This is a genomic window from Metallosphaera javensis (ex Hofmann et al. 2022), assembly GCF_022064045.1.
In the GTDB taxonomy this organism is placed as follows: domain Archaea; phylum Thermoproteota; class Thermoprotei_A; order Sulfolobales; family Sulfolobaceae; genus Metallosphaera; species Metallosphaera javensis.
The window spans coordinates 55,860-166,388 of record NZ_JAKNCW010000003.1 but is presented as its reverse complement, the minus strand read 5'-3'; the positions used below and the strand labels follow the sequence as shown (position 1 = coordinate 166,388).

Here is a 110,529-nt window from a genome sequence, read left to right as displayed (position 1 = left end):
AAGAAAATAGTGGAGAGCTACGGCTTCACCATTCTTGAACTTACACCTTCGCCTGGAGGAATAATATACGCCAAGGCAAGAATATCCAGTCAATCCTGAATACAGGAGGAGATCAGCCTGCAAAGAACGTTTTGGGTTTCCAGCACGTGATCGCTGATCGAGAAAATCTGCTTTGATAGTGTCCTGATTTCAGGACTGAAATCTCCATGGGGGAAAGCTCCAATGCCTATATACTCCTTTCGTTCGCAGAGTGAGCTCCTTGAAACCTTCGTCCCTCGCTCATCCAAGAGTATTAAACCCCTTTCTTCAATGAGCTCGCGGAGGGACAGGGAAGTGACCTCCATTAATGGTGCTCCATCTAGGGGGACCCTACCATGAACCAGTAGCTGTTCCATGAGTCCAACGAATCGTGCGTAGTTCTTTGGTGGTCTCATTTCCCGGGATACCTTGATAATCCTAGAGTCGAGAGTGTGAATGTACAGGTTTCCCTCAAATTCCGGGTCTGTCAACACCACAAGTAACGCGGTATGAACTATATCTGGTCTGCCCCTCTTCTCCCTGTTGGGCAGGTTACGCATCGCGTGATAGTGAAGGGAAATGTCCAGGAGGACCTGCGAGGGGTCCTTTCCCTGCCTCTCCGCATTCTTCACAACGCTTGGATGGTTCCTAATCTGCGGGGGCACTAGCTCAAGCGACGATTCCAGGAGAATGATGTCCATTTGTCATGGAGTTGACGCAAAGATAAAAAATAGTTCTCACAGGTTGTACCCATTGAAGAAGGGCGCAATTCTGGAAAGGGCAATGAAACTGGTGGACATGGCAGTGGAAATGGGACAAGAGGGAAAACTGGACCTCTCCAGGGAATATGTGAAACTGGCGGTTCAGTATACGTCCAAGGCAAGAGTTAAACTACCCCTCAAGTACAAGAGAAAGTATTGTAGAAGGTGTCTAACTCCGCTAATACCGGGAATCACGGAGAGAAGGAGAATTAAGTCAAAGATTTTAATTAGAACATGCCTAGTGTGTGGTTGGATAAGGAGATATGACACCAGAGACGAGAAGAAACTTGAAGGACGTAGTGAGAGGAGGGGCAGAAATAAGGATAGGAAAAAGGGGGCTGACCGAAGGGATGAAGGAGGAAATAAGGAGACATCTCAAGGATCACGGTACCATCAAGGTGAGGCTACTGGATAAGTCCATGGACAGGAGGGAGCTAGCCGAGATGGTGGCAAGGGAAACCGAAAGCGAGTTGGTTGAGGTAAGGGGAAGAACCTTCATATTGAGGAAAGATGATAGCCACTGATATCATCACCTGTTATGGACACGAGAACGTGCTGGCAAAGCACAGAACGACCTTGGAAATCACCCGGGAAAACTTCCTGACGAAGAGGGGAGATTGCATCATATGTATCAACTCGGACAAGGGAGCAGTTCACCTGTCCAGTGAAGTAAAGAGCATCCTGAGAAACGAGGGATATGGCCACCTTGTTATTATGAAGGATGGACTCATTGAAATTGTTACAGGCAGGGGATCTAGGGATCTACCCTTCAGTTCTGATGTCAAGATGATAGTTAGGAAGTCCGATTTTATCTCTGACGGAACAATCCTTATCAAGGCCAACAAGTCTGCCAGGGATCTCAGGAGAGATATGATTCCGAAGCTGAGACGTGGAGAGGTGAAGGTATTACTCATTGCATCTCAGGACCCGCTTCATGATAACGAGGTCCTTCGAATAGTCGTTAACCTTTTCCCATCCGTCCTGAATCCTTCCCAACTTGTAGAGGATCACGGAGCGTGATACCCTGCAGAGCTCTTCCACAAACCGGTCTATCATCGTGGGGTTATCACCAATTGCCAAGTCGAAAGCCTTCTCCCTGAAGGGAAGGTACTGAGCGTCAAAATGAACCAGATCCAACACCAGTTTGCTGGAGTTCATCTTTGCTGAAAGAGAGGCCATAAGGAGACCATCCAAGTTCAGGTCTCCCGCCACTACATACCCCAGTTTCCTCGCAAGTTGAAGGGCTAGTGCCCCATATCCAGTGAACGCATCCAACACCCTGCTACTTGAGGGTACGCTCTCCACTACCCTTAACCTCTCGGTGGCCATGGAGGGATTCACGTATACCTTTGCGACGTCCACAAAGTACTTCAATCCTCCCTCATTGAACGTTGTGGTGGTTCTCTTCTCACCTGCCACATGAACAAGTTCATTCACCCGAAGCTCTCCCTTTACCTTCTTTCTCAGGTAAATTGCCCTAACCTTGCTGTAGGTTCGCATTATCCTTCCTAACTCCTCCTGAGTCAGCTCTCTCCTAGGTGAAATTATCATGATATCCCCGACTAGGTAAAAGGAGGAAACCCCTGGAACTATTTCGTTCAACTTAGGCGTTCCCCTCTTGACCGGGGGATTACACTCCACCACCTCTTGGCCTTCCCTAACCTCTGATACCGGAATGAGTGCGTAATCCCCTTCATATAATATCTCGTACCCAGGGACACTCTTAACTCTGATCTCTCCCATGAGCCTCCTGGGTACCTTGAGGCATTTCATCTAGATGGAAAAATCACTTCTTGAACTTATCCATTTCGGAGCTGTGACCTGCGAACACGGAAGCATTGGGGTCCACAAACTTTTTCGCCACACTGGACGCTATGGCTGCCTGCCCGAATCCCACCGCTATTAATGCAAGCTTGGGCATACCCTCAACTGAGGCTATATCTCCCACTGCATAAACGCCAGGCAGATTGGTTTCCATCTTGCCGTTCACCACAATATCCCTCCCCTTCATGTTGAGGCCCCACTTCAGCATGTTACCCAAGTCACCCTTGTGCCCGATGCTGATGATGACGGCGTCAACGTTGAGGGTTTTCTCCTCCTTGGTCCTATTATCAAATATCACTGCCTGTGTAACCTTGTTGCCGTCTCCCTTTACTTCCTTGAGCTCATGCCAGGTATATACCTTAGCCACCTCAAACATCTCCTTCACGCTACGCTCGTGAGCCCTGAACTGATCCCTTCTGTGAATCAGTGTAACTTCCTTTGCTATGGGCGCGAGAGTAAGTGCCCAGTCCACAGCTGAGTCTCCTCCTCCCACTATTAGAACCCTCTTACCCTGAAATTCGTTCTTCCTCCTCACAGTGTAGTAAACTCCCTTGTTTTCATACTCCACTTCTCCCTTGGCACCCAGCCTGCTCGGTGTTATCTTACCTATTCCCGCAGCAATCATGACTGTCTTTGTCTTATACTCTCCTCCCTTATCCGTCTTGACAACCCACATTCCATCCTGGGTCTTTTCAAGGATGTCCGCCCACTCCCTTGTTCTTATATCGGGGCCGAACATCTTTGCCTGCTCAATAAGTCTCTGCGCAAGATCATAGGCCTGTATCCCAGCGAAACCTCCCACGTCATATACCATTTTCTCAGGATACAAGGTGACCAGTTGTCCTCCTAACTCATCTTGCGAGTCTATGAGTAAAACCTTCATATCCCTGAGCCCGCTGTAGAAGGTTCCGAAAAGACCCACAGGCCCTCCTCCTATTACTATGACGTCGTATTCAGCCATGATAACCATGTGACTCAGACATTTATACTATTTAAACTTTCCGACATTAATCATGAATAGTAATGAAAGCATTCATGTCCGTTTAAATATGACTTATTCATCAATTTTTAAAAGATGTGTGGTTTTTGTACAACACAAGTAAATGATATTAGCAAATAATGCACTTTCATCGTGATGTTAGCTGAATTACTCTTACTCCTCACGCTTCCCTTGATTACCTTGAGCAGTTTATGGTTCAGATATTACAGGAAAATAATGCTGGAGGCTCTGAGCTTTCCTGGTACAAGTTTCAAAGAGAACTCCATACACCTCATGCCCTCTCAATCCGTGACGTTCAAGGTGGAAGGGAAATGCGTCCTCGTGGTTAGTGGGGTTTCCAGCTGGGTTACCATGAGAGTTAACGGGGGTCCTCCCCAGAGAGTATTCAAGGTTAGGTTACTGAACGCGAGGGGAACGGTGGAGGTGAAGAACGAGAGCAAGGTCTTTCAGGTTTCCCTTCTGATCAGGTGCGAGTCCTAAGACCCATTAGAAGCAGGAGGGGAACGAGACCTGAGAGGGAGAGAACTGCCCACGCGGAGAAGCCTAAATAACCTGCAAGGAATTCGAGCCAAGTTCCCAGACTAATGTTTAGGGAATTAACCACAGCGAGGGTAATACTGGAATTCCTTATTCCACCTTCAAGGGCAGTCACAGAGTAGAGAAGAGATATGGCTAGCTCGTTAAATATTCCCAAAATCACCAGGGCAAACACGTAGAAGGGAGTGTAAATAAGAAGTGGAGAAAGCGAGGTAATCACAGCACTCACGATCATCAATCTCATCTTACTTGTCCTGTCACCAAGCCAGCCCATAACCCCTCCTAAGGCCGAAAACACGAGGAGGAGGCTCGTCACGGCCGAACTGGTGAGGGCTCTCTGATGTTCGTAAAACACCATAAAAGAGGGTAATAGCTCTCCAACAGCGTAATAAACGCCCCATACCCCTGCAGTCGCCACCCCAAGAATAATGACCCTCCTGTTCCTTATGGCCCTCCATGAGGGTCTGGGATTTGGTAACCTGAAGTTTAGGAGGGCAGAGATGAGGGTGAGAGTCCCCACGAGTATGGCGCCTAGGGTGAACCCTACAATATTATAAATGAGAGCCCAGTTCAGCCCAAGAAATCCTCCAACACAAAACAGGGCGTTATAGAGACCTAAAGAGAAGCCCAGCCTCTCCCTGTTCAGGTCCGAGAGAATTGCTCCGCCCGAAGAGAAGAACATGGACGCACCTATACCTCCTAGAAAATAGGACAATGAAATGGAGACGAATGAACCCGAGAGAGCAACAGAGAATGCTGATACTGACATGATCAGGAGACCTAGAATAAGGGAGTTCCTCTGGCCAATCCTGGTCCCTAGATAGGCTGAGGGTATTTGCATGAGACCTGACCCCAGAAAGAAGGATAGGGGTATTACCCCAGACAGGGAGCTGGACACATGAAATTCTTCAAGTAATCTAGGTATCTCGGGGGCCAAGTAGAACCAGCTTATGGCATAAATTGTCCTTGAAAACAGAATGGTTGTTCCTTTCACATACGGAGTGGACAAAAAAGAGTTATTATGCGTTGCTGGTGACCATAACATGAATGAAACTTAAAATCATTAGCAAGGAGTCTCCGCAGGTCTACCCTCTGGTCAGCAAGGCCAGAAGCCTGGCCGAGTCCATGGGATACACGATAGTTGACTCGAATCCAGACGTTGTGATGGCCATAGGGGGTGATGGAACCCTTCTCAGGGCCATAGATTTTGGGAAACCCATCGTCACGATTAAGGCCGGAAGAAGAAGCTTTCTGATGGACGTTGAGCCACAGGAAATAGAGAATATATTGAGAAGGCTCAAGGATGGCGATTACTACATCCACGAGTATCCTCTTCTGAGGGTTAACTTCGGCGACCTATCCAAGGAAGTGTTCAATGAAGCAGGAGTGCTCTACGACGAACCTGAAAGTATCATTGTGACAGCAATGTTTCAGGAAACCAGCTTCACTTCCGAGGGAGACGGAATCCTCGTTTCCACGCCTCAAGGTTCCACGGGGTGGAGTATGTCCATTACTGGAGTTTACCTTAGTGTTCCAAATGCGCTCGAAATTTCCCTGGTTAGCCCTATACTCTCGGCAGTAAAATCTTTAATAGTCCCCAGAACTACCATTAAATTAGTAATGGAAAGCAAAGGATACGATCAAAAGGCTAGAATTGTAGCCGATGGAAACGTAATTGGGCACGTTAAGCCTGGAGATGTTGTGGAGATTGCTCCCTCCAGGAACGCCATCGTGTATAGGTTCTTTAAAATAGATCCCCTGAGAGGTATCGCGCCTTGGAGAAAGTGATATTTGATACCGCCGGTTTCTTGAGCGGACTGCAGAACTCCTTCGATAAGGTATTCACAACGCCACTCGTTATAGAGGAAGTAAGGGATCTACACTCCATGGGGAGTCTTTCTCTTTCCATGATAACTAACAAGATTATTGCAATGGAACCCTCTCCATCGGCCATGAAAACAGTTGAGAAGGTGCTAAGGGAGATAAACGATCACAGTCTAACCAAGACAGACAAGTCTGTGATAGGCCTTGCCATAGATCTATCACCTGCAGTGGTCTTCACGGATGATTTCGCAGTTCAGAACGTGTTAATGAAGCTTGGGATAAAGTTCAATCCTGTGAGACTTGGAAGGACGGCACAGGAGATTAAGACCTTTAGTTACATCTGCGAGGGATGTGGAAGGACTTTCAGGGAGCCCAAACAGGAGTGCCCTGTTTGTGGTGGTAAGGTAAGAAAAAGTGTAATGAGAACCGAGCAGAGAGGAAAATGACTGGGAGAAGTGAACCTACGTAACTCTAGTTTTATTTATCTCAATCTTGGGATAAATCCATTTTCCATTCCTAAAGATTTCATAGGGTAAAGAGTAGCCCAGGGCGTACAGAGGTGATTTTGGTGAGATAATGATCTCTGACGCCCTATCTCTCACCTTCTTCATCGCCGCCTCTAGCCCTTGCTTATTAACGTGCATCTCAGAGATAAAAATATCCTCTCCCTCGGCCGTCCAAACCACATCGGGTATATACTCCGTCAACTCCTCCTTGGATATAACCTGAACAACGAAATCGGATTTACCGAGCACGTACATGAAACCTGTTACAATTTTGAAAACATGATTTCTATGATTTATTATCCTTATGTCGGCGAAGGGATTTACCTGCAGACTTACCACCCCCTTAATGTCCTGCTCGTGCGGATTCCTCAAAAATTCTCCTTGCCTAATCTCCAGTTTATCAACACAGATCCACCTGTGGGACTCAAAGTCGTAACATGTGGGATCCCTCACGAACTTTCTAGTTTGCTTAATTCTGGTCGCAATGACCAGGGAGCAGGATAACGCGTTCAGGGCCTTTATTATATCTTCAACTATTCCCCCATCAGCGAATAGCGTGATTGAGAACAAGTTTTCCTCCATATCCCCCCTGAACAGATTCATTATGGGGTGAAACAGTCTGGATGCAGTCTCATATTTTATGGGGCAATTACGTACAACGATCAAGTACTTACCCAACCCAAGCCCCTCCGAAAACACGGCGGGAAAGAGAGCCAGCTGATGCTCCCTTTGCATCTCCAGAATTTCCCTTGCAATTATCTTGGAGGATTCACCAACAACGCTGGCCAGACACCTGGGATTCCCCCCATATCTTGTCATGTGTTCAAGGAGCTGGTTTTTTACTGACACGTTAGATTTACATGTACATCTTCATAAGATTTTCTAGTAATACCTCGTTTTATAGTATTCTTTCTCAAAAATGATTTAACAAACTGGATTATAAAGAGAAAAGAGTACTAGTACCTAGGACGACTTTCACACATAACATTTTATGAGCTCACTGGATATGGACTAACATGAAAGAGTTCAGGGAACAGATACCTGTTACCCGGGATTATATTTACCTTAATCACGCTGCAATCTCTCCAACTCCCATTTTCGCCCTCATGGAGAGTTTTGGTTACCTTTACGGGGTTTCATGCAGGGGAAGCCTGCACGTGAACGCTGTTGAGTACAACGACTTTTATTCCATGAGGAGGGTAATATCGGATTTCATCAATTCGTCTCCTGAGGAGATCTCCTTCATTCCCAACACAAGCTACGGGATAAACATGATAGTCCACGGATTACCACTTTCCAAGGGGGATCAGATACTTACTGACAACCTGGAGTTTCCTGCTACCGTGTACCCGCTGTATAAGCTGGCGAAACGTGGGGTTGAGATAAAGATGGTTAAGTCTTCTCCTCAGGAGCTGGAGGGCTCAATTCTGGAACATATCACGGATAATGTCCGCCTCATAGTGATAAGTCACGTGAGCTTTAACACCGGAGTGAGACTGAACGTTAAGAGAATAGCGGACAAAGCTAAGAAAAACGGATCCCTTCTGCTGGTGGATGCAATACAGTCTGCTGGGGCAGTGAAAATCGACGTCAAGGAAATGGGGGTCGACTTCCTTGTGGCTGGAGGCTATAAGTGGATGATGTCCCCTCAGGGCTCAGGTTTCATGTTCGTGAGAAAGGGCCTAATTCCGGATCCTCCCTTTTACGGATGGAAAACCAGTTCCACCTTCATGGAGTTTAACCCTGAGTCTTTCTCCCTAGAGACGGGACCCAGAAGGTTCGAGATAGGGACCATGGATGTTTCAGCCAACTTGGCAATGACCAAGGTGGCAGAGAGGCTTACACCAATACGCGATGAGGTTGAGAGAAGGGTGCTCGATCTTTCTGCCCACGCCATGGATGTAGCTGAGGATAAGGGACTGGAGGTGGTGACTCCCAGGGAAAAACGAGCCGGAATAGTGATAGTGAAGGTCAAGGATCCCAGGAAGGTTGCCGAGAATCTCATGTCCAAGAGGATAATTGTCTCTCCCAGGGGGTCAGGGATAAGGATATCCACCCACTTCTACAACGAGGAGGAAGAAGTGGATAGGGCAATAGACGAGATCAAGAACCAAGTTTAGCCTTTAGAACCAGATAGGCCTCCTCGATATCCTCCATTATTCTGACCAAGGAGGCATAAATTAGCTCGTCAGAACCTGACCTATAAAGGTTGATCACGTCAATTAGCTCCTGGGCCAGGGGAGCCTGAATTAGCCCTGACTTGGCAAGGTTCCATATTATGTCCTCCCCTTTTCCAATAACTAACCGGGAACCCAGGAGATACAATTCCCTCAGCATCTCACCTATAGCTCTTCTGGTCTCATTTCTTAATTTCTCATCCCTCATGAAATCTTCTAAAGTGATTTTAGAAGCCCTCTCCAGGACAGAGTAATGCTCCCTAAAGCTCACATCACATAAATGATATTAAGGATTTCAAAAATTTTAGCACGTGATTGTGGATCACATAGGTAATCTGTCTGAGAAATTGAAAGGAAAAAGAACAAGTTTCGTCTTGGTGATAGGAACAACTGACGTCAGCCTGATACCCGGGATCACCGTGGCTGGAGCCACTCCTGAGCTGACCATGTTCACTCCAGCTGCAGATGCGGAGTACCTCATCACAGGGGCGTGCAGGGTGATCAGGGGTGTACCCGTGACCCCTGACGGGATACCTACTCCTGCCCTTCTATCGAGGGCATCCCTGTCACTTGTAAACGTGAACAGGATCATAGTTAATGCGGGGGCTAGGGTTGCTCCCATGATTCCCTTCATGGAACTTCATGGGGAACCCGGAAGGGATATAAGAAGGGGAGGTATAAGAAGGGAGATAGCGGAGAGGATACTGGAAAATGCAATGATTCTGGGAGAGAGCCAGAGAGATGAAGTTCTTGTAGTGGGCGAATCTATCCCCGCGGGAACGACCACGGCGGCTGCCGTGCTAACCGGACTGGGTTTTGATGGGGTTGAGATCGTGAGTTCCTCTTCCCCAAATAACCCAAAGGACCTTAAACGGAGAGTGATAGAGGAAGCGTTGAGGAACGCCCCCGCAAATGGAAGGGAAAGGATCTACTGGCTCTCCGATCCGGTAATTCTGGCGGTGGCCGGTCTGGCCCTAGGATTTAGGGGTATGACGATTCTGGCTGGAGGAACGCAGATGGCTGCCGTATCTGCGCTAATAAGGGAGCTCGATCCCAAAAAACTGCAGAATGTTGGAATAATCACCACTAAGTGGGTAATTCACGATAGTACGGCCAAGCTGGTGGAGCTGGCTAAGACACTTGGAGTCAAGCTGTCTCACGCCAGCGTGGATCTATCCCAAAGCCAATATGAGGGGTTGAGGGTTTACGAACGTGGATTCGTCAAGGAAGGAGTGGGCGCAGGAGGATCAATGGCGCTAGCTATGGCAAACGGCATCAGCTCTGGAGAACTTGCAAAGAGGATAGATGAATTTTACTCCGATCTTATTAATGCAAGGCATTAATTTAAATGAATGAAGGTCATAGTAACTGATGAAGGGGAGATTGCCAGGGAGATTGCTAGGGAGCTTTCAGGGGAGGTACTGGTTACCGATTCCCCGTACAGGGTCCTTCAAGAGAAACCCAACGTGGTAATACACACCTACGAGGTTCCCTATTTCGAGGCAAATTGGGATAGGGCAAGGGCCTGGAACATTAATACGTGGTTGGCCATAAACATAGGTAAGGCTGCACATAAGGTGGGAGCCCTCAACGTCTACCTTTCTACGTCCATGATATTTAACGGAAGGAAAGGATTTTACGGAGAGACGTCCACCCCTGACCCTCTTAACTATTACGGAATGACCAAACTGGCAGGGGAGACGGGTATTGCGTCCCTCGGTAATTACCTTGTTCTCAGGTTAGGTTTCCCCTTCTCCCTCTCCTACAGGGGTCTCCTGTATAATCAATTGAGAAGTCTCGTGTTAAGGGGTAGGGCAATCTGTAACAGAAACTTCTACCTTTCCTTCATCTCCACAAAGGGGATAGGTAAAGTGGTTTCTACCCTGCTCAGAAAGGGCGCCACAGGGGTGATAAACATGGGTAACAGGGTGAACCAGTGCGAGATCGTGAGGGAAATGTCAAGGTACTTTCCAGGCCAGGTTGTGGAGAAGGAGGGAGGACACTTCGATTTTTCTATGGATGATTGGCTTCTCCGATCGTTTGGTATAAAACTCTCCTTAAGAAATGAGTTTAGGGAGCTCTTTGCCGGAGGAATATCTTACAACGAGGGAGAGAATACTGTTATTACTTAGGTCTTCCCCAGAGCCCTTAACAGCCAGGGATATAATGCAGGTGACGGGGATAAGAAGGGAACAGGAGGTTTACGACCATATATACCATATTGCCCTGTCATCTAAGAGAAAGGATTACGTGGTAATACTTTATCCTCCCAGATGTGAATCCTGTGGTGCTGAGATATCCCTTGAGAAGCCCAAGAGACCCAGCAGATGCCCCAAGTGCAAGTCGGAGAGGATATCTCAGCCTAAGTTTTTAATAAGAGGAAGGGATGAGATGTGATATGACAGCGATTTTCGTTGACATGGGAGATACCCTTGTGAAGTTCGTTCCAAGGATGCACGAGAGCATTGCCAAAGCCATGATGGAGGAGGGGCTGGAAGTAAATGAGAGAGATGTCTATAGGGCCCTCATGAAGCACATGGGTAAGGCTAATTTCCCTCATCCAGATCACGACGGACTGTCCCAGCTCGACTTCTATGACATTCTTTACGAGATGGGGAAGCCCGCAAATCCTGACGTGGTGAAAAGGCTCTCCTCTAGGAATTACCTCTCAGATCATTTCGAACTCTACGAGGATGCCTTGCCCTTCTTGAACGAGATAAAGAAAATGGGCTTTAAGGTAATACTAGTTACCAACACAACCAGGAAAGTTCATACCATACTGAAGACCCTGGATCTCTACAGGTATCTGGACGGAGTTATTGCATCCTGCGACGTGGGAGTAATGAAACCAAATCCTAAGATATTCCATCACGCAATTAAGGAGGCTGGAGAGGAGGGGATTCATATAGGTGATGTTTACGAGATTGATTACATAGGGGCAAGGAGGGCCTATCTGGACGCAATTCTAGTGGACAGGTTTGGATTCTATCCGGAAGTAAGGGAGAACAAGGTGAGTGATTTATATCAGGCTCTAGCGTTAATAAAAGAAAAATTGAAATTTTAATGGAAAGGATACCCGCTCATCCAAAGCCCAAATGGGAGCTTGAGCAGTACCTGACTCCCTCTCCCATTGCATCTGCGCTAGTTTGGACAGCGTTCATTCAGGGGGCGATCGAGGAAAGGAGAGTTGCTGACCTGGGATGCGGAACAGGCAGGCTCTGCGCCGGAGTGGCAATGCTTGGGGGGAACTGTACCTGCGTGGATGTGGATAGGGATTCCCTTGAGGTGGGGAGGGATGCGTTTAGAGAACTGGAACTAGAGGCTGATTTCGTGGAGGCTGACTGCACCGAGTTTCATGGTAAGTTTGACACCGTTGTGCAGAATCCTCCTTTTGGACAGGTCAAGAGGGGAATCGATCTTAAGTTTCTTAGAACAGCAATGAATATGGCGAAGGTCATATACTCCATACACAAGAGTAATCCTGATTCCAGAAACCTCATCACTAGAGAGGCTCAGACCAGAGGGTTCTCGGTTGAGGTTATTCCCCTTTCCTATCCTATGACTCCCTATTACCCCTGGCACAGGGAGAAGGTGCATAAATTCCTAGTTGACATCTATGTTTTCAGGAAAGTGACCGGTTAGAATCATATCCAAGAGTTCAACTACTCCCTCTCCGTCCTCCTTTTGCATAACAATATCCGCAATTCTCTTTATGGACGGTATTGCGTTAGCCACTGCGACCTTGATATGGGCAACCCTAAAGAGGGATTCGTCGTTCTCCGCGTCTCCAACAGCAATAACTTTGCCCGAAAGTTTCATTTCTTGAATTGCCCTCATTAGACCGGTTCCCTTATTCACGTTATCTGGCAAGATCATGGTGTCCTGTCTATTTCTTTCAATTCTAACGCCTGGCCCTAGATCAAGCGAGCCATTCCATGAGTTCACGTATATTATAACTTCTCCAAAGGAATGGGAGATACCGTGACTTGTTAGCTTTTCACCAACGATTTTCCTGGTCTCGAACCAAGTTTCAGGGGCGTTCACTACCTTCCTGTCTCCCAACAGAAGAAGGGCCCCATTCTCCAAGACCCAGCCAGTGGGTCTTAGACCAGGCGCTAAAATCCTCATGTATCTTTCCTCCCTTCCAGTTACCACGAAAAACTTGTAAATAGAACAGAAATTGTTTATTTTCTCTACCACATCATTCCTAATAACGAAGGAATCACTCTCGTGGGAAAGGGTTCTATCGAAATCTGAAGCAACGATCCACAAAATCTCAACCCAACTTGTATCCCAGGGACTCTAATACGCCCTTCATTATTAGGGCATCCTCCTCTAGTCTGGGGCTTTCACATATCAGGGTTATGGAAATGTCCCTTTCAAGCAGGGCTTTGGCCAGTGGCTCGAAGGGAGGAGCATTCTTGGTAATGGGTTCATGTACATCCACGTATTTTCCCTTTCTAACCTGGAGCGATTCAAAGTGGGAGTTAACATGTGTTAACCCCAGTTCCTTGGTTAATCTATCTAGGATCTCCCCATAGTCTATTTTTCCGCCCTGTCTGGCAAATGTATGGGCCCAATCTATATATGGAATTACCCCAGGAACCTCCTTGGAGATGCTTATTACCTCGTCCAATGTACCAAAGGCCGTCTCCTTGGCCATGGTTTCCACGCCCAGCTTGACGGAATCCATGGAGTTCTCTTTCATCCTGTCCCTCACGGTTAGAAGAGAATCCTTCACGAGCGAGTAACACTGTTCAGGCGAGTAGTCCCCATAGAATCCCACATGTATGGCTATGGCATCTGCACCCATTGCGTGGGCCCTCTCTACGGTGTCCAATATCCTCTTCTGGGAGGCCTTTATTTTCTCCTCTTCAGAAGAACATAAATTAATGAAATAGGGGGCATGTACTGACAACCTTACTCCTAGCTCCTGAGCAACCTTTCCAAGTTCCTTAGCAGTTTCCACTGACATCTTGACTCCCTGAACGAACTCCACCTCCATGGCATTAAGTCCCAGTTCCTTCACTCTCTTTACTCCCTCAACGCTGCCCTTTCCCCTTGTGGATAAGGGAATCCCAGCTGGACCTAGAAAGATTTTGACCATCGAGGATTATATCATGTGCTACACTTATAAGTAGCGAAACTCTCGGTAAAGACGAGACGGGCTGGCAATCTCACTCTTCGTCACATAAAGATCTTTAACTGGATCTCGAACTGATTATTGTGAAGCTTCTCTTTGTGAGCGACCTTCACAAGTCACTTAAGCCATTTAAGGGAGTGGATGAGTCAGGGGCAGTTCAGTGGTTACTGGATTTAATAGACGTGGAGAGACCAGACGCCTTGCTATCAGCTGGGGATTGGGATCAGGTCTCCGAGGACGATATGCGATCAATAACCTCTAGGACTGAGCTGGTTACGGTCTACGGTAATCACGAGAATTTCCCCGTGATCGAAGGTTATTCATTGAGACAAGGGCAGATCCTGGACCTTAATGGAATCAGGATCTCTGGAATTAATGGCCTCATTTCTGATGAGGAATCAAAGCCATATCACATCTCCACGTCCAAGGTTAAGAGATGGGTGGAAAAGATAAAGAGGAGACTCGGGAACGACAGGCTAGACATCCTTCTTGCACATCAACCACCCTACCTGCCCGAACTATATCCCCAGATGAGTTATGACACGTATGCAGTCTTCATGATGAAGGTCATAGAGGAACTGAAGCCCATTCTTTTCCTCAACGGCCACATGAGTGGATGCTACAGTTACACCGTCTTGAGTTTAGGTGGAGTCCAAGTAAACTACCTGCGTGTTGAGTCGTCCCAGGTGTACAAGTGCTATGGAATTATAGATATTAACGAAGGGAAAATGGAAGTTTTTCGTGACGGAGAGCCGATTTTCACTACCAAGATAGAAGGAGCTCCCAGGAATAACGCTGGATGAAGAGACCTTTCACATTAAGTTAATGGAAGAGGTTCCCTCCAGGTAATCCATGCTGAGCAGGGCGTTGGCAGTCTCTCCTTTCATCGAGAACTTTACCTTATGCCCAGGGTTGCTCCCAGCGGTAACCAGAAGCCTTTTCACCCGCCCCTCCCTGTTTATAAGGAGCTCCAACTGTGCCTTAACCTCGATGGGTTTGACTACGTTATCCGATGCGATGACGATGTCCTGTGGCATTAGACCTGCATAATCTGCAGGGGATCCATCCTCCACGTAGGTTATCCTATTGCCGTCCATCATCAACCCGAGATAGGGACTTCCCCTGTCCAGAAATTGGAGCTCGGCCACCTCCTGAAGCTTTTCCAGGAGAATATGAGAGGGGGAATACACCATTTCCTCCAGGTCATCTATACCTTTAGACTTGAGATAGCGATCTACGTCGGCGAATGCATACCTGAAGGGTATGTTTCTGAAGATACTGAATATAGTCTCACCCTTCTTCCTCAGCCTGGCGTCGAGTATCAGACCCAGCACCAAACCTCCCTCATAGTATGAAATCAAGGAGTTGAGAGAGTTCTCGTCCTGCCTATAATACTTGATCCATGTTGTTCTAGATGATTCGGCAAGTGACATTCTCCTGGCTCCAGGAAATGTAAGCTTGGAGATGGCGTTGGCCATGTATCTTCCAGCATCCTCTCTCTTTACTGCACCGCTCCTTGTGGAGGATAGCCAGGCCACGTAGTCAGTTATTCCCTCTGCAAACCACAGCAGATCTGTATACGCTTCCTTTTCAAGGTCCATTTCTAGTTCCTTGGGCCTGTATTTCTTCACGTTCCAGCTGTGGAAGTATTCATGGGCCATTAGCATTACCAGATCCGACCTATCCCAGTTAACCACTATGGCAGAGGAGTTGTGGTGCTCAATTCCACCGTAATTTCTGTCAGATCTCCTGAAGAAGAAAACGTACCTGTCAGGAGTTCCCATCTCCCTATCTATTTCCCTGATTGCTGAGGCTATCCCCCTGGTATCTAAGTCATCCACCGTGGAAACTTCATGATGATCGTCTATAACAATGGTTCTAAGATTCGGACTCGCCTGAATCGGCGAATCAATGAAGGTTTCATAGTCATCTGCACACAGGGAATCTCCCTCTCTCCTCAACGTTGTGCCCACCGGCCACCTGAGATCAAGTTTAACGCAGTATTTCTCGTCCCTGTCCTGATAGGGAAAAACTGCTGGAGGGTTTATGAAGAGGTAATCAGAGGTTGAGATGGCCTCCCTTTGATCCTTACTGGAGGCGTAGACCAGGTACCTGAATTTATCCCTAACGTAAAAGCGGTTCTTTGATACCCTGACCCCTTCAATTTCCACGATGTTCCTCTCCAGTTCCCTCACCAGATAGGAACCAGGAAGATAGGTAGGAAAGATTACTACTCCCTCCCTACCGTAGGCCTCTATTTCAAGGTAGCGAGGCCTAGGTTTTACAATGAAAAGCATGCTGAGAAAGAGGATTTAAGGTAATTATAATCTCCGGAAACGCAGAAGGAAAAACTTTATTGATTTACCACGTTCGCCCTTATTCTCTCAAGCTTCTCCCTAAGTAGCTCCAATAATACTAGACCTAGATCTCTCTCCGAGAATTCATCTACGGACTTGGACTTAACCTCAGGTACCACGGCAGAAACTACTGTATCAAGGGTTAATGACATTAGAACACTGTTAAATTCCCTGTAGTATTGGTTTAGAATAAGCGCTTTCTCCGAGGCATCGTTACCCGTGTATTTACTGGATGCCAGGGAAACTATAAGGTTCTTCACGGAGGGCGTTGCCTCATCAATGGCCTCTGTCACTATGGGCTCTATTATTTTCTTGTACTCATCTATACCAGAGGACATGAAGGACACTGTATCTGCTATTAGCGACGCACGTTTCTTTAGGCTGTCTGTCAAAGACTGAACCAACACATTCATGATAGCATTTTTGTCGGAGTCTGGAATCTTCACTATCCTTTGCTCCACCTTAACTCCTGCACCCACTTTCTCAGCAAGGAATTCCACAAGGGTTTTCGCGTTAACCCCCACGCTCCTGAACTTAACTGCAGCCAGGGGACACAATGTGACCAAGGTGCCATACCTCTCGCCCAAGGCCTTAGCCATCATATCCGCTCTCTTCCCTACGTTCTTCTCTAGGGTTGCTCCTGAGCATCCCTCAACTTTCTTAACCTTGAATCCCTTCTCCCTTAATCTCTTCAGTATCTCGTCGGCGTAAGTGTTAGAGAAGCATGCCACATGAAGGTTCAATTCTTCATTCCCCTCGATCTGCATGGACTTCAGTAACCTCAAGTCAAGTGGTACTACCTCGAAGGTCTGATTAACTCCGCTTAACCTCGAATACTCTTGATATCCCTCGGTGAAGGTCTTATAATCCTCGGGAGAGACTGTGATGAGTTCAACTACATTTATGTGTTCAGAGTTTTTCTTTATCTTCTCAATTAATTCGTTACCATTTCCACTTATATAATCATTAAATCCGCTGTCCAGGGAGGTGCCGAACACCTTTACCTTCAGTCCCAGTTTCTTAAACATCTCCAAGGTAGCGAACATGGTTGATGGGTTCTCCGCAAGGTATTTACCTAGCCAGACCCCTATCTCAGCGTCGTCCGAGATGACGTCCTTGTATTTTTCGGGGATAGGTATCTCCGTTGTGGCCTCCTCTGGTACCTTCCTAGCCACCATGGAACTTAGCTTAATTAACATTGAGGAGATGGGAATCCTAGCTGAGCAAACGCCGTCGCATAGACCGCACTTGTGGCATCCAGATATCTCAGCTATGGCGCTATCAGGGACGTCAATTCTCCCATTTAGCTCAAACATGGAAATTAGCCCCTTGGTGAAGTCAAACATGCCCTTAGGGGCGTAGGGCCACTGCGGAATTAACCTGTACTGTGGACAAACGGTAACGCACATGGCACAGTCTATGCACTTTATGGCATAGTCTGTGAATACGTCAAGGTACTTCTTCGTTACCTTATAGCCCTCTATTTCTCCGCCAGGAGATATCCTTTTGGCGAAGCCAATCCCAAACCTGTATCTCATGGCCTCATTCTGTTTTCTCACAATGTCCAGTACTTCCTTGGCTCTCTTGCTGGGCTCAAACACTTTTCCTGGGTTAAATATCTCATTGGGATCCATTTCCTCCTTATACTTCTTCATCACCTCGTATCTGTCTACTCCCATCTCCTGGAATACTTTACCCATTGCAGTGAGCCTGTTCTTGGCGTACTTATGAACGAATATCCCTACCGAGAGCATCGACCCTCCTACCTTGATGTATTGTTCCATCATCAATGTGTTCTTTGCCAGCTCAAAGAGGATCTTCTTATCCGTAGGAGTTAGGGAAACTTGGGTAAACGCGTTCACTAGGAGGGTTTCCCTTCTTTCTAGGTCTATGTCTAGGTCAAATCCACCATCAGGGGTTAGGTCTCCAAGCTTACCCAAGTTGTCCTGAATACCGTCAACTAGCTCCTTTATCTTAGTATAATGAATTAAACCGTGCTGATGAATTAGGAGTCCCTTAGTTCTTAATGCTGCGTTTACACCGTGATTGAAGGACCACCAACCGGTCCACTCACCCTCAAAGGTCTTAGCCCCAGTGTTCTGAGCAACTCTATACAGTTTCGGCTCAACTATGGAAGACACGTTAGAAGGATAAAGGACTACCATGTTCCATTTCTCGGGGGCCAGTGATGCCTTGAAGTTCTCCGCAATGTAAGTAGAGATCGCTGGACCTCTCACCTGAATATGCCAGGCAGGTATTGATTCCCTGTAGAACTCACCTATACCCCTGTATGCCTGTTCGAAATTATCGTAGGAGAGAACTAATGACTCGGTGGGCGAAAATGGCCTTAACCTCAGGCCAACCCTATAAATCAGACCCGTTGTACCCTCGGCACCACACACGATAGCTAGATCCTTCCCCTCGAGCCTAACCACTTCGCCCTTGGGGTTGACCATTTCCACGAACGCAACGTTATCACAGATATAACCATATTGATAGGAACCAATACCTAAAGCGTCCCCTGCAACCCCGCCTCCAACGGTGGAGTCATAGGAGGATGGGAAGGTCCTGAGCTGAAGCCCCCTTGCCTGGGCTGCTATATCTACGAATTTCCACGTTGCGCCGGCCTCAGTTATGGCAATCTTATTTACATCATCTACTTGTATTTTATCCATCTTAGAGAAATCAACTAATATACCGCCGTCTGCAGGTATGGCGTTTCCATACCTATTGGTGCCTCTGCCATAGGGAGTTATGGGGACGTTATACTTGTTGGCTATCTTCACCAAATCAATTAGATCTTCAACGTTCTTAGGATAAACCACATAATCTGGGATGATGTTAATTTTCATTCCAGTCCAAACCAATTGCGGTACAAAACCCATGTCTGCGGTGTGGGAGAGGCGCTCAACCAGCGAATCTGAGAAACTATCACCAAAACGGCCCTCCAGCTCTTCTCTAATACCCAAAGGTTTCACCTTAATTAATTTCCTTCTCGATGCTACTTTTGATATATTGACTTATAACTTTTTGCAATGACTCATAGTATGATTGATCTTGAACTCTCCTCGGCTCGAAGTTGGAAAATACCGAAGGTGTTATCTCCCAACTAGGAATAATGTGTATATGGGTGTGAAATATAACCTGACCTGAACTCCTTCCAATGTTTGTCAATATTCTGACGCCGGAAGCGTTTAGTACCTCCTTTATCGCCCTGGCTATGAGAACCGTCTTTTTTATGATTGGTGTTAAGAGAGCGGGATCGGTCACTAGCAGGTCATTATAGTGCCTATTGGGCATGACCAAGGTATGTCCTGGCGCGGACGGATATTTGTCTAGAATAGCTGAGATCTCATCATCCCTGTAAACAAAGTATCCATGTTCTACCCCAGAAATGATGCTACAGAATAGACACATGCATGAGAAAAGTCTAATTCTTCATTTAAACCTTTTCGACAAAACCTATTAGGTGTTGGCCCCGGATTAAATAACGTGAAGAACTGCGACACTCATGCAAGAAATTAAAAAAATTGTTAGAGAGTGAACTTGTACTTCTTGTACAGTCCCTTTTCAAGTAACAGTTCCAACGTATGTTCACCTTTAGTGTAAAGGCCCCCTATCTCAAGTATCATCTTCCTGTCCTTATCTCCGTACACTTTATGTTGAAAATCCATGATAGGCTTACCATCCACGTTAAGGGCAATAAGCTTGGTATTTAACATGTCCGAATCCATGTTGATGACAAGCTTCATTAACTAATTATTTATTTCCATAAGGTAAATAAGACAACCAGCCCCGTGTTATCCATGGACTATTACTACCTTGCCTTAATCTTTGCCATTTCCTTTGCCTCCAACGCCACTCCCTTCTTTGGGGCTCCCTACACAGTAATATCCTCTACAGTCCTCCTCAGGTTTGGATTCACTCCCCTGAATTTTGCGGAAGTTGTGGTAGCTTCTGGAGTTGGTGCGGGAATTGCCAAAAGTGTAATGTATGGGATAGGGTATGGAGTTGGAAGTAGGCTTAAACATAACAAGAACGTGAATTTCTTTCACAGAATAATTGGGGGAAGATCATTCTATCTGGCAATCTTCATCACTGCGGTTATGCCCTTTTTCCCGTTTGATGACTTTGTCTTCCTCATAGGTGGCGCAGGCAAGGCATCCCTCCTCAAAATGATGGAGGTAACAATCCCATCCAAGGTACTTAAAAGCTCATTGGAAATAGGTATTGAGGCTGAGGGTTTGCTTCAGATCGGGAAAATTACAAGGACCTCTCCTGTGGAACTTGGGATTATCTCCTCAGTTGTTTTTGCAGTGCTGGGGATCCTGCTATTCAAAATTGACTGGGAGAAACTTTACCTTAAGGTAGAAAGATACTTTAAACAAAGATCCTGGACTAACCCATGAGAATTTTCTCAGGCAAGAAATTTGAGGTATACGTCGAGAAGGTACCCCTTCCAAATGGAAGGGAGAGGCAACTGGAATACGTGAATCACAGGGGATCCGTTGTTCTCCTTCCCCTCCTCGAGAACAAGATCGTGATGATTTACCAGTACAGGCCTGTGATAGGGAAGTGGATTTACGAGTTGCCAGCTGGCTCAATAGAGGAGGGAGAGGATCCCCTCTCCACCGCTAAGAGGGAGCTCATAGAAGAGACCGGCTACGAGGCTGGATCCATCACTGAGGTCATGTCCTTTTATCCTTCACCTGGCATCACCACCGAGGTGATGAGGTTGTACCTTGCAAGGGATCTAAAGTACGTGGGAGCTAAGCCAGAGGACTACGAAGTGATAGAGGTAAGGCCCATGGAGTTAAGCCAGGTGGAAAAGCTGATGGATGAGGGGAATATACAGGACGCAAAGACACTAATAGGAATATATTACCTCAAGAGTAAAGGAATTCTAGGTCCATGAGCTCCCCGGTAACTAGGGGCTCCTCCTTTGTTATCCACTTCCTAGCCCTAACCTCTCTGAGCGCCTCAACCACCTCTATCCACTCTGGTAAAGACGGGATTTCGTAAATTACCACAAATTCATAGTCTGCTATTCCGAAGGAGTAAGTGGTGTATGATCTTATCCCCTTATTTCCTGGATGCTCCTTTGCAACCTTGATGTGCTCCCTCATGATATCCTCCCTCTCCTTGAAGGGTATCAGGTACCACTCCACATCTTTTTTCATGGGATAGGCAACGAAGTACTTCAAGGGAGGGGAATTAAGTACTTCCTTGGGATTGAAGTTGCCCCCGGTGTAGGGAGATGGTCTGAACACCGAGAAGAGCAACACATCCTCATCTGCGTATCCCTTAAGTGCTGAGAGGAGGGACGACCTGAACTTCACAAGAGGGGAAGTACTCTCGCTGGAAAGCCAGTAAACGAGGGATGAGGAACGGTTAATTGAGGCATATCTCTTCATGGAAATGAAGTTCTTTCCCTCCTGGTCCTCCACCTCCTTGACCAGTCCGAGAATCTTTGCCCTCTCGCCCTTGCTCAGGGACCACCACTGGGGAAGGAACCTTAAGGATTGAACTTGCATGAAAACCTCATTTGTCACTTCTCATCAGCTCAGATGTAATATCGGTGTAAATTATTAACGCTTCCTCAAGGGTCATGAGGTAACCAATGAAGTATCCGGAGACGGACTTTTTGACCAGTTCGTCGAGTATCTCATAACCGTCTGAGGTAGGGCCGTTTGCTATTCTCTGTATAGCGTGATCGAACTCCTCCTTATTCCTTGCTACAACTATAAAACCCACGGGAATAACCCTTATTCCCAGGTAGACATCCCCCGATGTGTACTCAGGCTTGTAGTTCCTCAGCTCCCTAACCAGTGGTTCCTCTAAAACCTTTTCTGGCTCGTAAACTAGCTTCCTCCTAGTGAGGATTGTCCTGGCTCTTTCGGAAAGTTTTGCCAGCTCTTCTAAGAGTTGATTTAGGGGAACTGCGTGACTACCAATAACAATGTCCACTCCCCCTTCCTCACCCAATTTTTCCAAGTACAGGAGAGCCCTTAAGGTCTTCACAAGTTTCCTCTTACCCCTAACAGGGATCCTCCTATTGGTTACCTCAGCAACGGAGGACGATGGGAGGAAGCCCAGGAAATACTTGAAGACTACCGCCACATAATACTTTGAACCATCCTCTGCTGTGATTTCCTTGGGAGAGGGTATATCTATTGCCGACTCTCTATAAATCACTGTCACGTCCTCTGAGGAGACGAGGGACTTAACATAGGTTTCAAAGTCCTCCACCTTCTCTCTCCTCTCCTCCATAAGCTGCCCCAGTTCATTGTAGATCTTTATTAAGGGAAGTTCCGTTGACGCGTCCATATAGATCTGAAAGAGGGGGAAAGTATCCTCTTTCCTGATGGCAGTGGCTGCATATATGAAGGACGAGAACTTGATTATTCCCAGGATCACCTTCGCGTCTATTTCTTCAGACAGAGCCGCATGCTTGGAAGCTGCTAGGGCAAGGCGCTCAATATCATACCATGCGTCGCTGAGGACCAAGTCATCTACCTCCTCAGCCTGCTCATCTCCGTACCTGAAAACTATGGCGTTGGCGTTAAGTTCCTCGGCAACTTCCTCAATGACCTCCCTGATCAGTGCACCTATCTGCGGAACCGGCGGGATGATGTAATGGTCATTTTCCAATTCCTTGTGAACGTGAATTCCGTTATCCTGAAGGAAGATCGTCATTATGCTCCTTTGCGTTCCGGTGGAGTCTATTAGCGAACACTTAACCTTAGGCACCTTGGGATCTGAAATTACCTGTAAAATACTCAATTTCCCTACCTTGATCAAATATCATATTTGGGACATAGGTACAAAAACCTTTTCCGCAGAATACTCTTAACTGAGAGAAAAATGCAAAATAATTCCTTAGATTCAAAGGAAAGCCTGAGGATACTCATAACAGGTAGACCAGGGGTAGGGAAAACAACTCTGGTAAAGAGTCTAGTGAACGATCTGAGAGAATTGAGGATAGGAGGTTTCTATACGGAGGAAATACGGGAGATGGGTGAAAGAACTGGATTCTCCTTTGTGGTGATTGGAAATGGCTCGTGTACCCTTGCCTCGATTAAACCCATAGGGAAGGAGAGAGTTGGCAGGTATTTCGTGATGGATTCCTTACCACTCCTTTCCCAAGTTAAGGATGGCATTGAGGAGTCCGAGCTAGTGATCATTGACGAGATTGGCCCCATGGAGAAAAGGGTAAGGGGGCTCTGGAATCTCATTCAGGAGATCCTGTCCTCAAGTAAGCCCTTTGTTGCCACCGTACATAGAAGCATGTACATTGAGGGCAAAAAGTATGAATTAACACCGGTTAATAGGGAAAGAGTGAGGGAAGAAATCCTCAATGAAATACGCAGATATTTCGGAATTAAACAGGGTCCTTCTAGCCTGTAATCTTTGTCCAAGACTGAGGAAATTCTCAGAGGACGTTGCACTGAATGGAAGAAAGTTCAACCAGGAATACTGGGGGAAGCCCGTTCCGGGTTTTGGGGATCCCAGGGCCAAGATGATGATTGTGGGGTTGGCCCCAGCAGCTCATGGAGGGAATAGAACCGGGAGGCCTTTCACGGGAGATGAAACGGGGAAGTGGGTTATTGGAGGACTTTACGAACTGGGTCTATCCAACCTAAGAGAGGGAGTGAGTAGAGATGATGGACTCGTCCTGAGGGGAGTATTTCTGACCAACGCTGTAAGCTGTGCTCCTCCTAAGAACGTGGTTAAAACGCAGGAGATACTCAACTGCTCCACTCACCTTAGGGCAACCATTGAACTGCTAAAGGATCTCAAGGTAATCCTAGCTCTGGGCACAGTGGCCTTCAAATCAGCCTCTCTTGTTCTGGGAGTGAAGGAGACGTTCGGTCATCTCAAGGTGAGATTCGTGAATGGAATTTATCTAGTGGGAAGTTATCATCCCAGTCCCCTTAACACCAGAACTGGGAGACTCTCCTGGGAGGAATGGCTACGCGTCCTCAGGTACGCGTGGAAACTGGCCAGCTAGGAAGTCGATAACACGAGTGTCATCTGCGGATCTCCGATCTCGAAGGGTTTCCAGGAGTAGCCTGAAAACACGTCCACCACCTTAAATCCAGCCCTTTTTGCCATCCTGACAACTTCATGCAGACTATAATATCTCTGGCTGTACTCCAGTGATCCTACCTCGTTTCCCTTTTTATCAAGATACTTCCTTATCACCTCAACTCTGGAGGTCGTGGGCTCAAACCTTGAGGTATCAACGACCATGTAGGGCGGAACGTAGGAATATCTGACATCTGGCATGTTAAATATTACGTAGTCCCTGTTGTCCAGATTGAGCACCGCCATCCCCTTGGTCACTGATTTAATGGAAAAGAGAATGTCCATATCGTCCTCCTCGTCGTAATAGCCCAGGCTGTTGAACAAGTTTATCACAATGTCATACTTCTCGTTTCCCAGACTATCGCTGAGCCTTCTCATATCTCCCTTGATGAATTTCGCACCAGATACGTTCTTCTTAGCTATCTCCAACATCCTGTCGGAAATATCCACCCCTGTGACCTCGAATTTTTGCGAGACCAGATAGTAACTCACCCTACCCACTCCGCAGGGAACATCCAGTACCCTCTTGCCCAGACCGTAACGGCCTGCAAGTTCGCTTATCCAGTCAGCCCACTTCTTTCCCTCCTCCCAGACCTTGACCATCTCGTTTATGTAGAAGTCAGATTGGAAGACCTTGAGAACAGTCCCGTTTTGAGCTTCCATCTCCTACACCCCCAAACTCAATGAACTATGTGAGAACTTGAAGGAACCTGAAGAGTTGTTAAACCTTGAAATGCAAGAGTAACTCATGATTAATGAATTATAATCATAGATTAAAATGTTGCTTCAGTGCAGATACTCGCATTAAAGGGATAGAATTAAGGGTAATATTATGGGAATAACCAAGGTGAGTAGGGCACCGCTCATCATTGCGCTAATGGAGTACTCCCCGCTGAATATGGAGGAATATAATCCTAGGGTTGTATCCATCGAGGTGGCCCCTCCTATGGCAATGGCTGAGTATGGATTGGGCTTGGCCTTTACCAGGACCGGGACCACGAGGAAGGCAAGTTGTTCCCTGAAAAAGTTGGTCAAAAAGGCAATTACCCCATAGATGGGCCCGTAATACGTGGAAACTATAGGACCCGTGTAACTGTACCAACCGGCTCCTAGAAACATGACCAGAGCCAGTTTAAGGTTAGGTAGAAGCCCTAGCCCGAAGGAGGCCAAGGCGCAAACTACAGCCCCCAATATCACCACAAGCGTGGTAACTAGGGCCTCCTTAGTCACATGTAAGATAGCCCTGAACTTAATCTCGCTCCCTATATTGAACCCGATGACCAGAGCCAGAACGTAAAGTTCATACACTATGATCTGGGAATAGTCAAGCGAGGGCCTAGCCAAGAATCCGGTTAGTAATCCTAGAACAAGAGGTGCCCCATACTTGAACTGTGTATAAACCAGGCTGATCTTTCCCTTAATGTTAACCCTCTTGTTGAATACAAGCCCCACAGCAAAGGTTACTAGTACAACAAATGCGGAGAGGAGTAGAGAATCCAACACGATCCCAGACAGGGTATTACCAGAAATAACTTGGGAACCTCCCCACAAAGCTATGGAGAAGATTAGAACAAGGACTACAGCATCACTCACCTTAGGAAAGGACTTTCCCAGTACCTTCCCTAACCCCAGCGCAACCACATAAATCAGCATGAATGTTATCGAGAAATCCACAAAAAAGTGTTGGTTTCTTGCCAGCTTAAATTATTTTCAGTACCTCAACATTCTTGGTTGCAACATATACCTGTCTCGATCCTCTCCTTTGATGGTTTACCAGACCACTTCTCTCTAGAAGGTCTAGATGATATCTTACTGTGGAATAATTTAGCTCTAGTTTCTTAGCTAAACTGTATGCAGTTGTTGGTCTCATATATAATTCCTCTAGTATTTTTCTTCTGGTATCCCAACCTTTTCCGTTCATTACCTCATCTAATTTCCTCATCATAAGTACTAGTAGTCTATGTATATCTTAATCCTAAGCTTTAGAAACGATATTAAATCTTTTAGAACAGACTTAAAATACAAGGAAAGCCTGTTAATTAAACTAGAACAGAAGATGAAATTAGAATGGATTTCTTTGAATATATTTTAAAAAGTTAAGTACTAGAAACCCTATTATAAGAATAATTCCTATAAGATAAAAGTCTCCATGTAATGCTAACAGTAACAACATAAAAAGTGTTATGGGAATAAATGTCTTGCTTAGAAATAGTCCGAAACTAGAGAGAAGAATTGCTCCAAAGATGGCCAGGGGAAAAACCAGAGATATAAGCAGTAGAATGATTATCAAAATGAGAACAAGGAAACGGAAAATATCACTTTTCTGTGAAATCACAACATTATTGTGCGGTAATGGAATTTAAAGATTGCAGTGATTAGAGGGAATGGGGACAGCCGATTTAACCTAACCTGAAAATCTCCGGGGGTAGCCTTTTATGCCTGGATTTCTCAACCATCAATCTAATCTTTCTAACCAGCTCAGGAGTAGCTCCAAGTTCTGAGGATATTTCCGAGTCGCTCTTTCCCTTCTCCATGAGGTAGAGGATGGGGTCGGCAACATCATAGGAAACCCCAAGCTCACCCTCGGCCGTTTGACCTTCCCACAAGGCTGGGGAGCTGGGCTTACTCACTATCCTTGAGGGTAACTTGAGGTACTCCCCCAGTTTCCTCACCTGTGTCTTGAACAGATCCCCTATGGGTAGAACATCTACTCCACCATCACCATACTTGGTGAAATATCCTAGGAGAAGCTCGGACTTGTCACCGGTTCCCACAACCAGATAGTCCAACTTTTGCGCGAAAGCGTAGAGAAGGATCATCCTAGTCCTAGCCTTTATGTTTCCCACAATTAACCTGTCTTGGGTGCCCACTGCGTTGGAAAAGTCCTCTACGATGTTATCAATATGAATAATGCTTCTCTTGTACTTTCCATCCAGCATATCTGTTAGATATAATGCGTCCTCAATATCCTGTTTTGGAGTGCTACTGGAGGGCATGACCAGAAAGTAGAAGTTTTGAGTTGCCTTGGAAAGAAGAGTCGCAGTTACTGCAGAATCTATTCCACCGCTTACTCCCACTACTCCTCCCTTCTTTCCGGAATCACGGATATAGTCCCTTAATCTGTTAACAAGGTAATCTGTTACCTTGGCATAATCTAGATCCAAGTAACTCTTGGAAGCTGGACTTGATATCATAATTTATTTTGAGTCCAGTGCATTTATTTATTCTTTCTTTAGACCTTCCTTCTCAAATGTGACAGAACAGTAGCCAAGGATTTCCCTTATTATCTCATCCACGTTGTCTAGTATGTGAAGATGATTTCGCAGGAAATCCCTCCCGTCAGGGGTTACCCTGTAAAAGGTTTTTCCTTCCTTGGTATAGGGAGATAACAGGCCATTTTTAACCATCCTCTTTAGAGTTGTGTACATTACCCCGTGGGGAATCTTCTTCTTGTGAAGCTTCTCAATATGAAGTTTGATTTGGTATCCATACATGTCGCCATATCTACATAGAATGTAGACCACAATTACCTGCATCAAACCTCGTATTATCATCATCTTCGGCGTTTCCTTGTAGGGCATGTTACCAGCCAGTAAGTTTGCCACATTTAAAATTATAAACTTATTATATAGTTAAAAAGCTCTGACTTCTGAATATTCATTTACCAAATCTAACAGAAGCATTTTTAGTATTTAATGCTCTATTTATTTAATATCTAGATTATAATGCTTAAAGGCTCTAATGTCAGAGATAGATGGCACTGCCAACAAAGCATATAAGCGTTGAAAGGCGAATATCTGTAAAAGATGTTAAATAAAAAATATGCGTCCGATCTAATGAACACGCCATCGTGGACCTTGGATCGAAGAGTTGAGGTAATTATGGACACGACTGAGGCGTCTAGGGTCTTTGACAAATTACGTTCATATAAGGAGGTAGTTCTTTACCCCTTACCCTCAACCCTAAAGGAAACGTTGGAGGTAGGCGGTGCCCTGAGAGAGAGCGGAGTACGTACTTCTATTGAGGGTTCCCCTTTCTCCATTGAGCCGAGAATCAGAAGGGAGGAGATGCTCAACTTACCCGGCGTTGCGCTCGTTTGGGATCCCAGGGAACTGACGTGGAACATGGACACGAAGGTTAAGGTTGAGGATGCACTTGAACCCAAGGAAGGACAGTTCGTGATCGGACGCGATTTCCCCATCACTGATCCGAGAACAGGAGTTTTGGCCTATTTTCTGAAAAAGACCACCTTCGTTCAGTTCAAGTATCAGAAAGAGGTCCTGTCGGTTGGAGAGGTAAACGGAACGATAAGGGATGAGGAGTACCTGATTAGACCCAATAGATGGATGACCGATATGGCTGTAGTAAAGATCAAGGAGGCTGAAAAGGATCAAGTGACGGTGAACTCCAGGGAATTGTTCTGTAGGCCCTTGGGTTCAGTATTCGTTCCAGTGAATAGGAAGGAGATGTTTGATGTTCTCATTGGTCTCAGGATGAGGAGCAGTCACTTCTCGCTGGACTGTATAAAACACCTAGGTGAGGTCAGATGAAGGTCTATGTTACAGGTAGAAAAGGGGGAACAGGGAAGACCATGGTGGCTCTCTACCTCCTGATCAGACTGAAGATCATGGGTTACAGGGTGGACTTTAAGGACCTTTCCGATAATGGTATTGCAGGAACCTATCTAAGGAATGTTGGATTCAGAAGGGATCCCAAACCCCACTTCATCATTTACGACATAAAGCCTTCGGCTGTGGACGGATCACAGGACCTGACAATCCTGGTCACGGAGTTACCGTTTATCAAGCTGGAGCAGTGGGATTGGCCCACCAAGAAGATACTGGTGCTTAACAAGGCAACGCCTTTCCCCGATAAGTTCATTCGGCAATTGGAGGAAATAAAGACCCTTGTCCCAGAATTTGATAGCGTCGTAATTGTGCCATTTAACGGTTTCTTGTTCAACGGAGAGCTGATTAACGAACCGGCACTGGACAGGCTGAGTCAAATAGTAGCTGGAAAAGCAAATGACAAGCTTGTACTACCATTCATCGAGGAAGTTTCTAGACAAATTTACTAGACTTACTAACTCTCCCTCAACTTAACCATTGAGGGAAAGCGCTCCATTAGCTTCTTCACCTTGGGGCTGATGACATACCTGCAGTATGGATAATCCCTGTTTCTGTCATAGAACCTAAAGTGGTAATCCTCAGCCCTGTAGAAACCTGTGTAGGGAACCACCTCAGTGACAATCCTTCCGTTGAACTTGGTTCTATTCAATTTCTCTATCACCTCTAGGGCAATCCTTCTTTGCTCCTCATTGTGGTAAAGAATGATAGACCTGTACTGGGAACCAACGTCGTTTCCCTGCCTATTCCTCGTGGTAGGATCATGTATTTCAAAGAAGATCTCGAGGAGCTCCCTGTACGTTATTACGCCAGGGTCAAATTCCACCTGAACCACTTCCGCATGGCCCGTGGTGTCTGAACAGACCTGCTCATAAGTAGGGTCAGGAACCCAACCACCAGCGTATCCCGGTTCGGCCCTCAGGACACCCTTTACCCTTGAAAACACTGCCTCGGTGCACCAGAAGCATCCTCCACCTAGAGTGGCTATTTCGGTCATCAACTTAATGTACGCGTGACTGTTTTAAGGATGTGTTTAAAACTCTTGAGACAATTCCTAATTAAATCGCAAATATAATGCTAGGACCGGACTAGTGAAGATCATCCTGACGTGCACTCCTCACCTATCAGTAAAGACCAATTAAATCACTTGTGAATGATCAACTGTTAAATACCTTTAAAACATTAACCTATTCGGTATGTACGACAAATCGAGATCTAACAAGGTTTATGGTGGTTACGAGAAGGCACCCAACAGGGCCTTCCTCAAGGCAATGGGGTTGACCGACGAGGATATTTCCAAGCCACTCGTGGGAGTGGCAGTGGCATGGAACGAGGCTGGACCCTGCAATATACACCTCTTGGGTCTATCCCAGGTTGTGAAGGAGGGCATCAGGGAACTGGGTGGTACACCCAGAACATTCACGGCCCCCGTACTCATAGATGGAATAGCCATGGGAAGCGAGAGCATGAAGTACTCCCTGGTCAGCAGGGAGGTTATAGCCAACACCGTAGAGCTCACAGTGAATGGACACGGCTACGACGGATTTGTGGCCCTAGGTGGATGCGATAAGACCCAGCCGGGTCTCATGATGTCCATGGCCAGACTCAATATACCCTCAGTTTACATGTATGGTGGAACCACTCTACCGGGCAATTTCAGGGGGAAAGATATAGCCATAGGAGATGTATACGAGGCCGTGGGGGCGTTCTCCGCGGGGAAGATAACTGCTGAAGATCTCAGGATAATGGAGGATAACGCCATACCTGGCCCTGGAGCCTGTGGCGGATTATACACAGCGAACACCATGGCGATGCTGTCCGAAGCCCTTGGACTCTCCCTCCCCGGAAGCTCGGCTCCTCCCGCGGTTAGCTCAGATAGAACCAAGTACGCCAAGGAGACTGGGAGGACATTGATGAAGGTAATGGAAATAGGTCTTAAGCCTAGGGACATACTTACATTTGAGGCATTTGAGAACGGAATTGCCCTACTAATGGCCAGCGGAGGTTCCACGAACGGAGTTCTCCACCTTCTTGCCATAGCCCACGAGGCAGGGGTGTCCCTAACCCTGGACGACTTCGATAGGATAAGCAAGAAGGTTCCTGAGATAGTTAACATGAAGCCAGGCGGAGATTACGTCATGGCCGACCTATACAAGGTCGGGGGAGCCCCCCTGATCCTAAAGAAGCTACTGGACCGTGGACTGATTCACGGTAATGTTATGACCGTCACCGGAAAGACTATGGCACAGAACCTTTCAGAGTACAGAATACCGGACGTTAAGCATGATCATGTGGTCAGGGACCTCTCTAACCCCTTTCTTCCAGCAGGTGGTATAAGGATTCTAAAGGGTAGCCTGGCACCTGAGGGATCGGTGGTGAAGCTCTCCGCTGCCAAAATCAGATATCACAGGGGACCCGCCAGGGTATTTAACTCAGAGGAGGAGGCATTCGAGACGGTGCTGAAGGAGAAGATAAATGAGGGAGATGTAGTGGTAATAAGATATGAGGGACCGAAGGGAGGTCCAGGTATGAGGGAGATGCTTGCAGTAACCAGTGCAATTGTAGGGCAGGGACTTGGTGAGAAGGTTGCCTTGGTAACGGATGGAAGGTTCTCAGGAGCCACAAGGGGTCTAATGGTGGGTCATGTAGCCCCTGAAGCTGCAGTGGGTGGACCCATAGCGCTTATCAGGGATGGTGACATGATAGTGATTGACGGCGAGAAGGGGAAACTTGACGTAGAGCTCTCTGAGCAGGAGCTCAAGAGTAGGGCAAAGGACTGGGTACCCCCAGAACCTAGATACAAGTCTGGACTCCTGGCCCAATATGCAAAACTGGTGACCTCCTCGGCAAGGGGAGCTGTTCTAGTTTAACTATTGAAAAGCCTTTTTTCCCTCTAGGACACAATTACCTGCATGAATATTACCAGGATTAAGATTTACTTCATTCTGCTAATAGCGAATGTCACTGTCCTGTTCGTGGTTGCCTCCCTTCCCAGTTCTCCACAGGTGGGTCAACAGATAATGAATTCCCTGAATTCCACGGTCTCTCCCAGTCAGGGCCTCGTAGGTATGGGAACATCTATTGCTGGACATAATTTCTTTCTATCCCTCTTCATGTCCCTTCCCTTTGTTGGTATTCCCGCGGGCCTGTTCATTATGGCGGACACGGGTTACGCTTTCTCTGCAATAGGTTCTTTTGAAGGAGTGCCCGGCGTAGCGCTTCCCACGTTAGAGGCATTTCTCCCGTTCTTCTGGATGGAATTTGTTTCCTATACAGCCATGATGACGGAGAGCTATTTCATGACCAGGGCGATTCTAAATGGTAATTGGAGGAAAGAACTTCCCACCTATGCACTGGTGATAGGAGTGGTAGCCGTGACCCTAATGGTGAGCGGATTCGTTGAGGCATTTTTTATTTCTATAGGAGTATAAACTGTAGAACTTATACGGTTAAAGTAAGTTTATATTCTACAAGTGCAGAATAGTTAGTGATACTCATGAGGAGAACGTTAAAGGCCGCAATCCTCGGGGCCACAGGCCTGGTTGGAATAGAGTACGTTAGAATGTTAGCGGATCACCCCTATATTAAGCCGGCATATCTTGCAGGAAAAGGTTCTGTAGGAAAGCCCTATGGAGAGATAGTGAGATGGCAAACTGTTGGAAATGTACCCAAGGAAATAGCAAACCAAGAAGTGAAGCCCACTGATCCGAAGCTGATGGATGACGTTGACATAGTTTTCTCCCCATTACCGCAGGGTGCAGCGGGACCCGTAGAGGAGCAATTCGCTAAACTGGGATTCAATGTAGTGAGCAACTCTCCTGATCACAGGTTTGACATGGACGTCCCCATGATAATACCTGAGGTTAATCCGCATACTGTAACCTTGATAGATGAACAAAGAAAGAGGAGAGATTGGAAGGGATTCATAGTTACCACACCCCTATGCACGGCTCAGGGGGCCGCAATTCCGCTTACCCCCATCTATCAGAACTTCAAGATGAGCGGAGTAATGATAACTACAATGCAGTCCCTATCAGGTGCAGGTTACCCCGGAATCGCGTCCTTGGATATAGTGGACAACGCTCTCCCGCTGGGGGATGGATATGACGCTAAGACCGTGAAGGAAATAACAAGGATTCTGTCCGAGGTAAAGAGGAACGTTCCGGAACCAGGTGTTAACGAGATAACCCTAGACGCTACAACACACAGGATTGCCACAATTCACGGACACTACGAGGTTGCATACGTGACCTTCAAGGAGGACACAGACGTAAGAAAGGTAATGGACTCAATGGAGTCCTTCAAGGGAGAACCTCAGGACTTGAAGTTACCTACCGCTCCAGAGAAGCCAATCCTAGTTACTACTCAAGATGCCAGACCACAGGTGTTCTTCGATAGGTGGGCAGGGAATCCGCCTGGAATGAGTGTCGTAGTGGGCAGACTCAAGCAAGTGAATCCGAGGACCATAAGGTTCGTGTCGCTTATCCACAACACTGTTAGAGGGGCCGCAGGAGGGGGCGTGCTCACCGCTGAGCTCCTTATCGAGAAGGGCTACATAGACAAGAGGTAAGCTCTAGTTTTTAATCCCAGACGTTCTTTTTCTCTTCTTGATAATCTTGGATTTTATAGAGCTTGCGGTCAAAGCTGGAATAGATAAGGACAAGGCTGTATCCGTGTACAGAAGATTGAATGGCGGTTACTATATGAAAATTTACTACTCCAAGAGTCCCATACTCTTCAGCTTAGTGAGCTGGCCCAACCTTTACCTGAGGAGCAGGAAGTTTTACCCCAAACTGGCTGAACCGGGATATAGTGAGGCAGTTCAGCTCCTGATAAGTGTGGACGTGATATCCGTTGTAGGGATGTCATCTGTGATTCTGAGTAAACCCCTTCCCCTGGAGCAGGCTAGGAAGGACATAGAGAAGGCCTTCTCCGCAATAAGGGATGATGCAACGGCTAACTCGATCTACCCCTATCCTGAGGAAGGAGAGGTGAAAATAACTCAGGATTTCTTCGCCTTCATTTCGGATCTGGTAAGGAAGAGGAAGGAGGACGATTCCAGGGACATTATGGAAGTTCTGAACGATATGGCCTACGACAGCGAAGCCCTTGAGGAGGTAAAGAAGAAGTACCCCTGGGCGAAGACCGTGAACAGGGCAGACTCGCTCAAGGCCCTAGGGTTGGCAGGTAAGCTGGATGAATTTCTTAAGACCGAGGAAGTGAAACTGGCCGTGCTAATGGGGCAGAGAAACCTTCATATTGACAGGTTACTAGTGGAGAGAGGTATTACAGAAACCGTGAAACTTCTCAGTCATTTTGAGGAGCTAGATCCGAGTTTCGTTCAGAGCGTAGAGGGAGTGAAGAGAATGGTCCTAGAGGTCTCCAATTACGTTTGAAGACAGGCCTTATCTGATCATAAGATTAAAGAATTATAGTGGGGAATTGCTTTAAAGTTCTCACATGAAGACTGTCCAAGTTGCCCTAGTAGTGGACACCAGTGGCTCTCCACTCTCTCCAGAGAAACAGCTGGTGGTAGCGCTCTCTAAGGTACTCTCTAAGAGAACAAGAGTTAATTCCGTTACCTTGTTGGGCTGGCCCATCCTTCTCTTGAGGATGGAGGATTCAGGTGGTTATCTTCTTATTGACGAGACAGGAAAACTAGATACCACATTTAATAGAACTGTCTTGGGGGATTACGAGCACTATCTTGATTCCTTTTCAAAGGTGGCTACACCGGACGAGTTCCTGAACTTGGTTAGGAAAATTCCCTGGGCTGAACCCAGAGGGAAGGAGTCCGTTAGGCTAAAGGGCGTGATAGGAGATGATATCACAACCCTCCTGAAAAACCCATCCATGTCCCTGCCAGTTCAGATCCTAGAAAGGAAGATAACGGAGGAGATGGCGTCTCTAGAGGTAGAGGAATGGAAGAGGCTTCAGGACGTGGTGAACTCCGAGCTGATTAAGGTGGATGAGTACATCAAGAGCTTTATCGCGATTTCAGACACGTTCATTGGAAAGATAGCTGAGGAAAGGCAGAGAATAGAGTCCCTGTACGACCAGGAGATAGACAAAACTAGGGGAGAGCTGGAACAACTCCTGAAACAGAGGAAACCAGTTGCCTATGAAGAGGTGAAGAAGAAGGTACTAGAGTTTGCTCCAAAGCTCTCCGAGATATACGGGGTTATAGCCAAGACGAGATTGGATGCGGAAAGCGGATCGGTCTCTCAAAGACAGGTTTCCTCCCTTGAATCTGCAAAAGACAAGTTAATGAAGGACCTTGAAGCACAGATTAACCAAGCCCTGGAGCCGTACAGGGGAGAGATAAGGGTTTACAAGGAAAAGATTGACTCCCTAGTTGCGAAGAAGAACCAAGAACTAGCCCAGGTAGACAGTAAGCTTGAGGCTTCAAGAAAGATTGTTAATGAGGTAAAATCTGCTCTCGAGAGCGTTAAGGAATTGAAAAGGAGGGAGCTCAACGAACTCGCATCCCTAGCCAGAAGGACCATCTACATTGACGAGAAACTGGAGGTAATACTTCCACTCCTGGTGGCGAAGGATGACTACGGCTTCACACAGGTTGTATCTCCCCTGATGTATAGGGGAAGAAACAGATCTTTACTAGGCTTCGGTAGTAAACTGGAGAACATGTATACCGTTATTGATGAAGAGAAAATCGCGTCATTTTCCGTCCCCAGTGTGGGCCTGCAAGATAACGTGAGGGGGCTAAGGCAGGATATAGAGAAAGGGATAGCGTGGCTGGAGGAGGAGGGTTGGAGGATAAGGAAGCTATTTGAGGACTTTTACTTCTAGAGACGCGATCAGGGATATTTTTATTCTCGGCCGATACAATGAATACCGTGGATGCGAAAACCAGAGAAAAAACAAGAAAGCTCAGGATGACGGAAAGCATTTCTGCGTTCAAGGAGGAGTTAAGGGCCATAACCTTTGAGCCCATCTATGGGGATTCCGTGAAGGATATAATCACGAGGCTAACCACAAAGATCCAGGAGCTCTCTGAAAAGTACGATTACGTGATTGAGTTTCCCAAGAAGGCTGATGTCGAGACGGACGGTAACATATACTACTTTACTTACAATCTAAGAGTGAGGACAAAGGCAGGAGTTAAGAGAATTCAGGTGAAGGTTCAGTACATCATGTATGATCAGGAAGGATGGGTTGGAATGATCACTGAAATATCGTGATATACTAAGTCTTATTTTAAGAAATGTAGAAGGCCTGGTTTGGGTAACAGGTGAACAGACTAAAAACCTCTCATTTTCTTCTCCACACGTACACGACTAGGATTAGACCGAATACGAGGATTATTAATGCCACTGTAGTTGATAGGTTCTGATTAACCGATCTCGAGGTAATATGACTGGTAACGGTGGATGGTAATGGAGTATGATGTCCCACGCTAGTGGTTAGAATTTGAACTGGAGTAATCGCAGTATTGTTTAGGAGGGTTGCGTTGGACAATGTGTAATGGAAAACCTGGCTATTTATCAGGCTTACCGTGGCATTGACTGCGGTCAGGTTATATATGACTGAGTTAACAAGAGTCGCGTTATGGTTAATTATAGTGGCGTTCAGTATGTAGAGGTTGTACCCAGAGGTTCCATTGAAGGTCGGAGTCAAGACATAGGGTAAGAGGACGAAGGTCGCATAGGGTTGAGGTATGACGTTTAGCGTGTTATAGTCTAGGGATGACTTGAGCGCGGTTGGATAGCCATCGAAGGTCACACCGTCTACATATACCTGCCAGGAACCAGCTAGGCCGTAAGGTGAAAGTCCCAGTCCGTTGGAGTTACCTCCCGAGGGCAGGTTGAAGTAGCCGATCCATGAACCGTTCCTATACTCCAGAGGGACAGCATTGGAGATTGCCAGAGAGTCAAAGGATCCCTGTAGGTATGAGGGAATAACAATTGCCGTAAACGTGCCGAACTTCACTGGTGTACCGTTGGGGTATGTTATTGATGCATTTATGACCAGAGTTGAGTTCTGAAGCATGGTCTCTTGGAGTCCACTCAAGGTAATCTGAACAGGCGACGGAGAAACGTAAACCTGAGTTACGCCTACTCCTGATGCCGTGTAATTGCTGAAGTTATAGCTGGCATAAGCTAACACGTCGTAGTATCCTGGAGGAATTCCCTTGGGCAAGGAGAGTTCCTTAACGTAGAACTGACCTAAGGAGGTCTCAATGGAATTGACTGTGGTATTGAAGTAAGGGACTCCATCCTTAATGAAACTCACTGTTATATTAGGCGAACCCAGAGTTTCAGCGAACACTGCCAAGGTGAAGTTCTCTCCCGGAGTAACTACCAGGGGTTCAGTAGCTATGCCAGGGACCACGTAGGGTACCACATATATTCCTGCAACCAGTTCGTCGAAACCGTAAGTGCCCGGAATCTTAACCAGATATATTCCACTTACCATGGAGGAGTTCAGGGAAAAGGTACCGAATACGTAATCGGATGCGTTACTTAGGGTGATGCCGTACTGACTGAAGTTCAGTACAAGGGGATGAGTGAGCTTTACAGTTGAGATCAACTTCTCCTGCCCTGTCTCCGGGTTGTAACTATACAGGCTAGCCGAGAACTGGGACCTGGGATAGGCGGTAGTTCCGTTTGGATAGGTTAAGTGGACCAGAACTGGCAGGTTGCCTGGACTTGGGTAAAGCGCAACCTGAGGAAGGAGATACTGAGCTTGCAGGCCAACTGTGAAGTATGCTCCGGACATCTGATTGCCCTGGGTAACTATCACCTCCTCAACTCCCGATCCGGTAGCCTGGAATTGGCCAACCCAGTATGTTCCATTGTAGGTTAGCGGAACCTGTCCCACCAGTGCCGATCCATTGAAGATCTGGGCGAGCGGTTGAGGTGAGGGTGGAGCCTTGACAACAACGTTAACCTCCTGGCCGTCCATGTAGGTGGTGTTTTGCACTGCTACAGATATACCCTGGGTAGGGGAAATCATGGATACGAAGTAGCCTGCATTTATATAGCCTAGGCCCGTGACTGGGTTTGGAGTTCCGTTCACAATATAGGGTGTATTATACCCGTACTCCACGGGAGATATGGCCTTTGTTCCGTTCAATGAGTAGATGAGAGGGTTCACAAATCCAAGTTTACCGTGAACTTGAACGGCCAGCGCCAGAATACCTGCCACAAGGGGCGAGGCCACAGAGGTACCTCCCACTAGCTCGGAGATATTGTAGTAGTATGTGACTGGAACCCCCGTGTATGGGTTTGCATCGGCTGCCACGTCCGGTACCATCCTGAACCCGTGGGCACCCTGATACCAAGGACTGGGAAATATCACGCTGTATCCACCCGTTGATGCGCCGAACAAACTTTCACCGCTCCACGCAGTTTGGACAACACTTCCGTTGGAGTAGTACAAAGATGTTCCCCCAACAGCAAGCACGTAGGGATCAGAAGCCGGAAGCACTAGGTTTCCCAAGGGAGAGAGATAGAAGTTATACCCGTTTCCTCCTCCATCACCACTGCTGGCCACAAAGGTTATTCCCTCGACTTCACCCAACCAGTACTCGTAATTCATAGACTGTACCATGGATAGGGGTATTAAGCCCAAGGCCACGTATATCTCCGGGATGCCAAAGCTCTGCGAGACCACGGAGACCTGATCCTGCTGGTCTATGTAGGCAATGATCTGGGGAAGGGTTGCGTTGGGATTCGCAACGTAAAGTATTATCCCCGCACCTGGGGCTAGCACATGAGCATATTCCACGTCAAGCGAAATCTCAAGTGCCCACCCGCTGGAGATCCCGTCATTGGGGTTGTATGCACCTATACTCTCCACCTTGAAGAAGGGAGGATTGCTTATGTTATAGTCAGAGTCAAATTCCTGAAGCTGTTGTTGTATGTATGGATCTCCGTAGAAGTCCACAATGCCAATGGTCACATTTGTGCCGTTTATTCCCCTGTGAAGCAGGGGAGTGACGTTATATGCATACCTAAGTTGAGATGGAGTCACCTGGGAGAAGGCAACTGCCTGCGTCACATTAATGAGGGTGCTGGGCCTCTGTAGAAGTGAGGTGGTGACGTTGGTGGAGAAGACCAGTGCGTTGGAAACAAGGGGCGAACTGGCGCCAACATACTGATAAAAGGTCAGGTTATGAAACCTCTCCAAGTAGAAGGTTCCTCCCAGGGCTCTCTCAAACTGGGATACCGTGCCCGTCGCTGTTATCACATTCATGTACACGTTTGTGTTTATGCCGTAACTGTTCAGGTAACGCACAAGTTGATCTATCTTCTCCGTAGGAATGAAAAGCGATTGAACTTGTTCCCTAGTCAGAACCTTATGTTCCTGAACGTAGAGCTGGAGTAACTCCAAGTTCTGCGGTTTCTCCACTATGGAGACCATGACCTGCTGAGAGGGAGGAAGGGTAGACCCCTGTTGTTGCCCAAGATGAAATAGTGGTATTCCCTGGCTTAAGATAAGTGCTATGAGCAGAAGTTCCTTGATCATGAGTTCCCCATGCACCTGTAATATCAAAAACTTTTTCGTGACATTTTTTGATTTTAGGCCACTGATCCGCGAAGGAAGAGGTGTTGCTTTTTAATATTTATCTTTAAATATTAACATTTCCTCTTAACGTAGGATCGTAATATGCCAACTTACTATCCAGTGAGAAGGATGGGCATAACCCTCGATGAGCAGAACTTCATTCTCAAGAGACTTGCACAGCTAAAGGTTGAGGGAGAAGTACTGGATGTGGGATGCGGAAATTCGCTCATTCCCATACAGTTATCCAAATTATGGAAGAGAAAAATCACTGCGCTGGATATATGGGATGAATTTCCTCTGGAGACTGCTGTAAAGAACGCTGAGGAGGAGGGAGCTCAGGTGGAGTTTCTAAAGATTGAGAGGCCTGACCTGAAGCTTCCACTCAAGGACTCCTCCTTCTCCTTCGTTTACTCGGTGATGTTCGTTTACAACCTGAGAAAACACGAGAGGGAGTCCCTCTTCACCGAGATAAGAAGGGTTCTGAGGGATGGAGGAACGTTCCTCCTCGTGGATCCTGTGATAGTGAGGAGGGAGAGAACGGAATTGAAGGGGTTCAAGGAGATCTCTTACAGGGAGGAGAACGCGCTCTTCTATTACCTTGCAAGAAAGGAGTGATTATCGGCACAAAATTTGACTTTAACTCCCCGGTTAACGAGTACCGCGTTATCATCCAAAAAGTTAAAAGTTGTTCGAACTACCTAACTTTCATGTCGCAAGTCCCCGATGACGGTGAAAAAATCTCATTCCAAAACGGGAGATGGATAGTCCCGGACAGACCGGTGATACTTTACATTGAGGGAGATGGTATAGGACCTGAGATTGTTGCCTCAGCAAGGCAGGTTGTGGACAAGGCCGTGGAGAAGGCATACGGCTCCAGGAAGGAGATTAAGTGGGTTGAGGTGCTGGCAGGGGATAAGGCCTTTGCAAAGACAGGGGACAGGTTCCCCAAGGAGACTCAGGAAATGCTCATGAACTACAGGGTCGTGGTCAAAGGCCCGCTGGAGACTCCCATAGGGAAGGGATGGAAGTCCGTGAACGTAGCCATCAGGCTCATGCTGGACCTGTATGCCAACATCAGGCCTGTAAAGTATATAGACGGACTGGAGTCACCACTGAAGGAACCTAACAAGGTGGACATGATAATCTTCAGGGAAAACACTGATGACCTATACAGGGGTATAGAGTACACATATGACAGCGAGGAGGCTAAGAAGATCAGGTCTTTCCTCAAGAACGAACTTCACGTGGATGTGGAGGACGACACAGGGATAGGTATCAAGGTAATAAGCAGGTTCAAGACCGAAAGGATCACCAGGATGGCCATGAACTACGCCATTGAGCATGGAAGGAAGAAGGTAACCATAATGCATAAGGGAAATGTGCTCAAGTACACTGAGGGCGCGTTCAGAGACTGGGCCTATGACCTCATTAAGAGAGAGTACAGGGATAAGATTGTGACCGAGGAGGAGATTACCAAGCAGTATAACGGAGTGGCACCTCAGGGAAAGATAGTGGTCAACGATAGGATAGCTGACAACATGTTCCAGCAAATCATAACTAGGCCAGATGAATACGACGTGATACTGGCTCCAAATCTGAATGGGGATTACATATCAGACGCGGCGGGGGCCCTCATAGGAAATATCGGAATGCTGGGTGGGGCAAACATAGGTGACTCGGGAGGCATGTTTGAGGCAATTCACGGTACTGCCCCCAAGTACGCTGGGAAGAACGTGGCCAACCCTACGGGAATAATTAAGGGATGTGAACTCATGCTGAGGTTCATGGGATGGAATGAGGCAGCTGATCTTGTGGAGAAGTCCATATTGAGGGCAGTGTCCATGAAGAGGGTTACCCAGGACCTCGCCAGGTTCATGGGAGTGAAAGCCTTAAGCACCACTGAGTTCACCAAGGAACTCATCAACATCATGGATACCCTTTAGCCCATACCTAGGGCCAGCGAAATCCTGTCAAGTGTTTTTCGAATCCTCCTCTCCTCTTCCTTTATCATGGAGAGCTCACGTTTCAGCTCTGAGGCCTTCTCCACCTGCTCCTTAATCTTGATTGCATCCCTTCCCAGATACTTGCTCTTGAGCTTTCCCTCCTCCCAGTACCTGAGATAGTAGTACACGTTACCGTTAATCGTCTTGGATTCCAAGTGACCGTTGGGGAGCGAGTTCAGTTCCTCCTCTATCCTCCTCCTCCTCTCCTCCAGTTGCGAAAGTCTATCCTCCAGTTCCTTAACTCGTTTCCACATCGGATCCTTCGTCGTACTCATAGCCCATCTCTTCCGCTAGGTTCTCCTCAAGGGCTTTCATTATCTTCTCCTTGTCATGAACTTCCACGTATTTCCTAATTCCCCCGGCCCTTCCCCTGTTCATTATCTTTATCTTCACTATTCCAAACATGTCCAGCTCCGAGACTATGTCCGAGAATCTTCTGTAGGAGAGTGGCTTCTGCTTCAGCTTATCGCAGTACTTGGAGTAGACCTTATGTGCAGTTACCACGTCCTCCGTGGTTACGATGGCCCTCAATGCCAATTTGTAATGGAAGGGAAGAGATTTAACTGCCTCGAAAAGCCTTTCCTGCTCGTACTCCACTATGGCCTTATCTACGTGCTCCTTCTTGATGAAACCAATTCCCGAGGCCAACTGCGCAGATCTGAAGAGAAGGTTCACCGCCTTCCTCGCGTCTCCGTGCTCCCTCGCAGATATTGCAGCTATGTAAGAGAGTATCTCGTCGTTGAAGGTCCCTTCTATTAGACCGTACTCGGCGTACTTGGCCAGGATCTCCTTGAGCTGAACGGCATCATAGGGCTTGAAAATGACCGATGGACCCAGTGACGACAAAACCCTAGGTTCCATGTAATCCCTCACGTTGATGTCGTTACTGATCATGATGACCGAAACGTCTGCATCGGCTCTTAACAGTTGATAAAGGACTATGTCTCCTCCCCTCCTCTTCACCAGGGTGTCCACCTCATCCAGATAGATGAGGGCCTTCTTGCCCCTGAGCACGCTCTTTATCTTGTCAATATACTCTCCCAGGTTCACCCCATGCCTTGGAACTAGGCTATTGGTAAGCTTTTCCGCAATTACCGAGAGGACAGCCTGAGGGGTTCCCCCAACCTCCCTAGAGTTCAGGTAGACCTGCTTCACCCCGTTGTAGTCCTGGTCCTCCTTCTTCACCTCCTCAATCTCGTTATAGATGTACTTAACCACAAAGGTTTTACCTGTCCCCGTCAGGCCCAGGAACAGGTTGGAGAACTTAACGTCGTTCTTCACGAAATACCTGACTGCTATGGCCGTCTCCCTGATTATGTCCTCCCTGAAGGGGATATCCGTGAAGACTGACAGGGGGTCTATGAAAACCTTTGGGTTTCGAATAACCTCGCCCTTACCCCCCTTTAACGCCTCTCTGATCACGGAGTTTCCTTAGTTTCCTAGGTTAAATTGAGTTTCATTTAGCGTCATAGTATTATCCCGTAATGATATCACGATGTTATTACTCAGGAGCAGATAGCTGAACGTGTTACAGTATATGTGCAGTGTTTCCATTAGTTATTTTCCCTAATCCCCAAACTCACGTGGGAGAGAGACTGTAAACATGCAGAGTTTCCTCCGTTAGGGCCTACTTCCTTCGCATGAAGGCCTATATAAATTAGCCAAACTATAATGAGTTTAGTTGTAACGATCTGAGTCTAGGAAACACTGCATCTGCACACTGACAGTTAAGGTTTCAAATAATACTGAGCCCAAGGTATTATCTACGGTAAAGTTGAAAACATCAGTTCAATTAAAAACTCACTTGTTTACTTTTAGGGTATAGCCAGAAAGGAAACATTGCATTTATACTGTAGTCCAAGTTTCAATATGAAGACATAAGAACTTGCTATGTTATAGAGTGACATGCCCAGACTTTCAACACAGGAAATAGAGAAGGCCCTATCTACTCTCCATAACTGGAAATACGAGAACGGAGAGCTGGTCAAGGAGTTCAAGTTCAAGGATTTCGCCTCTTCCATCAGGTTCTTAACCATGGTTCAGCCAGTGGCCGATTCCCTGGACCATCATCCTGACCTGTGTGTATACTATAATAGAGTGGTCATCCACCTTACTACGCATGACGAGGGTGGAGTTACAGACCTTGATTTGAAGCTGGCCCAAAAGTTGGACGAACTCGAGAAGCTGATGCATTAACCGGGGAGTTAAAACACAAAGATATTCTTCTTGGGGCTAACCTCATATTGTTGTGTATTTAAGAAGCCTTTAACGTGAAATACACAACAAACCAGACTAGGCCCCCCATTTTCGTGGATCCATGTCTTCTACCCGGCGAAGCTTGGCTTTACCGGGGAGTTAAAGATCTCAGCACTTAAAGGACTCGTCACCCATAGGACTGGGAAGTAGTCATCACAGGCCAGTGCTCACGCACCCTGACTTCCATCTCCTGCTTAGGCCTTTCAAAATAATATTTTTATACTCCTCCGAGGGCATACCTTCACCCATATCCTGATCGGATACGTAGGCCACGGCGAAATACTCCCTTCCCTGATCATCCAGAACCTTAAGGGTTCTTCTAACGTATTTTATGAGATGACCCTCCGCCTTATCTAGGGTGTTGAGGTAATCCTCTACAAGGGTGTAAATGTAACCGCAAACTCTCCCTTCAGGATCTTCCTTAAGGTTGGCGCAGAGGCCATACTTACAGGGGACGTTGAATATCATTCTGTAACCCTTGAGAATCCCATTGACCTCCCTGAGAATTTCCTTAACTCCCCTTTCACTCAATACGTCATAATTGGTGTTCTCCGCATAGGCAAAAAGATTGGTTATGACAGGCATTCCAATCCATCGAGAATAATCGCCAGAGGGAATGAGATCCCTGTCCTTGATACTCTGGTTATACCTGTAAATGTAAACCCCATTGAGTCTGTGAAGTCTCTTCTCGTCAAAGAAAACCGTGGTCAGTTCCCTGACGTAAAGGTCATCCTCCTCTCCCTTATAGTCCTCAACCTGATCCAAGAGGTCCAGGGTGGCCTTGTCAATCTCGTAAACTTCGCCCCAAATTCTACCTTCGCCCTTTACTACTCCCGGGTAACCCCCCAGATCATACATGTCGTAATTCTCTGCGTATCCAAGACCGACAAATCTAGCCTTCCTCAGGTAATGATGCAATTCAAATCCATATCTGAGGCTCCCGTAGGCCATGATATACATGCTCATCCCTCTAGAAACTGAAACCAAAGTTCCAACTCGTTTAGAGAAATCTCCCTTAAAACCTCACCATTCTCCTTTACCTCTCCCCCAAGTATTTCGTATCCGTCCTCAACTCTCCTCAACTTGATCTCCATGGTCCTTACAATGTCTGCACTCTCACCCGAGGCCTCTTCCACAGAGGGAGGGTAATACACTAGGCGGACATCACCATCGTGACTTGTTAGCTTGTACTTTCCGGAATCCTCCAACCTCCTCACAGTTTCAAACGACAGTTTCATTGATATTCCTCTTCACTAGAAGCTTTAAATCCCTCATGTCTTCTACGACCACCGTTTCGTCCTTCTTTATGTCCTCTAGTGCTACGGCCTCCCAGTATTCACCCTCAATGAGGACATATCCTATCTTACCCTTGGGAATGTCATCCACTGCCTTCCCCACCTTTCCCCTATAGGTGTAAAGGTTTCTCTTTCTAGTCTTTGCAATGACGTAGATCATTCTGTAGGATAGGAAACCAATTAACGCCAACGAAGGCACCACCACAACGGGATCTGATATGTAACCAGTTAGAATCAGTGCTATAATTAGAACGAGAATAATTATAACCGGAATTACATAAGCGTGAGCCACAAAAATTTTATTGACGGCCGGCATTATAAAACATATTCATGTATTACATTTCCGTAGGTATTTTACTGCTTCTTGTGCTTTCTGCCCTGTTACCTCTAGGTCTTGTGACATCAGCTCAGACAGGAATCTCATTGCCGGTTGGGATTAGCTTCTTCTCCCTTTTCTCCACCTACTACACTCCCTACGTTATGGGGGTCATGAACCTCTCATCCCTTCAGATTGGTAGGTCCTACATCTCTGGCCAGCCTTTTCAGTACGGAAACGCGTCCCTCCAGCTCAATGTCATGCTCAACGGCACCTACTGGGCTCAGGATGTAATGCTGTTTCACGAGATAAATAACAGAACCTTCCAGGTCTTCATGGTTGTTAATTTCTGGAACCTCACAGGTCCATTCGTTTCCCTTGTGGAAAACACCACAACCTTTGACGGCCTCGGGGTTTACTGTTATCAGGGACCCAGTTTCAACGTTACCCTTCCCGTCTCCCTGTCCCTATTCATGAACTCTTCTCAGCACCTTCAGTTCGGGTACTCGGTGAATGGGATCAAGAAGGTATACTTGACTTTACCCTTCCATGGCCTTTTCAAGCTTGGCGGTCTATCGGCCAATGGACTGCCAAACGACCTAGAGATGGTGTGGGGTGGACCAGGCGGTGGAAGTGTAGTGGACATGTTGGCTCAGGGATCCGAGGAGCTCTACTTCCTCCAGGGTAGCAACCTGATCATTGTTCCTTCAGCTTTGTCTGTGGGCTTGGACACAGCGGAGTCAGCCTACGGGGTGACCTCATTTCCCAACTTGGAAAATATACAGAAACCGTTCGCAGAAATTAACCGGGGGGTTAATACACCTTCCGTTCTCTGGCCTGTTCCACCAAAGATAAACGTGACGCAGGTTAACGATACCGTTCACGTGAAGTTATCCTACGGGAACTACACCTTCTCAGGGCAGGAAGTTGAGATAAGGGTCTTGAAGGGTCTAAGCCTAGTCACCCTAGCTCAGGGAATAACAAACTCATCCGGTGAAGTTACATTCACCAACGTTACCCAGTCGTTTTACGAAGTGTATTTTCCGGGGAATTACTCCCTTTCCCAGTCCTACGCCCTCTCCTCTCCCCAGTTAAACCATTTAATAAGCGTGACCACATCTGCCTTTGACTCCCTGGTTCACTTCCTTGAGACGTACAACTTTAAGAAGGCTCTAAGTTCGGACTTCAATCACGTTAAATATCACGGACAAACCTCCGTGAACTACCTCCTACTTGAGGTGATAGGAGGTCTCACGGCTGGAATTCTGGTGTCGGCGCTCCTAGTAAGAAAGTATACCTGAGTTCACTAGAAAAAATGTGAAACCAATGTTTTTAACTTTGTAACTCCCATATATCACATGTCTCTAGTAGCAGATTTAGTTGGAATAGTCTTTCTCCTTATCATTATCCTGATATTCGTAGCTCTCTCCTTCAGGATAGTTAGGGAGTGGGAGAGGGCAGTGGTCCTCAGGTTGGGAAGGATATTAGCGTTGAAGGGACCTGGTATCATTTTCCTAATCCCCTTCGTTGATAAACCGCTGGTGGTGGATCTAAGGGTTAGGACGGTGGACATACCACCCCAAACAACAATTACTCGAGATAACGTCACAGTTTCCATAGATGCCGTCGTCTATTACAAGGTCGTGGACCCCATGAAGGCCGTTTCCATGGTGGCCAACTACAACATGGCAGTCCTAAACATTTCTCAAACATCCTTGAGGGATATAATAGGGCAGATGGAGCTCGACGAGGTCCTTAGCAAGAGGGAAGAGATAAACAAAAAGTTACAGGAGATACTGGATTCCTACACCGAGGCGTGGGGGGTTAAGGTCACGGCAGTGACTGTGAGGGATATAAAACTGTCTCCGGACCTATTAACTGCCATTGCTAAGCAGGCGGAGGCGGAGAGATTGAGGAGGGCCAAGGTAATTCTAAGCGAAGGTGAGAAGCAGGCCTCCACTATCCTGGCTGAGGCCTCCAAGTCCTACCAGACTAATCCTATGGCCCTTCAGTTGAGGTTCCTGGAGACCCTATCGGATATATCACAGAGAGGAGGGCTAATAGTAGTGGTTCCAGCGGAGAAGGAGATATACCCGACGCTCTCAACTTCACTGGCCCTGGTAAACAGCCTTAAAAAAATGGAAAGCGGTAGCTCCAAGGGAGGAAGTTGAAACCCAGTGTCACCATTCTAGGGGTTGGTCCCGGAGATCCAGAGCTAATCACCCTGAAGGCCTTGAGAAGGTTAAGGGAATGTGACGTTGTTTTTTACACCGGTTCTCTGATCAGTGACGACGTGAAAAACTTGTTTAAGGACAAGATTACCCGCGACACGGCTATCATGACCATGGAGGAGATAGTTAGGAGCGTAAAGGAGGAACTTGAGCAGGGCAGGAAGGTATGTATCGCTCACGACGGTGATCCCTCCATCTACGGGGCCATCAGCGAGGAGATTTCCCTTCTGGCAAGGGAGGGAATAGAAGCTGAGATAATTCCAGGGATAAGCTCCTTTCAGCTCTCCGCATCACTCTTGGGCGTGGAGTTAACCTGCCCCGGAGGGCCTCAGTCCATTATCATAACGCGACTACCCTACAGGACCTCGTACGAGAGGAGGATGGTCTTGGACAGGAACTCCAGTGTGGTGATCTTTCTTTCTATTCATCTGGTCAACTTGGTTCAGGAGGAACTGCTCAAGGTGTTTCCCCAGGACTATCCAGTTGCGGTGGTGTATAGGGCTGGTTGGAGCGATCAGCTGATCCTCAGGGGTGAACTCAAGCACCTGGAAAGGATGGTAAGGGAGAACAGGATAACCAAGACTGCCCTGATCCTGGTGAGCGAATGCCTCCGGTTCCAGGGAGAGAAGAGGAGCAATCTGTACTCCCCAGACTTCATACATTCGTATAGGGGGTTGAAATGAACCTTTATGGTGTTGGTGTCGGCCCTGGCGACCCGGAACTTCTCACCCTGAAGGCTCTCAGGCTCATCAGGGATGCAGATCTGGTGGTGATCCCAACATCCTCCAAGAGGATTACCTTTAACGCCGTTTTACCCCATGTCCAGGGAAAGGAGGTCCTGGAGTTTCCCTTACCGGTGAGGAAGGACAGGTCTGCCTACCAGGGCTTAGTGGATCAGATAAGGTCCTACAACAACGTGGTGTACGTAACCTTGGGGGATCCTGCGTTTTATAGCTCCCTATATAGACTTGGTCAGTTCACAGAGATCAGAGAGGTGGTACCGGGTATCACTTCATTTTCATGGTGTTCTGCACTTCATAAAACTCCAATTGCCCTGGGGAAGGAGAAAGTTCTAATATCGCCGGATCCAGTGAACCTGAACGAACACAGGGTGAACACACTGGTATTCATGAAAGGGGAAGTGGAATCTCCTGTAAGATGCGGAAACGGCTATTTCACTGTCTCAATAAAAAGGTTAGCCTAGCGCGGACATGGTGACGTACTCATCTAAGCCCAGTGACGTTCTATAATATCTCACATACATCATTTCATTCTCCTCCAATTGTCTATAGCCCGTGTTCTAATAAAAGGGTTTGCAAGGGGAACCTATAGACAATAATCTATAGAGGATCAGGGCGAGAGCTCAACATCACGGCTCAGACGGTTTTGCTTCTCCTCATTTCCTTATCTTCTCAAGGAGAAGGTTCACAATGTACTTTGCGGGATTCAGGGAGGTTGCGGTCTGGAATCCCTTCCACATGGGGGCTCCATTCACTTCCAGCACCTTGTAGCCTCCCTCTAGGTCCTCCACTATATCCACTCCGGAGTAATCCAGCCCCAGTGCCTTGGTAGCCTTCACGCTGATCTCCTCAATCTCCTTGAGGTCAGCTGAGGATATGGCCTGTACTAGCGCGCCCTGCGCCACGTTGGTTTTCCAGTTTTCCTGCGATATCCTGTAGATGCTTCCCAACAGCCTGTCACCTATCACAAAGGCCCTGATGTCCCTGTTGGGTTTTTTCACGTACTTTTGAACGTAAACTGGTTGGTTCACCGACAGGATGGATTTGGCCACCCTGAAGGCTATGTCAGGATCGGAAACCTTAACGGATCCCAGCCCGAGACTCCCCACTAAGGGTTTTATCACGACCTCGCCCCATTCCTCCACAAGCCTCATTACCTCAAAGGGATCCTCAACGAGGGCAGTGAAGGGAACGGGTATGCCAGCCCTATTCAACTTGGATATGCTGGCGTACTTGTCCCTGGCCAGCAACATTGATTTTATCCTGTTCATGGTCACTACACCACGGTTCTCAATCTCCCTGAGAACGTCAGCTCTCCTTATCATCTGCTCTATGGTGGTGAGGAAGCCAAGATTCCTGATAAGTGCTCCATCCAGTTCCAGTTTCCTTCCAGCGTAGGATATCCCGAGGTCGCTCCCTATGGATGAGTTAATCCTTGAAACCCTTATGTAATAGGCTGTGTGACCCCTTGCCTTTATCTCCAGCAACAGTTGTTTTGAGGCCTCAGTGACTTTCTGTGACTCGTGAACTACTGCTATCTTTGCCAAATTTCTCTCCTGAAGGGGGTAATCCTAAAATATTTTATTCTTTATTCCAGCCTCTCCCATGAGACCGAACGCCAAAAAGTCAGGGAGAGCTACGAGCTGATCTAGATAATCTCCCTGTACTGGAAGGGATCTAAGGAGACTTTCATAGTGCTCCTTGTATTCCCTGTACTTCAACCTGACGAAGGACTCAAACTTGCCCGAAGTTAAGGAGAAGAGTTGCTTTGCGCTTCCCACCAGCTTGTCCTTCTCCTGCGTCACGCAGTCCACATAGTCGTCAATAAGCTGGTAAATGATCCCCAGGTCCTTTCCTGCCTCCATGAGGGTATCAAGGAACTCGCTCCTTCCAGAGGAGAAGGAGGAGAGCATGGTCGGAAGCTTGAAGAGGGAGGCGGTCTTGAGCTCAATGGTCCTCATGTAATCCTCGTCCTTCCCGTACATGTCCTTGAGTGCTCCCACAGCTGTATCCTTCCACAGGTCCACACTTATCCTCAGTGCCTTGTCCCCGTAGCCAGAGATTATGTTCAGGGCTGTGGGAATGAGATAGTTGGACACGAAAATTACCTTCCTGTTCGTGTAAACCGCCCAAGCAGCTTTCATTCCCCTCCTGATCTCGTCATAGTCTACAATGTCGTCAAGGGCCAGTGAGGCAGAGTGGAGAATCTCAGTTGCAAGTGCCCCTGGATAGGCATCCCTCTCTTCCCCTCCCAGTGCTCCATTGAAGAGAAACATAAGAGTTCCCCTGAACCTCTTCCCGTCCCTCATGATGTACTTGGACATCTCCATGGTTTCCCATTCCTTTGATTCATCAAGGAACTTCTCCACAAGGTCATCAATGACAGCCCTGCTCCTAAACCAAAACTCCATCAGGTCCAATCTTGATCAGCTTCCTTTAGTTCTAATCTTAAAAATGTAAGACATTATACTTAAATATATGGGAGCCGTCAATGGATCAGTATCCAGGAGAACCTCCCTCACCTTCTTACCCTGATTTCTCAACTGGAAGGCAGTCCTTTTACCAATCAAGGTGTCAACACCAGTATATACTACGTTGGAGTCGGAAAAGTCATTTTCGTAAAATGGTTTTACTTTCTTTCCCAGATTCCGCCTGAGAAGTGTCAAGGAAGGTAGAAGAACCGGGGAGACCACCAGATCCAGGGAAGGGTCAATTTCCTGGATCTTTCCATCTATCCACTCCCTAAGATCTGACATATCAAGTTCCTCTGAAAGGTGTTTAGACCTGGGTGAGGGGAATCTGGTGAGCCAAGATAAGGATGAGAGGGCCAGGTTGACCTCGCAGAGATCACCCTCAGACCCAAGCGTTTTCAGGGTAAATTTCCTCTGTCCACACGTCAGGAGAGTTCCCTTGACATTAAGGGATTTCACCACGTTCTCCAGGTCTCTTAACTCCGAGTCATCATTTACGAAGAATACCACCTCCTTATTCTCAGAGTAGGGCGAGTCCAGAAACGTGAAGTCATATACCCCTAGCAATTTCACCGACTCTCCTGTGAGCGCCACATACCCCCTGGCAAGAGTATAGGCAGGAAGCTCCATCCCGTACCCGTAAACTATGGTGGAGAAGGACGGAAGGGATATCTTGGGGGGCCTGAGCTGATCTATCACACTAGAGCTGTCCTCAGGGAGTGGCAACAGGAACACTCTCTCTCGTCGGGCTTCTCGGGAATAGACCTTATTACCTCCCTTAACAGGGCCTTCGCCTTAGCCGTGTTCTCCGACATGACTCTGGTGACTTCCTCAGCCGTCACGGGAACCTCAGCGAAGACGTCGTAATCGGTGATCATGGCTATTGTGGAGTAACACATCTCAGCCTCGCAGGCCAGATTCACCTCGGGGACCAGGGTCATTCCAATGATGTCCGCCTTAAACACCTCCTTCCACACGATGCTCTCGGCCTTGGTGGAAAATCTGGGCCCCTCTATGCAGATGTAGGTCCCCTTGGGGTGGGTTGTTATGTTCAACCTCTTGGCACTCTCGATGATGATTTTCCTCAGGGAGTTGCAGAACGGTTCGGCCATGGACACGTGGGCCACCACTGGACCGTCGTAGAAGGTGTACTCTCTTCTCTTGGTCATGTCAATGAACTGATCTGGGATAACGAATTCCCCTGGCTTGTAATCAAGGTTTAGGCTACCCACTGCCGAGACCGAGATGACCCACTTTACTCCAAGCTCCTTCAGTGCCCATATGTTTGCCCTGTAGTTTATTTTGTGCGGGGGTATCCTGTGTCTTTTTCCGTGGCGAGGAAGGAAGGCCACGGTTCTCCCTTCCAGTTCGCCAAGTGTGATTAGATCGCTGGTTTCGCCGTAGGGCGTGTGAACCTTGATCTCCCTTACGTTTGAGAAAATCTCAGGATCATATAGACCTGATCCCCCTATAACAGCAATCTGTGCCCTATTTTGCGAGCTCATCGCACATAAAGAGCAGGAGGCGTTAAAAAGGATTCAGTGCCCTTAAGTCTCATCCAGGTACTTCTTCTCCTTTATTGTTCTCAGGGCGACCATGGTGTAGGTTGAGGTAACCCCTTCCAGCTTGCCAATATAGTCCAGAACCTTGGCCAGTTCCTCCCTAGACTTCACCCTCACCTTCAGGAGGGCATAGTACTCGCCAGTCACGTCATATATGTCGTAGATCTCGTTCATCTCCACCAGTTTCTTTAGTATTTCCTCGTATTTCTTGGGCTCCGCCTTGATGAGAACAAAGGCTAAAACGTTCAGGCCTATTCTATCTAGGTCAATCTCTATTCCGAAGTTCTTGATGACGCCCTCCTTCACGAGCCTCTTCACTCTCATGTGAATTGTAGACTCGCTCAGGTCAAGCATCTTGGCCAACCTGGAGAAGGGAGTCCTGGAATCTTTCTGTAAAATGTTTAGAATTTTCCTGTCCACGTTATCCAGGTAATAATAATCTGTCATAATATAGCACTCCCGAACAGTTTAATAAGGTCTAACTTCCCAAAATCGCCCATAGCGAACTTCACAACTAGCTTGGGATCTGCCCTCAGTAATACCCTCTCCAATCCCTTCACCGAATTGGATGCCTTGGCCCTCTTGATGACCTCAGCGTGCACTTGGAGGGTCCAGTGAAGCTTGCTTTTCCTGAACTCCTTAGAGAAGTCCTTTCCCTCTAGGAGAGAGTCGGCCATTATCTTAGAGGAGATAATGGATGGCCTTATCCCCTCCCCGGTGACCGCATAAACGGTTCCTAGAGCCTCCCCGATGTAGGATCCGTTCAGTCTATCCTCGAAGACGCCGTAATCGGCAACCCTTGCCCCGTGCTGTGTCAGGATCCTCCCGGAAGTGATGGTCTTAAGCTTCTCCCTTATGAAATCCACGGAAGCGTAGCCACCAACCCCTATCTTGGCTCCCTTTGGATCTGGAAATATCCACCCATATCCAAGGAGGTCTGAATAGAAGTACATATCCACCATTTCAGGGTCGTAATTCAGGTCAGTTATGTACTGGAGCGCGGGGATGGTCACGTCCTTGGAGAGGGAGTAGTGCCCAGTGGCTATTATCACCTTATCGGCCTCCTCCTCCTTTCCATTCACCAAAAGTTTATCCCCGTGTAGGACCACCTTTGAGTTAAGCCTGAGGTCGATCTTTTCCCCAAGTTTCCTAAGGAGGAGTGGCTTGTCCACAATGTAACCGAGCCTCTCCCTCTCCCTGACCTCGGAGATGAGCTTATTGTCAAGGAAAATCCTGAACCCCTTTATCTCACTGTATATAGCCTCCTTTGGGATATCCAGGTAATTCTCTATCCCCTTGAGAACTCCCCACGCGCAGGGCTTCTTCCCGACGTCATCAAGCCCCTCGTAAACGGTGACGTCGACCCTTGTTCCCTTCAGAAACCATCCAAGCGAGATCCCAGCCGGGCCCCCTCCTACCACGGCCACCTTCATGTAAACACCTTACTTCCTAAAGTAGAGCATCAGTATAAAGCCCATTGTAAGAAATCCTGTATAAAGGACAATTAATTCATAGAAGTTGTGGAGGAACCTGCCTATTACAGCCCCAATCAACACGGTGAGGACGAAGGCGAAATATCCGTCTGCCAGGTATAGGATGTCCTTCTTGAACAGGGCCTTCCATATTTCTTTGGTGGCGAAGTAGAACGAGATGAAGAAGGGTATGGATTCCACGATTGATACCACACCGTATAGTCTGGGCTGAAGGGGTAACACGAAGAAAACTCCTAGGGCGAGACCAAAGGAGAATATTCCCGTGAAGTACAGCGAGACCACTGCGTTGTCCTTTCCGGCCCACGGCCTGTATGTCCAGAAAAGGTAGAGAGCTATGGCGAAACCCACAATTGAGGCTCCCAGGAAAGCAGGAAAGCTGTTAGCCAGTGCGGGTAATACAGGTAACAGTATCAGCACGAGAGAGACGCCAGCAACTTGCCAGTCCTTCATTTGAACCATCTTTAACCTGTTATCAAAGATAAAAATATCTAATGGTAACATTGAGTCAATGAGATACAATTCGCCGGTTCTTGTAATTCATGGAGGAGCGGGCTCATGGAGAAATATGGAAAGGGACAGGGCTTTGAAGGCTCTTAGGGAATCTCTGGAGAGGGGTTATGGGGAGTTCAGAGCAGGAAGCTCTTTGGAGGCGGTGGTGGAGGCCATAGCCTCCATGGAGGATAGTGGAATTTTCAACGCGGGAAGGGGAAGCGTGAAGAACTCAGAGGGAGGAGTGGAGATGGACGCTGGACTGATGTATGGTAAGACTCTTTCCGTGGGTTCGGTGGGATCCATAAGGGCAAGAAATCCAATAAGGAGAGCCTATGAAGTTTTGAAGCAGGGAAGGCATGTCCTCATGGTAAGGACAGTGTGGGAAGATATAGAGATGGGCGACAATTCAAGGGATGGGGACACCGTAGGGGCAGTGGCGTTAGATGAACAGGGAAATCTGTCCGCCGGAACCAGTACCGGTGGAATCAGGGGCAAGTTACCCGGACGTGTGGGGGACTCGCCAGTACCTGGGGCTGGATTTTACGCGACTACCAGGGTGGCTGTCTCCTGCACAGGGATAGGAGAGCTCATTCTCAGGTTGCTCCCGGCCAAGGAGATTGACATGTTGCGAGCCATGGGCTACCCCCTGGACGAATCCGTTAGGGCGGTTATGGGAAAGTTCACCGAAACGTTCGGCAGGGATAACCTCGGTTTAATTGCCCTAGACTACCAGGGTTACGCCTCAGCATCATTTAATACCGGCGCAATGCCAAGAGGAATTAAGTGGAACGGAGGAGAGAAAGTGTTCTTTGATGAGGTAGATCAGTTATGAAGATATTGGTCCTCAGCAACATAAGGTTTCCTGAACCACATATAGAGAGCGTTCTCTCAAACGTGATAAAGAAGGAGGAGCCAGAGGTCATTGTGCTGAACGGTGATACGACACAGTGCTACTGGGACTACGAATGTCCTAGAGTAATTGACGTGCTTTACGTTATAAGGAGCATTGCTCCGTGGGCTCAACTGGTTTATATTCAGGGGGACATGGACCCCCATGCGTTGAAGTGCATCATGGCGGAACCCAGGTACAGGGAAGAGATAATAGGGACCACCATGTACATTGCCGACGCATCCTCCATAAAGTACTACATAATTCACGGACATCAGGGAGATATTGACCAATTGAGAAAAACTGTGGGGGCGGGACCCTGGGACTGGCTTGTGATCGGCCAGCACAAGAGGTTGGAGGTGGATAAACTCGCAAGGGTCATCTATGCGGGAGGTATAACCAGGGAGTTCCCGCCCGAGAGTCGCGGATACGTTGTCATCACAGATTCCTCGCACTATACCAGGAGTCTCACGCACTGACGTCCAGGTTTATTTCCGACATACTTTTGATTATTCTAACGTCGTAAAATCCCTCCATGGGATCTCCATCTCCCTCTTTCCATGCCACCATCCCGTCCACTATTAACATGTTTCTTTCCCCCTTGCTGAATATGATATCCTCAACTGACCTGATTTTCCTCAATTTTAGGACCAGTTTTCTAATCTCTGGGGTAAACTTTCTGTAAATTATCTGGACTATCACAATATTATATTGTTTCCTCAACTTAAAAAACAAAGGAATGGAGTTTAGCGTATCACCGCGAACTGGGACACATTACTAATATTAACTAAGCTGACCAGGATAAACCCATGGACTTGAGAAATAAGGCCGTCCTGGTCCTAGTGCAGGTTAGGGAGGAGACCTTAGCTGATGTCTTCAGGAAGCTGATGAAGGATGCTAGGACTTCAGGTTACAGGAAGATTTTCATCAACGTGATATCTTCCCTTCCCCACTGGCAAGTGCTGGCCAGTGCGAGGGAAGCTATACTTGACAACATTGATCTGGGCCTAGAGGTGTACACTTGGAAACCTGAGGACGTAAAGAAGATGTTTGAGAAGGCCTCCCAGCTTGGCATTGACGGCATTATGACCTATTGCGATGAGGATAACAAGTACTCCATGAGCAAGTTAATGTCAGCGCTTCCAGATTCCCTAAAGATCTCCATGATAAAGGATAATTGTAAGTAGATTTTTATTTTGGATGGAGAAAAGCTGGCAGGGATATTTTTGAAACAACTAAACTATGACGTGTTAATAATTGGTGGAGGATTCGCAGGTTCCACCGCTGCTTGGCATCTGGCCAACAAGGGGCTCAAGATACTCCTGATTGATAGTAAGCCTTGGAACAGGATAGGAGATAAACCCTGCGGAGATGCCGTGAGCAAGGAACACTTTGACAATCTTGGCATGCCCTATCCGGAAGGGGAGCAACTGGAACAGAAAATCGACGGAATCAAGCTGTATAGCCCCGATATGTCCACGGAGTGGACAGTGAAGGGCGAGGGATTTGAGATAAATGCCCCAGCCTACACGCAAAGAATACTGAGGGAAGCTAGGGACAGAGGAGTAGAAGTTATGGACCTAACAACTGCCATGAAGCCAATTCTCGAGGACGGCTTCGTGAGAGGCGCTGTGATATTTGACAGGAGGAAGGAGGAACAGATAGAGGTAAAGGCAAAGATGGTTATAGAGGCCACCGGTTACTCGAGGAGCTTCAGGAGCAAACTTCCACATGAAGTTCCCGTTTCCGAGGACATGGATGAGAGGGATGCTGACATCGCCTATAGGGAAGTGGCATATACAAAGGAAGACATTGATGAACCTGGCTACCTGAAGATTTTCATTAATCAGACCACATCTCCTGGAGGGTACTGGTGGTATTTCCCGAAGGGGAGGGATAAGGTAAACATAGGCTTGGGAATACAGGGCGGAATGGGTTATCCCAGTATTTATACCTTTTATGAAAAATACTGGAAAGAGTATGGGGCAGACGTTGATAGGAATAGGATGATAGTGAAGGGAGGAGCCCTTGTGCCAACCAGGAGGCCCCTAGATACCTTGGTTTGGAACGGTATAATAGTCATAGGTGACTCCGGTTACACTGCTAACCCCGTACACGGTGGTGGAAAGGGTTCCGCCATGATATCAGGTTTCTGCGCAGCTAGGGCAACGTTGAACTCCTTTGAAAAGGGGGATTTCTCCGCCCAATCCCTCTGGGAGACTAACCTGTGCTATAATGAGCGTTATGGGGCGAAGCAGGCGAGCCTAGAACTGTTCAGGAGGTTCCTTCAGAAGCTCTCCGACGACGACATCAACTACGGGATGAGGAAGAAGGTTATCAGGGAGGAGGATCTTCTGGAGGCGAGTATGACAGGAGACCTTCAGCTGTCCGTTGCCGATAAGGCAATGAGGGTCATTGCGGGTTTGGGAAGACCATCATTGCTTTACAAGTTAAAGAACGTAGCTGAGTATATGAAGGAGATAAAGACGTTATACAGGGCCTATCCAGCTGGCCCAGATCAGTTACCAAAGTGGAAAGGGGAAGTTAAACAGCTAATCCTAGAATTTGATAAGGTAATTTCCAAGTAGGAGTATGAGAAGGACCACATAGGGGAAGATCACTGGGATCCAGAAGGTTCTCATTGCGAAACTCCCCACCTGTTCCAATCCCTCCACCATTGAGGAGATGAATTTTCCAATCACTTTTACTTTTCCGTCTACTATCATGTATTTCGCGTCCGCTCTCTTGTATTCCGCTTCAGCTTTCTCAATTGCGCTAGCGAGAGCATCAACTATGAGCGGGCAGGGCTCTGCGGGGGCGTAAAGATTTCCGAAAGACGTTCCAGTGCACGAATGGTCGTCCGGAGTCACAAGAATAACCTTATCAAACATGTTACCAAACTTCTCTTGTAAGAGTCTTCCCGTTTCCTCGTTGGCGTTGTTGGCAAATATGTAACCCACAAGTATTCTTTTCTCGCCATCCCCAATTATTAACGCCTTAACTTTCCTGTTACAGATTCCCTCACACGTAGACTTTATCTCGGACTCGCCGTATCCCACGAATAGGGGTCTCTCCTCGGTTACTGGAATCTTCCTTGAAATGAATTCCCTTAAGGCCCTTTCATCTCTGTGACCTATCTCCTCCTTCAGAGATTCATTATGACAATCAACGAGAAAGTTCCCCGTCTTCAGTGACTCATCCCACAATCCTCCTGGAAGGTCATCTATTCCGTAACCGGGTCTCTCGCTGAAGTTAAGGGTCACATGGTCAAAGACCAGCGAGGTCATCCTAAACCTGTCCTGAGACAGAAACTTTATCCCCCCAAATTTCAGCTCCTTCCATTTCCCCTCCTTGATCCTTGAGGAAATAAGTTGAGCCAGTTTGCGAGATTCCTTACTTGAGGCAACGTCTATTTCGTGGCTTCCAGGTCCGTGAAACACAATCACCCTGTCACCCATCAGCTCCTCCAGTTGGTAGGGGAAGAGGGAGCTTCCGACCTTTCCATACATTCCAAAGTGTATCCTAGGTAAAACTAGAAGTAGATCACCGAGTTTGAGAACGAGTGTGCTTGAGTGGAACTCTGTGGATATTTTTTCCAGAAAGTTCTCCACTTCCTCATCCCTTCTGTAGCTCATGGCCTTAAGGAAAGGCCTTACGATGTTAAGAGAGGAGATACCCGTAATGCTTTTTCCCTTTCTGTTCACGAGGATTAGATATAGGTATGAGAACAATCCCACAACCAGATAGAAGGCAATGACCAGTTCAAGGTTCTTAGGAAACGTGGAGAGGGCTGAGACCAGTCCTGTGACTGTTGTTAAGGCCGGGGAGGTCAGATCTCCATAATCTATCAGCATCACGTATGTCATTAAAGGGATGAACAGGCCAAAGGACAGCGGTATCACTAATGGAAAGAAAGATATTATGAGGTAAAGTATCCCGAACATGCCAGCCATAGCAAGGAAAGTTCTAACTCTCCTGTGGAGTGATAACAGGGACAGAACTAGGTAAACAAGGAATCCCGTCAAATATGCAAAGCCATCCGACAGGGATCTCAGAAAGGAAAGGCCTACTTCAGCCCCAACCCAGATTGAAAGGGCCTCCGTCGATGGTAACCTTATGAGCTTAGAATAGTAATTTCTAGTTAGTTTTTCTGAATCCACGTGTTTACACAACGGGAGTGGATAAAAAAATGATTGAAATCGATCTGGGTGGAATAAGCCCTCTGAAGGTTATCAGAAATAACCTGGGAGAGTGCACAATGTTTTACGTTGAGATCAAGGATCTAGGGGATTTTTTAATATTTGCTTTTGAGGGGAGAGCCAATTACGTGAAGATAATGAGGCCCTTTCCTGGCAAGTGGTCGTGTGATTCAGCGCTTTACAACCCTCAGGGACTATTCCTTTTCGATCTAGGTCAGGGCATAACTTCAGAGGCACTCAGGACCAAGATGGAGGCGATAGCGAGATGGGGCTAGACTACGACTTGGTGATAAGCGACGTTGATGGAGTCATTCTCATGGAGGGCGAACCCATATGGGATAACATAAACTCCCTTAGACGGATGATAGAAGAAGGAAAGAAGGTAATTCTAGTCACCAACAACTCCGGGTTCAGCAGGGTTCTCCTCTCAAGGCAGTTAAACTATTTGGGCCTGCCCATTGATCCTAGAAACATCATCACCAGCGGTTTAGCGGCCGTCCTTTACATGAAAAAGACGTGGGATGTAAGGAAGGTTTTTGTGATTGGAGAGGAAGGTCTAGTGGAGGAGATAAGAAATGCAGGATACGAGGTCCTTATGACTGCTAATGCCGAAAAGGAGAACCCTGACGTTGTAATACTGGGGTTGGACCGGCTAGTTACCTACGATAAGTTATCCGTTGGTATGAGATGTATATGGAGAGGTAGCAAGTTCGTTGTCACAAACATGGATAGGTTATGGCCCTCTAAGGACGGTTTGAGGTTGGGAGCAGGTGCTCTCGCCAGCGCGCTGATATATGCGCTGAAGAGGGAACCGGACTTTGTGGCAGGGAAACCCAATAAGTGGATTGTTCAGGTAGCAATGGAGCTCATGGGAATAAATGACCTGAAGAAAGTCTTGGTTATTGGCGATCAACTGGAAACTGACATCAAGATGGGGAACGATCTGGGAGCTGATACCGCCCTAGTTCTAACCGGTATTTCACAGCGTCACGACGTAGAAAGAACGGGAATACGCCCTACATTTGTAATAAAGAACCTATCTGAACTACTCTCTTAAAGTAATTCTTAATAACGTATCTATTGCGATTTTTGTATGGACAAACTTCTTTATGACGCAGTAGTTCTTGGAGGAGGATTAGCAGGGCTAATGTCGGCCCACGAGATCGCTTCTGCAGGTTACAAGGTAGCGGTCATCTCCAAGGTTTTTCCCACAAGGTCTCACTCCTCCTCCGCAGAAGGCGGAATAGCCGCGTATGTTAGAGGTAACTCGGATCCCAATGACAATCCAGACTACATGACCTATGATACGGTAAAGGGAGGAGATTATCTGGTAGATCAAGACGCTGCAGAGTTACTCTCACAAAAATCGGGGGAAATAGTCGAGATAATGGAAAGATGGGGCACGTTATTTAATAGGCAACCTGATGGTAGAGTTGCATTGCGTTATTTTGGGGGACAAACCTATCCCAGGACTAGGTTCGTTGGAGATAAAACTGGGATGGCGCTTCTGCACACGCTATTTGAGAGGGTCTCAGGTCTCTCCGTGGATTTCTATAGCGAATGGTTTGCAGTAGACCTAGTACTGGACGAGAAGAGGGTAGCCGGCGTTCTGGCCATGGAAATGAAGTCCATGGAGCCAGTCCTGTTCAAGGCCAAGGCCGTGGTTCTAGCCACAGGAGGCATGGGAATGTTATATGCCCATACCACCAATGCCTACATAAACACAGGGGATGGATACTCCATGGCCCTGAGGGCCGGGGCAGCCCTTAAGGATCCAGAATTTGTGCAGTTTCACCCTACAGCCCTTTATCCCTCAGACATCTTGATCAGTGAGGCAGCCAGGGGAGAGGGAGGAATCCTGAAAAACAACAAGGGGGAGAGGTTCATGACCAGGTATGCCCCCAAAAAACTTGACTTGGCTCCAAGGGATATAGTTTCCAGGTCCATCACCATAGAGATAAGGGAAGGAAGGGGATTTCCGGGAGGTTACGTTGGGCTGGACCTCACCCATCTGGGAGAGAGCTACATTAAGGAGAGACTTGCGTTGGCCTATGAGGCGGCAATGAGCTTTGCGGGGGTGGACGCGACCAAGGAGCCCATCCCTGTTAGACCTGCACAACACTACTACATGGGCGGCGTAGACGTGGATATAACAGGAAAGAACAGTGATCTGCAGGGTCTGTTCGCGGCGGGAGAGGTGGCCTGTGTGTCAGTTCACGGTGCCAATAGACTGGGTTCAAACTCCCTGCTCGAGACTCTCGTCTTTGGTAGGGAGACTGGAAGGACTGTTGTTGAGTATCTCAGGAAGCATGAGGAGTCCTCCTCCACTACCCTGGAAAAGGAAGCGGAGAAACTCCTTGACGATGCCTATACCTTCGTGAAGAGTGAGTCCGGGGTACATTTCGGTGAGATACTCAATAAACTCAGGCAGGTGATGTGGGACGATGTTGGAATATTCAGGAACGAGGATCTGTTGAAGACAGCCCTGTCAGAGGTAGAGAAGCTCAGGGCACAGGTGAAGAGTATGTACGTTACTGACAAGAGTAAAACCTACAATACCGAGTTCTTTAACGCCTTGGAGCTGAGGAATATGATGGACTTGGCTGTAGTAATAGCTAAGTCGGCGTTGACCAGAACGGAATCAAGGGGCGCCCATTACAGGACCGATTATCCAGAGAGGGATGATAAAAACTGGCTTAAACACACCTTGGCTTACTTGAAGGGTAATCAGGTGGAGATAGGATTTAAGCCCGTGACTATGACTAGGTGGCAACCTGAGGCGAGGGTGTACTGACATGGAGAGTCAGGCGGAACAGAGGGAGATCATAGTCAAGGTAAGAAGGTATAACCAGGAGAAGGGAGAGTACTGGCAGGAGTACAAGCTACTGGTGGACAGATTCACCCAAATGACTGAGGTTCTCAGGAGGATAAAGTCGGAGCAAGATCCAACCCTGGCTTACAGGGCCTCATGTCATATGGCTGTGTGCGGTAGCTGTGCCATGAAAATTAATGGGGAGCCAAGGCTTGCGTGTAAGACCCTGGCTCTAGACCTGGTGAAGAAGTATGATAGCAACCAGATAACTGTTGAGCCCATGGATTACTTCAAGGTTCAGAAGGACCTGATCGTGGACATGGACGATTTTTACACCAGGATGTTCAAGGTTAAACCTAGGCTATATCCTAGCAAGGAAGTAACGGAAGGTAACGGTGAACATAGGTTAAGGCCGGAGGACCAGAGGGAGCTCTGGAAGTTTGCCCAGTGTATCTGGTGCGGGCTGTGCGTCTCATCATGTCCAGCCGTCAGAATTGACCAGGACTTTTTAGGACCTGCAGCACATGCGAAGGGCTACAGGTTCCTTGCAGATCCCAGAGATACAATTTACGATGAAAGGTTGAAAATTTTGGCCGATAGTGCATGGAGGTGCACATATTGCTATCAGTGCTTTAACGTATGCCCTAGGGACGTGGAGCCAGTTACCACCATCAAGAAGACGAGGTCCCACACCAGATTCCTCAAGGAGAAGACCGAGGTAGTAAAGACTGGTGAGAAACACGTGAAGGCCATATTCGATAGCATAAGGGAAACAGGGAAGCTTGAGGAGGCGAAGGTATATATCACAACTTACGGTCTAGCTGAGGCAATTAGGGACATGCTCTACACCATGAGAAACGGGAAGATGAACCTTGCATTAATTAGGGAAAAGAAGGTTACTCAAATAGATCAAATTCAGAAATTGATGGGTGAGGACGAATGAAGGTAGCATATTACCCCGGATGTGCAACCCATGGCCTCTCCAAGGACGTGGATATAGCCACAAAGAAAGTAGCTGAGGTACTAGGACTGGAACTGGTAGAGGTGGAGGACTGGAACTGCTGTGGAGGAGGCTTTCTGGACGAGTATGACCAAAAGGCTCATGCTGCCTTGAATCTAAGGAACTTGTCCCAGGTGGAGAAGATGGGACTCAACAAGATGGCAACTCCCTGTAGCGTTTGCCTGCAGAGTCACAGGCTCGCGGTAAATAACTACAAGGAGGATAAGGAACTCAGAAAGGAGGTGGATTCCAGGCTTAGGTCAGCCTCCATAGAGTACAAGGGAACTGTAGACGCTGAGCATATCGTGTGGGTATTAGTGAGAGACGTGGGGGTGGAGAAAATAAAGTCCCACGTTACTAGACCCCTGAATCAACTGAAGGTGGGAACGTATTATGGATGTCAGATGCTCAGGCCTGAGCAGATCATGGGGTTCGAGTCAGTGTACAAACCCCACAGTCTTGAGGACCTCGTATCCGCCACCGGGGCCACACCGGTGAGGTTCCCCATGGCCACTGCATGCTGTGGTTTCCCCTTGATGGGCAGTAACCCCAAGGGAGGATTGAAACTGGCCTATAACGTCCTTTCCTCGGCAAAAGGAGCAGGAGCTGATATCATGGTACATCCCTGCAGTCTATGTCATCTGCAACTGGACGTTACCCAGTTCAAGGTTATGGATGAGTTTAAGACCGGTTGGACCATGCCCACAATGTACATTACTCAACTCCTAGCGATATCCTTCGGGATAAGTCCTAAGGAACTTGGACTTAGCAAGATAGCAATGAAAGCCCTGGAGGAGAGGGGTATAACATGATCCAGGATATCAGTAAGTTAGGTGGGGAGATGGGTCCCTGGAAGGATGTATCAGAGAGGCCTGGAAAGGAACCCTTTGCTAAGGAGGCAGAGTACAAGATTGACGATCTTTTCTGGGGCAAGTTTCATCTTCGTAACACTGGGGAACTCTACGTTCTGGTGATTTCCAAGATTCCCTTCAACTGGAAGGAAAGGGTTAAGGATCTCAAGATATATGGCGAGGTCGTTGATGCTGCAGGGGGCATAATGTGGATCGCGACGGATGAAGCTCACATCGAATCAGATCTCAATGCAATCAAGGAGTATCTCATGAAAATCAAGGACTCCTCTAAGAAATGAGAGGAGGCCCTAGCTTCACTCTGCCATGGTTACATGGCTGTAGGCTAGGTATGGCAACAAACTCTTTTTCGGTTCAAAAATAAATCTTTCTCTAAATCTTGGCGAGTGCCTTATCTAGGTCCTCTATCAGGTCTTCCACGTCCTCTATGCCCACAGACAATCTAAGGAGGGAATCCCCGATTCCTGAGGCCCTTCTTTCTTCAGGGGAAAGGGTCCTGTGACTCATTGTTGCTGGATGGGAGATAAGGGAGTTAACGCCTCCTAGACTTTGAGCTGGAATTATTATGGAGGTAGATTTCATCACCTTCAAAGCCTCCTCCGCTCCTCCTTTTACCTCAAAGCTCACCACTCCGCCGAAGCCCTTGAGAACCCTCCTAGCTACACTGTGGCTTTCATGGCTCTTGAGACCAGGATAGTAAACCTTAGCTACCTTAGGATGCGCCTCAAGGAACTCAGCTACCTGTTGTGCGTTCCTGTTTATGACATCCATCCTTATCTTAAGCGTCTTCATGCCCCTAATGGTGAGATAGGCTGGATGGGGATCCAGAGATGTTCCGAGGGTTCTCCTCATCTGATCTATAGCCCTTACCAGTTCTCCCCTACCTGCTATCAGCCCAGTTATGACGTCGTTGTGCCCTGCAATGAACTTGGATGCGCTGTGTATAGCCAGCGATGCCCCAAATTCCAGCGGTCTCTGATTAATTGGGGTGGCAAACGTAGAGTCCACAAGCAGAGTAGCTCCTACCTCTGAGCAGGCCTTTCCAACTCTCTCCAGGTCAATGACCCTCAGCAAGGGATTGGTGATGCTCTCAACCATTACTACGTCATAACCAGCGCTCATCATCTCAAGCATCCTTTGGTCGCTGGCAGGAGCCACGTCAACCTTCACTCCCCAGGACGATAGATAATCCTTAGTGAACCTTAGGCTTCTCCCGAACATGTCCACGTGAACCAAGAGTTTCATACCTGGACGGAGTAAAGTTAACAGGGTTGTTGAGATAGCCCCCATACCTGAGGAAAAGGCAAGCCCTGCCTCCGCACCCTCAAGTTCAGCTATCTTTTTACCTAACTCAAGTACAGTGGGGTTAACCTCTCTGGAATACCTATACTTTTCACCTTCAGGGTAAAGGAACGCTGAAGTCTGATAGATAGGGGTAGTTATTGCCCCCGTTGTGGGATCTATGGATTCCCTCACCGACTTAGTTGATTCCCTCAACTCTGACACCCTCTCCTATCTCAGTGGTAATGAAGTCACACGAGAAACCATGTTGTGCGCATATCTGCGCACTCTCCTTTCTTATCTCCTCCAGTCTAGTGGAATTGTCATAAAGGATAAGCACCGTTGGTCCTGCTCCGCTTACGCACGCACCAACTGCGTCATACTTTAGAGCAGTTTCCTTGATTTTGGGATAGTGTGGATACATTGGTTCCCTAGACTTCTCCACTATGTTATCGTTCAATCCTTCCCTGACCAGTATCCTATCACCCTTTACCACCCCCAGAATGAAAGAGGAGAGGAACCTTGTATTTTCCACAACCTTGGAGACCTCAACCTGTCTGGGGACCAGTTCCCTTGCCTTCTTCGTCTTCCCTTCTCCCGTGTTGACCTTGGGTATGACCAACATCAACTTGAAGTCTAGGTTAATCGGTACTCTCACAACCCTTATGGGGTCATGGGATGTGACTGCCACAATTCCCCCAAAAGCACTAGCTGCCACGTTATCCGGGTGAGGAGATCCGCTCACCGCCTTTTCGCCAATCACAGCGAACCTCACTATGTCCTCCAGGGTTAAATGAAGGTTGAACAGTTCGTTGACTGCAGCCGCTGCAGCTACAGCGGAGGCTCCGCTGCTTCCTAGACCCAGCCCTGGGGGAACTCCCTTTATCACGCTGAGTTTCACCGTGTAATTCAATTGAAATTCCCTCAGGATTGCCTCAACTGGGGCACCTGCCGAGTTTCTTGCTGGATCCAAGGGTATGCCAGTGTTTGACGCTATTACTACCTTCCTCTCCCTTTCATTCAGGATCTCAGCGTACACGATGTCACTAAAGGCCGAGTGACTCATGGAAAGTATATCATAACCAGCACCGAGGTTAGCAGAAGATGAGAATGCTGTAGCTTTCACTGAACGCATACCCGAGAATAAGGAGTTGAAGTAAAAGGCTTTTCCAACTAGGTACTTTCAGAAAATATTCCTTCTAAGAATTGAAGGTCCCTATTTCTCACTATTACTTTTAATCCCTCTTGAGTTACTCTCTCGCCATCTATGTACCCCTGGGGAGCAATTACCTTCCCTTTACCCAGGAAAAGGGAAGCCGTGGAGGGTGATTTCAATTTCACTGCCGGCTCATTAACCAACCTACTCATGCCTATCCAATCATGATAGCTGACAGGATCACCCTCTCCTTGAGAGATGATCCAGCGTCTTACCTCCACAGCGTCTGGGACATCTTCCCTACAAAGGAAATCGCTCAGGATAAGCGCATCTCCCACACCATACTTGAGTGCAGCACAAGCCGGTACCGTGCCCAGCAATATTTTCCTAGCCTTCACCTCCCTTATCCTCACGTCTTCCTCCCCTATTATTACAGGTCTATTATCAAGGCTCTTTACGGTCACCTCAATCTCCTCCCCCTCCTTAACCTGTGTACCGGGGGGCAAGGTTACGTAACCATCCGAGCCGGCGAAGGTACCCACCATGTAACTATCGAAGGGAACAGGGATCGCGTAATATCTACCTTGTCCCTTAACCAAGTACACCGGTATGTTGGTAACCCTGAATCTGTCAGCCTGAATGGGTAAAATGGATATTGCAGTGATCTTCCCATGATAGGCCCTCCTAGTGGCCATGGATCTTCCTGAGAATTCCTCTACGTATTTCTCCACCAGCTGGTTGAACGTCATAATTGTGGCCACTATGTTTCCCGAGAGTCCGAAAACTGGTTTACCGCGTATCTCTCCAAGGATCGTAGGTTTTCCGGGTTTCGTGTTTATGCCCTGTACCACGATTTTTCCCATCTCCCTTATCAACTGATGTATGTAATCCTTCTCGCCCGCGCTCGTACCCCCTGTGGTAATAATGAGGTCAGCTGTCTCTACTGCCATCTTGAGAGAGTCCCTGATCCTTTCCTTATTGTCAGGCAGAACTTCTGTTCCAACTACCCGGCACCCCAGTTGTGCCAGTCTAGAGACTAGGAAATGGACGTTGCTTTCGTATATCTTTCCAGGAGCGAGATTTGCCCCGGGCTGAACCAGCTCGTCCCCCGTCGCAATGACATAGACCTTGGGAAGATCATATACCTCAACCTTCTCCACTCCCACAGATGCTAGGGCACCAACATCCTCTGCTGTGACTTCCTGTAGTTCACCCATGATTTCTGAACCCTTGGGAATATCACTTCCAGCCCACGCCACATTGGCTCCAAATCTCATTCTAGAATTTATTTCAACGAACGGAAACTCCACGTGAGTATCCTCTATTTTCACTACAGCGTCGGCTCCCCATGGGATAGGGGATCCCGTATCCACTTCCACTGCCTCTCCAGGTCCAAGGGTAATATCCTTCCACTCTCCAATGGATATCTTGTCAACTATCCTAAATTTTCCAGGAGTGGAGGACGATTTTACTGCAAATCCGTCCACAGTAGATCTAGAGAAGGGTGGATAATCTGTATTAGCGAGCACGGGTGAAGCGGTTACCTTTCCCACCGAGTCCAAGATTCCAACAGAAATTACCCTCCTCTTGGGGGGTACAGTTTTGAGAAATAGCTCTACGGCCTCTTGTGGAGTAGGTAAATTCTCCTCAGGAACGAAATTTCTCATGAGAAAAATACACAAAACAAACTTTTAAATGGTTATTAGGGCTGCCTCCTGAAGTTGCTCGAGTACTGCCACGATGGGTGCCCTAATCTGCTCCTCCTCAATCTGAGCTTCCTTGCTAATTTCCTGAACTATATCGCCTACAGTTCTTTCTCCGTCACACATGGCCCAGATGTAATATGCCACGGCAGCGACTTCGTAAATCTTGTCCTCAGCTAACTTTATGATGAACTTCTCTCCATCCTCACTCTTCTCTACGTATTCACCTTCTCTTCTGGGTTTCCTGTCCTTTATCTCATTGAAATCCAGTGAAGGATGAAAATGGTCGTGTTCCTCTTCCGGTTCCCTGTCTTCTTCAAAATTCACTCTTCTTCCTCTCCGCCTTCTCTTGGCCTTCTCCTGAAGCCTCCACCGCCATAGTTTCCTCCGAAACCACCGCCGTAACTTCTCCTTCCTCCACCTCTACCTCTGAATCCACCCCTTCTTGGGGGAGAATCATCGGTAGGAGTGTTTTCCGGAACCTGATCGGCCTCTGGGATCGATTCCTCAGCAGTCTCGCTGATCTTGGACCTGCTACCTGCGTTAAGTTGAACTTGCCCCTTAAAGACAGTGGTCCAAGCGTTTTCAACCTTGATTATTTGACCTTCTTTCACTTCGTCGCCTTGGTTCCCCCACAGGGTAAGCTTAACTCTCCCTGTGTCGTCTCCCACCATTACTTCACGAATGGTTCTAGGGCCGTTCTTTGTCTGAACGGTCTTTTGTTCACCTACTTCCAAAACGCGGGCGGTTACACTTATGTTCTCCATCCCGCCTTTTAGATTTCCTATCTTTTCGTCCATATATCTCGACTCACACGAATTTGTTATTTCAATCTTTGAAATTCGCCTATATAAATTAGTTGGTTAGTTTGATATACCGCACGAACCCTTCACGCTTATCGCCTTTAGTATAAAATAAATGCGACAATTAAAATTTCCTATTTAAAGGATTCAAACGTACGTCCATTCAAGATGTTATGCAGGTTTTATACAAAAATATAGTTAAATAGAAAGGATTTTTATTATTTCATAATTCTTAACCTCTGTTTATAAGCTACAAGATGGTAAACATTATAGGGAGAATAATAGTGAGTTCATCACTCCTTGAACTTCCCAAAAAGTTTTTAGAGTCCCTCTATTCCCCGTTCGTGGGAAGGGAAGAGGAGGCTAAGGTCATAACGTTGGCTCTCCTTACAAAGGAGCATATCGTATTAATAGGGGAACCAGGAACGGCTAAATCAGCCCTAGCTAGAAGGGCAGCAGATCTGCTTAATGCCAGGTTCTTCATGTATTTACTTACAAAATACACCGAACCCGCCGAACTTTTCGGCGCGCTTGACGTCAATGCATTGAAGCAAGGTGTTTACAAGAGAATAACGAAGGAGAGACTTCCCGAAAGTGAGCTGGCTTTCTTGGACGAGATATTTAACGCAAACTCAGCAATACTTAACGCACTGCTCTCACTGCTCAACGAGAGGGTGATATATGACGGTTACAATGTTATCAAGGTTCCGCTGAGAACGTTAATCAGCGCCAGCAACAGGGTGCCTGACGAACCGGAGCTTGAAGCTCTTTACGACAGGCTTCTTCTAAGGCATTACGCGAAACCCGTGGGGGAGGATATGTGGAAGGATCTGATAGACTCGTCCTGGGAGCTTGAATTCACTGATAAATGGAAGGTCAAAGAACCAGTGATGACTGTGCAGGACTTGGACAGGCTATACAGTATGCTCTCAGAGGTGGACCTGAGCCAGATCAAGTCGAAGCTCCTGAAGCTATACGTCATGCTAGAAGAGAAAGGTGTGCACTTAACTGACAGGAGAAAGGGTAAGGTCCTCAAGATAGTCTCAGCTCATGCCCTACTCAACTCCAGAACTAAGGCAACGGAGGAGGATCTGGTGGTACTCAAGTACATAGCTCCTAGAGAGATAGACGACTTCGAAAAGGTCTCAGCACTTCTTTCAGAGGAACTTAAGACCCCCATAAAGTACATGAGGGAACTGAACGAGATATTCAATAATATCAAGGAGGCAGGGAAATATGTAGATGCGGCTAACGAATCCGATCCCAGGTTAATTGACCTAATTAGGAGTTTGAGGGCAACAAAGGACAGAGTAATATCCTTAGGAAAGGAGAGCGGTGACGAGAAGGTAGAGGAGTTCTCAAGGGAAGTTGGAGCGGAAATTGATAGACTGGTAGAAAAAGTGGGGAGGAAGCTGGGGATCTACACATGAGTGGTCTCCTTAGAGGTGTGGATTACGAAAGCCCCATTGTGAAGTACAGGGGCGAGAGGATACTTAACACCCTAAGGAGGGTCTCGGGTAAGGAGTCCAATGTAGATCCCCTATTCCTCATCGATACCTATTATGTGCATTATCTCCCTCTCCCTATTCTGAAGACCAAGGGAGAAATTGACCAAAGTGATTCCATAAAGTACTCATTGATTGATCTTACCATTTCCTCAGAAATAGTGAACAGGAACAGGAATTATTCCATTGCGAATTCTGCGGTGAGCATGGCCCTTTCAGTGAGCTACGTGCAGAACCTGATAGAGGAACTGGAAAGGATCAGGAGAACTTCACAGTCACAGGAGGAGAGGGAGGCTGCAGAGCAGATCCTTAATGGAATAATGAAGGGAAGTCAGGGAAAGGAAGGAAAGCAGAATCAGAACCAGCAACAGGAGAACCAGGCCACTGGAAAGCTGATGAAACAGGTTCATGAAAAGGCCATGGCAAAGGCTTCAGAGGACGCCAACTCGGTGAGAAGCATGCAGAGAATAGTCGGGGGCAATGGAGCGGGTACAGGATCCATGATGAACTTTGAGGGAGATATACATGACGTGCTTAGGCTGGCTAGGAACACGGAAATCAAGAAGATCTTGGAATTCCTAAGCGGTATCCCCAAGTTAGGTAGCTTCACCAAGAAGAGGACTACTAGGTACGCCAGAGGAGAACTCTATGGATATGAGGAAGGTTCAGATCTTGAGAGACTAGTTCCTTCAGAGCTAGCGTTGCCTGAGGAACTTTTCGACGTCAAGTTAGCGGAGAGCCAGCTTCTGCTATACCAGAAGCAGATTAAGGAAACCCTGGGGCCCATATACCTCCTCTTAGATAAGTCCGGTAGCATGGATGGGGAGAAGATCCTGTGGGCTAAGGCTGTTGCCCTTGCACTCTACAGCAGGGCCAGAAGGGAGAACAGGGATTTCTATCTGAGGTTCTTCGATAACATTCCCTATCCCCTGATCAAGGTCATAAAGAACGCGAAAAGTAAGGATGTAATCAAGATGGTTGAGTACATTGGTAAGATAAGGGGTGGAGGCGGGACTGATATATCTAGGTCAGTAATGTCAGCCTGCGATGATATAAAGGACGGTCACGTAAGGGGAGTCAGCGAGGTAATAATCTTGACAGATGGGGAGGATAAGATTGCCGAGACTACAGTGAGAAGATCCCTCAAGGAGGCAAATGCCACGCTGATTAGCGTGATGATAAGGGGAGACAACGCAGATCTCAAGAGGGTATCAGATAACTATCTCGTGGTCTATCGTTTAGATCAAGGAGATCTACTTAGGGTAGTGGAGTCCTGAGGCTAAAGTATAGCCTTTATCTCTCTTTTTATTTCTTCTTCTAAGAGCAATTTTATCTCAGAATGATGCATTCTTGTCAGGTGAAGAAACATGCCCCTCTTGGTGAATGGCCCCTTGTTACATAACCTGCAGTATAACAGGGTGGATTCCTGATTAACAAGCCAGAAACTCACCCTTGCCACAACCCTTTTCCCCATTTCCCGGGACGAGAAACCAACAGCCCTAATATACTCCTCCTCTTTAACTGTTATCTGTGATGCATACTTAGCTGTGACCTCTACAAGTTTTTCGGCAGTTATTGAGATTCCGCTATCCATAACCTATCACGTACTGAAGATATTCCCACAGCCAAGGTAAACAAGGTTACGGTTCTCTTCATTTTCTCCACTATGTTTGAGTTCTCCAGAAACCTTCCGAAGTCATTCATTTCCAAGCCAAGGGCTCTAAACACTCTCTCTATTCTCACCTCAACCTCAGCGAAGTTAAAGGGAACATCGCCTTTATCTAGAGATTTTTTTGCCAAAGTAATCATCTCCAAGGTCTCTCCCAGTTCCTGTTCTGATATCTCCTCAAATACGTCCAAAATGGATTTGGTCAGTTTTCCTCCTAGATATTCTGCCATTCCCGGTATGTAATCCAGGGGAACAACACTCATTATCCAATTATCAACATATTTTCTCACTGTTTCTAAACTTTCCAGGGTCAACTCGTTCATGTTCTTTAGCGCGGAAGCGGACGCAATTACATGAGCCGCCGCCTCCCCCGCACCCTCTATGGAGGTGGGGAAGGGGAATAAACCACTATCCACATCTATGCTCACTCCTATTCACTGTATGACCAATTCAGGAAGTCTTGGTTTAAACTTCCCCTCCCAATAATACATGCGGGGGAATGGTATTAACACCACAAAAATCCTACCTACTCATTGATGATTGGAAAGATCGATGACGGGCTAATAGATTATAAGCTTTTACTTTCTATGAGAGAGGGCTACTCGTCCTTAGACTGTCTCTCCCTGTCCAGTTCTGTGATTAAACCCAGTTGATGAAGTGCCTCATTGGCCTCTTCGAGAGACGAGGAATTTCTTACAGCTTCGTAAAGCTTAGAGATGGATGCGACAACCCTTGGTCTGAAAGTAAACATTACTGAGGTAAGCGGACTTACGAACACCCTTCTCTTACCGTTTCTGATGGAAACCTCTCCATATAACCCCCTGAATGCCTTTAGGGGTAGAGCTGAGGCCTCAGTGATCGTCACCTCCAATACCCTTTCCACTAATGACGCAGTACTCTCGTCATATCCAAGTATTTCCACCAACCCGTTCAGCGAAGCTATCTTGCTAATCCTCTGTAAAAGATATTCGGCTTCCAGTTCCCCATCTGCCCCCAGACCAATAACCGATAACTGGGTCTTCAGGTAACTTTCCTCCAACTTGGTTAGAGATGCTAGGGCTATAGAATCAGCTAGAGGACTTAGAAGATTGCTTTCTGTACCCTCTGCAAGAATATCACCTCCTGCATCAACGCCAATTACTTGATCTATTCCAAGCTCACTTGCTATTTCTGTGAGATCGTCGTATAGGCCAATGGCGCCTCCGGATATGCAGAACGAAACAACATTAACTCCCAATATCCTAGCAACCCTAGCAGCTTGCGGTATTACTCTTTTTCCCTCCCTGATTGCGTACGAGTTTGGTCCTAGGACTGCCACTCTCTCGTTTATTGCCTCTACCTCTCTCAGGTCATTTGTACAGATGGGACCTGGAACTGGATCCTCAACCCTTCTCTCCCATAGAATCGCCCCTAGGACAACCTTCTCACCATTTTTCCTCAATCTCTCGAAAGGAAGAAGCGCAGATACTATATCTCCACCTCCTCCAGCCCCCAGAACCAGTGAACCCATTTATGAGACAGATAGATGTTCCTATCTAAAGGGTTATCTTTAGAAGAAAATAAGGGAAGAGAAAATATGTTAGATGTCTTCAGGTTAGATAGTTATCTTTCACTAGTTCGCCATGTTCTAAAGTGGCTCCATAAGTAAGTAAAGCGTAGTGAAAAGCCACGTTAAATCCGGTCATACTTCTCTACTCTTTCCCATGCATCTCAATGGCTTTTGAAATCTGTTCGCTTGTAGTATCCAATACTCTCTCCAAGTCAATTTCATACGCAACTGCCACCGCATTGCCCGACTCTAAAATTAGATTCGCAAGAACGTCATTTCCTGTGATTATTTGGTTTCCTCTAATCATTTTCATTAAGCTGGGGCGTTTGTTCAGAACCTGAATGCTCGCTCTGATATTTTTGCCCTTAATTACAATAAACCCTGAATTTACGCTCTCAATTAATTGCCTGATCTTCGTTGCCACTTCAGCAATATCACCCTCAATTCGCATGACCTCGTTAGCAAAGATTCCTTGTTCCTGAACCATCTGCTGTTCCTTGCTGAGATATAATCTCAGATATGGAATAATGTGATCCTGAATTATGTGCTGAGCTAATTCAAAGGGACTTTTCCCTATTAGCTTGTCAAGGGCTGAGGTCCTGTAGCTGACCTCTAGACCTATCCTTAGCTTGGAACCGTTTGCGCTTTCTTCCACGTAAAAGTGAGCCTTCCATTCAAATTTATTGTCGTCCGACTTTCCAGAATAGAATATTGATCCCCCTTCCAATTCTGGCCCCTTCATGTATCCAAGAACCGTATGCAGTTTTGTGTCTGGTGTGCCGAAGACGTAGAGAACCCTGTAGTCATTGCCAGGTTCAGAGAGTTTACCGGGCGCTACATACTCTGCTGATTTCTTGTCTAAGATCTGAAGAATGTTAACATGCCCCATCACTCCCGAGAAAAGGAATGGGTCCATTAGTCCAGATCTTACTACTGACCTTGGTATTCTAAGTTCAATCTCGTAGGTCTCTAACATATCTATCAGAGGCAGATTGAAAACGGTGGTTTCAAAGTTTTGTAAAGTGCTGTCTAAGAAAAGCTTAAATACACGCCTGTTATTTTTTGTTCATATAAATAATGGCAGACTAGAAAACAATACAGTTAAAATAGTGATGAACATAAATATAAGCTCATTTGTCACTTTACATGGATTTCCACGATATCCTTATCCTCTAGGACGTGATCCTCGCCCACTCTCTGTCCAGGAAACCTGGCAGATTTACCCCATACTTTGGCGTACTTGAAGTTTTCAGAGAGCTGGCTGTGAAGTTTCTGGGCAACATCCAGGACTGTGGATCCTCTCTTCATGAACATTGGATCCTTTGTGGGTTCCTCCATGGGCTCCTTGGTGTAGATTCTTATCACATCAAGGCTGAGGTACAGCTCTCTTCTTAGACTATCTAAGTCAGTCACGTTCACAACCGGTATTCCCTGAACTTGAAATGGCTTAACTGAGGCAACCACCGCAGGCTTAAAGGTGATGGCCTCGAAGAGTGATTTCTCCACATCGTCCAGAGTAACCTCCCCCACAATCTTCACCACAGCTGACTTAATACCGAACTCCCTGAGGTAGTTCTTAACCTGATCCTCTGTGGTTCCTGTCAATTTTCCCATCATAACTATCCTTAGTCCCTCCTTGGTGCTCCTGAATCGCTCTATTATCACTTTCCCCTTGGGTTTTCCTAGTAGGATGTTATTGTTCTCCAGAAACTCCCTCATTCTTGTGAATTCCTCTTGGTCCTCCACCACGAAAAGGATTGAGTCTGCATTTCTGGCCAATCCAAGGAGTTTGCTCACTATGAGCCTCGAATCCAGAATAATTTGGGGAGGATTGACCAACTGAATGGGTGCATCCTCGTAGAAGGTCATAGCAGGAACTGGGTAATCCTTGGGGTCCTGTTTTACGTTGGTGAGCCTGCGCACAAGCGGATTCTTCAGTTCTTCCTTACCCAGCACCAGAACCTGCCCCGCTCCTTCCTTCTCCACGAAAAAGGAAAGACCCCCACCCTTGGATTTCCTCTTCTGTTTCTCCGTCTCCTCTCTCAGCTCTGACAGTCTTCTTTTTGCCCAGTAGACTAGATTTTCAGTTCCCTTGTGTTTGGGTACGCTACTCAGGAAATCCTGAATTGCCTTTATCTTTTCCTCAGGGGTCTTGGCGTCCATCACTCTTAGCCATTTAGTCTTAGCCTCAGCGGGAAGGTTAGTGACCACTTCAGCTCACCTTATCAACGTAGAACTCCGGTGCGTATTTTAGTAATAATTTCCATGATCTCCTTATAATATTTGGTGGTTCGTCTCCCCTGGAAACTAGGTTCAGCAACCACTGAACGGTTTTCCTGTCCGAGGGATATCCACTTCCAAAGTCCCCAAAGTCCTTCTTTAACGAGTCTATTATCCTGTCCCTTATCACCTTAGCCACAATACTTGCCGAGCTGGCCTCAACAAACAGCTCGTCAGCCTTGTGAACAACATTTGGGCTAAATCCATGTTTCTTAATTGTCTGTATGACCTCAGTCTCCCTTCCAACCTTATCCACAGTCACAACTTCAGGGTTAACCCAGGATAACGCATCTATGATCTCTATTACCTTGCTGTAGGTCAACCTGTTCAGATTTTTAGCATCAATTTCCTCAGGAAGGGCCTTTGCAATGGCTACCCCCTCGCTCTCAGAAACTATCAACTCAAATAGTCTCTCCCTTTCCTTCCTGGTGAGCTTCTTGCTATCCTTTACACCGCGCTTCTTCAACCGTTCCAATGCCACCTCGCTCAGGGCCACTCCCGCTACCACCATGGGTCCAATTAGGCATCCTCTCCCTGCTTCGTCTATCCCTATCCTCATAACCTCAAGGAGATTACTAGTTTTGCGTCCCTTTTACCTCTTTTTATCCTCTCCCTTTGGTAACTCTCCTTCATCTCAACCTTAACCTCGCTTACGAACTTCGCCACAAGCCTCTTGGCCACAGTTCTGCTAATGAAATAATAATCCACTCCTTCTTTCAATTCAACTATATCCGAAAGGTTCTCCGCGTCCTCTCTTGAAAAGAAGGACTCGAAGAATCTTTTCTCATCCAGCGCCAGGTTACCCTCCTTGGATCTAAGCTGTATTATTGCCTCGTAGTATTTCCCTCGTCTTTTTACGCAAGAGTCGCATAGGGTACTTTCCACCTTAACCATCACGTCCTTGGTTTCGTCGAATCTTTCTCCCTCAACCGAACCTGAAATCCTCAATGGAAAGTGATTGTTACCATGAACATCACTCCACATTTGCCCCACATCCACGTGATACTCTCCTACATGATCGTCCAGCTCTATGGCCGAGACTATCTCCTCCTCCAAGGAAGATGATATATCTCCACGGGGTGGAGTCCACTTTCCCTTAATCTTCCTGGAACCGCAAATCCTGCATACTGTAATTGACATGCTTCTAGGCACTCTAGCTATCTCCCTTGTTTTCACATAACATGAGGGACAGAGTCTATCTATGAGCTTTACGTCCTCTCTTCCGCACATTACACAGAATTTTCCTCCCATTTCCATCACAGATTATAGATCTGTGCGAACTTCACCCCTGATACGGTTAATACGGCGTTCTCATGGACAAGTCCCCTTCTTATTGCCTCCCCAATTACCTTCTCTCCTATCATGCTCACCACTGTAGCCTCATCCACTAGGTTTAGGGCATAGTTAATGTCCACCTCGTCTCCCCCGTAGAATTCATCGTTTACGTTTAGAACTGCCCTATCCTCCCTGAATTCTTTTCCAAGGTACTCCTTTTCACATATGTTCACAAAGACGTGTCCTTCTCCCCTTATGACCTTGAGAATTACCCTCATTATCTCACAGAGGCTTAACTGGGTTTTTGGCACCGCATGCCAGGCACTGAATATACCATATTTTCTTCTCCTTTACTAGGACGGTATCAAGGCTTTTACATGTGGAGCACTGGACGTAGGTCTTCAGGAACCTGTCCATGAAGGTGTTCACTATGGCGTTGGAGAACTTACCTTGGATCATCAGCTGTCCATTCTCGGATATGGAGCCAGCCGCAGCAAGCTCCTTCAGCAGGTATCTCATGCATATCTTGTCCTCCCTCCTTATTCTGTCACAGTACTCGCTGAAGTTTCTGATAATGGTGGTATTACCCACGTTAATAATAGTGAGGGTAGGAAGAGTTTGCGTCTCCGCTGCCAAGTCCTTTTTGGGCAGCTTAGTGTAGAGCCTGTCCAGAAGCACGTTGTAGAGCTTATCCCTCTCTGACATGAAACTCGATTAACTCTATATAATCACGCGGTTAAATTTGTGACTAGTACAAGCTATGAGAATTTACTTTGAGACATATGGATGTGCCCTAAACAAGGGCGATACGTACTCAATGATGACTTTGCTAAAGAACAGAAAACATGAAATAGTGAATAGCGAGGAGGAGGCCGATGTTCTAGTCATAAACACCTGTGCAGTGAGAATGGAAACGGAGGAGAAGATGAAGAAGAGAATATCAGAACTTTCTAGGGCAGGGAAGAAATTGGTTGTGGCAGGCTGTTTAGCTGGTGCGGAGCCTGGTTTGGTCACCTCTCTTGCACCTCAATCGTCATTGATTGGGCCTCAATCCATAGGGGATATTGTCAAGGCTGTTGAATCCAAGGAAAGGATAGTGAGCCTTTATGGCGAGGCTCCCTCCGTATTACCTGGACTCTTCGAGGGGCTCATCTCCGTGATCCCCATTGCCGACGGATGCGCTGGTAGTTGTAACTTCTGTATCACCAAGTTGGCCAGAAGGGAGCTGAGAAGTTATCCTCCCAGAATGATCGTGGAAGCTGTGAGGAAAGCAGTGGAAAGGGGGGCCAAGGAGGTTGAATTAACGGGTCAGGATACAGCCGCCTATGGTCTAGACCTTGGGGGAGAAATGGGACTTGCAGAGCTGGTCAAGGAGGTGTCTTCCCTGGAGGGGGATTTCATGGTGAGGATAGGTATGATGACCCCTGAACTGGCCATGAGACAACTTGAGCGCCTGTTGGATGCCTGGGACAATTCCAAGGTGTACAAGTTCTTTCACCTACCCGTGCAGAGCGGTAACGATCACGTACTGAGGGTTATGAACAGGAAGTACACGGTGGATGAGTATAGGGAAATCGTTAAGGAGATAAGGAAAAGGTTTCCCCTAGTTAACATTACCACGGACATAATAGTAGGTCACCCCGGAGAGGATGAGGCCGCGTTCGAGGATACATTGCGTCTCATGAAGGAATTAAGGTTCGAAAGGATACATATAGCCATGTACTCGCTCAGACCTAACACCAGGAGTGCCATGATGATCCAGGTTCCTGGTGCAGTTAAGAAGGAGAGGCTGAAGAGGGCTGTATCACTTTACGAGGAACTTTCGAGGGAAATTCACAGGGAATACGTTGGGAGAAGAATGAAGGTTATAGCTCTGGAAAACGGAAAGGGAGACACACAGATAGGCAGGACGCTCAACTACATTCCCGTCATACTCAGGGGAGCGGAGCTAGGTAAATGGTACGAGGTTGAGATTACGGATTCATCATTCTTTGACCTAAGGGGCACAATTGTTTAAAAAGTTTAAATTCTTCTATACCAACGTGATACCATGGTAGATGTTTACATAGCTTCTGCGGTGAGAACTCCTATTGGACGTTTTGGAGGGTCCCTGAAGTCAGTGAAACCTCAGATGTTAGGGGCTGTTGCCATAAAGGAAGCGCTGAGAAGGGCAAACGTTGATCCCTCTCGTGTCGATATCACTATCATGGGTAACGTATTGAGGGCAGGTCACGGCCAGGATTTAGCTAGGCAGGCTGCGCTTTTAGCGGGAATACCGTGGGAAGTTGATGGTTATTGTGTGGACATGGTATGTTCCTCCGGTATGATGGGGGTTACCAACGCAGCTCAAATGATCAAGGGAGGTGATGCCGATGTGGTGGTTGCGGGCGGGATGGAATCCATGAGCCAATCCATGCTGGCAGTTAATTCAGAAGTAAGATGGGGTGTAAAGTTCTTATCTGGAAAAAGTTTAAATTTCATTGACACGATGTTAGTGGACGGACTTACAGACCCCTTCAACCTCAAACTCATGGGACAGGAAGCGGATATGGTTGCTAGAGAAAGGGATATCTCCAGGAGGGAACTGGACGAGGTTGCTTATGAGAGTCATAGAAGGGCCCATCAGGCATGGGAGAAGGGACTATTCAAATCGGAAGTTGTTCCGGTGAACCTAGACGAGGGTAAACTAGAGAGGGATGAGGGCATCAGACCGGACACAACCATTGAGAAACTAAGTTCGCTTAAGCCCGCGTTCTCTGAAAACGGGTATCACACTGCAGGTAACTCATCTCAGATTTCGGACGGAGCTGTTGCCATGGTCCTAATGAGCGAGAAGGCAGTGAAGGAGTTTGGGGTAGATCCAGTGGCGAGAATTCTAGGTTACTCCTGGGTGGGCATAGAGAGTTGGCGTTTCACAGAGGCACCCCTTCACTCCGTGAAGAAGCTGTTGACAAGGCTCAACATGGGTATTACTCAGTTCGATTACTTTGAGAATAATGAGGCCTTCGCTGTGAACAATGTTCTTTTCCACAGGTACCTCGGAGTGCCCTACGAGCAATTGAACGTGTTCGGAGGAGCAATAGCGTTGGGTCATCCAATAGGGGCCAGCGGTGCTAGGATCATGGTGACCCTGCTCAATGTGCTGAGCAAAATGAATGGAAAAAGGGGAATCGCAAGTATCTGTCACGGCGTGGGAGGGTCAACAGCTATAGGTTTGGAGTTGCTTCGGCCACTCTAATCTTTGAACCGGTGATTTAACATTTTTAGTCTCTAGCTTTCATGAAGACGTAAAATAAGCTAAGTTTTTAATATTCCGCCATCTTGTTAAGGCAATGGTGTTTCAGTAGTTGCCCAAGAAAGATAGGACAGATCAAGCACCTTCAAAGGAGGTTCCGAAACCCGAAGAAGGCGAGGTTATTTGCGTTGTTAAGAAGATGCTGGGGGCCGAACATATAATTGTTGCCTGTTTAGATGGTAAGGAGAGGACAGCCAGAATACCAGGTAGGATGAGGAAAAAGACTTGGATAAAAGAGGGTGATGTGGTCCTCGCCGCACCTTGGGATTTTCAGCCCAATAAGGCAGACATAGTTTACAGGTACATGAATGATGAAATAAGGAAGTTAATTGAGGAAAAAGTAATTAGCAGGGACGTGATTGATCAACTTAGAGGTTGAATAGAATAGTTAGGAGAGAGGAGAAAAGAGAAAAGGACGAAGATGTCTTCAAGACAGTTGATTCCACGTTAGACTCCTCCACTTCATTGGCGGTAATTCAGGTAATGAGGAAACTGAGCATAGAGTCTATTCTGGGTGCTATTGCCTCAGGAAAGGAGGCCAAGGTCTACCCTGCCAAGACTAGGGATGGCAACTATATCGCCTTGAAGATCTACTATACCTCAACTGCCTCCCATAAGCGCGCCATAAGGAAATATGTTTCCCTAGATGGAAGGTCAGATGTGAGGTTCTCTAGCACTAAGGAAATGATATACGGCTGGGCAAGAAAGGAGTTCGGTAACCTTTCGAAGATGTTTGAGGCCGGAGTGAGGGTACCTAGGCCTCTCCTAGTGAACAAAAATGTACTAGCAATGGAGTTCATTGGAGAGGGGATAACGAAGGCTCCACTTCTGGTGGACTTGGAAGAGATTACGCAGGACTTTTATGATGAAATAGTCAGGCAAATTGAAGTAATGGTGACCAAGGCACAGCTTGTTCATGGCGACCTCAGCGAATTTAATGTAATGGTGAAGGATGATCTACCCTACATTATAGACGTAGGTCAGGCAGTTCCAGTATGGGCAGAAAATTCACTGGTCCTTCTGGAAAGGGATATAAATAATATTAATAGATTTTTCCAGAGCAAGGGAGTAGACGTGATACCTGTGGAAGAATTATTAAACAGGCTGGAGTTATCTAGTAAGGAGAAGTAATGTTTGTGAGTGTGCCGGACGAGAGGCTAGACCTGGTTAAATCTCTCCTTCTGGATCTTTCTAGGATGGGCGGGGTCGAGATACTTTACGACGATAAGGTGAAAAACTTCGTTGTGGATCCCAAGAACCAGAATCCTTACCAAGCTCTCAAGGTAGTTTCCGTGATAAGGGCAATTGGTCTTGGGGTTCCAGTGTCTGATGCCCTCAAGTTGATGGGAGAGGAGGTCATGATGGATGTCATTGACCTGAAAGAGATTGCCAACAGCAGGGATAATATGACGAGGGTCAAGGGCAGAATAATAGGAGAAGGCGGAAAGACAAAGAAGATAATCCAGGAGTATACCGGTGTAAGTGTTGTAATTTCAGGTCATTACGTGACTCTGCTGGGCAATTATGAACAAATACCCATAGCCAAAAAGGCGTTGGAGTTACTGGTGAGGGGAAGGGAACATTCCACAGTTTATAAATATCTGGATAGGGCAGAGCAACAACTGATCAGATATAGATCATCCTATAAGGGAAGACCTCTCCTGTGAATGTGTCATTGAATAGAAAGTGTCTCAATGTCTTCGTGAAGCGTGGAGACAATAACCCTGTCGTAGGATTGTATAACTTTTCTATTTCTTTCATCCTCTAAGAACTTTTTTAATTCCTCGGTTCTTTTATTGAGGGCTAGTCTAAAGAAGTTTAGAAGTATTTTCTTGGGTTCGCTTAATATATCCTCGGTAACCAAGAGGCTTGGTCTGGGTGTCATCAGGAGGGTAAGATGCGTCCCAGTTAGCCTAGCTATCATGGCCAACTTATACGCGCTATACTCCTTTGTGGGAGACCTTTTGCTGGCTTTCACTTCCACGAAATATTTATTCCCATCTCTCTCTGCCTCTATATCGTGAGTTGGAAGATCAACGGAACGAATATTCACGAAATTCATCGACTCAAGAACTAGCCTAGCCCTGTACTCCATGGCGAAACCCATTATGATTCCCTTTGCCCTATTCACTGCATACTCAAGCTCGTCATCTGTGAAACCATATTGATCCTTCAGGAGTTGAAGGGCATCCACAACCCTCTTTCTACACAATTGAATAAAAATATTTCCTAAGTTCTTCTAATCCCAACGCAAAGGGGGACTAAGCCGGCGAAGTACTTGGAACCTTGTCTTCCTCTACATTTTTAAACTTAGGTCGAAATAATTGAATAATGGCATTTAAGGGGCTACGAAGGAACGGGGGTAACAAGAAGGAATTCAAATCCTCGCTTGGGATAATGGGCAATTTCTATGAACTGGGAATAGTTAAGTCTATTTCCAGGAGTATAGAGAAAAAATTGCTTCTGGCGGGCCTAAGTACAGATCCGCAACTATTCGCCGCTCAAATGTTCTTCTATCTGATGGTCTCTTCGGTGTTCTCTGCAATTCTTGCATTCTTAGGGGTCTATATACTCGTAAAGTTCTACTTAGCGTTCAGGGTGGCCAAGTTTGCTGTTGCGGGTCTTATGTTCATCATATTTGCGGTGATAATACCGCCAGTCACATATCTTCTGTTGAATGTGAACATATCCCAAAGCATCGAGAATAGAAGAATTGGGATAGATGCTGAAACCGCAGCCTTCTCCGCTGTTTTTACGATCTTCCTCAGATCAGGTCTTAGCCCCAGGATACTTTTCGATAGAATTTCTAGAACCATAGCCTTCAATTATATAAACCAAGTAATTCTCTATGTTTCTAAAAGAATAAATTTCCTAGGGGAAAACGTGGAGGATGCCCTGCTTCACGCAATAAGGATATCGCCATCCAAAATACTTAATGATTTCTTAGTTAGCTACGTAGCGGCAGTTAGAAGTGGAGCGCCAGTCCTTGACGCAGTTTCCGCAAAGGCTAAGGATATCCTTAAACAGCTGGAACTAGCTGCTGCCATGGCTGCAGATAGACTTTCAGGTGTAGGTGAAACATATGTGATCTGGTTAGCCTCGGGTTACATTACGTTCTTCCTTATACTATTACTGCAGGCTCTCTTTCCAAGTATAGTAGGAAGTTCCATACCCCTTAACGCCTTTGGGGCTATCCTCATTCTCATCTTACCCCTAGTCGACGGAGTCTTCATATTGATGGCGGAGCAATCCCAACTCAGGTTTCCAGAGAGGAAAATTTCGTCCTACAAGACATTCTATATCTCCTTGGGTGTAGGTCTTCTCGTGATGTTTGTGCTTTTGGGCATTACCAAACAGCTGATCCCATTCCTCACTCTGACCGGTAACACCAACAATGTGACTCCAGTAACCATCATAATGATGATCAGTTTTCTCATAGCGGTTATTCCTCCAGCCATTGTGACATCTAGGGAGTTGAAAAAGGGGACAGGTTATGATCCATACGTAGTTAACTTACTTAGGGCTATCTCAGAGGGCATAAGAGCAGGGCTTTCTCCCGAGACCATAATAAAGAACATAAAGGATAGCCAAGAGATGGGCAAATTATCGTTTATATTGAAGAGAATTTACGCTTACATCTCTCTGGGTTACCCATTAAGAGATGCCTTCCTAAAGGGAGCAGAGGAGATAGTTGACTTCACCTCAAGGATTTCTCTGGTATCCATGGCCGATATGATTGATATTGGAAGCCTCACTCCAGACAGTATAGAAAGCCTTGCTGAACAGGTGGAGACACAGATTAAGATAAAAAGGGAGTACGAAAGCAAGGTGAAGATTCTTCTCTATACTCCGTATATAGGGGTGGTTATCTCCATCATAGCGGTGAACTTGCTATCAGCAGCCATACTAGGACTAATAACGGGTAACACATATGCATTCTCCTCAGGTGCCCTTGGTGAGGCTAGGGTTCTTCTGCCTCAGGCTGTTTACATCACGGCTATTGCCTCCATGGTGAACGCATTCTTCGCTGGGTTGTTAGTGGGAAAGCTGGGCAGGGGCAAGGTGGCCACAGGATTTATTCATGCAGCCATAATGGTTGTGATAACTGCTATATTAATGATAATAATAGTACATGTTCACTTTACCTTCGGCCCCACAGCACCTCCGTCAGGATGATTTTTATTACGCCTAGAATGAGAGAAAAGAACATTTATAAAGAAGATTTACATCATATTATCTAGTATGAATTTAAATCTGCCACTGCCATTTCGTAGCAAACCTTCCCCTAAAAATGAACAGTTAAGCTTTGGGGATTTGCCAATTAGCCTTTATCCCATAACATTACCCTACGAGGAACTGCCCGAAATAATATCTGAGTACGAGGTTGATATGCTCAGCATGATGCCTAGAGCAGTTAAGTCATCTTTTGAATCCAATAATGTAGAATTGTCAATTGCCAATCCCCACACGTTTATCGTGTTTGACCAGGACAAGGGAATATTTAGGTATGTCTTAGTGGAGCCACCTATAGATCAAAATATTTTCAATGCTTACATTTACCTCATCAAGGAAATTGAAAGATCCCTCTTAAGCAAGGAGGATACCGTGGACATAGCCAAGATCTTACTAGATGCTAACGCTAAAATGCCCAGTATGGGCCTTGTGCAGGGCCAAGTAGGTGGGATAATCAAGCTCAGTACGAAAGGGAAAGTAGCCCTCTATTACCTGTTAAGAAACATGTTTGGTTACAACGTGCTCACTCCCCTGTTGGCTGACAACAAGATCGAGGACATATCATGTAGCGGAATTGGTCTACCGGTGTACGTGTATCACAGGGAGTATGATTACGTTCCCACCAATCTCATTATAACTGAATCAATGAAAGTATTGAACAGGGAAATTAGTGGACCTGAGCTACTGGATCAAATAGTATTAAGACTCATCTCGCTTTCAGGTAAAACGGTCTCAATAGCAACTCCCATAGCGGACGGTATATTGCCAAAGGGGGACAGAATAGCCGCTACGTTCAGATACGAGGTAAGCGCTAGGGGATCAAGCTTCGTCATTAGGAGATTCAGCGAGAGACCGATCACCATATTAGACTCGATTAATAGTGGGGTCATGAGCCCTGAAACCGCAGCCTATCTCTGGTACTCCATTGATCTTAGAATGTCGTTCATGGTTATAGGGGTCACAGGCGCAGGTAAGACAACGGTACTAGGTTCTATCCTGAATCTTGCGAAGGAGTCACTAAAAATCGTTTCCATAGAAGATATTCCAGAGATAAAGCTGGCTCAAGAGAACTGGGTTCAGCTCTATGCCAGGCAAGCATACGGTGAGTCCAGCAAGGAAATAGGCCTGATGGACCTGCTAAAACTCTCCCTGAGGTATAGGCCAGACATTATAGTAGTGGGTGAGATTAGGGGCGCAGAGTCCTACATCCTGTTCCAAGCCCTCTCCACAGGTCACGGAGGTGCCACGACCTTTCACGCCCACGATTCTGAGAGTGCAGTAAAGAGGTTAATGAACCCTCCACTTAACATTCCAGCCGAATGGATACCCATGAACAACATCATGATTAGTGTGAGAAGGTTACCGGTGCTTGTGGGAGATAAGATACAGCTGAAGAGGAGGGTCGTTGCCATAGACGAGCTGGTGACCGCGTCTGATTTCAGGAGAGTTGTCAACTGGGATCCCAAGGTGGATACTCATGTAGTGGACTTAGATAATGCGAAGGTTCTGAGGAACAGGCTGGAGGAGTCTGGAAGATCTCTTGAAGAAGTGAAAGAAGAGATACAGAGGAGAGCGCTTTACTTGAGGCTGATGGCAACATCCAAGGACATCGTTCAGAACCCTGAAAGCTACAAGATGGTCAAGAAATACATCATCAAGTACAGCCTGAGACCTGATGAGGCCATGAGAGAGGTAGCTAGGATGTCATCAATAAAGGTCACGGTATGATTAACAGAACAATTGAAATTACAAACAGAATGGTCCCTTGAATTAAATAGCTTTTTAGCGTTATTATTCCGCTCACAAGGAAGAGGTATGAAATGACGTTAGGCTCTAATGGTATCCATAACTCTTGTTCTCTCTCTACCTTGGGCGTAACTCTCCAGCTGAATTTTGCGTTGAAAAGACCAAGAAAGTAACCGGATAGGAAGGCAGAAATCATAAGCGCAGGAATCCTCAAGTCATACTCCCTTGTTCTAGATCTGAGAGAGAAGACCAAGGATGAGAGAAGGAACAGGGACATGGACGAAATCCAGATGATGGGGGATGAGGACAAGATGGGAGAGAGAAAACCTGCAATCAATAACACAATAAAAAACAGTGGGTATATCCCCCATTGGTTCGCGTACATTGCCCCCTCTATTCCTTTGATTCCCTTGCTTATCATGGAGAGGCTGTAGGGAAGAAGTTGTCCTGATCCATAAGCCCATCTTTTCATTTGATGGAAAAGGTCTTTCCAGTTATATGGGGCCAGGGTTTCTACCACAACGTCGTCTGCGTAGCCTACCTTAACCCCATTGAGGAATAACCTAATCCCTATCTCAAGATCCTCAGCGACCACTCCCTCCTTCCAACCTCCTATCCTTTTCAGGGTAGATGATTTAATTGCGAATGCAGAGCCGTTGGGGAATATGGGAAGCCCCCTAAGGTATCGTCCCCTGAAGAGGGAATCCATGGAGAACTCGGTTATCCCAGAGTAAAGAACCTGAAGTTTATTCTTGAGATCTCTCACCTTAAGTCTTAGGGCCACTGCCTCCGCTTGTCTCAAGTGTGTGGATACCTTGGTCAAGAAATCGGGATCTACCCTGGCTTCAGCATCTAAAAAAACTAGAAGTTCACCTGATGACAGGGAAACGCCGTAATTAAGTGCGCCAGCCTTCCTTCCGTGTGGTTTATCTCTTCTGACCAGTCGGAAGTTCACTGGAAGTTTAATATGTTTCAGTCTTTCAAACTTCTCTTCAGGATCGTCAGAGACCAGTATTACCTCGTAATCCGAATAGTTCAGCTTTGAAAGATTTTCCACCAGTTCCGAGATTGTGCTGGGATCCTCTTCCTTTATGGCAACGATTATTGATGCTTTACCATCGGCACTTCCCCTTGCGGGGTAAGAAATCCCGCTTCGAGTGTAATAGAATGTTTCCAGAAGTATCCAGGACGATGAAAGTATCGCAGATAAAATAATAACAACATCAATAAAAAGCATTACTTGTTCTTCCTCTCTATCGCCTTGGCTATCTTCTCCTTAGCCTCGGAAGCTGACCCCCAACCTGATATTTTTACCCATTTACCGGGCTCCAGCTCCTTGTAGTGCTCAAAGAAGTGCACTATCTTGTTCTTTGTGGCATCGTCAATATCATTGACGTCCTTAATTCTGGCGAACGTGGGATCGGTCTTCTCCTTGGGAACAGCTATTATCTTCTCGTCAACACCCTCTTCATCCTTCATATGGATCACGCCCACTGGCCTGGCCTCAATAACCGTACCGGGAAGCAGTGGATAGTTGGTCAATACTAGAACGTCAATGGGGTCACCGTCCTCCTCAAGTGTACCAGGCACGAAGCCGTAGTTAAATGGGTAGACCATGGAAGTGTAGAGAACCCTATCCACCTTTATTACTCCCTCCTCCTCGTCGTACTCATACTTTATGTTGGAACCACTTGGTATTTCCACAAGAACATTTACTATATCAGGTGCTTTCTTCCCTGGACCTAGATTCATGATAATCACTTAACTAATTGGACAATTCCTTAAATATCATTTGTCTTCACTCAAGAGGATCTCCTCCAGCTCTTTCCTAGAGCTAGAGAGGGGTTCCAAAGACCACAGCTCCTCCAGCTTTTTCCTGTATGTTTCAATGATCTCATCCACTGAGTAGCCCTGTCTCCTGTATCTAAGCGCCTGCTTATACGTCGCCATCATCTCAGAAAACTTGGCAATTACGCCTTCCAGTGTGTCCCTCCTTTCGTACTCAAGGAAAAGTTCCTTCCCCACACCCAGCTCTTCCACCGCCGATAGTTCAATCTTCTCCTTGGTAGCCCTATCAGTGAACCATTTGGGGAGATCTCCAATTAGGCTCTCCCCAACGTCATGAAAGAGTGCTATCACTGAGGCGTGATCTGGGTTCACGTTATGTCCCTTCTCCTTGAGCTTGGAGGCTATAACGTAGGCAATGACACTGGCCTCAAAGCTGTGGGATGCCACGGTCTCTCCTATGCCCGGCGGGACTCCCCTCTGCATCCAACCGGTTCTCACAAGGTTCTTACACCCTACGATGAGTCTTTCAAGTCTCATGTCCCCACCTCCCTAAGCAGAGTCGTTAGGGTCTCTATCATTTCCTCCATGGAGGACGTCCAGAACCTCACCATAGCCTCCTTACCAACCATTCCCCTGTCAAAGATCACGTTGGGAATCCTGCCAAGGTTTTCATGAACGTGTTCCACTATCCAGCTCATGGTTTTCCCCTCCGGACCCTGGGGCTCCAGTTCCCTGTGAACCTCCACAACTTCATATCCAATTTTCCTGAACGATTCCACGATCTTGGGGTTATATCTGATGTTAATGAGCGTATTTCCGGTTCCCTGCGTGGTTATTATTGATAATAGTAGCCTGGCTGTGTGGGTGGGGTAGCCGAAAGCCACCGGGAAACCCACTCTCACCCTTCCTCCCCATTCTCTAATAATCCTTCCCCTGAACGTGGCTATGTCATCAATTCCTGTAACGTATCTGGGATCAATGGAGTGCGCTAGATTGGACTGAACCTCTGGTATTAGAAGATGGAAATTTCTCTCCCTTTCCACGAACTCCGCAAACTTCTCCATTTCCTCCATCACCTTGGTCTTCATGGCCAACTTCTCCATGGGGACCAGAGGGTCAACCGGTCCAGTCCCACCTCCTATCTCGAGCCCATATCGGATACTTTCCTCCGTCACGCTCTTTGCCAGCCTAACAGCCTCCCTGACATGAAATCCCTTGGCCAGCATGCCAGCAATGGTTGATGCAAAGATGCTCCCAGTCCCGTGGGTGTTCCTATTGCTCAACCTTGGTGAACTCAACTGGATAACCTCCTCACCGTCGTATAGGACGTCAATGCTCTCTGCCGAATTAATATGACCTCCCTTTACGATAACGAAGGGTACCGAGAACTTCTCGTGAATGAGCTTGGAGGCGGTGATCTGGTCCTTCAGTGTTTCCACCCTCATCCCCACGAGTGTACCAGCTTCTATAGCGTTAGGCGTTACCACCATCGCCTTGGGAAGGAGGAAACGCTTGAAGGCCTCTAGGTCTGCGATCAACGTGGTACCATCCTTCGCGTGAATTACCGGATCCACAACCAACGGCAAATTCACCATCTCAGACACTACGCTCATTTGTTCACGGTTAACTATCATTCCTGTCTTAACCGAGCTTATCTTGAAGTCGTCAAGAAGAGCTTCGATCTGTTTCCTAAGGGAACTGGGGTCCACAACCACTACGTCCCTGATCCCTCGCGTATTCTGAGCAGTGATAGCAGTCACGGCTCCGACCCCGTGAACGCCTATGGACTCCAAGACCTTAATGTCGCTCTCCACCCCGGCCCCTCCACCACTGTCGAAACCTCCGATGGCCATGACTACGGGCTTTCTCACTCTCTCTTCACCCTCGTGTTCCCAGCCACAACCCAGAACTCTCCATCGTCCCTAACTTCCAACTTCCATATACCTGTGGTATGCTTCACCAGCTCTATGGCCTCCTTTACGGCATCAATTGAATCCTTCCTTCCGCGCCCTATGGTCATGATGAGGATAACGTCATCCCCTGGCTTCATGTTATCTATGGCGTGGATGATCTTAATGTTCAAGACGTCCTTGTATTTGTTCTTTATCTCATTTTCTATTTCACTTAACCTGCTCTGGGTATAGGAATCGTATGCCTCATAAACTAGGTTCTTAACTTCGTGACCCTCAACAATTCCCTTCACGAAACCTACGTAGATTACCATGGATCCGGCCTCAGGAGGTGCGGTAGCCCTGAAACTCCTTATCTCGTCTAGGATGTCCAGTTTCCCTCTCCTCAGATCTCCGCCAGCAGGCGGAGGAAGTACCGCCACCTCATCTCCATCCCTTATCTCCTTAACATTTGTCTTTCCATTCACGAGGAAGAAGACCTTTACGCCTGATATCTGTCCCTGAAGAAGTGCCTTGAATCTGGCTCCATATTTTGTGGCCAGTTCGTCCACAAGGCAATCCAGCTCACTGCAATGGGTCTCTAGCTCCTCAAAATCCTTCCCCGTGATGTCCTTAACTAGCGCGAAGTATCTGACCCTGATCTTCATTTTCCCCAAATAGTCATACGCGTTTTTAAGTACTTGATGATAACCCAACCAGTTTGATGTAAAACTTTTTTCTTATGAAGCCTTCAGAATACTCATGAAATATCAAGGGGAAGTAAAACTTAACGTAGACAAGGCAACCATTTGGGGTATTCTAAGCAATCCTGAATCCGTTTCCTCGTGTTTTCCTGGGATAAAGAGTATCACGAAGGAAGGAGATTCGTACAAGGTGGTCGGCTCAGCTGGAATTGGCTTCATCAAGGGTGAGTACAAGGCAACCGTGACCTTCACCAATGTTAATCCCATGGAAAGTATGACCATAAGCGCCAAGGGTACAGGACTGAACAGTAATGTGGACATCGTGGCTCAAGTGAAGGTCGATGATGGGAAGCTAAGTTACGACGCCGAGGTGAAGGTTGCTGGGGTTCTTGCCTCAGTTGGGGCCAGATTGATGGACCCCGCGGTGAACAAGCTTATTTCGGATCTTTTTGACTGTATAAAGAACAAGGTAGAAAAGAAATGACAAAGTTAAGCGGGCAGGAGAAGATTAAGAGCGAGGAAAAGGCCCTCTCTTTCTTCTCAGATGAGGGGAATCTCCTCCAATGCATACCCGGGGTTAAAAGTATAAATGGCAAAAAGTTCGTGATTGAGGCTAAGCTAGGTCCGTTGAGGGCTGAGTTATCCGGTGAAGTAAAGGAGTATGAGGTTAAGGAGCGTCAGGTGAGTAACCTTCTTCAGGTTGATGGCCCTGGTTTAATTGTTTTAATCAGAACAAGGCTCAACATTCAGGGAAGTGACCTACTGTGGGAGGCGGAGTACTCCATGGAGGGCTCACTGGCAAAGGCCTTGATGAACACCATAAGTAAACAGGCAGAGGACGTATCCAAGCAGATAATATCCTGCACTTTATCAAAAATTAATCAATCTTAGTAATAATACCTAGACCCCTGGTCCTGCCCTCTCTGAACACGAATATTTGTCCAGGTTCCACGTACTCCGACCTGAACATAAAGGTCAGCTGGACGTCTGAACTATCTCCTGTTCTCAGAATTCCCTTCTCTATCTTGTTGAACCTCACAGCCTGCCTGATGGTGTGAAGATGAAGAGTGGCCACGTATCCCTCCTTTATGGTGGTTGGATGATGGAGGAGTATAACTTTAGCCCAGAAGCTTCTCACAGCCTTTGGCTTGTTTTTAACTAGTACCATCCCTTTTCTCAGGCTATCCCTTTCTATGCCTTGAAGAGCGAAGGTTGCTATGGAACCTTGGTTCACGGAATCTACAAAAACCCTGTTCAGCTGAATGCTCTTTATCTTAATCTCTTTGAACTCGTTATATTTGCTGGGACCTATGAGCAGGCTGTCGTTAATTGAGACCTTTCCCCTTATCACGGAACCCAGTACCACCGGCCCAACCCCAGGCACGTTGTAGGTTTCATCTATGTACACCAGAGGATCAGACGATGGAGTTGATCTTCTTGGTGGGAGAAGATTGAGAAACTTGATTAGAAGATCTAGACCCTGCCCCGTCACATTGGATACCTTAAAGATGGGAACAACCCTCTTGGACCTTATTCCTATAATGCCGTTAAGTACATCTCCCTCATCCTCTACCTCCATGGCCAATCTGTTTATCCCGGGAATTTTCAGGACTTCCTTCACCTGATTCACTATTTCAGTGGTCCTCGATTCAGGGAACTTATCCACCTTGGTGATCACCACGAAGATTGGAAACCTGAGCACCGTGGAGACTGCCAGGTGTTCCCTCCCCATGATGCTTAACCCATCGTCCGCTCCAACAACAAGCATTACATAGTCGACCTCATATCCCATGAGGCCCTTCAACGTAGTTCTGAGATACCTCTCATGGCCCCCCAGGTCTATGAGCCTAATGGTCTTGGCACTCTTCAGTGTTATCTCCGCCTCATCCGTAGGATCCCTACACTGGGGATTCACCGGGTTGCCTGAGTTGTCAAAGCCCAGCAATCTCATGGTTATGGAGGAAGTTCTACCGCTGATCACCTCGTGCAGGTATCTTGCAACTGCGCTCCTGAGGGAGCCGTTGCCGTCATCAAGCTTTCCAGTGATCAATGTGCCAGTTAACGTGCTCTTCCCTGCATTTACGTGGCCCATCACAGCTACGTTTATCTGAATGGGTATCCTGTCCTTGTGAATCCTCACAAGTAGCTCTCCAACGTAGAGGTTGTCCTTTACCTTCACGATTCTCTTATGCGAAATCTTGGCGCTTATCATGGAGGCAACCCTCTCCACGGTATTTATGGTCGCATCCAACTCCTCTTTTGAAAGACCTATGGCCTCTCCCTCATCGCTAACCCCAACCACGTATAGGGCCTCTCCCCCACCCTCCTCAAGCCTGTACTTCATTTGCGTAGCTAGCTCCTGAAGTCTCTGTTCATTGAGATTCGATAGAATAAGTTTATATTCTATCTTCCCAATATCGTTCTCTCGTGGAAACCTCATACCTTAGATACTCTAACTATACTATGCGTAATAATACCAAATTAAATTTTGGTTGATGACCATGGAACCACAACTGATAATGGATCAGGTCTTTAAGTGTCCCGTGTGTAAGAAGGATACTTTTCAGGCGAAGGACTACCTGTACGAGACTCCTACGGGTAAGTTGATTCTCTCGTATTGGGAGTGCACGGATTGTCATTATCTCTACAGGGACGTTAAGCCATACGAGACTGGGATTCCTGTGGAGTTATCCCTCCTTGTAACTTCGGAGGAGGACCTTTCATCCCTGGTGTACAGGTCTGCTTTCGCCGAGCTACATATTCCTGAGCTTGGAGTAGAAGTGATTCCAGGTTCATCCTATCAGGGAGCAGTGAGCACGGTTAGGGGGCTCCTGGAAATAATCATGGATAACATGGGATCCCTATGCAAAAAGAAAAAATGCGACAAGATCAGGGAAGCTATGGATGGAAAAATTCAGTTCACCTTAATCATAAGGGATTCGTCTGGAACGAGTTTCATAAAAAACGATAAAGTTAAGGTCACTCGACCTTTATATCCTTCCCAGTAGCTACGGCCTTCTTCTTCATGACCACTTCCAGTACTCCATTCTTGTAGTTTGCCTTTGCGGTGTTCTCGTCCACCGGCGCTGGGAGTTCAACTTCCTTGTAGTACTTCTTGTCCTGAGAGTTGGCTGAGATGACTAGCAGATCGCCGTTAACCTTGACCTTTATGTCGTTCTTGTCCACTCCTGGGACCTCAGCTACTACCCTTATTTCATCGTTCTTCTCTATTACGTCAACAAGGGGTTCCCTCTCCTCGCTGAGGAGTGGTCTGTTGCCCAGTCTCTTCACGTTACCGAACTCCTCCACTACGGGTTTCCCGTCGGGTCCCATTGTTACCTTGAATCCGTACACGTAAGGTCCATAGGTTTTCACTTCTCCCTTCTCAGCTGCCCTAAAGAACTCCCTCTCCATCGCCTCGAACTCTTCTTCTATTTGCCTTACGAGATCATCAAAGTAACTAAATATATCCTTTGATCTCTTGGTGGGCATGGTCGATCACATTTAAATCTTTGATTGAGAAAATATAAAATTTTCGCCTAAAGTTTAAATTGCTTTAATGTGTTTCTTGAACCAGTTCCAGGAGCAGTCCCATGACGCTCTTGGGATGAACAAAGGCCACGAGGTGTCCCCTAGCCCCCTTCCTTCCGTTCTTATCGATTAAGGTCATTCCCCTGCTCTCAAGGTCCCTCAAGGAGGAGTTGATGTCCTCAACCTTCACTGCAAGGTGGTGCATGCCCTGTCCCCTCGTCTTCAGGAACTTTGCCACGGTATTGTTGCTGTCTTCGTGGTTCATGGGCTCCATCAGCTCGACGGAGGCAGTTCCATCCTTCCCCGTGAGGAAAGCTACCTTTATCCCCCTATCTGGCAGATCTTCCCTATGTACCAGTTTCATTCCTAGCTTTTCGGTATACATCTTAATGGCTTCCTCCAAATTTTCAACTGCGATTCCCACGTGATCTATATCTAAGGTCTCCATGGGATCTGTGATGATTTTTCCTATATAAGTTTAAGTAAAAAGCAAAGGTTATATACTGTATAAGCAAATTGTACCAGGGTATTTCCTGATGGTTACTCAGGAGAGGGTTAAGGAATGGGAAAGCAAATATCTGCAACCGTGGATATCTAAAAGAAAGGAGAGAAAAACAAAGTTCACCACTCCCTCTGGAATAGAGATAAAGACCCTTTACACTCCCCTTGACCTAAAGGGAGACTACGAGGAGAAGATTGGCTTCCCTGGAGAATATCCCTACACCAGGGGAATTTATCCAAACATGTACAGGGGGAGGATATGGACCATAAGACAGTATGCGGGTTTCGGCTCTGCAGAGGACACCAACGCCAGGTTCAGGAAACTCCTTGAGGCTGGACAGACTGGACTCAGCACAGCCTTTGATCTCCCCACCCAGCTGGGCCTGGATCCAGATAATGAACTGGCCTACACTGAGGTTGGAGTTGTTGGTGTCTCCATGTTTCACTGGAGAGAGATGGATATAGTTACTAACCAGATCCCCCTGAACAAGGTATCCACATCCATGACCATCAACGCCACGGCTATGGAATTGCTCTCCATGTATGTGGCGACCGCCGAGAGCAGAGGAGTGAGTCCTGCGGAAATAGACGGAACCGTTCAGAACGACATCCTGAAGGAATACATTGCAAGGAAGAACTACATTTACCCCCCAGAACCTTCCATGAGGTACGCCATAGACATCATTGAGTACTCCTACAAGAACATACCCAAGTGGCACCCCATCAGCATCAGCGGTTATCACATAAGGGAGGCTGGGGCGGACGCTGTTCTGGAGGTCGCCTTCACTCTGGCGGATGGTATAGAATACGTCAGGAAAACATCGGAAAGGGGTATTCCCGTTGACGATTTTGCCCCCACTCTCTCCTTCTTCTTCGCCGGATATACCAACCTCTTTGAAGAGGTTGCAAAGTTCAGGGCTGCTAGAAGGATGTGGGCCAAGATAATGAGGGATATGTTCAATGCAAAGAAGCCAGACTCCATGACGCTGAAATTTCATACGCAGACCGGAGGTGCAGAGCTGACGGCCCAACAGCCTGAGATAAACATCATTAGAACCACGATTCAAGCTCTGGCTGCTGCACTGGGCGGTACCCAGAGCCTTCATGTGAACTCATATGACGAGGCGGTCGCTCTCCCTAGCGAGAAGGCTGCCAAGATAGCAATCAGGGTACAGCAAATAGTGGCGTATGAGAGCGGATCCACTGAGACAGTTGATCCCCTAGCGGGGTCATACTACGTGGAGTGGTTAACGGATGAAATAGAGGAGAGGGCATGGAAAATAATCGAAAGGGTGGAAGGCATGGGCGGGATGATGAAGGCGGTTGAGAAGGGATTCCCGCAGGCGGAGATAGCTGAGAGCGCTTACAGACTTCAGAAGAAGATAGAGGAAGGGGAGATGATCAGGGTAGGAGTTAACATGTCCTACGAACCTGATTGGATAGGGACCACGGAGGTGTTCAGGGTAAATCCAGAGGTGAGGGAGAGGGTTCTCACAAGGTTAAAGCAATATAAATCTGAAAGGGATCAGATTAAGGTGAGGGACTCCCTAAACGCCTTGAGGAAGGCTGCAGAGAACCCGTCGGTCAACCTGTTCCCCTACGTCTTGGACGCCATAAAGAAAGGTTGCACAGTAGGAGAGATAAGCTCCGCCCTCAGGGAAATCTGGGGAGAGTATAAGGAGCCAATTATTTTCTAACTCTTCATCTTGGAGAAGAGCTCGTGTAGCTCAAAGTACTTCTCCTTTTTTGATACAGGTGCCTCAGGGTTAGATCTCACCACGTCCCATTTGTCCCATGGAAAAATTATCCACTTCCCAACCTGTTCCCCAAAGTAGTCCGGTATCTTCCTAGACCAAGGTTTGACGTAAAGAGTTGCAGTCCTGATAAGCCTTGGCGAAAACATGGAAATCACGTTGGTAACTGCCTCCAGTGTTTCCCCCGTATCCGAGACGTCATCAACCACAAGCACCTTCTTGTTCTCGAGGTCGTTCACGTATACTGCCCTTATCACCGGCTTGCTCTCGGTCTGGTTCACGTCTCTGTAGAATTTTATATCTATATACTTTATATTTTTCATGTTTAGGATGTCAGCAAAAAGCTTCGCGGGGATCACGCCTCCGGTCAGAATAGCCACTATCACATCTGGGTAAAAGGATTCTGTTGCCATCCTCTTGGCAATGCGAAATATCTGCTCCTCAATATCATCCCATGTGGGACTGAAGAACTCAACCATTGATCATCACCAGCGGAACTTCCAACTCTTCTCTAAGCAGGCCACCGTGATGGCCTTTAAGTCTTGTGTAGCCTGATTTCTCCCTGAAGTTGAAGAAATACGAGGTATAATCCAGGGGTACCCCCACGAAATCTGGCATGCTCTCCGGGACTCTGTTGCCTCCCAGTAGCCTGAGGGTCTCATCCCTGTCAAACACCTTCAGGTTATATCTGGTCTCTAGGAACACCTTCAGGTCGTACCTGGATTTCAGGAAGAGGGCCCTGGAATCGCCGTAAGGGGGGATCTCAAGCATGTTCATGAGCTCAAGGTCCTTATCCACCTCAATCCTCTGCGTGGTGTCCACTAGACCGTGATCCGCAGTTATGACGGCAGTGTATTCCTTCCTCTCCTTGAAAAGCGAGTAGAACCTCATGAAGATCTCCCTACTGGCAGACTTAACCGGGTCAGTATAGGGCCCGTACTTGTGGGCTAGGGAGTCTATATCGGGGATGTAAGCGTAGATAAACCTAATTCCCTTGTCCATGAGCTGTTTGAGCGATTCGTAAGCGTCCCAGACGTTGAGATAGGTCCTGGTCTCCTGCGTGGTTCCCTGGACGGTAGTGGTGAACTGGCTGTTTTCAATTCCCTGGGGCAGAACCGATGCGGTGCCCTCCTTCACCTGGGAGAGGTAACCCTTGGCCTCAGGAAAGGCCTTCTCAAAGGGGAGCCCATCCGAAAGGCTATCCCTTTCGTTCATGGTAGGGTGGGTATACCTGAGCACGTTTATTATTCCCCCAAGCCTCTTTACGTATGTGTTATAGCCTAGGATGCCATGTTCTGCCGGAGTCTTGGCCGTGAATATTGATGCCAGGGTGGCAGAGGTCGTGGATGGGAAGACACCGTGTATCCTTATTGCCTCCTTCACTTCCCCGAGGGAGTTTTCCATGATGTTCCATCCGAAGCCGTCGAGGATGAGGAGGACCAGCTTCTCACCTGTGAGGGAATAGCTGGTATTGCACTGAACCTCAACTCCAAGCCATTTGGCGATACCGCATCCCAGGGAATAAAGGTTCTTGCTGTAATCGGGGTATACCAATGACATACGATTAGTGTTAAAACCCCATTTTATTAAAATACCTACATGCCAATATCAGAAATTTTGGTGACCATGTCCTACGTGGCCATAGCTTTCATTGCAGTGGGAGTTGCTCTCTCAGTCGTGGTGTGGCTGGGACAGAGGAAGTGAAAGCATGTACGACGTGGCCATTGTGGGCGGTGGTCACAACGGCCTAGTTACTGCATCTTACCTGGCCATGAATGGGCTAAAGGTTGCTGTATTTGAAAGGAGAAATATTGTGGGCGGTGCCTCAGTTACGGAGGAGTTATGGCCTGGCGTTAAGGTTTCCACTGGCGCTTACGTCCTGAGTCTTCTCAGGCCCAGAATCGTGAGGGACCTCAACTTGGAGAGATTCGGGCTCGAGGTGATAACCAAGGATCCAGGGCTCTTTGTCCCATTTGGAAAGGGAAAATCTCTGTACATATGGAACGACCTGAAGAGGACCCAGAGGGAGATAGAGAAATTTTCCAGGAGGGATGCGGTGGCATATGAGAAGTGGCTGAAGTTCTGGGATCCCTTTTATGAGCTTGCCGATTTCCTGATGTTATCCCCTCCTCCCTCATGGGAGGATTTAGATGGATTGATTTCCCTCGTAAGGGGACAGAGTCTTGACCTCTCAAGTCTGGCCTTCTCCCTGCGGTCAATTGTTCAGGACGCGTCATCCCTTCTTGACGAGTTCTTTGAATCTGACGAGGTTAAGGCGGCGCTTGTGGAGGACGCAGTGGTGGGGACCATGGCATCGCCCTCCACCCCAGGAACAGCCTACGTCTTGGCTCACCACGTCTTGGGAGAGGTTAATGGGGTGAAGGGTTCATGGGGTTACGTTAAAGGAGGAATGGGCGGTGTAACGCAGGCCCTGAGAAGGTCAGCAGAACACCTTGGAGTGGATATATTCACCGGGGCAGAGGTCGACAGTATACTAGTGAGGGGTGGTAAGGCTGAGGGTGTGATGCTGTCTAGCGGGAAGGTAATTCACTCTAAGGTGGTTGTCTCCAACGCTGATCCCAAGACCACATTTCTTAAACTTCTCAGGGACGCAGAGCTGGAGGAGGACTTCCTCAGGAAGGTCAAGTCCCTGAAGAGCAGGGGAGTCTCGTTCAAGATTGTTGGTTTCACTGAGGAGCTTCCCGATTTCGGAAATGGTTCCACCCTGGGCCCGGAGCACGTGGCGTCAGAACTGATTCTACCCTCAGTTGAGTATGTGGAGAGGGCCTTCACTGACGCCAAATCCTTGGGCTATTCCAAGGAGCCTTGGCTTTCCATAAACATACAGTCCTCTGTTGATCCCACTGTTGCCCCTCCTGGCAAGTTCTCCTTCTCCATCTTCGGCCAATACTTACCATATTCCAAGAACCTGGATGAAATGAAGGAACTGGTGTATCAGCTGTCCATGGAGAAAATAAGGGAATACGCACCCAACTTCAAGCCCGTCAAGTATGAAGTCTTAACCCCACTGGACATAGAGAGAAGGTTTGGAATAACCGAAGGAAACATATTCCATCTGGACATGACACCAGACCAGCTATACGTTTTCAGACCCCTTCCTGGACTTCACGACTATACCACTCCTGTTCAGGGACTGTATCTATGCGGTTCAGGTACCCATCCAGGTGGAGGCGTCACAGGAGCTCCTGGCTTTAATTCAGCCCAAAAGATATTGTCTGACCTCAAAAGTAACAAAATAGGCTAAACCGTTTTTACTCCTGCTTATATATGCCTGTGACAGAAATATCTTAATGAGCTATATCGAGACGATGCTAATTCTTTTTATAGCACTTGGTATTATAGTCTACATACTTATGGGTCTATTTAAAAGATTTACTACCAATTTCACCACCAGTGACAGAGCGTCGCAGGTTCAGATGAAATCCAAGAAGAAAGAGGAGGAGGAGAGAAAAGCTTCCTGGGACGACATTGGAGGCTACGAGGACGTAAAAAAGGAGATAAGAGAGTACATCGAATTTCCCCTTAAGAACAAGGATATAGCCAAGACCTATGGGCTCAGGCCCCCCAAGGGCGTGTTACTTTTCGGTCCACCAGGTTGTGGTAAAACCCTCATGATGAGGGCTCTTGCTGGCGAGGCCAAACTGAACTTCATCTATGTGAACGTCAGTGATATAATGAGCAAATGGTACGGGGAAAGTGAGGCTAGGCTCAAGGAATTGTTCGCCAATGCCAGAAAGAACTCTCCATGCATTCTCTTCTTTGATGAGATAGATACCATTGGCGTAAGAAGGGAAACCCACAGCGGGGATTCAGTCACTCCCAGGTTGCTTTCTTTGATGCTCTCTGAAATCGATGGGCTTCACAGCGACGATGGAGTAATCATAGTTGGTTCCACGAACGTACCACAGACGCTGGATAAGGCGTTGCTCAGGGCCGGCCGGTTCGATAAACTGATTTTTATAGGGCCTCCCAACAAGCAGGCCAGACTGGAGATACTCAAGGTTCACTGTGCAGGCAAGCCTCTTGCTCCTGACGTTGATTTAGCTAAGATAGCTGAGATGACGGAAAGGTATAGCGGGGCGGACCTAGCTAACATTTGCCAGGAGGCAGCAAGAAAAGTGGCTGTAGAGGCCCTGGAGAGTAAGACTGAGAGGAAAATAACCATGCAGGACTTCACGGAGATCATTCAGAGGTACAAGCCCAGTATCACTCTTCAGATGCTTGAGGAATTCGAAAAATTCAGGCTGGATTACGAAAGAAGATCTAGGAAATCAGAGGACGCGAAGGAAGGAGAGGACAAGATAACCTTGGACGACATTGGTGGCTACACCAAGGTAAAACAGGAACTTAAGGAACTTCTTGAACTCCAGTTAAAGTATGCTAGGCTAATGGAGCAGATGAGGGTTCCACCCATCAGGGGGCTCCTGCTCTATGGTCCACCAGGCGTAGGGAAGACCATGATGGCGAAGGCGTTGGCGAAGACCTTGGACGTTAAGTTGATTTCAGTTAGCGTTGCAGAGATCATGTACAAGGGGTATGAGGGGGCCGTTGCTACCATCAAGGAAGTGTTTAACAGGGCAAGGGAGAATAGACCGGCCATAATTCTGCTGGACGAGCTCGACGCAATCGCCTCTAGGAGAACGCAGAGAGGTAACGGAGAATCTTCCAAGATCGTGAATCAGCTGTTGACTGAGATGGATGGAATAAGAAACCTGAAGGAAGTAGTCGTTATTGGTACCACTAACAGGATAAAGGTAATAGACCCAGCACTGCTCAGACCAGGTAGATTTGACATTGTTATAAGGATGGGTCTTCCCAACTTGGAAGAGAGACTGGATATACTGCAGAAATATCTGGGCAAGGAGAGTTGCGAAGAGGTGGATTGCAGGAAGGTAGCGGAGCTTACCGAGAATTACACCGGCGCAGACTTGGCTGCACTGGCCAGGGAAGCCAAAATTAGGGTACTCAAGGATATAATAAGGGGGCAGACCGAGAGGAAGTTAACCAAGGAAGACCTGATGGAGTCTCTCAAGAAGGTAAAGCCTTCCACGTTGATAAAATCCGTTGAGAAAGCGAAGAATCAGGAGTAACCAGCACGTTCTTTATCACTGAAACCCTATTCAGATCGATACTTATTCTATCTCCCTCAAGATTAAAGGGTGGTATACTCACCTTCTCGCAGAAGTTCAGTGATGAGGCAATGTCCACGTTCCTGAGCTTGTTTCTCACGTCCAGGAAGAGATAGGCTCTTCCTGTACAAACCAGCAACATGTCCAACGACGCAGCGCCAAGGTTCCTCGTCTTGTAATTTCCCTCTATGGACGAAAGCACTTGGGTTATTTCCCTAAGTTTAGTCCTGTCAAAGTAGGGAAGAACTATCCTCTGCTTAGGAGAAGGCACACTTTCTACCCTCTTCCCATTTATGTACGCTCCAGTTTCATCATAGGAGTAAGTCTTCCCAGAGAATATCTCACCCACTATGCCAGCCACAGGGGTTCCCTGAGACGAGTAGACTGAGATTGATACAGCAGCCCAGGTTATGCCGTTAAGGAAATTGGTACTTCCATCCAGGGGATCTATTACCGCAACGTACTCTGACCCTTCTCTCCTTATGGTACCAGTCTCCTCAGTGACATAGGTCATTGAAATACCTGTCTCATTTAGCTTCTCCAGCACAAAGTCTTCCGCAAGCTTATCTATGACCTTTGTTGTGTCATCTCCATGAGTTCCCAAGACCCTGTCTATTCCTTCCCTTCCACTCATTTCCCTAAGATACTTGGTGGCCTCTGCTGAGATCTTTTCGAGGATATTTCTCATCATGTTTTACCTTTTCTTTCGTTCAGATAGTTATAAGCTGAATGTGCGGCCACTGCACCCATGGCTGTGGATGTAGCCACTTGTCTAAATCCTATCCACTTATCTGTACAATCTCCGGCTGCGAATACACCTGGAAGGTTTGTCCTTGTCCACTCGTCCACCTTTATGTAACCCTGTTCATCCACCTCCAGTCCGTTGATCTTAGCGAACTCCGTCGGTGGCTCAAACCCTATCTCCACGAATATTCCGTTTGCATCAATTTCCCTAATCTCACCGGTTTTGAGGTTCTGTACCACAACCTTCCTGACGAGCTTGTCTCCCTTGATTTCCTTGACCACGGAGTTAAGTATTAACTCAACGTTTGGCTTCTCCTTGACCAGCTTCACTATAATGGGTTGAGCCCTAAACTCATCTCTACGATGGACAAGGTAGACCTTAGTGGCGTATCTGCTTAGTAATTCAGCTCCATCAAGTGCAGAGTTTCCTCCTCCCACAACCACCACAGGCTTGTTCTTGAAAAGGGGAGCGTCACATACAGAGCAGTAGGAGACGCCCCTTCCGGTAAACTCGTTCTCTCCCGGAACGTTAAGCTTCCTCCTCTTTGTGCCCACTGCAACGATCAGGGTGGAAGCCCTGAACTCTCCCTTTCTCTTTGTCTTAACCACGTATTCCTCTCCTTCCCTTCTGAAGGACTCAACCCTGTCCATGAGAACAGGTACTTTGTACTTCTCAACATGGGCATTGAATAACTTAATCATTTCCGAGGCTTGAACTCCAATGAGGCCTAGATAGTCATCCACTTCGCCTGCCTCGGTTAGTTGACCTCCCGGGGTCTCCCCTATTACCAGGGTTTTCAGCATGTACCTAGCTGCATAGAGCGCAGCGCTATAGGCTGCTGGACCAAGACCAATGATGATGGTATCGAACTTCTCATTTGGGTTAATATTAGTTGAGCGTGGAATGAGACTCATAAAGTTCAACTACCTCTCAAAATATTAAATGTTGTCTTCGCTCCTGTTTAAACTTTTTCTTATAAAAACAGTCTAAACACCTGTATAGAGTTGTGGGAAACAGAGTTTCAGGAAACGTGGTGAGATTGGCTCACGTGATGAAAGGGCTCACTTAATCTCATTTATTTTAACTCACGATTCTATCAACTTCAAGGATCATGAGAGTACTGCTAATTACAGGTAAACTGGCCAAACCCATCCTGGAAGAGGCAGTTAAAAACATGGGAGATGAGGTTTCCATTCTAGCACTGGATTATCCTGTGGCATCCTTGATGAGCATCAGGTATATCCTGGAAAGGTTGAAGGTTAGAAAGGAGTCGCTATCCGGGTACGACTATCTGATCTTGCCTGGACTGGTTTACGGTGATGCCAAGATTATAGAAAAGGAATTGGGAATTAAAACCTTTAAGGGAACGGAGAACGCCTGGGACGTGGTGAGGGTGATAGAGGCACTGAGGAATGGCGTTGAATTATCCACCATATATCCCGCTGATGTAATCCTCAATACATCCATGATTGAGGACGCTAAAAAGATCTTGGAGAGGGTGGAGGCTGACGCCAATTACGTGTTCGATGTAGGCTTCAAGGTTCCGCTCCGTCCCCCACCATTTCGACTTCTTCTGGAGCTGGACCCGTCACATCCACTGGATAGATGGATCCATGAGATTGAGAGAGCCAAACTGTATGTAGACGGAGTGGTGGTGGGCTTTCCCGTTGGGTTCTCCGACCTAGATGAGGTTAGGAGGAGGGTAAAATCCGTAAGAGACCTAATTCCGGTAGTGGGAATTGACAGCGACTCGCCATATGTGTTGAGGGAGGGGGTTAGAGAGGGAGCCACCCTGGTCTTCAATCTTAACGAGGAGAATATTGAGAAACTGGAGGAACTCAGGAAGGACTCCGCGTTCGTGGTGGCACCATTTTCCACTGAGAACAGAGCAGAGTTGACTGTGAGCTTGGTTAGGAGAGCTAGGCTCAAAGGTTTTGAAAGGCTCATTGCCGACCCGGTTCTCTCCCCGCCTCTCATGGGCTTTACCGAAAGTATAATGGACTACGCGAAGTTGAGGACAGTACTACCAGATACTCCACTTATGATGGGGACACTGAACGTGACTGAGTTAATTGATGCCGATAGCCATGGGGTGAATTCACTGTTGGCAGTGATGGGGATGGAACTGGGTGTATCAATTTTACTTACCATGGAAAAGGGTAAAACTAGGTGGAGCGCATGGGAGCTTAGGGAGGCTACCAAGATGGTTTCTGTGGCCTATTCCCAGGGAAAGGTTCCTAAGGATGTCGGAATTGACCTCCTCATCCTCAAGGACAAGAGGAGATTGAAGGTTACTCCTCCTCAAGGGAAAAGAGTGGTTGCAAGGAAACTGGAACCAGAGATGGATAAAACGGGCTTCGCACACATAGTCCTTGACGATAGGAGAATTGTGGTATCATTCACGGGCAAGAAGGAGGCTTCAGTTGAGGGAGAGGATGGTCTCCTGGTGGGAAGAACGCTTCTCAGGGAGGTTGAGGGGATCTCACCTGAGCATGCACTCTACATAGGCTATGAACTAGCAAAGGCCGAAATTGCGGGTCATCTGGACAAGAACTACGTTCAAGATAAACCGCTTGTGAGGAGGATAGGTCTTGAGAGTTATAGTGCCCAGAGTAACAGTACTGAACAGTGAAGGCTACAGGGTTTCCATAGCCCATTATCCCCTTCAGGACTCAGGGGAGTGGGTGGATAGGATACGCAACACCATGAGGATTTCATCGTGCGATAGTCCGATTCCTTGTTATTCCCTGATCTACGGTGGTATTATACTCTTTCAGGGGGATAAACCTGTATGGAGAGGGGAATATAACGGTTACTTTTCCATAACTAACAGTTTATGCAAGGATAGCCTCGATCAGTTTGTGGCGAAGGTTGATAGGGGAGAGGATGCCTGTTTGAAGACCGAGGAGGGCACGCTTACTATCTTGAGGCATTGCCAGTCATGTTACAAGGTAGATCCCATTGGCCTCAGGATGATAGTGGATTAGGTTAAGGGTACTCTATCAAGGCGTAGGAGTCCGATCCCTCATATATCTTCACAAATACTTTGAAATTATTTCCTAGTTTAGTAAAGATCTGTTTAGCCATCTCCATACCTATGTATTCAACCGTGGGATAGGGAGCGTCAATCAATTTCACCTCCACCTTGAACGGTGACGTTATACTGATCTTCTCCATGTCCTTTCTGGGAACTATGAACTTGTGATCCCATGAGGAGATAGCGTCTCTCACCATCTCCCTCAACTGGTTGAAGTCCACCACAAATCCGTTCTCCTCGTGAACCTCCCCTTCAACTTCTACAGTGACCCGATAGGTATGCCCGTGAAGCTGATTATCCTTGGGGGAGGAAAGTGTGTAATGAGCAGAATCTATGGAGAAACCCTCTATACCTACTCTCACCTTCATTGAATTTTCACCATGTTCTTCTCAAAGTGTTCCCACAAGGCCTCTATTAAATATCTAATCTCGTCACAGATGGACTTGATGTCGGTGTCCGTCCTTATCCTCTCGATGAGCTTATTCACGTTAACCAGGTCCTGAAAGCTCCCGGAAGCTATTGTCCTTCCCTCAAAGGTCAACCTTTCCCCCAGTGAGGTATTGCCCCCGTATTCCACAAGTCTATAGATGGTGAATGTAAGCGAGTCCAGATCACCTTCAAACTCTCCCATCCTCCCCTGAATCTCCCTTTTGAGAGTTCTAACCTGTTCCCTCACAAGTTCCACGAGGCTATCCACCACCTCAATTCTGGATCTGAAGGTCTCGTTCTCCAGTAAAGACCTGAACTCTGTGCTTTCCAGACACTTGGAATTGCACGGAACGTCCACCTCTATGATCTCCATCTTCATGGACGGTCTTGATGACTGGTAGCGCTGAATCCAGTAATCCATAACTTTATTTCACTTTCTTTAAGACTTTAAACATGACCGTTTGGGAATTTATTGCAGATTTATCCGAATCCATCTTGGAACATTACGAAGAGAAACTAAGGGGCTTAGCATTCCTTCCCCACGATCCAGTATTAATGTTGGTAGTTCTGGATGGCGTGGACCAAATATCGTTCCTTGCCAGGGGGCAAATATTTCAATATTTCTATAAAAAGGAGAGAAAGCATGATAGGGTCAGGAAAATGGTCGCGGAGAGCGGTTCCGATCCCTCAGTCATAGGAATAGTTATCAGTCCCAATGAGCTCGGTCACCATTACCCCATTGTTCTCAGCATCCTATCTGCAGGATATATCCTTTATGATCCCAGTAATATTTTCAAGGAGAAGTGGAAAGTGGTGGACTACCTTGGGAAAAAGCTAATTGATGTGAAAAACATCAAGAAAGGGGAGGTAGTTGAGATTTGAATAACAGCGCCCTTGCTTCGGAGTATCTTTTGAGGGCTACAAGGACATTGAAGGAGAGCACCGATGCCTTCAATGACGGCGACCTTTACTACACAGTGGTGAGATGCAAGGAGACCCTTGAAAACCTGGCATCAACGTTGCTTTCCCTATATGGAGTTGTGACCGCCAGTGGTTCACCGGTTGACGTTTTGGGTTATCTGGCGGAAACAAGGGACATTGACCACCCCATCAAGGCAGTGATTTCCGAGATTCAAGAAGCGTGGAGGGAGATTACACCCATGACTTATCTAAACGAGTCGCCAACAAAGGCACCATCGGTCACCGCAAGACAAGCCGAGGTTAAACCCCTCCTTGAGAAGGTCGCTTCACTCTTCGATAAAACGAGGGAGATATTCGATGGATTCCACAATTGATCTAGATAATTTCGATTGTTCCAGCAATCCCTTGGAGGCTCTGGAGTACCTCCTTGGAAAGGAAGTGGTGTTCTCCATATCAAGGAATAGTCCCTTCCTTCCTATAATAAGGACCAAGTATAAAATCAAGGAAATATCCAGGGAAGGTGATATTATATATTTCAAGATCAATTCCGATGGCTCAGGTTCTATGACGAGGTAAGAAGGCAATTTGGCTTCTCGGTCAGGGCCGACTACATTTCATCTCTTTTGCTCAATTTGCGCATAAGGGAGGACCTAGAGTACAGGCTCGCGAATATTCTGGATGGAAAGGATGTAGCCCTAGTCGGAGCTGGACCTTCCTTAAGCAACGTCAAGGAAGTGAGAGGGGACGTCATAGTCTCGGCTGACGGAGCCACAAATTATCTAGTTGAGAGGGGTATAATACCGGACGTAGTTGTCACGGACCTTGATGGCTTGATGAGCTTTCCAGATTCCCTCTACGTGGTTCACGCTCATGGAGATAACCTCCCCTTTCACTGGAAACTCGACCTGATGAAGAGCGTGATAGGAACCACTCAGGTTTACCCCTTTGGGAGGTTGAAGCTATACGGTGGATTCACAGATGGAGATAGGGCCTTCGTCCTTGCCAAGGCCTTTAACGCGAGATCCATCAGGCTTTACGCCATGGATTTTGATTCCGACTACATAGGCATGTATTCTAAACCCTTTCTAAGATGTAACGTTCCCATGACTCACATCAAGAGAAGAAAACTCAACATAGCAAAAGAAATTATTCATACCCTAACTAGGAAAGATTTATAAAAATTGGGAGACGTTTATTAGTGTGGGTAGAGGGATGAGTGTTCTCCACTAGAAGAGTCAGGATATTTGATACAACTTTACGTGATGGGGAGCAGGCACCTGGAATAGATCTTACCATTGATCAAAAGGTAAGGATTGCAAGGCAGCTTCAAAGACTTGGAGTGGATGTCATAGAGGCCGGGTTCCCGGCTTCGTCCGAGGGAGAGTTTATTGCAACCAAGAAGATTATTGAGGAGGTAGGAGACTCAGTCGAGGTTACGGGGCTGGCTAGAGCTAACAAGGGTGACATTGATAAAGGCATAGAGGCAGGTCTTTCCAGTATTCACGTCTTCATTGCAACCTCGGATGTGCATTTGAAATACAAACTAAAGATGACAAGGGATCAGGTTATAGATAGAATTTACGAATCTGTTAGGTATGCAAAATCACACGGTCTTATAGTGGAGTACAGTCCTGAGGACGCTACTAGGACAGAGGAGGAGTTCCTGTTACAGGCCGTAAGAACCGCAGTGGAGGCAGGAGCTGACAGGGTAAACATACCTGATACTGTTGGGGTGATGCACCCCTTCAAGTTTCAGGAGCTTATCAAAAAAGTGGTTTCAGTAGCCTCCGGAAAGGTCATAAGCGTGCATTGTCACAATGACTTTGGTCTGGCCACTGCCAACTCCATAGCAGGAGTGGTGGGTGGTGCCAGGCAAGTCCACGTTACGGTAAACGGTATAGGCGAAAGGGCAGGAAACGCCTCACTGGAGGAAGTAGTGATGGCACTCAAGAAGCTACTGGATTACGAGGTCGGGGTCAAGCCCTGGTTGCTTTATGATACCAGTAAACTCGTGTCTGAACTGACTGGCGTGCCTGTTCCGTTCTTCAAGGCCGTAGTGGGGGACAATGCCTTTGGCCACGAGGCGGGCATTCACGTGCACGGAGTTATAGAGAATCCACTCACCTACGAACCCATGTCGCCTGAGGAGGTAGGTAATTTCAGGAGACTTGCACTGGGTAAGCACAGCGGAATACACGGACTCAGGAAAATCCTTGAGGACCAGGGCATTTATCTAGATGACGAGAAATTGAAAGTAGTGCTGAACGAGGTAAAGAAGATGGCTGACACGGGTCACAGGGTAAGCGCTGAGGACGCCAAGAGGATAGCATCTAGATTTTTGAGCTCCTGAGAGACTTTTCACCTCATGATAAAACTTCATGGACACTCAATGATTTCCTTGGATGACCTTCTGGTCATTGACCCGCACGATGGCGGAAGCATAGGCCTTGCTAAACCCAGCATTAGGCGAGCCGAATATGTCTTCATGACCCATGATCATTACGACCACAATGCCTTTCAAATAATGGAGAGTAAGGAAAGAAGAACCGGTTTCGTCGGAATTTTCACATCTTCAGGTTTTACGCTTCAAGGAATCCAAGCTAATCATGATAGAAATAACGGTAAATCACGCGGTAAGACAAGCATATACATTGTGAAGAGAGGGAATCTGTCTTTTGTTCACATGGGGGATATAGGGGAATATCCAAGCGAGAGTCTACTCAAAAACCTGTCAGCTGATGTCTTAGCCTTACCTGTGGGAGGGATAATAACTATAGATGCAAAGGAGGCATCGCAGCTCGTTAAGGAGATCTCCCCATCAGTGGTAATTCCCTTGCATTACTGGGTTAAGGGACACCTAATGCCCTTGGATCCACCAGATGATTTCCTGAACTTTACGGGACTCCAGGTTTACTCAGAAAGAGAGATAGACGAAAATAATTTTAAGAAAGGAATTTACTTATACAAATCTTAAATTTTTACAACTTCATTCTCTCTACTCTGGCAACAGGAACTGTCTCCTTACTCATCTCGTCCTTTACCATCTTCTCTATGGCTTTCCTTATGGCCTCACTCCTGTTGAGACCATACCTTATTGCATACCTGTCCAATAACTCTAGTAGATCTTCTTCTGCCTTGAATGTAATTACTCTCATTGTAGACCTAATACATATCTTGTATCGATAAGGTTTAAGTATATTCTGTAGCGGTAGTACCATCTTCCTACTTCAAGAGGAGTACTTAATGAGCAAGATTAATATAATAGGAGTCCCTATACTTTTTATTAGAGGAAAATACAGTGCCAACCATTCACCTTTCCATTCCCGAGTGGATGTACGAGGAGCTCAAGAGGAAAGCTGAGGATATGGGAATTCAGGTTACCGATCTTGTTAAGTTCTACATAAAGAATGGTATGGAGGGAGGCAACCAAGAGTCTTCTAGGAGTGAAAATACAGAGAAACTTGAGGAGTCAGTGGCCTATCTGGAGGCTAGGGTGGCACAACTTGATCTACTTGTAATGGAACTGGTAAGGAAATTGAAGGTCATAGAAGAGGGAGAGGAGGACGA

The 110,529-nt window shown here is 47.1% G+C and carries 132 protein-coding genes (2 of these 132 running past the window's edge); 67 read left to right on the top strand and 65 right to left on the bottom strand.

Annotation, left to right across the window (positions count from 1 at the left end):
- Positions 1 to 99, top strand: the end of a protein-coding gene (locus L3N51_RS03995) for a hypothetical protein (RefSeq protein WP_238025623.1). Its footprint begins 483 nt before the window's first position; the window shows 99 of its 582 coding nt (coding positions 484-582); the start codon falls outside the window, past its left edge; it ends in the stop codon at positions 97 to 99.
- On the opposite strand, the gene L3N51_RS03990 is transcribed toward L3N51_RS03995, so the two are convergent.
- Positions 90 to 719 (bottom strand): 16S rRNA methyltransferase, encoded by a 630-nt coding sequence (locus tag L3N51_RS03990; protein ID WP_238025621.1) that lies wholly within the window; start codon positions 717 to 719, stop codon positions 90 to 92. The genes L3N51_RS03995 and L3N51_RS03990 overlap by 10 nt on opposite strands.
- An 82-nt stretch (positions 720 to 801) precedes the next feature.
- Between L3N51_RS03990 and L3N51_RS12665 the strand changes: the two genes are divergently transcribed.
- Genes L3N51_RS12665 through L3N51_RS03975 form a run of 3 tightly spaced genes read left to right on the top strand, consistent with a single transcriptional unit; the run spans position 802 to position 1,799 of the window.
- Complete coding sequence (locus L3N51_RS12665; protein ID WP_320056940.1) at positions 802 to 1,194, top strand: RNAse P, Rpr2/Rpp21 subunit; 393 nt, start codon at positions 802 to 804, stop codon at positions 1,192 to 1,194.
- Entirely contained in the window at positions 1,097 to 1,303 is a 207-nt protein-coding gene (locus L3N51_RS03980) for a YhbY family RNA-binding protein (RefSeq protein ID WP_320056939.1), read from the top strand. Before L3N51_RS12665 ends, L3N51_RS03980 begins: the two co-directional genes overlap by 98 nt.
- Positions 1,290 to 1,799: a DUF371 domain-containing protein gene (locus tag L3N51_RS03975; protein ID WP_238025619.1), complete on the top strand. Its 510-nt coding sequence runs from the start codon at positions 1,290 to 1,292 to the stop codon at positions 1,797 to 1,799. Before L3N51_RS03980 ends, L3N51_RS03975 begins: the two co-directional genes overlap by 14 nt.
- Here the strand turns inward: L3N51_RS03975 and L3N51_RS03970 are convergent.
- Together L3N51_RS03970 and L3N51_RS03965 are read right to left on the bottom strand one after the other, a co-directional pair.
- A complete protein-coding gene (locus tag L3N51_RS03970) occupies positions 1,686 to 2,552 on the bottom strand; it encodes a class I SAM-dependent methyltransferase (RefSeq protein ID WP_238025618.1) in 867 nt (288 codons plus the stop codon). The two genes, L3N51_RS03975 and L3N51_RS03970, sit on opposite strands and share 114 nt — an antisense overlap.
- 13 nt (positions 2,553 to 2,565) lie before the next feature.
- Complete coding sequence (locus tag L3N51_RS03965; RefSeq protein ID WP_238025617.1) at positions 2,566 to 3,564, bottom strand: NAD(P)/FAD-dependent oxidoreductase; 999 nt, start codon at positions 3,562 to 3,564, stop codon at positions 2,566 to 2,568.
- 174 nt (positions 3,565 to 3,738) lie between these two features.
- Between L3N51_RS03965 and L3N51_RS03960 the strand changes: the two genes are divergently transcribed.
- Positions 3,739 to 4,083, top strand: coding sequence for a hypothetical protein (locus L3N51_RS03960; protein ID WP_238025616.1), 345 nt, complete (start codon positions 3,739 to 3,741; stop codon positions 4,081 to 4,083).
- Here L3N51_RS03960 and L3N51_RS03955 read toward each other — a convergent pair.
- Positions 4,067 to 5,134, bottom strand: coding sequence for an MFS transporter (locus tag L3N51_RS03955; protein WP_238025615.1), 1,068 nt, complete (start codon positions 5,132 to 5,134; stop codon positions 4,067 to 4,069). The genes L3N51_RS03960 and L3N51_RS03955 overlap by 17 nt on opposite strands.
- 53 nt (positions 5,135 to 5,187) lie before the next feature.
- Between L3N51_RS03955 and L3N51_RS03950 the strand changes: the two genes are divergently transcribed.
- Together L3N51_RS03950 and L3N51_RS03945 are read left to right on the top strand one after the other, a co-directional pair.
- Complete coding sequence (locus L3N51_RS03950) at positions 5,188 to 5,928, top strand: NAD(+)/NADH kinase (protein ID WP_238025614.1); 741 nt, start codon at positions 5,188 to 5,190, stop codon at positions 5,926 to 5,928.
- Positions 5,925 to 6,410, top strand: a complete 486-nt coding sequence (locus L3N51_RS03945) for an NOB1 family endonuclease (RefSeq protein ID WP_238025651.1) — start codon at positions 5,925 to 5,927, stop codon at positions 6,408 to 6,410. Before L3N51_RS03950 ends, L3N51_RS03945 begins: the two co-directional genes overlap by 4 nt.
- A gap of 15 nt (positions 6,411 to 6,425) precedes the next feature.
- On the opposite strand, the gene L3N51_RS03940 is transcribed toward L3N51_RS03945, so the two are convergent.
- Positions 6,426 to 7,319, bottom strand: a complete 894-nt coding sequence (locus tag L3N51_RS03940) for a hypothetical protein (RefSeq protein ID WP_238025613.1) — start codon at positions 7,317 to 7,319, stop codon at positions 6,426 to 6,428.
- Between the two features lie 167 nt (positions 7,320 to 7,486).
- Between L3N51_RS03940 and L3N51_RS03935 the strand changes: the two genes are divergently transcribed.
- Positions 7,487 to 8,590 carry an aminotransferase class V-fold PLP-dependent enzyme gene (locus tag L3N51_RS03935; RefSeq protein ID WP_238025612.1) on the top strand — a complete coding sequence of 368 codons (1,104 nt, stop codon included), beginning with the start codon at positions 7,487 to 7,489 and terminating at the stop codon, positions 8,588 to 8,590.
- Here L3N51_RS03935 and L3N51_RS03930 read toward each other — a convergent pair.
- Positions 8,574 to 8,918 (bottom strand): hypothetical protein, encoded by a 345-nt coding sequence (locus tag L3N51_RS03930; protein ID WP_238025610.1) that lies wholly within the window; start codon positions 8,916 to 8,918, stop codon positions 8,574 to 8,576. The genes L3N51_RS03935 and L3N51_RS03930 overlap by 17 nt on opposite strands.
- 43 nt (positions 8,919 to 8,961) lie before the next feature.
- On the opposite strand from L3N51_RS03930, the gene cobT reads away from it, so the two are divergent.
- Genes cobT through L3N51_RS03905 form a run of 5 tightly spaced genes read left to right on the top strand, consistent with a single transcriptional unit; the run spans position 8,962 to position 12,289 of the window.
- Positions 8,962 to 9,990 (top strand): nicotinate mononucleotide-dependent phosphoribosyltransferase CobT, encoded by a 1,029-nt coding sequence (cobT, locus tag L3N51_RS03925; protein WP_238025650.1) that lies wholly within the window; start codon positions 8,962 to 8,964, stop codon positions 9,988 to 9,990.
- A 9-nt stretch (positions 9,991 to 9,999) separates the two neighbouring features.
- A complete protein-coding gene (locus L3N51_RS03920) occupies positions 10,000 to 10,779 on the top strand; it encodes a sugar nucleotide-binding protein (protein ID WP_238025608.1) in 780 nt (259 codons plus the stop codon).
- Positions 10,730 to 11,044: a transcriptional regulator gene (locus tag L3N51_RS03915; protein ID WP_238025607.1), complete on the top strand. Its 315-nt coding sequence runs from the start codon at positions 10,730 to 10,732 to the stop codon at positions 11,042 to 11,044. Before L3N51_RS03920 ends, L3N51_RS03915 begins: the two co-directional genes overlap by 50 nt.
- 1 nt (position 11,045) lies before the next feature.
- The gene (locus L3N51_RS03910) at positions 11,046 to 11,711 is read left to right on the top strand and encodes an HAD family hydrolase (RefSeq protein WP_238025606.1); all 666 of its coding nucleotides are present in this window, start codon (positions 11,046 to 11,048) and stop codon (positions 11,709 to 11,711) included.
- Complete coding sequence (locus L3N51_RS03905; RefSeq protein ID WP_238025605.1) at positions 11,711 to 12,289, top strand: METTL5 family protein; 579 nt, start codon at positions 11,711 to 11,713, stop codon at positions 12,287 to 12,289. The genes L3N51_RS03910 and L3N51_RS03905 overlap by 1 nt, the downstream gene beginning before the upstream one ends.
- On the opposite strand, the gene L3N51_RS03900 is transcribed toward L3N51_RS03905, so the two are convergent.
- Both L3N51_RS03900 and L3N51_RS03895 read right to left on the bottom strand, forming a co-directional pair.
- Positions 12,251 to 12,919, bottom strand: coding sequence for a phosphoglycolate phosphatase (locus tag L3N51_RS03900; protein ID WP_238025604.1), 669 nt, complete (start codon positions 12,917 to 12,919; stop codon positions 12,251 to 12,253). The genes L3N51_RS03905 and L3N51_RS03900 overlap by 39 nt on opposite strands.
- Before the next feature lie 4 nt (positions 12,920 to 12,923).
- On the bottom strand, positions 12,924 to 13,754 hold the full coding sequence (locus L3N51_RS03895) for a TIM barrel protein (RefSeq protein ID WP_238025603.1): 831 nt from the start codon (positions 13,752 to 13,754) through the stop codon (positions 12,924 to 12,926).
- Between the two features lie 119 nt (positions 13,755 to 13,873).
- Here L3N51_RS03895 and L3N51_RS03890 point away from each other — a divergent pair, with 119 nt between their 5' ends.
- Positions 13,874 to 14,593, top strand: a complete 720-nt coding sequence (locus L3N51_RS03890) for a metallophosphoesterase family protein (protein WP_238025602.1) — start codon at positions 13,874 to 13,876, stop codon at positions 14,591 to 14,593.
- A 9-nt stretch (positions 14,594 to 14,602) separates the two neighbouring features.
- Here L3N51_RS03890 and L3N51_RS03885 read toward each other — a convergent pair whose 3' ends face one another.
- The 4 genes from L3N51_RS03885 to L3N51_RS03870 all read right to left on the bottom strand — a co-directional run bounded on the left by L3N51_RS03885 (position 14,603) and on the right by L3N51_RS03870 (position 19,899).
- Positions 14,603 to 16,087 (bottom strand): M61 family peptidase, encoded by a 1,485-nt coding sequence (locus L3N51_RS03885; protein WP_238025600.1) that lies wholly within the window; start codon positions 16,085 to 16,087, stop codon positions 14,603 to 14,605.
- Positions 16,088 to 16,143: 56 nt separating this feature from the next.
- The gene (locus L3N51_RS03880) at positions 16,144 to 19,116 is read right to left on the bottom strand and encodes an FAD-binding and (Fe-S)-binding domain-containing protein (RefSeq protein ID WP_238025598.1); all 2,973 of its coding nucleotides are present in this window, start codon (positions 19,114 to 19,116) and stop codon (positions 16,144 to 16,146) included.
- 10 nt (positions 19,117 to 19,126) lie between these two features.
- Positions 19,127 to 19,564, bottom strand: a complete 438-nt coding sequence (locus tag L3N51_RS03875; RefSeq protein WP_238025597.1) for an HIT family protein — start codon at positions 19,562 to 19,564, stop codon at positions 19,127 to 19,129.
- Between the two features lie 116 nt (positions 19,565 to 19,680).
- Positions 19,681 to 19,899: a hypothetical protein gene (locus L3N51_RS03870; RefSeq protein ID WP_238025596.1), complete on the bottom strand. Its 219-nt coding sequence runs from the start codon at positions 19,897 to 19,899 to the stop codon at positions 19,681 to 19,683.
- Between the two features lie 54 nt (positions 19,900 to 19,953).
- Here L3N51_RS03870 and L3N51_RS03865 point away from each other — a divergent pair, with 54 nt between their 5' ends.
- Positions 19,954 to 20,556: a hypothetical protein gene (locus tag L3N51_RS03865; RefSeq protein WP_238025595.1), complete on the top strand. Its 603-nt coding sequence runs from the start codon at positions 19,954 to 19,956 to the stop codon at positions 20,554 to 20,556.
- Positions 20,553 to 21,062, top strand: coding sequence for an NUDIX hydrolase (locus L3N51_RS03860; protein WP_238025594.1), 510 nt, complete (start codon positions 20,553 to 20,555; stop codon positions 21,060 to 21,062). The genes L3N51_RS03865 and L3N51_RS03860 overlap by 4 nt, the downstream gene beginning before the upstream one ends.
- Here L3N51_RS03860 and L3N51_RS03855 read toward each other — a convergent pair.
- Positions 21,034 to 21,681 (bottom strand): chlorite dismutase family protein, encoded by a 648-nt coding sequence (locus tag L3N51_RS03855; protein ID WP_238025593.1) that lies wholly within the window; start codon positions 21,679 to 21,681, stop codon positions 21,034 to 21,036. The two genes, L3N51_RS03860 and L3N51_RS03855, sit on opposite strands and share 29 nt — an antisense overlap.
- A gap of 7 nt (positions 21,682 to 21,688) precedes the next feature.
- Positions 21,689 to 22,948, bottom strand: a complete 1,260-nt coding sequence (locus tag L3N51_RS03850) for a hypothetical protein (protein ID WP_238025592.1) — start codon at positions 22,946 to 22,948, stop codon at positions 21,689 to 21,691.
- 63 nt (positions 22,949 to 23,011) lie between these two features.
- On the opposite strand from L3N51_RS03850, the gene L3N51_RS03845 reads away from it, so the two are divergent.
- Positions 23,012 to 23,554, top strand: a complete 543-nt coding sequence (locus L3N51_RS03845; protein WP_238025591.1) for a nucleoside-triphosphatase — start codon at positions 23,012 to 23,014, stop codon at positions 23,552 to 23,554.
- Positions 23,505 to 24,158, top strand: a complete 654-nt coding sequence (locus L3N51_RS03840) for a uracil-DNA glycosylase (protein ID WP_238025590.1) — start codon at positions 23,505 to 23,507, stop codon at positions 24,156 to 24,158. The genes L3N51_RS03845 and L3N51_RS03840 overlap by 50 nt, the downstream gene beginning before the upstream one ends.
- On the opposite strand, the gene L3N51_RS03835 is transcribed toward L3N51_RS03840, so the two are convergent.
- From L3N51_RS03835 to L3N51_RS03815, 5 genes are all read right to left on the bottom strand, one after another.
- Positions 24,155 to 24,898: a class I SAM-dependent methyltransferase gene (locus L3N51_RS03835; protein ID WP_238025588.1), complete on the bottom strand. Its 744-nt coding sequence runs from the start codon at positions 24,896 to 24,898 to the stop codon at positions 24,155 to 24,157. The two genes, L3N51_RS03840 and L3N51_RS03835, sit on opposite strands and share 4 nt — an antisense overlap.
- 141 nt (positions 24,899 to 25,039) lie before the next feature.
- Positions 25,040 to 25,888 (bottom strand): lysine exporter LysO family protein, encoded by an 849-nt coding sequence (locus L3N51_RS03830; RefSeq protein WP_238025586.1) that lies wholly within the window; start codon positions 25,886 to 25,888, stop codon positions 25,040 to 25,042.
- 46 nt (positions 25,889 to 25,934) lie between these two features.
- Positions 25,935 to 26,180, bottom strand: coding sequence for an ArsR/SmtB family transcription factor (locus tag L3N51_RS03825; RefSeq protein WP_238025584.1), 246 nt, complete (start codon positions 26,178 to 26,180; stop codon positions 25,935 to 25,937).
- A 454-nt stretch (positions 26,181 to 26,634) separates the two neighbouring features.
- A complete protein-coding gene (locus L3N51_RS03820) occupies positions 26,635 to 27,429 on the bottom strand; it encodes an NAD+ synthase (protein ID WP_238025582.1) in 795 nt (264 codons plus the stop codon).
- Positions 27,430 to 27,456: 27 nt separating this feature from the next.
- A complete protein-coding gene (locus L3N51_RS03815; RefSeq protein WP_238025580.1) occupies positions 27,457 to 27,840 on the bottom strand; it encodes a PadR family transcriptional regulator in 384 nt (127 codons plus the stop codon).
- Positions 27,841 to 28,071: 231 nt separating this feature from the next.
- On the opposite strand from L3N51_RS03815, the gene L3N51_RS03810 reads away from it, so the two are divergent.
- Together L3N51_RS03810 and L3N51_RS03805 are read left to right on the top strand one after the other, a co-directional pair.
- Complete coding sequence (locus L3N51_RS03810) at positions 28,072 to 28,785, top strand: hypothetical protein (RefSeq protein ID WP_238025579.1); 714 nt, start codon at positions 28,072 to 28,074, stop codon at positions 28,783 to 28,785.
- Positions 28,782 to 29,312: a hypothetical protein gene (locus tag L3N51_RS03805; protein WP_238025577.1), complete on the top strand. Its 531-nt coding sequence runs from the start codon at positions 28,782 to 28,784 to the stop codon at positions 29,310 to 29,312. The genes L3N51_RS03810 and L3N51_RS03805 overlap by 4 nt, the downstream gene beginning before the upstream one ends.
- Before the next feature lie 5 nt (positions 29,313 to 29,317).
- On the opposite strand, the gene msrA is transcribed toward L3N51_RS03805, so the two are convergent.
- Positions 29,318 to 29,857 carry a peptide-methionine (S)-S-oxide reductase MsrA gene (gene msrA / locus L3N51_RS03800; RefSeq protein ID WP_238025576.1) on the bottom strand — a complete coding sequence of 180 codons (540 nt, stop codon included), beginning with the start codon at positions 29,855 to 29,857 and terminating at the stop codon, positions 29,318 to 29,320.
- A gap of 199 nt (positions 29,858 to 30,056) precedes the next feature.
- Between msrA and ilvD the strand changes: the two genes are divergently transcribed.
- The 6 genes from ilvD (at position 30,057) to L3N51_RS03770 (ending at position 36,062) form a co-directional block, all read left to right on the top strand.
- The gene (gene ilvD / locus L3N51_RS03795) at positions 30,057 to 31,730 is read left to right on the top strand and encodes a dihydroxy-acid dehydratase (RefSeq protein ID WP_238025575.1); all 1,674 of its coding nucleotides are present in this window, start codon (positions 30,057 to 30,059) and stop codon (positions 31,728 to 31,730) included.
- 42 nt (positions 31,731 to 31,772) lie between these two features.
- A complete protein-coding gene (locus tag L3N51_RS03790) occupies positions 31,773 to 32,291 on the top strand; it encodes a hypothetical protein (RefSeq protein WP_238025574.1) in 519 nt (172 codons plus the stop codon).
- A 65-nt stretch (positions 32,292 to 32,356) separates the two neighbouring features.
- Positions 32,357 to 33,430 carry an aspartate-semialdehyde dehydrogenase gene (gene asd / locus L3N51_RS03785; protein ID WP_238025573.1) on the top strand — a complete coding sequence of 358 codons (1,074 nt, stop codon included), beginning with the start codon at positions 32,357 to 32,359 and terminating at the stop codon, positions 33,428 to 33,430.
- Between the two features lie 37 nt (positions 33,431 to 33,467).
- Complete coding sequence (locus L3N51_RS03780; RefSeq protein WP_238025572.1) at positions 33,468 to 34,256, top strand: hypothetical protein; 789 nt, start codon at positions 33,468 to 33,470, stop codon at positions 34,254 to 34,256.
- 64 nt (positions 34,257 to 34,320) lie between these two features.
- Positions 34,321 to 35,670: a hypothetical protein gene (locus L3N51_RS03775; RefSeq protein WP_238025571.1), complete on the top strand. Its 1,350-nt coding sequence runs from the start codon at positions 34,321 to 34,323 to the stop codon at positions 35,668 to 35,670.
- A 47-nt stretch (positions 35,671 to 35,717) separates the two neighbouring features.
- Complete coding sequence (locus L3N51_RS03770; protein WP_238025569.1) at positions 35,718 to 36,062, top strand: hypothetical protein; 345 nt, start codon at positions 35,718 to 35,720, stop codon at positions 36,060 to 36,062.
- A 70-nt stretch (positions 36,063 to 36,132) separates the two neighbouring features.
- On the opposite strand, the gene L3N51_RS03765 is transcribed toward L3N51_RS03770, so the two are convergent.
- Positions 36,133 to 39,351, bottom strand: coding sequence for a S53 family peptidase (locus L3N51_RS03765; RefSeq protein WP_238025568.1), 3,219 nt, complete (start codon positions 39,349 to 39,351; stop codon positions 36,133 to 36,135).
- A gap of 141 nt (positions 39,352 to 39,492) precedes the next feature.
- On the opposite strand from L3N51_RS03765, the gene L3N51_RS03760 reads away from it, so the two are divergent.
- Both L3N51_RS03760 and L3N51_RS03755 read left to right on the top strand, forming a co-directional pair.
- A complete protein-coding gene (locus L3N51_RS03760) occupies positions 39,493 to 40,005 on the top strand; it encodes a class I SAM-dependent methyltransferase (protein ID WP_238025566.1) in 513 nt (170 codons plus the stop codon).
- A 92-nt stretch (positions 40,006 to 40,097) separates the two neighbouring features.
- The gene (locus tag L3N51_RS03755) at positions 40,098 to 41,333 is read left to right on the top strand and encodes an NADP-dependent isocitrate dehydrogenase (RefSeq protein WP_238025565.1); all 1,236 of its coding nucleotides are present in this window, start codon (positions 40,098 to 40,100) and stop codon (positions 41,331 to 41,333) included.
- On the opposite strand, the gene L3N51_RS03750 is transcribed toward L3N51_RS03755, so the two are convergent.
- Entirely contained in the window at positions 41,330 to 41,668 is a 339-nt protein-coding gene (locus L3N51_RS03750; RefSeq protein ID WP_238025564.1) for a hypothetical protein, read from the bottom strand. The two genes, L3N51_RS03755 and L3N51_RS03750, sit on opposite strands and share 4 nt — an antisense overlap.
- Complete coding sequence (locus L3N51_RS03745) at positions 41,631 to 42,815, bottom strand: Cdc6/Cdc18 family protein (protein ID WP_238025562.1); 1,185 nt, start codon at positions 42,813 to 42,815, stop codon at positions 41,631 to 41,633. Before L3N51_RS03745 ends, L3N51_RS03750 begins: the two co-directional genes overlap by 38 nt.
- 483 nt (positions 42,816 to 43,298) lie before the next feature.
- Between L3N51_RS03745 and L3N51_RS03740 the strand changes: the two genes are divergently transcribed.
- Entirely contained in the window at positions 43,299 to 43,589 is a 291-nt protein-coding gene (locus L3N51_RS03740) for a 4a-hydroxytetrahydrobiopterin dehydratase (RefSeq protein WP_238025560.1), read from the top strand.
- 213 nt (positions 43,590 to 43,802) lie between these two features.
- Here L3N51_RS03740 and L3N51_RS03735 read toward each other — a convergent pair whose 3' ends face one another.
- From L3N51_RS03735 to L3N51_RS03725, 3 genes are read right to left on the bottom strand one after another with little or no spacing between them, the layout of a single operon-like run.
- Positions 43,803 to 44,609, bottom strand: coding sequence for a gamma-glutamylcyclotransferase (locus L3N51_RS03735; RefSeq protein WP_238025648.1), 807 nt, complete (start codon positions 44,607 to 44,609; stop codon positions 43,803 to 43,805).
- Between the two features lie 2 nt (positions 44,610 to 44,611).
- A complete protein-coding gene (locus tag L3N51_RS03730; protein ID WP_238025559.1) occupies positions 44,612 to 44,887 on the bottom strand; it encodes a hypothetical protein in 276 nt (91 codons plus the stop codon).
- On the bottom strand, positions 44,871 to 45,236 hold the full coding sequence (locus L3N51_RS03725) for an NfeD family protein (protein WP_238025557.1): 366 nt from the start codon (positions 45,234 to 45,236) through the stop codon (positions 44,871 to 44,873). The genes L3N51_RS03730 and L3N51_RS03725 overlap by 17 nt, the downstream gene beginning before the upstream one ends.
- A gap of 38 nt (positions 45,237 to 45,274) precedes the next feature.
- Between L3N51_RS03725 and L3N51_RS03720 the strand changes: the two genes are divergently transcribed.
- From L3N51_RS03720 to L3N51_RS03705, 4 genes are read left to right on the top strand one after another with little or no spacing between them, the layout of a single operon-like run.
- On the top strand, positions 45,275 to 46,561 hold the full coding sequence (locus tag L3N51_RS03720) for a thermopsin family protease (RefSeq protein ID WP_238025555.1): 1,287 nt from the start codon (positions 45,275 to 45,277) through the stop codon (positions 46,559 to 46,561).
- Between the two features lie 57 nt (positions 46,562 to 46,618).
- Positions 46,619 to 47,431, top strand: coding sequence for a slipin family protein (locus L3N51_RS03715; protein WP_238025553.1), 813 nt, complete (start codon positions 46,619 to 46,621; stop codon positions 47,429 to 47,431).
- A complete protein-coding gene (locus L3N51_RS03710) occupies positions 47,428 to 48,174 on the top strand; it encodes a cobalt-precorrin-4/precorrin-4 C(11)-methyltransferase (RefSeq protein ID WP_238025552.1) in 747 nt (248 codons plus the stop codon). Before L3N51_RS03715 ends, L3N51_RS03710 begins: the two co-directional genes overlap by 4 nt.
- Positions 48,171 to 48,695, top strand: a complete 525-nt coding sequence (locus tag L3N51_RS03705) for an SAM-dependent methyltransferase (protein WP_238025550.1) — start codon at positions 48,171 to 48,173, stop codon at positions 48,693 to 48,695. Before L3N51_RS03710 ends, L3N51_RS03705 begins: the two co-directional genes overlap by 4 nt.
- Positions 48,696 to 48,887: 192 nt before the next feature.
- On the opposite strand, the gene L3N51_RS03700 is transcribed toward L3N51_RS03705, so the two are convergent.
- Genes L3N51_RS03700 through L3N51_RS03670 form a run of 7 tightly spaced genes read right to left on the bottom strand, consistent with a single transcriptional unit; the run spans position 48,888 to position 54,207 of the window.
- Complete coding sequence (locus L3N51_RS03700) at positions 48,888 to 49,778, bottom strand: RimK family alpha-L-glutamate ligase (RefSeq protein ID WP_255776097.1); 891 nt, start codon at positions 49,776 to 49,778, stop codon at positions 48,888 to 48,890.
- A gap of 24 nt (positions 49,779 to 49,802) precedes the next feature.
- Complete coding sequence (gdS-2, locus tag L3N51_RS03695) at positions 49,803 to 50,651, bottom strand: hexaprenyl pyrophosphate synthase (protein WP_238025548.1); 849 nt, start codon at positions 50,649 to 50,651, stop codon at positions 49,803 to 49,805.
- A gap of 6 nt (positions 50,652 to 50,657) precedes the next feature.
- On the bottom strand, positions 50,658 to 51,428 hold the full coding sequence (locus L3N51_RS03690; protein WP_238025547.1) for a hypothetical protein: 771 nt from the start codon (positions 51,426 to 51,428) through the stop codon (positions 50,658 to 50,660).
- Positions 51,398 to 52,207 (bottom strand): S-methyl-5'-thioadenosine phosphorylase, encoded by an 810-nt coding sequence (locus tag L3N51_RS03685; protein WP_238025545.1) that lies wholly within the window; start codon positions 52,205 to 52,207, stop codon positions 51,398 to 51,400. Before L3N51_RS03685 ends, L3N51_RS03690 begins: the two co-directional genes overlap by 31 nt.
- 42 nt (positions 52,208 to 52,249) lie before the next feature.
- A complete protein-coding gene (locus L3N51_RS03680; RefSeq protein ID WP_255776095.1) occupies positions 52,250 to 52,711 on the bottom strand; it encodes an Lrp/AsnC family transcriptional regulator in 462 nt (153 codons plus the stop codon).
- The gene (locus tag L3N51_RS03675) at positions 52,708 to 53,697 is read right to left on the bottom strand and encodes an NAD(P)/FAD-dependent oxidoreductase (protein ID WP_238025543.1); all 990 of its coding nucleotides are present in this window, start codon (positions 53,695 to 53,697) and stop codon (positions 52,708 to 52,710) included. The genes L3N51_RS03680 and L3N51_RS03675 overlap by 4 nt, the downstream gene beginning before the upstream one ends.
- A gap of 9 nt (positions 53,698 to 53,706) precedes the next feature.
- Positions 53,707 to 54,207, bottom strand: coding sequence for a hypothetical protein (locus L3N51_RS03670; RefSeq protein ID WP_238025542.1), 501 nt, complete (start codon positions 54,205 to 54,207; stop codon positions 53,707 to 53,709).
- A 58-nt stretch (positions 54,208 to 54,265) separates the two neighbouring features.
- On the opposite strand from L3N51_RS03670, the gene L3N51_RS03665 reads away from it, so the two are divergent.
- Both L3N51_RS03665 and L3N51_RS03660 read left to right on the top strand, forming a co-directional pair.
- Entirely contained in the window at positions 54,266 to 55,081 is an 816-nt protein-coding gene (locus L3N51_RS03665) for an isoaspartyl peptidase/L-asparaginase (RefSeq protein WP_238025541.1), read from the top strand.
- Entirely contained in the window at positions 55,078 to 55,617 is a 540-nt protein-coding gene (locus L3N51_RS03660; protein WP_012020646.1) for a phosphoesterase, read from the top strand. The genes L3N51_RS03665 and L3N51_RS03660 overlap by 4 nt, the downstream gene beginning before the upstream one ends.
- Here the strand turns inward: L3N51_RS03660 and L3N51_RS03655 are convergent.
- Positions 55,607 to 55,840 (bottom strand): hypothetical protein, encoded by a 234-nt coding sequence (locus tag L3N51_RS03655; protein WP_238025540.1) that lies wholly within the window; start codon positions 55,838 to 55,840, stop codon positions 55,607 to 55,609. The genes L3N51_RS03660 and L3N51_RS03655 overlap by 11 nt on opposite strands.
- A 107-nt stretch (positions 55,841 to 55,947) precedes the next feature.
- On the opposite strand from L3N51_RS03655, the gene L3N51_RS03650 reads away from it, so the two are divergent.
- Positions 55,948 to 56,325, top strand: coding sequence for a DUF5751 family protein (locus L3N51_RS03650; protein ID WP_238025539.1), 378 nt, complete (start codon positions 55,948 to 55,950; stop codon positions 56,323 to 56,325).
- 39 nt (positions 56,326 to 56,364) lie between these two features.
- Positions 56,365 to 57,726: a digeranylgeranylglycerophospholipid reductase gene (locus tag L3N51_RS03645; protein WP_238025644.1), complete on the top strand. Its 1,362-nt coding sequence runs from the start codon at positions 56,365 to 56,367 to the stop codon at positions 57,724 to 57,726.
- Here L3N51_RS03645 and L3N51_RS03640 read toward each other — a convergent pair.
- Entirely contained in the window at positions 57,697 to 59,298 is a 1,602-nt protein-coding gene (locus L3N51_RS03640) for a DUF2070 family protein (RefSeq protein WP_238025537.1), read from the bottom strand. The genes L3N51_RS03645 and L3N51_RS03640 overlap by 30 nt on opposite strands.
- Before the next feature lie 29 nt (positions 59,299 to 59,327).
- Between L3N51_RS03640 and L3N51_RS03635 the strand changes: the two genes are divergently transcribed.
- Genes L3N51_RS03635 through L3N51_RS03610 form a run of 6 tightly spaced genes read left to right on the top strand, consistent with a single transcriptional unit; the run spans position 59,328 to position 64,299 of the window.
- Positions 59,328 to 59,612, top strand: coding sequence for a hypothetical protein (locus L3N51_RS03635; RefSeq protein ID WP_238025536.1), 285 nt, complete (start codon positions 59,328 to 59,330; stop codon positions 59,610 to 59,612).
- The gene (locus L3N51_RS03630) at positions 59,603 to 60,394 is read left to right on the top strand and encodes an HAD-IIA family hydrolase (RefSeq protein ID WP_238025535.1); all 792 of its coding nucleotides are present in this window, start codon (positions 59,603 to 59,605) and stop codon (positions 60,392 to 60,394) included. Before L3N51_RS03635 ends, L3N51_RS03630 begins: the two co-directional genes overlap by 10 nt.
- 36 nt (positions 60,395 to 60,430) lie before the next feature.
- Positions 60,431 to 62,131 carry a succinate dehydrogenase flavoprotein subunit gene (locus L3N51_RS03625; RefSeq protein ID WP_238025534.1) on the top strand — a complete coding sequence of 567 codons (1,701 nt, stop codon included), beginning with the start codon at positions 60,431 to 60,433 and terminating at the stop codon, positions 62,129 to 62,131.
- Position 62,132: 1 nt separating this feature from the next.
- Complete coding sequence (locus L3N51_RS03620) at positions 62,133 to 63,092, top strand: succinate dehydrogenase/fumarate reductase iron-sulfur subunit (RefSeq protein WP_238025533.1); 960 nt, start codon at positions 62,133 to 62,135, stop codon at positions 63,090 to 63,092.
- A complete protein-coding gene (locus L3N51_RS03615) occupies positions 63,089 to 63,961 on the top strand; it encodes a CoB--CoM heterodisulfide reductase iron-sulfur subunit B family protein (RefSeq protein ID WP_238025532.1) in 873 nt (290 codons plus the stop codon). The genes L3N51_RS03620 and L3N51_RS03615 overlap by 4 nt, the downstream gene beginning before the upstream one ends.
- On the top strand, positions 63,958 to 64,299 hold the full coding sequence (locus tag L3N51_RS03610) for a succinate dehydrogenase (RefSeq protein ID WP_238025531.1): 342 nt from the start codon (positions 63,958 to 63,960) through the stop codon (positions 64,297 to 64,299). The genes L3N51_RS03615 and L3N51_RS03610 overlap by 4 nt, the downstream gene beginning before the upstream one ends.
- A gap of 91 nt (positions 64,300 to 64,390) precedes the next feature.
- On the opposite strand, the gene L3N51_RS03605 is transcribed toward L3N51_RS03610, so the two are convergent.
- The 5 genes from L3N51_RS03605 to L3N51_RS03585 are packed head-to-tail and all read right to left on the bottom strand — an operon-like array spanning position 64,391 to position 68,958.
- On the bottom strand, positions 64,391 to 65,515 hold the full coding sequence (locus L3N51_RS03605) for a PLP-dependent transferase (RefSeq protein ID WP_238025529.1): 1,125 nt from the start codon (positions 65,513 to 65,515) through the stop codon (positions 64,391 to 64,393).
- Positions 65,499 to 66,434 carry a homoserine kinase gene (locus tag L3N51_RS03600; RefSeq protein ID WP_238025528.1) on the bottom strand — a complete coding sequence of 312 codons (936 nt, stop codon included), beginning with the start codon at positions 66,432 to 66,434 and terminating at the stop codon, positions 65,499 to 65,501. Before L3N51_RS03600 ends, L3N51_RS03605 begins: the two co-directional genes overlap by 17 nt.
- A gap of 38 nt (positions 66,435 to 66,472) precedes the next feature.
- On the bottom strand, positions 66,473 to 68,122 hold the full coding sequence (locus L3N51_RS03595) for a molybdenum cofactor synthesis domain-containing protein (protein ID WP_238025526.1): 1,650 nt from the start codon (positions 68,120 to 68,122) through the stop codon (positions 66,473 to 66,475).
- A gap of 24 nt (positions 68,123 to 68,146) precedes the next feature.
- On the bottom strand, positions 68,147 to 68,428 hold the full coding sequence (locus L3N51_RS03590; protein ID WP_238025643.1) for a PqqD family protein: 282 nt from the start codon (positions 68,426 to 68,428) through the stop codon (positions 68,147 to 68,149).
- Between the two features lie 53 nt (positions 68,429 to 68,481).
- The gene (locus tag L3N51_RS03585) at positions 68,482 to 68,958 is read right to left on the bottom strand and encodes a single-stranded DNA-binding protein (RefSeq protein WP_238025525.1); all 477 of its coding nucleotides are present in this window, start codon (positions 68,956 to 68,958) and stop codon (positions 68,482 to 68,484) included.
- A gap of 260 nt (positions 68,959 to 69,218) precedes the next feature.
- Between L3N51_RS03585 and L3N51_RS03580 the strand changes: the two genes are divergently transcribed.
- On the top strand, positions 69,219 to 70,391 hold the full coding sequence (locus L3N51_RS03580) for an AAA family ATPase (RefSeq protein WP_255776088.1): 1,173 nt from the start codon (positions 69,219 to 69,221) through the stop codon (positions 70,389 to 70,391).
- Positions 70,388 to 71,743, top strand: coding sequence for a vWA domain-containing protein (locus L3N51_RS03575; RefSeq protein WP_238025524.1), 1,356 nt, complete (start codon positions 70,388 to 70,390; stop codon positions 71,741 to 71,743). Before L3N51_RS03580 ends, L3N51_RS03575 begins: the two co-directional genes overlap by 4 nt.
- 2 nt (positions 71,744 to 71,745) lie before the next feature.
- Here the strand turns inward: L3N51_RS03575 and L3N51_RS03570 are convergent, their stop codons facing one another.
- The 9 genes from L3N51_RS03570 to L3N51_RS03530 all read right to left on the bottom strand — a co-directional run bounded on the left by L3N51_RS03570 (position 71,746) and on the right by L3N51_RS03530 (position 77,944).
- Entirely contained in the window at positions 71,746 to 72,060 is a 315-nt protein-coding gene (locus L3N51_RS03570; protein WP_238025523.1) for a hypothetical protein, read from the bottom strand.
- Positions 72,039 to 72,551 carry a hypothetical protein gene (locus L3N51_RS03565; protein ID WP_238025522.1) on the bottom strand — a complete coding sequence of 171 codons (513 nt, stop codon included), beginning with the start codon at positions 72,549 to 72,551 and terminating at the stop codon, positions 72,039 to 72,041. The genes L3N51_RS03570 and L3N51_RS03565 overlap by 22 nt, the downstream gene beginning before the upstream one ends.
- Before the next feature lie 182 nt (positions 72,552 to 72,733).
- The gene (locus L3N51_RS03560; RefSeq protein WP_238025520.1) at positions 72,734 to 73,645 is read right to left on the bottom strand and encodes a DUF1152 domain-containing protein; all 912 of its coding nucleotides are present in this window, start codon (positions 73,643 to 73,645) and stop codon (positions 72,734 to 72,736) included.
- Between the two features lie 181 nt (positions 73,646 to 73,826).
- Entirely contained in the window at positions 73,827 to 74,660 is an 834-nt protein-coding gene (locus L3N51_RS03555) for a hypothetical protein (protein ID WP_238025519.1), read from the bottom strand.
- Between the two features lie 161 nt (positions 74,661 to 74,821).
- Positions 74,822 to 75,895, bottom strand: a complete 1,074-nt coding sequence (locus tag L3N51_RS03550) for a TGS domain-containing protein (protein ID WP_238025518.1) — start codon at positions 75,893 to 75,895, stop codon at positions 74,822 to 74,824.
- Position 75,896: 1 nt separating this feature from the next.
- Complete coding sequence (rnhB, locus tag L3N51_RS03545; protein ID WP_238025517.1) at positions 75,897 to 76,523, bottom strand: ribonuclease HII; 627 nt, start codon at positions 76,521 to 76,523, stop codon at positions 75,897 to 75,899.
- A complete protein-coding gene (locus L3N51_RS03540) occupies positions 76,520 to 77,194 on the bottom strand; it encodes a 60S ribosomal export protein NMD3 (protein ID WP_238025516.1) in 675 nt (224 codons plus the stop codon). Before L3N51_RS03540 ends, rnhB begins: the two co-directional genes overlap by 4 nt.
- 26 nt (positions 77,195 to 77,220) lie before the next feature.
- Positions 77,221 to 77,517: a DUF424 domain-containing protein gene (locus L3N51_RS03535; RefSeq protein ID WP_238025515.1), complete on the bottom strand. Its 297-nt coding sequence runs from the start codon at positions 77,515 to 77,517 to the stop codon at positions 77,221 to 77,223.
- A gap of 4 nt (positions 77,518 to 77,521) precedes the next feature.
- Positions 77,522 to 77,944: a translation initiation factor IF-2 subunit beta gene (locus L3N51_RS03530; RefSeq protein ID WP_238025514.1), complete on the bottom strand. Its 423-nt coding sequence runs from the start codon at positions 77,942 to 77,944 to the stop codon at positions 77,522 to 77,524.
- A 55-nt stretch (positions 77,945 to 77,999) separates the two neighbouring features.
- Between L3N51_RS03530 and L3N51_RS03525 the strand changes: the two genes are divergently transcribed.
- The 5 genes from L3N51_RS03525 (at position 78,000) to L3N51_RS03505 (ending at position 82,201) form a co-directional block, all read left to right on the top strand.
- The gene (locus tag L3N51_RS03525; protein ID WP_238025512.1) at positions 78,000 to 79,256 is read left to right on the top strand and encodes a tRNA (N(6)-L-threonylcarbamoyladenosine(37)-C(2))-methylthiotransferase; all 1,257 of its coding nucleotides are present in this window, start codon (positions 78,000 to 78,002) and stop codon (positions 79,254 to 79,256) included.
- 33 nt (positions 79,257 to 79,289) lie between these two features.
- Complete coding sequence (locus tag L3N51_RS03520; protein ID WP_238025506.1) at positions 79,290 to 80,477, top strand: thiolase family protein; 1,188 nt, start codon at positions 79,290 to 79,292, stop codon at positions 80,475 to 80,477.
- A gap of 109 nt (positions 80,478 to 80,586) precedes the next feature.
- On the top strand, positions 80,587 to 80,913 hold the full coding sequence (locus L3N51_RS03515; protein ID WP_238025504.1) for a translation initiation factor aIF-1A: 327 nt from the start codon (positions 80,587 to 80,589) through the stop codon (positions 80,911 to 80,913).
- On the top strand, positions 80,910 to 81,665 hold the full coding sequence (locus tag L3N51_RS03510) for a serine protein kinase RIO (RefSeq protein WP_238025501.1): 756 nt from the start codon (positions 80,910 to 80,912) through the stop codon (positions 81,663 to 81,665). The genes L3N51_RS03515 and L3N51_RS03510 overlap by 4 nt, the downstream gene beginning before the upstream one ends.
- Positions 81,665 to 82,201, top strand: a complete 537-nt coding sequence (locus L3N51_RS03505) for a KH domain-containing protein (RefSeq protein ID WP_238025499.1) — start codon at positions 81,665 to 81,667, stop codon at positions 82,199 to 82,201. Before L3N51_RS03510 ends, L3N51_RS03505 begins: the two co-directional genes overlap by 1 nt.
- 5 nt (positions 82,202 to 82,206) lie before the next feature.
- On the opposite strand, the gene L3N51_RS03500 is transcribed toward L3N51_RS03505, so the two are convergent.
- Positions 82,207 to 82,728: a hypothetical protein gene (locus tag L3N51_RS03500; RefSeq protein ID WP_238025497.1), complete on the bottom strand. Its 522-nt coding sequence runs from the start codon at positions 82,726 to 82,728 to the stop codon at positions 82,207 to 82,209.
- A gap of 137 nt (positions 82,729 to 82,865) precedes the next feature.
- On the opposite strand from L3N51_RS03500, the gene L3N51_RS03495 reads away from it, so the two are divergent.
- Together L3N51_RS03495 and L3N51_RS03490 are read left to right on the top strand one after the other, a co-directional pair.
- Positions 82,866 to 84,710, top strand: coding sequence for a type II secretion system F family protein (locus L3N51_RS03495; protein WP_238025495.1), 1,845 nt, complete (start codon positions 82,866 to 82,868; stop codon positions 84,708 to 84,710).
- A 66-nt stretch (positions 84,711 to 84,776) separates the two neighbouring features.
- Positions 84,777 to 86,495 carry a type II/IV secretion system ATPase subunit gene (locus tag L3N51_RS03490; RefSeq protein WP_238025494.1) on the top strand — a complete coding sequence of 573 codons (1,719 nt, stop codon included), beginning with the start codon at positions 84,777 to 84,779 and terminating at the stop codon, positions 86,493 to 86,495.
- On the opposite strand, the gene L3N51_RS03485 is transcribed toward L3N51_RS03490, so the two are convergent.
- Genes L3N51_RS03485 through L3N51_RS03465 form a run of 5 tightly spaced genes read right to left on the bottom strand, consistent with a single transcriptional unit; the run spans position 86,485 to position 90,858 of the window.
- The gene (locus L3N51_RS03485; RefSeq protein ID WP_238025493.1) at positions 86,485 to 87,750 is read right to left on the bottom strand and encodes a glycosyltransferase; all 1,266 of its coding nucleotides are present in this window, start codon (positions 87,748 to 87,750) and stop codon (positions 86,485 to 86,487) included. The two genes, L3N51_RS03490 and L3N51_RS03485, sit on opposite strands and share 11 nt — an antisense overlap.
- Positions 87,750 to 88,265 carry an inorganic diphosphatase gene (gene ppa, locus L3N51_RS03480; protein WP_238025491.1) on the bottom strand — a complete coding sequence of 172 codons (516 nt, stop codon included), beginning with the start codon at positions 88,263 to 88,265 and terminating at the stop codon, positions 87,750 to 87,752. The genes L3N51_RS03485 and ppa overlap by 1 nt, the downstream gene beginning before the upstream one ends.
- A gap of 36 nt (positions 88,266 to 88,301) precedes the next feature.
- Complete coding sequence (locus L3N51_RS03475; RefSeq protein WP_238025490.1) at positions 88,302 to 88,838, bottom strand: HD domain-containing protein; 537 nt, start codon at positions 88,836 to 88,838, stop codon at positions 88,302 to 88,304.
- Positions 88,835 to 90,172, bottom strand: coding sequence for a bifunctional hydroxymethylpyrimidine kinase/phosphomethylpyrimidine kinase (thiD, locus tag L3N51_RS03470; RefSeq protein ID WP_238025489.1), 1,338 nt, complete (start codon positions 90,170 to 90,172; stop codon positions 88,835 to 88,837). The genes L3N51_RS03475 and thiD overlap by 4 nt, the downstream gene beginning before the upstream one ends.
- Positions 90,169 to 90,858, bottom strand: a complete 690-nt coding sequence (locus L3N51_RS03465) for a MoaD family protein (RefSeq protein ID WP_238025488.1) — start codon at positions 90,856 to 90,858, stop codon at positions 90,169 to 90,171. The genes thiD and L3N51_RS03465 overlap by 4 nt, the downstream gene beginning before the upstream one ends.
- A gap of 94 nt (positions 90,859 to 90,952) precedes the next feature.
- Between L3N51_RS03465 and L3N51_RS03460 the strand changes: the two genes are divergently transcribed.
- The gene (locus tag L3N51_RS03460) at positions 90,953 to 91,378 is read left to right on the top strand and encodes a CoxG family protein (protein ID WP_238025487.1); all 426 of its coding nucleotides are present in this window, start codon (positions 90,953 to 90,955) and stop codon (positions 91,376 to 91,378) included.
- Complete coding sequence (locus L3N51_RS03455; protein WP_238025486.1) at positions 91,375 to 91,785, top strand: SRPBCC domain-containing protein; 411 nt, start codon at positions 91,375 to 91,377, stop codon at positions 91,783 to 91,785. The genes L3N51_RS03460 and L3N51_RS03455 overlap by 4 nt, the downstream gene beginning before the upstream one ends.
- On the opposite strand, the gene L3N51_RS03450 is transcribed toward L3N51_RS03455, so the two are convergent.
- Complete coding sequence (locus tag L3N51_RS03450; RefSeq protein WP_238025484.1) at positions 91,772 to 93,334, bottom strand: GTPBP1 family GTP-binding protein; 1,563 nt, start codon at positions 93,332 to 93,334, stop codon at positions 91,772 to 91,774. The two genes, L3N51_RS03455 and L3N51_RS03450, sit on opposite strands and share 14 nt — an antisense overlap.
- A 61-nt stretch (positions 93,335 to 93,395) precedes the next feature.
- Here L3N51_RS03450 and L3N51_RS03445 point away from each other — a divergent pair, with 61 nt between their 5' ends.
- Entirely contained in the window at positions 93,396 to 93,902 is a 507-nt protein-coding gene (locus L3N51_RS03445) for a hypothetical protein (RefSeq protein ID WP_425597984.1), read from the top strand.
- On the opposite strand, the gene hsp20 is transcribed toward L3N51_RS03445, so the two are convergent.
- Complete coding sequence (hsp20, locus tag L3N51_RS03440; protein WP_238025481.1) at positions 93,874 to 94,386, bottom strand: archaeal heat shock protein Hsp20; 513 nt, start codon at positions 94,384 to 94,386, stop codon at positions 93,874 to 93,876. The two genes, L3N51_RS03445 and hsp20, sit on opposite strands and share 29 nt — an antisense overlap.
- 64 nt (positions 94,387 to 94,450) lie before the next feature.
- Positions 94,451 to 94,873 (bottom strand): methylmalonyl-CoA epimerase, encoded by a 423-nt coding sequence (gene mce, locus L3N51_RS03435; RefSeq protein ID WP_238025480.1) that lies wholly within the window; start codon positions 94,871 to 94,873, stop codon positions 94,451 to 94,453.
- A gap of 88 nt (positions 94,874 to 94,961) precedes the next feature.
- Between mce and L3N51_RS03430 the strand changes: the two genes are divergently transcribed.
- Complete coding sequence (locus L3N51_RS03430; protein ID WP_238025479.1) at positions 94,962 to 96,623, top strand: acyl-CoA mutase large subunit family protein; 1,662 nt, start codon at positions 94,962 to 94,964, stop codon at positions 96,621 to 96,623.
- Here L3N51_RS03430 and L3N51_RS03425 read toward each other — a convergent pair.
- On the bottom strand, positions 96,620 to 97,159 hold the full coding sequence (locus L3N51_RS03425; RefSeq protein WP_238025478.1) for a phosphoribosyltransferase: 540 nt from the start codon (positions 97,157 to 97,159) through the stop codon (positions 96,620 to 96,622). The two genes, L3N51_RS03430 and L3N51_RS03425, sit on opposite strands and share 4 nt — an antisense overlap.
- Entirely contained in the window at positions 97,152 to 98,240 is a 1,089-nt protein-coding gene (locus L3N51_RS03420; RefSeq protein WP_238025476.1) for an alkaline phosphatase family protein, read from the bottom strand. Before L3N51_RS03420 ends, L3N51_RS03425 begins: the two co-directional genes overlap by 8 nt.
- A 148-nt stretch (positions 98,241 to 98,388) precedes the next feature.
- Here L3N51_RS03420 and L3N51_RS03415 point away from each other — a divergent pair, with 148 nt between their 5' ends.
- The gene (locus L3N51_RS03415) at positions 98,389 to 99,945 is read left to right on the top strand and encodes a phytoene desaturase family protein (protein ID WP_238025475.1); all 1,557 of its coding nucleotides are present in this window, start codon (positions 98,389 to 98,391) and stop codon (positions 99,943 to 99,945) included.
- Between the two features lie 46 nt (positions 99,946 to 99,991).
- Complete coding sequence (locus L3N51_RS03410; RefSeq protein WP_238025474.1) at positions 99,992 to 101,791, top strand: AAA family ATPase; 1,800 nt, start codon at positions 99,992 to 99,994, stop codon at positions 101,789 to 101,791.
- Here L3N51_RS03410 and L3N51_RS03405 read toward each other — a convergent pair.
- Together L3N51_RS03405 and trxB are read right to left on the bottom strand one after the other, a co-directional pair.
- Positions 101,730 to 102,518, bottom strand: coding sequence for an inositol monophosphatase family protein (locus L3N51_RS03405; protein WP_238025473.1), 789 nt, complete (start codon positions 102,516 to 102,518; stop codon positions 101,730 to 101,732). The genes L3N51_RS03410 and L3N51_RS03405 overlap by 62 nt on opposite strands.
- Positions 102,518 to 103,489: a thioredoxin-disulfide reductase gene (gene trxB, locus L3N51_RS03400; RefSeq protein ID WP_238025472.1), complete on the bottom strand. Its 972-nt coding sequence runs from the start codon at positions 103,487 to 103,489 to the stop codon at positions 102,518 to 102,520. Before trxB ends, L3N51_RS03405 begins: the two co-directional genes overlap by 1 nt.
- A 197-nt stretch (positions 103,490 to 103,686) precedes the next feature.
- Between trxB and L3N51_RS03395 the strand changes: the two genes are divergently transcribed.
- On the top strand, positions 103,687 to 105,207 hold the full coding sequence (locus L3N51_RS03395; protein ID WP_238025470.1) for a dihydropteroate synthase-like protein: 1,521 nt from the start codon (positions 103,687 to 103,689) through the stop codon (positions 105,205 to 105,207).
- Positions 105,167 to 105,562 (top strand): hypothetical protein, encoded by a 396-nt coding sequence (locus L3N51_RS03390; protein ID WP_238025466.1) that lies wholly within the window; start codon positions 105,167 to 105,169, stop codon positions 105,560 to 105,562. The genes L3N51_RS03395 and L3N51_RS03390 overlap by 41 nt, the downstream gene beginning before the upstream one ends.
- Before the next feature lies 1 nt (position 105,563).
- Here the strand turns inward: L3N51_RS03390 and L3N51_RS03385 are convergent, their stop codons facing one another.
- The gene (locus L3N51_RS03385) at positions 105,564 to 105,980 is read right to left on the bottom strand and encodes a 6-pyruvoyl trahydropterin synthase family protein (protein WP_238025465.1); all 417 of its coding nucleotides are present in this window, start codon (positions 105,978 to 105,980) and stop codon (positions 105,564 to 105,566) included.
- A complete protein-coding gene (locus tag L3N51_RS03380) occupies positions 105,977 to 106,462 on the bottom strand; it encodes a hypothetical protein (protein WP_238025463.1) in 486 nt (161 codons plus the stop codon). The genes L3N51_RS03385 and L3N51_RS03380 overlap by 4 nt, the downstream gene beginning before the upstream one ends.
- Positions 106,463 to 106,494: 32 nt before the next feature.
- On the opposite strand from L3N51_RS03380, the gene L3N51_RS03375 reads away from it, so the two are divergent.
- Genes L3N51_RS03375 through L3N51_RS03350 form a run of 6 tightly spaced genes read left to right on the top strand, consistent with a single transcriptional unit; the run spans position 106,495 to position 109,936 of the window.
- Positions 106,495 to 106,923, top strand: coding sequence for a hypothetical protein (locus tag L3N51_RS03375; protein WP_238025461.1), 429 nt, complete (start codon positions 106,495 to 106,497; stop codon positions 106,921 to 106,923).
- Positions 106,920 to 107,336, top strand: a complete 417-nt coding sequence (locus L3N51_RS03370) for a HEPN domain-containing protein (RefSeq protein ID WP_238025459.1) — start codon at positions 106,920 to 106,922, stop codon at positions 107,334 to 107,336. Before L3N51_RS03375 ends, L3N51_RS03370 begins: the two co-directional genes overlap by 4 nt.
- Complete coding sequence (locus L3N51_RS03365) at positions 107,320 to 107,538, top strand: hypothetical protein (RefSeq protein ID WP_238025456.1); 219 nt, start codon at positions 107,320 to 107,322, stop codon at positions 107,536 to 107,538. The genes L3N51_RS03370 and L3N51_RS03365 overlap by 17 nt, the downstream gene beginning before the upstream one ends.
- Positions 107,493 to 108,140: a 6-hydroxymethylpterin diphosphokinase MptE-like protein gene (locus L3N51_RS03360; protein ID WP_428846154.1), complete on the top strand. Its 648-nt coding sequence runs from the start codon at positions 107,493 to 107,495 to the stop codon at positions 108,138 to 108,140. The genes L3N51_RS03365 and L3N51_RS03360 overlap by 46 nt, the downstream gene beginning before the upstream one ends.
- A gap of 38 nt (positions 108,141 to 108,178) precedes the next feature.
- The gene (locus tag L3N51_RS03355; protein WP_238025454.1) at positions 108,179 to 109,312 is read left to right on the top strand and encodes an isopropylmalate synthase; all 1,134 of its coding nucleotides are present in this window, start codon (positions 108,179 to 108,181) and stop codon (positions 109,310 to 109,312) included.
- A gap of 39 nt (positions 109,313 to 109,351) precedes the next feature.
- Positions 109,352 to 109,936: an MBL fold metallo-hydrolase gene (locus L3N51_RS03350; protein WP_238025640.1), complete on the top strand. Its 585-nt coding sequence runs from the start codon at positions 109,352 to 109,354 to the stop codon at positions 109,934 to 109,936.
- 4 nt (positions 109,937 to 109,940) lie between these two features.
- On the opposite strand, the gene L3N51_RS03345 is transcribed toward L3N51_RS03350, so the two are convergent.
- Positions 109,941 to 110,117, bottom strand: coding sequence for a ribbon-helix-helix protein, CopG family (locus L3N51_RS03345; protein WP_012020583.1), 177 nt, complete (start codon positions 110,115 to 110,117; stop codon positions 109,941 to 109,943).
- 143 nt (positions 110,118 to 110,260) lie between these two features.
- Here L3N51_RS03345 and L3N51_RS03340 point away from each other — a divergent pair, with 143 nt between their 5' ends.
- A protein-coding gene (locus L3N51_RS03340) for a hypothetical protein (RefSeq protein WP_238025447.1) crosses the window boundary here: on the top strand, positions 110,261 to 110,529 show its 5' portion. The gene runs 25 nt beyond the window's last position; 269 of the gene's 294 nt are visible here — the first part of the coding sequence; the start codon lies at positions 110,261 to 110,263; its stop codon lies beyond the right edge, outside the window.

Bases quoted from the DNA above. Each gene is read 5' to 3' on its own strand.
- L3N51_RS03990 (WP_238025621.1), bottom strand. From the start codon at position 719: ATGGACATCATTCTCCTGGAATCGTCGCTTGAGCTAGTGCCCCCGCAG.
- L3N51_RS12665 (WP_320056940.1), top strand. From the start codon at position 802: ATGAAACTGGTGGACATGGCAGTGGAAATGGGACAAGAGGGAAAACTG.
- L3N51_RS03975 (WP_238025619.1), top strand. From the start codon at position 1,290: ATGATAGCCACTGATATCATCACCTGTTATGGACACGAGAACGTGCTG.
- L3N51_RS03970 (WP_238025618.1), bottom strand. From the start codon at position 2,552: ATGAAATGCCTCAAGGTACCCAGGAGGCTCATGGGAGAGATCAGAGTT.
- L3N51_RS03965 (WP_238025617.1), bottom strand. From the start codon at position 3,564: ATGGCTGAATACGACGTCATAGTAATAGGAGGAGGGCCTGTGGGTCTT.
- L3N51_RS03960 (WP_238025616.1), top strand. From the start codon at position 3,739: ATGTTAGCTGAATTACTCTTACTCCTCACGCTTCCCTTGATTACCTTG.
- L3N51_RS03950 (WP_238025614.1), top strand. From the start codon at position 5,188: ATGAAACTTAAAATCATTAGCAAGGAGTCTCCGCAGGTCTACCCTCTG.
- L3N51_RS03935 (WP_238025612.1), top strand. From the start codon at position 7,487: ATGAAAGAGTTCAGGGAACAGATACCTGTTACCCGGGATTATATTTAC.
- L3N51_RS03920 (WP_238025608.1), top strand. From the start codon at position 10,000: ATGAAGGTCATAGTAACTGATGAAGGGGAGATTGCCAGGGAGATTGCT.
- L3N51_RS03910 (WP_238025606.1), top strand. From the start codon at position 11,046: ATGACAGCGATTTTCGTTGACATGGGAGATACCCTTGTGAAGTTCGTT.
- L3N51_RS03905 (WP_238025605.1), top strand. From the start codon at position 11,711: ATGGAAAGGATACCCGCTCATCCAAAGCCCAAATGGGAGCTTGAGCAG.
- L3N51_RS03895 (WP_238025603.1), bottom strand. From the start codon at position 13,754: ATGGTCAAAATCTTTCTAGGTCCAGCTGGGATTCCCTTATCCACAAGG.
- L3N51_RS03885 (WP_238025600.1), bottom strand. From the start codon at position 16,087: ATGCTTTTCATTGTAAAACCTAGGCCTCGCTACCTTGAAATAGAGGCC.
- L3N51_RS03875 (WP_238025597.1), bottom strand. From the start codon at position 19,564: ATGTGTCTATTCTGTAGCATCATTTCTGGGGTAGAACATGGATACTTT.
- L3N51_RS03870 (WP_238025596.1), bottom strand. From the start codon at position 19,899: ATGAAGCTTGTCATCAACATGGATTCGGACATGTTAAATACCAAGCTT.
- L3N51_RS03865 (WP_238025595.1), top strand. From the start codon at position 19,954: ATGGACTATTACTACCTTGCCTTAATCTTTGCCATTTCCTTTGCCTCC.
- L3N51_RS03860 (WP_238025594.1), top strand. From the start codon at position 20,553: ATGAGAATTTTCTCAGGCAAGAAATTTGAGGTATACGTCGAGAAGGTA.
- L3N51_RS03855 (WP_238025593.1), bottom strand. From the start codon at position 21,681: ATGCAAGTTCAATCCTTAAGGTTCCTTCCCCAGTGGTGGTCCCTGAGC.
- L3N51_RS03845 (WP_238025591.1), top strand. From the start codon at position 23,012: ATGCAAAATAATTCCTTAGATTCAAAGGAAAGCCTGAGGATACTCATA.
- L3N51_RS03840 (WP_238025590.1), top strand. From the start codon at position 23,505: ATGAAATACGCAGATATTTCGGAATTAAACAGGGTCCTTCTAGCCTGT.
- L3N51_RS03835 (WP_238025588.1), bottom strand. From the start codon at position 24,898: ATGGAAGCTCAAAACGGGACTGTTCTCAAGGTCTTCCAATCTGACTTC.
- L3N51_RS03830 (WP_238025586.1), bottom strand. From the start codon at position 25,888: ATGCTGATTTATGTGGTTGCGCTGGGGTTAGGGAAGGTACTGGGAAAG.
- L3N51_RS03825 (WP_238025584.1), bottom strand. From the start codon at position 26,180: ATGATGAGGAAATTAGATGAGGTAATGAACGGAAAAGGTTGGGATACC.
- L3N51_RS03820 (WP_238025582.1), bottom strand. From the start codon at position 27,429: ATGATATCAAGTCCAGCTTCCAAGAGTTACTTGGATCTAGATTATGCC.
- L3N51_RS03810 (WP_238025579.1), top strand. From the start codon at position 28,072: ATGAACACGCCATCGTGGACCTTGGATCGAAGAGTTGAGGTAATTATG.
- L3N51_RS03805 (WP_238025577.1), top strand. From the start codon at position 28,782: ATGAAGGTCTATGTTACAGGTAGAAAAGGGGGAACAGGGAAGACCATG.
- msrA (WP_238025576.1), bottom strand. From the start codon at position 29,857: ATGACCGAAATAGCCACTCTAGGTGGAGGATGCTTCTGGTGCACCGAG.
- ilvD (WP_238025575.1), top strand. From the start codon at position 30,057: ATGTACGACAAATCGAGATCTAACAAGGTTTATGGTGGTTACGAGAAG.
- L3N51_RS03790 (WP_238025574.1), top strand. From the start codon at position 31,773: ATGAATATTACCAGGATTAAGATTTACTTCATTCTGCTAATAGCGAAT.
- asd (WP_238025573.1), top strand. From the start codon at position 32,357: ATGAGGAGAACGTTAAAGGCCGCAATCCTCGGGGCCACAGGCCTGGTT.
- L3N51_RS03775 (WP_238025571.1), top strand. From the start codon at position 34,321: ATGAAGACTGTCCAAGTTGCCCTAGTAGTGGACACCAGTGGCTCTCCA.
- L3N51_RS03765 (WP_238025568.1), bottom strand. From the start codon at position 39,351: ATGATCAAGGAACTTCTGCTCATAGCACTTATCTTAAGCCAGGGAATA.
- L3N51_RS03760 (WP_238025566.1), top strand. From the start codon at position 39,493: ATGCCAACTTACTATCCAGTGAGAAGGATGGGCATAACCCTCGATGAG.
- L3N51_RS03755 (WP_238025565.1), top strand. From the start codon at position 40,098: ATGTCGCAAGTCCCCGATGACGGTGAAAAAATCTCATTCCAAAACGGG.
- L3N51_RS03750 (WP_238025564.1), bottom strand. From the start codon at position 41,668: ATGAGTACGACGAAGGATCCGATGTGGAAACGAGTTAAGGAACTGGAG.
- L3N51_RS03740 (WP_238025560.1), top strand. From the start codon at position 43,299: ATGCCCAGACTTTCAACACAGGAAATAGAGAAGGCCCTATCTACTCTC.
- L3N51_RS03735 (WP_238025648.1), bottom strand. From the start codon at position 44,609: ATGTATATCATGGCCTACGGGAGCCTCAGATATGGATTTGAATTGCAT.
- L3N51_RS03730 (WP_238025559.1), bottom strand. From the start codon at position 44,887: ATGAAACTGTCGTTTGAAACTGTGAGGAGGTTGGAGGATTCCGGAAAG.
- L3N51_RS03720 (WP_238025555.1), top strand. From the start codon at position 45,275: ATGTATTACATTTCCGTAGGTATTTTACTGCTTCTTGTGCTTTCTGCC.
- L3N51_RS03715 (WP_238025553.1), top strand. From the start codon at position 46,619: ATGTCTCTAGTAGCAGATTTAGTTGGAATAGTCTTTCTCCTTATCATT.
- L3N51_RS03705 (WP_238025550.1), top strand. From the start codon at position 48,171: ATGAACCTTTATGGTGTTGGTGTCGGCCCTGGCGACCCGGAACTTCTC.
- L3N51_RS03685 (WP_238025545.1), bottom strand. From the start codon at position 52,207: ATGAGCTCGCAAAATAGGGCACAGATTGCTGTTATAGGGGGATCAGGT.
- L3N51_RS03680 (WP_255776095.1), bottom strand. From the start codon at position 52,711: ATGACAGATTATTATTACCTGGATAACGTGGACAGGAAAATTCTAAAC.
- L3N51_RS03675 (WP_238025543.1), bottom strand. From the start codon at position 53,697: ATGAAGGTGGCCGTGGTAGGAGGGGGCCCGGCTGGGATCTCGCTTGGA.
- L3N51_RS03670 (WP_238025542.1), bottom strand. From the start codon at position 54,207: ATGAAGGACTGGCAAGTTGCTGGCGTCTCTCTCGTGCTGATACTGTTA.
- L3N51_RS03665 (WP_238025541.1), top strand. From the start codon at position 54,266: ATGAGATACAATTCGCCGGTTCTTGTAATTCATGGAGGAGCGGGCTCA.
- L3N51_RS03660 (WP_012020646.1), top strand. From the start codon at position 55,078: ATGAAGATATTGGTCCTCAGCAACATAAGGTTTCCTGAACCACATATA.
- L3N51_RS03650 (WP_238025539.1), top strand. From the start codon at position 55,948: ATGGACTTGAGAAATAAGGCCGTCCTGGTCCTAGTGCAGGTTAGGGAG.
- L3N51_RS03635 (WP_238025536.1), top strand. From the start codon at position 59,328: ATGATTGAAATCGATCTGGGTGGAATAAGCCCTCTGAAGGTTATCAGA.
- L3N51_RS03630 (WP_238025535.1), top strand. From the start codon at position 59,603: ATGGGGCTAGACTACGACTTGGTGATAAGCGACGTTGATGGAGTCATT.
- L3N51_RS03625 (WP_238025534.1), top strand. From the start codon at position 60,431: ATGGACAAACTTCTTTATGACGCAGTAGTTCTTGGAGGAGGATTAGCA.
- L3N51_RS03620 (WP_238025533.1), top strand. From the start codon at position 62,133: ATGGAGAGTCAGGCGGAACAGAGGGAGATCATAGTCAAGGTAAGAAGG.
- L3N51_RS03615 (WP_238025532.1), top strand. From the start codon at position 63,089: ATGAAGGTAGCATATTACCCCGGATGTGCAACCCATGGCCTCTCCAAG.
- L3N51_RS03610 (WP_238025531.1), top strand. From the start codon at position 63,958: ATGATCCAGGATATCAGTAAGTTAGGTGGGGAGATGGGTCCCTGGAAG.
- L3N51_RS03600 (WP_238025528.1), bottom strand. From the start codon at position 66,434: ATGCGTTCAGTGAAAGCTACAGCATTCTCATCTTCTGCTAACCTCGGT.
- L3N51_RS03595 (WP_238025526.1), bottom strand. From the start codon at position 68,122: ATGAGAAATTTCGTTCCTGAGGAGAATTTACCTACTCCACAAGAGGCC.
- L3N51_RS03585 (WP_238025525.1), bottom strand. From the start codon at position 68,958: ATGGACGAAAAGATAGGAAATCTAAAAGGCGGGATGGAGAACATAAGT.
- L3N51_RS03580 (WP_255776088.1), top strand. From the start codon at position 69,219: ATGGTAAACATTATAGGGAGAATAATAGTGAGTTCATCACTCCTTGAA.
- L3N51_RS03575 (WP_238025524.1), top strand. From the start codon at position 70,388: ATGAGTGGTCTCCTTAGAGGTGTGGATTACGAAAGCCCCATTGTGAAG.
- L3N51_RS03570 (WP_238025523.1), bottom strand. From the start codon at position 72,060: ATGGATAGCGGAATCTCAATAACTGCCGAAAAACTTGTAGAGGTCACA.
- L3N51_RS03560 (WP_238025520.1), bottom strand. From the start codon at position 73,645: ATGGGTTCACTGGTTCTGGGGGCTGGAGGAGGTGGAGATATAGTATCT.
- L3N51_RS03555 (WP_238025519.1), bottom strand. From the start codon at position 74,660: ATGTTAGAGACCTACGAGATTGAACTTAGAATACCAAGGTCAGTAGTA.
- rnhB (WP_238025517.1), bottom strand. From the start codon at position 76,523: ATGAGGATAGGGATAGACGAAGCAGGGAGAGGATGCCTAATTGGACCC.
- L3N51_RS03540 (WP_238025516.1), bottom strand. From the start codon at position 77,194: ATGTGCGGAAGAGAGGACGTAAAGCTCATAGATAGACTCTGTCCCTCA.
- L3N51_RS03535 (WP_238025515.1), bottom strand. From the start codon at position 77,517: ATGAGGGTAATTCTCAAGGTCATAAGGGGAGAAGGACACGTCTTTGTG.
- L3N51_RS03530 (WP_238025514.1), bottom strand. From the start codon at position 77,944: ATGTCAGAGAGGGATAAGCTCTACAACGTGCTTCTGGACAGGCTCTAC.
- L3N51_RS03525 (WP_238025512.1), top strand. From the start codon at position 78,000: ATGAGAATTTACTTTGAGACATATGGATGTGCCCTAAACAAGGGCGAT.
- L3N51_RS03520 (WP_238025506.1), top strand. From the start codon at position 79,290: ATGGTAGATGTTTACATAGCTTCTGCGGTGAGAACTCCTATTGGACGT.
- L3N51_RS03505 (WP_238025499.1), top strand. From the start codon at position 81,665: ATGTTTGTGAGTGTGCCGGACGAGAGGCTAGACCTGGTTAAATCTCTC.
- L3N51_RS03495 (WP_238025495.1), top strand. From the start codon at position 82,866: ATGGCATTTAAGGGGCTACGAAGGAACGGGGGTAACAAGAAGGAATTC.
- L3N51_RS03490 (WP_238025494.1), top strand. From the start codon at position 84,777: ATGAATTTAAATCTGCCACTGCCATTTCGTAGCAAACCTTCCCCTAAA.
- L3N51_RS03485 (WP_238025493.1), bottom strand. From the start codon at position 87,750: ATGCTTTTTATTGATGTTGTTATTATTTTATCTGCGATACTTTCATCG.
- ppa (WP_238025491.1), bottom strand. From the start codon at position 88,265: ATGAATCTAGGTCCAGGGAAGAAAGCACCTGATATAGTAAATGTTCTT.
- L3N51_RS03475 (WP_238025490.1), bottom strand. From the start codon at position 88,838: ATGAGACTTGAAAGACTCATCGTAGGGTGTAAGAACCTTGTGAGAACC.
- L3N51_RS03465 (WP_238025488.1), bottom strand. From the start codon at position 90,858: ATGAAGATCAGGGTCAGATACTTCGCGCTAGTTAAGGACATCACGGGG.
- L3N51_RS03460 (WP_238025487.1), top strand. From the start codon at position 90,953: ATGAAATATCAAGGGGAAGTAAAACTTAACGTAGACAAGGCAACCATT.
- L3N51_RS03455 (WP_238025486.1), top strand. From the start codon at position 91,375: ATGACAAAGTTAAGCGGGCAGGAGAAGATTAAGAGCGAGGAAAAGGCC.
- L3N51_RS03450 (WP_238025484.1), bottom strand. From the start codon at position 93,334: ATGAGGTTTCCACGAGAGAACGATATTGGGAAGATAGAATATAAACTT.
- L3N51_RS03445 (WP_425597984.1), top strand. From the start codon at position 93,396: ATGGAACCACAACTGATAATGGATCAGGTCTTTAAGTGTCCCGTGTGT.
- hsp20 (WP_238025481.1), bottom strand. From the start codon at position 94,386: ATGCCCACCAAGAGATCAAAGGATATATTTAGTTACTTTGATGATCTC.
- mce (WP_238025480.1), bottom strand. From the start codon at position 94,873: ATGGAGACCTTAGATATAGATCACGTGGGAATCGCAGTTGAAAATTTG.
- L3N51_RS03430 (WP_238025479.1), top strand. From the start codon at position 94,962: ATGGTTACTCAGGAGAGGGTTAAGGAATGGGAAAGCAAATATCTGCAA.
- L3N51_RS03425 (WP_238025478.1), bottom strand. From the start codon at position 97,159: ATGGTTGAGTTCTTCAGTCCCACATGGGATGATATTGAGGAGCAGATA.
- L3N51_RS03420 (WP_238025476.1), bottom strand. From the start codon at position 98,240: ATGTCATTGGTATACCCCGATTACAGCAAGAACCTTTATTCCCTGGGA.
- L3N51_RS03415 (WP_238025475.1), top strand. From the start codon at position 98,389: ATGTACGACGTGGCCATTGTGGGCGGTGGTCACAACGGCCTAGTTACT.
- L3N51_RS03410 (WP_238025474.1), top strand. From the start codon at position 99,992: ATGAGCTATATCGAGACGATGCTAATTCTTTTTATAGCACTTGGTATT.
- L3N51_RS03405 (WP_238025473.1), bottom strand. From the start codon at position 102,518: ATGAGAAATATCCTCGAAAAGATCTCAGCAGAGGCCACCAAGTATCTT.
- trxB (WP_238025472.1), bottom strand. From the start codon at position 103,489: ATGAGTCTCATTCCACGCTCAACTAATATTAACCCAAATGAGAAGTTC.
- L3N51_RS03395 (WP_238025470.1), top strand. From the start codon at position 103,687: ATGAGAGTACTGCTAATTACAGGTAAACTGGCCAAACCCATCCTGGAA.
- L3N51_RS03385 (WP_238025465.1), bottom strand. From the start codon at position 105,980: ATGAAGGTGAGAGTAGGTATAGAGGGTTTCTCCATAGATTCTGCTCAT.
- L3N51_RS03380 (WP_238025463.1), bottom strand. From the start codon at position 106,462: ATGGATTACTGGATTCAGCGCTACCAGTCATCAAGACCGTCCATGAAG.
- L3N51_RS03375 (WP_238025461.1), top strand. From the start codon at position 106,495: ATGACCGTTTGGGAATTTATTGCAGATTTATCCGAATCCATCTTGGAA.
- L3N51_RS03365 (WP_238025456.1), top strand. From the start codon at position 107,320: ATGGATTCCACAATTGATCTAGATAATTTCGATTGTTCCAGCAATCCC.
- L3N51_RS03350 (WP_238025640.1), top strand. From the start codon at position 109,352: ATGATTTCCTTGGATGACCTTCTGGTCATTGACCCGCACGATGGCGGA.
- L3N51_RS03345 (WP_012020583.1), bottom strand. From the start codon at position 110,117: ATGAGAGTAATTACATTCAAGGCAGAAGAAGATCTACTAGAGTTATTG.